The sequence below is a fragment of the Marinobacter sp. genome (assembly GCF_041690615.1).
Lineage (GTDB): Bacteria > Pseudomonadota > Gammaproteobacteria > Pseudomonadales > Oleiphilaceae > Marinobacter.
Window position 1 is genome coordinate 115,083 of the sequence record NZ_JAWLGY010000002.1, and the last position, 115,343, is coordinate 230,425.

Below are 115,343 nucleotides of genomic sequence, written 5' to 3' on the forward strand. Positions count from 1 at the left end.
TCAGTCTGTGTCGAAAAGCGACCAGGCAGATCACCCGGGATGCACAACAGGGCGCTGAGCCTGCCGGAAATGTGATGCGGTTCCACGGTTCACAATTGGTGACAAAAACTGACACATATTGACGGAGCAAGAGCCTATGATAGCCAATGACTGTTAATAAATGTTAAACGGGGCCTGAAGTCATGGCGCAGGAACGAAAGGTAGTGAATCTCAGAGAAGCGCAGGGACCGCGCGTGGAGTTGCAGTTACCCGCCGCCCTCATTCGCCTGAGGGACGCCTCTGCCAGATCCCTGGCCAGCATCCTGTCGGATTTCTTTGACAGCGCGGATGACGTGCTGTTTGGTATGGCCGACCGGGCGGGCTCCAATCAGGACCAGATTGCCTATTTCGACGCGATGCGGGAGCTGCGCCTGCGCCGCAAGACCATGGCCAGCACCATGCTGGCCTGGGTTACCCGGGCATTCAACGAAATTGGCCAGTTTGACCCCATGCCCCGCAGCCGGGGCATGGAGGAAGTGGACCAGGACAGCCTGTCACTGGTGGATGACAGTGAACTGGAAAAGCGGGTGGCGATCGACAGCCTGATCACCAAACTGTCCAGTCGTTACGCCGAGCCGGTAAGGCTGCTGGGAACCCGTATTGCCCACCTTTCCGGCCACCGGGAGCTGGCGGAACGTCAGATGCCCCTGAGCCCGGAAGTCATCTGTACCGGCCTGGGCCTTGCCAGTGAAGACCTGGATATCGATATCCGTGCGCGGCTTGTTGTGATCAAGCTGTTTGACCGTCTGCTGGTGGACCGGCTGGTACCGCTTTACCAGGAGGCCAACCGGCTGCTGATCGCCGAAGGCGTATTGCCTGACCTCAAGCATGCGCCCCGTGGGGGGCAGCCGGGCCGGAGCACTGCGAGCCGGCCGGTTCCCCCGGCCACCACGGCCACCGGGACCCGGACAGCGAGTGGTGAAACTTCCGAAGCACAGTCCGGCGTGACCTTTTCCGAGCTAACCGAGCTGCTGCACCGCAGTGACGGTGTTGGTGGTGGCACGGCGGCCGGGCCAGGACATACCGGTATGTCCCCGGAACTTGCCACCGGCGATCTCATGCAAAGGCTCGGGGGGCTGCAGAACTCCACCATGACCAGCGAGAACGGTCAGGTGCTGCCCCTGTCTGTTCTGCTCAGCCGGGTGCTGAACCAGGGGCCGGACCAGCGCCTGCCGGTGAACCAGGTGGATGGTGATGTCATCAATCTGGTCGCAATGCTGTTCGAATTCATTCTGGACGACCGACAGCTGCCACCGGTCATGAAAATGCTGATCGGCCGTCTGCAGATACCGGTACTCAAGGTGGCACTGCTGGATCGCAGCTTCTTCAACCGTGGTGGCCACCCGGCCCGCAAGCTGCTGAATGAGCTGGCCATGGCCGGCATCGGCTGGACCCCCCGCAGTGACAGTCAGCGAGACCCGCTACGGGAGAAGGTTGAGTGGGTGGTCGAGCGGCTGCTGAATGAATTTACCGACAATGTCGAGCTGTTTGATGAGTTGCTGAAGGATTTTCAGCATTTCATGGACCTGGATCGCCGCCGCCGGGAGCTGGTCGAACAGCGCCTGCGGGATGCGGAAGAAGGCCGTGCCCGGCATGAGCTGGCCCGGGACCGTGTGCGCACTCTGCTGGATGGCCTTCTGGAGGGCAGGGAACTTCGGGAGAAGACCCTGGCGCTGGTCAATGAACCCTGGCGCAAATACCTTGAATGGGTCTTCCTGCGGGAAGGGGAAGACTCGCACGCCTGGCAGGCGGCCACGGAACTCACTGGCCGGCTGGCCTGGAGCCTTGACCCGGAGCCGGTCGATGAGACTACCCGGGACGAACTGCTCAAGGCCATTCCCGGTATAACCGATGCACTTCGCAGTGGCCTGCACGAGATTTCCTGGGACCCGTTTGCTATTGACGCAGCAATCCGTGATCTGGAGCTGGCCCACGTGGATGTGCTTCAGGGGCTGGTCGCCCGCCGTACCCAGAAGGCTGTGGAGAATGAACTGCCTGCCGGCCCGGCCGACGAGCTGGCGGCCCCGGGTATCGAAGAGCTGGAGGCGGCCCCGGCAGAGGCGCCGGCTGAGCCTGTGAAGGACAAGCCGGAGATGGGGGCTCCCCTGAGTGTGCCGACTGTGGAGGCCGGACCGGATATGGCGTCCACTGAAGCGCGACAGCGGGCCAGTGAACCGGAAAGGCCTGCCGGGACTGAAGTGACTGAACCGGCACCGGCGCAGGAGCCGGAAATTGGCAGCGACTGGATGGAGCAGGCTGCCGGCCTGCGGGTGGGATGCTGGGTGGAAATGCCCCGGGATAGCGGACGCCTGCGATGCAAGCTGGCGGCTATTATCCGGGCGACTGGCAAGTACATCTTTGTGAACCGCAATGGCGCCAAGGTGGCGGAATACCAGCAGAGTGAACTGGCCCGTGCGCTGTCAGAAGGGCGGGTGGTGATGCTGGATGACGGTCTCATTTTTGACCGGGCCCTGGAATCCATCATCGACAATCTGCGCCACAACCGCCGGGACTGAGAGGCTGCAACCCATTGACGGCCTGGCAGTGCCCTGGCCGTCAGCTGGTCCTGTCAGCGTCATTGTGGTTCAATTCGGCACAACCCCATGTCGCCCGCAGGAATGTTGTGCCTGAATCTGAACGCTTTCACCATCAATCACCCCTGAGACGAACCGGTCGCTTGCCCGCCGCGCGCTGGTGCCCGTCCCCCAATTTCGGCCCTCGACCGGATGAGAACGACATCTCGCTGCTGGTAATCCATAACATCAGCTTGCCCCCGGAACAGTTTGGTGGGCCATGGATCGAGGATTTCTTCTGTAACCGCCTGGATATCTCGGCACACCCGTACTTCCGGGAAATCGGCAGCATGACCGTTTCGTCACACCTGTTAGTCCGCCGGGACGGGGAGTTGCTGCAGTTTGTCCGCTTCCAGGACCGGGCGTGGCACGCCGGACGTTCCGTTTTCTGCGGCCGGGAGGAGTGCAATGATTACGCGATTGGTATCGAGCTGGAAGGAGCGGACGAGATTCCCTATACAGAGGCCCAGTACCGGAAGCTGGCGGCGGTAACCCGTCAAATCCAGTCCGCCTGGCCTGCCATTACCGAAGACAGGATCACCGGGCACAGCGACATAGCCCCGGGCCGTAAGACCGACCCGGGCCCCGCCTTTGACTGGGCGTACTTCCGGCAGCTATTGACGGGGTGAGGCTCTCAGCGGCCCCGGCGAAACGAATCTTGAACGTTCGCGGGGCCTGCGGCTCAGATCGTCGAGCGGTTCTGCTCCCATAGCACTTCCTGGCCGCCGTTACGGCGGGCTAACACCCGGGCTACCACGAACAGCAGGTCTGACAGCCGGTTGAGGTAATGGCGGGAGTCCGGATTGATGGAGTCTTCCTGACCCAGCGCCACGACCACTCGCTCTGCCCGGCGGCAAACGGCCCGGGCCAGGTGGCACTGGGCGGCCGCCGGAGTGCCACCAGGCAGGATGAAGTTCTTCAGGGGCGGCAGATCGGCGTTGAACTGATCCAGGGTTTCCTCCAGCCACTGAATGTGCTGCTCGTTGATCACGTTGCTTCCCGGAATGGCAAACTCGCCCCCCAGGTCAAACAGATGGTGCTGGATTCGTCCCATGGCAGAGGCGATTTCCGTCTCGTCCGGGAGTTGCTCTATCAGCACGCCGATATGGCAGTTAAGCTCATCGGCAGTGCCCATAGCTTCCACCCGGCGGGCGTTCTTGGCGATGCGGTTGCCGTCGGCCAGGCCCGTGGAGCCGTCGTCGCCGGTACGTGTGTAGATTTTCGAAAGTCGGTTACCCATGAGGGATCTCTCCGGCTCGGTCAATGGGAAGGGTGAGGTACCAGCTGTTTTACTCGTTCCGTCAGCATCTGGTTCACCGGCGCGCTCAGGCCCAGTTCCCGGGACCGGTTGGCAACGTAGCCGTTAATGAAGTCGATCTCGGTGGCGCGGCCGTTCTGCACATCACCCCGCATGGACGAGGTATTGCTCGCGGTGTTCCGGGCAACCCGTTCAATATCGTCCCGGAGTTCCCGGGGTGAATGGGGCGGCAGGCCTTCCGCGGCAATCAGGTTTGCCAGTTCTTCGCACAGGGCCTGGATAGAGTCGAGAAACAGCGGGGATTCCAGGATCTCGCCGTTGGGGCAGTCCAGCAGGGCGGTGAAGGGGTTGATGCCGGCGTTGATGGCAAGTTTGCCCCACAAACGCTCGAGAATGCGGTCTTCCCCCCGTACATCAAGCCCCGACGGTGACAGCTGGCGAATGATGTTGGGGACGAGACCTGTGGCTGGTTCCGTCAGCGCCCCGATCCAGGTATGCCCGCGAGCGGCGTGCACAACCTGGTCAGGCTCCGGGCGATTGGCGGCTTCGGTGGTGCTGGCAGCCAGTACCGGTCGTGCTGGCCATCGCGCCGCGACAGCCTGTTGGCTGCCAAGGCCATTCTGGAAAAGCACGATCGGGCAAGATTCAGGAATACGCCCGATAATCTGGTTGAGAGCCTCGAGGGTATCCCCCGCCTTGGTGGTCACCAGCAAAAGCTCAGCGTCAGCCAGGGTGGTCAGCCAGGGGCGGGTAACGGTGTGCTGCCGGCCTGAACTGTCCTGAAAGTGATAGTGGAGCCGGAACGAGGACAGTGCGGAGGGATTCCTGGGCACAAAGCCGGCGGCAGCCGGTGGCAGGCACGCGGCCCACAGTCGCCCCAGTGCACCGGCCCCGAGGATGGCAATACCCCCACCTTCAGAGCCGGACACTGACGGCCTGGCAGACCGCTGGGAACTCACTTACATGGCCTCGATTTCGGCGCGCTGCTCGCTCAGGCGCTTCTGGCTGCCCTGGGCATCCCGGAGCTTTTCCTTCTCTTTTTCCACCACCTCGGTGGGGGCCTTGGCGGTGAATTTCTCGTTGCCCAGCTTGCCTTCCAGTCGGCCGATTTCCTTGTCCAGTCGTTCCAGCTCCTTGTCCAGTCGCTTGAGCTCGGCGGCCTTGTCGATCAGGCCGGCCATGGGGACCAGCACTTCCATCTCGCCCACCAGCTGGGTGGCCGACATGGGAGCCTTGTCGCCCTCAAACCATTCCAGCTTTTCCAGTTTGGCCAGGGACATCAGGAACTGGCGGTTCTGGTCCATTCGACGCTGGTCTTCGCCCTCATTGCCCCGGAGCAAAACCGGAATCTGCTTCGCCGGTGAGATATTCATCTCGCCGCGAATGTTACGAACCGCCACGATAACGCCCTTGAGCCACTCGATGTCCCTGGCCACGTCTGCATCCTGCTTGCTGGTATCCGGCTCCGGGAAGGGCTGCAGCATGATGCTGTCACCACTCTTGCCGGCCAGGGGCGCGATGCGCTGCCAGATTTCCTCGGTAATAAACGGCATCATGGGATGCGCCAGGCGCAGCACTGCCTCCAGTACCCGGACCAGCGTACGGCGGGTCCCCCGTTTGGCCTCGATGCTGGCACTGTCGTCATTCAGCACCGGCTTGGACAGCTCCAGGTACCAGTCGCAATACTCGTTCCAGATAAACTCGTAGAGGGCGTAGGCCGCCAGGTCAAAGCGGTACTGGTCCAGGTGGCGTACCACCTCGCTTTCGCAATGCTGCAGCTCGCTGATAATCCAGCGGTCTGCCAGGGACAGTTCCACCGGCTCGTCGTTGACGCCGCAATCTTCGCCCTCGGTATTCATCAGCACGTAGCGGGCAGCATTCCACAGCTTGTTGCAGAAGTTACGGTAGCCTTCCAGGCGCTTCATGTCCCAGTTGATATCACGGCCGGTGGTGGCCATGGCCGCCAGGGTGAAGCGCAGGGCGTCGGTGCCGTGGGCGGCGATGCCTTCGGGGAACTCCTTCTTCGTGCGTTTGGCGATTTTCTCGGCCAGTTTCGGCTGCATCAGGTTGCCTGTGCGCTTCTCCAGCAGGGTGTCCAGCTCGATGCCGTCGATCATGTCCAGGGGGTCAATCACGTTGCCCTTGGACTTGGACATCTTGTCGCCATGCTCGTCCCGGATCAGGCCGGTGACGTAGACGGTTTTGAAGGGAACCTGGGGCGTGCCGTCCTCATTTTTCATGAAGTGCATGGTCATCATGATCATGCGGGCTACCCAGAAGAAGATAATGTCGAAGCCGGTGACCAGGACGTCGGTGGGGTGGAAGTTCTTCAGCCGCTCGGTAATCTCCGGCCAGCCCAGGGTGCCGAAAGTCCAAAGGGCGGAACTGAACCAGGTGTCCAGCACGTCCTCGTCCTGGCGCAGCTCCAGGTCCGCCGCCAGGCTGTATTTCTGGCGCACCTCGGCCTCGTCCCGGCCCACGTAGATATTGCCGTCGGCGTCGTACCAGGCCGGAATCCGGTGCCCCCACCAGAGTTGGCGGGAAATACACCATTCCTGGATGTCCCGCATCCAGGCGAAATACATGTTTTCGTACTGCTTGGGTACAAACTGGATACGACCGTCTTCCACGGCTTCGATAGCCGGTTTGGCCAGGGTCTTGGCGTCCACGAACCACTGATCGGTCAGCATGGGTTCGATGATCAGACCGGAGCGGTCACCCCGGGGGACGCTCAACACATGGTCTTCCACCTGGTGAAGCAGTCCGGCGGCGTCCATATCCGCTTCGATCCGCTTGCGGGCCTCTTCGCGGGTCAGGCCGGCGTAGGCCTCCGGCATGGTGCCGTCCAGGTCGGTATTCTCGGTGCCATCGGCATTGAACACTTCCGCCACCGCCCGGATGTTTGCATCCTCGGTCATGACGTTGATCATGGGCAGGTCGTTGCGCTTGCCCACGGCATAGTCGTTGAAGTCATGGGCCGGGGTAATCTTTACGCAGCCGGAGCCTTTCTCCGGGTCGGCGTGGTGATCGGCCACGATTGGAATGCGACGGTTCACCAGTGGCAGCACGACATGCTTGCCCACCAGGTGCTGGTAGCGCTCGTCGTCCGGGTGCACTGCGACGGCGGTGTCCCCCAGCATGGTTTCCGGCCGTGTGGTGGCTACCACCAGGTAGTCCTTGCCGTCCCTGGTTTTCTCGCCATCGGCCAGCGGGTAGCGCAGGTGCCAGAAGTAACCCTTCTCTTCCTTATTTTCCACCTCCAGGTCGGAGATGGCGGTGTGCAGCTTCGGATCCCAGTTGACCAGTCGCTTGCCACGGTACACCAGTCCATCATCGAACAGGCGAATGAACACTTCCTGTACGGCCTTGTAGAAGCCGTCGTCCATGGTGAAGCGTTCGTTGCTCCAGTCCACGGAGTTGCCCAGCCGGCGCATCTGGCCGGTGATGGTGCCGCCGGACTGTTCCTTCCACTCCCAGATGCGCTTGATAAACTCTTCCCGGCCCAGGTCGTGGCGGGTCTTGCCTTCTTCGTTAGCCAGTTTGCGTTCCACCACCATCTGGGTGGCAATGCCCGCATGGTCGGTACCCACGGTCCATAGGGCATTGCGGCCCTGCATGCGTTTGAAGCGGGTGAGGGTGTCCATGATGGTGTGCTGGAAGGCGTGGCCCATATGCAGGCTGCCGGTCACGTTGGGTGGCGGGATGGCAATGCTGTAGGACTGCCCTTCACCGCTGGGACGAAAATACCCTTTGGCTTCCCAGTTTTCGTACCACTGGCGCTCGATGTTTTCTGGCTGGTAGGTTTTTTCCATGGGTTCTGCTGGTGACCGTTTGGTTGATTCGCAAGGGAAAATGAGAATGCCCGATTATACATTGTCGTGGGGTATGCAGCGAATGTGAGAGTGCCCCTTGGGGTTATCCAGCGCGTGTTTGTTTGGGTGGCGAGCTGCACTGAAGTTCAGGCGTGCGGTGGGAGGTCATTTTTCAGGACCGTCGAGCGCCAGGGAAGGCGCTCGTCGAGCCCTACATGGATGTACTCGCGGGCGTGTCCTGAAAAATGGCCTCACCCCCTCTGCCTCAGCTAAGGTGCAAACCTCGGCATAACCCCGATTAAAGGGTTGGGTAAGGGTACCGATTGACTGATGTTCTGCCGCGGCTACGTATCGATGGCCTGCCCTGGTTGGTTTTGGCCAGCCTATCGCCGATTCTTCCGCTGATCATGCACCTTCGGCTCAATCCCCAAGGTTCTCAGTTGCCGGAAGTGGGACCGGGCAATAGTCAGAACCTCGGGGTCGTTATGGGCCACCAGGGCCAGGCGCTTGAATCGGTCGGCGTCAGCGGGCAGCTTTGATGAAAGGATCACTACCGTATCCCAGTCATCCGCCGCCGGCTCGCAGAGCAGGATGCCTACCGGATCCGGACACCGGGTGGTTGCGTCCGGAACGATGCTGTGGGGAATGAACGCATCCGGGGTAAACGTCCACAACAGATCATCCAGTTCTTCAGCCTGGTTGTGCTGGTCGCAGACGATGCACACCCGATCACCCTGTTGCCAGGCCTTGTCGACCAGGCGGATCGCATGGAGGTTGCGGTCCGCCGGGGTGGCGCCGGCCAGGATATGGAACCAGTAGGATGTGCCCGAGGTCCCGCCGGAGCGGGGAGCCTCGCTGTTATTTTCCGGCATGGGACATCAGGTAGTCCACCAGCAGGGGAACCGGCCGGCCGGTAGAGCCCTTCGCCTTGCCGGAAACCCAGGCGGTGCCGGCAATGTCCAGGTGGGCCCAGCGGTATTCCTTCGCAAACCGGGACAGGAAGCAGGCGGCGGTGATGGTGCCTGCCGGTCGGCCGCCGATGTTCTGCATGTCGGCGAAGTTGCTGTCCAGCTGGCTCTGGTACTCGTCCCACAGGGGCAGGCGCCAGGCCCGGTCACCGGCCCGCTCGCCGGCAGCCAGCAACTCGTCAGCCAGCTCGTCGTTGTTGGACAGCAGGCCGGTGGCGTGGTGACCCAGGGCGATGATGCAGGCACCGGTGAGGGTGGCCATGTCCACCACCACCTCCGGGTTGTACTTTTTGACGTAGGTGAGGGCGTCGCACAGTACCAGGCGGCCTTCGGCATCTGTGTTGAGGATTTCAATGGTCTGGCCGGACATGGAGGTAACGATGTCGCCCGGGCGGGTGGCAGTGCCACTGGGCATGTTCTCGGCGGCGGCCACGACAGCCACTACGTTGATTTTCGACTTTGTCTCGGCGATGGCCTGCATGGTGCCGAACACGGCTGCCGCGCCGCCCATGTCGTATTTCATCTCATCCATGCCTTCGCCGGGCTTGAGGCTGATGCCGCCGGTGTCGAAGGTGATGCCCTTACCCACCAGTACGTAAGGCTTGTCCTTGGCCTTGCCTCCCTTGTACTCCATCACGATCAGGCGCGCGGGCTGGGCGCTGCCGGCGGACACCGACAGCAGGCTGTTCATGCCCAGCTTCTTCATCTGCTTCTCGTCCAGAACTTCGGTCTTGATAACGTCGTGGTCCTTGGCGAGTTGCTGCGCTCGTTCAGCCAGCCATGTAGGGTGACAGACGTTGGGCGGGGTGTTGCCCAGGTCGCGGGTGAAATTCATGCCGCGACCGGTTGCGAGGCCCAGGTTGAAGGCTTCCTTGAGGGCCTTGCCGGCACCGGAGGCAAGAACGGTGACCTTGGCCAGTTTGCGTTTGGGGGGCTGTTCGCTCTTGAACTCGGTGAAAGTATAAAGCTGCTCTTCCAGGGTGCGGCCAATCAGGCTGAGTTTGCTGGCCTCGGAAGTGGCCGCGTCATCACCGTTGAGGCTGGTGTCGGCCAGGGCGATGACGGCGTTCTTCGCAGCGCTGTCTTTCAGTACGTTCACGGCCGCAATCAGTGCCTTGCGGTAATCCGCCGGCTTTCGGTCCCTGTCGTTACCGGTGCCGACGACCAGTACACGGCTCCAGGGGGCATCGCTTACAGGAATCATGAGAGTGGAGCCGGCCTTGCCAGTCAGGTCGCCGTTCTTGTGCAGGGCCTTCAGCTGTCCGCCCATGGCTTCGTCTGCCTGGCTGGTGCTGGCCGGCCAGTCGCCTTTTTCCGGCACCGCGACCACCAGGCAATCGGTTCCGGAACTGCTGAGGGCTTTGCTGCTGAGCGTGAAATTCATGGCAACTCCTGAGTGTTATTGGTGGGTGCCGGTGGCACCGGATTGGAACAATGTCTATAGCATCGGGGTCTGCTGCCGATTTATCAAGCGTGTAGCGGCATTTTACCGGGTCTGGCAAGACACCTGAATCTGTCCGGTACCCTGTCATTTGCAGGCGAGGTTCCATAGAATAGCGCGCATCAGCCAGAACCCGCGCGGTGCGCGTGCAGCCCTTTACGAGGCCGTTCTTGAGTATCATCTTCCGCTATCTGACCCGCCAGACCCTGATTACCATGCTCGCCGTTTCCGGTGTGTTGCTGCTGGTGTTCATGAGCGGTCGTTTTATCAAGTACCTGGCGGATGCCGCCGCCGGCGAGCTCTCCGGGGATGTGCTTTTTGCCATCATGGCCTATCGTTTTCCCGGTTTTCTGGAGCTGATCCTGCCGCTGGGATTCTTTATCGGGATTCTGCTGGCCTATGGCCGCATGTACCTGGAAAGTGAGATGACGGTCCTGTTTGCCTGCGGTGTCAGTGACCGGCAGGTGCTGGGGCACACGCTGGTTGCCGGTTTTGTGGTGATGCTGCTGGTGGGTGCCATGAGCTTGTGGATCACACCCTGGGGCATGAAGAACGTGGAGCGCATCTTCGATGAACAGAGCCAGGCCACGGAGTTCGAGATGCTCGCTCCGGGGCGCTTCCAGAGCCTGGAGTCCGGAGGGCGTGTTACCTACACCGAGTCGCTGAGTGATGACAAGCTGAGGCTGCAAAGGGTGTTTATCGCGGAATACTCCGAGGAGGACCAGTCCCTGAGCCTGGTGGTGGCGGAGCAGGGCTCCCAGTTTATCGATGACGACACAGGCAGCCGCTTTCTGGTTCTGGAACAGGGCACACGCTTTCAGGGCCTGCCTGGCGAACTGGACTACGACATTACCGAGTTTGAGGCCTACGGTCTGAAAGTGGCGGAATCACCGGTGGTGGGCAGCGAAGACGAGGAGGGAATGTCCACAATGGCACTTATGCGCGCGGACGACCCTGAGTTGCGTGCGTTGCTGCACTGGCGATTCTCGCTGCCGCTGATCGTTCCGGTGGTTACCCTTCTGGCTGTCCGTCTCAGCCGGGTGAATCCCCGCCAGGGACGTTTCTTCCATCTGCTGCCAGCCATGATGATCTATATCCTGTACCTCGGGCTGCTGATCGTGGCACGGGACGCCCTGGCCTCGGGCACTGTCCCGGAGTGGATCGGGATGACCTGGGTGCACCTTCTGTTCCTTGGTCTGGGGCTGTGGCTCCAGTTCGGCCCGGCCTGGTTCCGGAAACGCCGGCTTCAGCGTGAAGGAGGTGTCCGTGCGCAGGCTTGACCGGTACATCATGGCCAACGTGGGCGGCGCCATATTCCTGGTGATGATGGTGGTGCTATCCCTGGATGTGGTGTTTGGCTATATCGCTGAACTGGACGATGTGCGGGCGGACTATCAGGCGCTGGAGGCGGCCCTGTACATGCTGCTGACCTTGCCCAGGCGTATATACGACTACCTGCCACTGGGCGCCTTTATGGGATGCCTGGTGGGCCTGGGTGCCATGGCCAGTTCGTCAGAGCTGACTGTAATCCGGGCGGCGGGGGTCTCCATCCGCCGAATCGTCTGGTCTGCCATGAAACCGGCGCTGGTGGTAGTGCTGATAGGCCTGGTCATTGGTGAGTACGTGGCGCCCCCCGCCGAGCGTCTGGCTCAGAGCCAGAAGGCGGTGGCCCGGGGCGGCGATGGCAGCATCGCAAACGCCGAGGGGGTGTGGCACCGGGAAGGTGATACCTTTATTCACCTGAACGCTGTGACGCCGGATGGTGACCTTCAGGGCGTGGCCCTGTTTCGCCTTGATGAGGACCGCTGGCTGGCGTCCGCCAGTTTCGCACGCAGTGCAACGTTCCAGGGTGACCACTGGCTGTTACAGGACGTGCGCAGAACGCTGCTGTCCCGGGATGGCAATGAGCGGGAAGTCAGCGCTGAAGAGCGTTGGGAAAGCGGACTGACCCCGGACGTACTGAGTGTTCTGGTGGTCAAGCCGGAAAACCTGCCGCTGACCGGTTTGTATACCTACGCCCGTTACCTGGACCAGCAGGGGCTGACCTCTGCTCAGTACTGGCTGGCGTTCTGGAAGAAGGTGCTGATGCCGGTGGGTACGGCCGTAATGGTGATCGTGGCGATCTCCTTCATCTTCGGCCCGCTGCGCTCCGTGACCATGGGCTTCCGGGTGTTTACCGGACTTATCGTCGGGTTGCTGTTCAAGTATATGCAGGACCTGCTGGGTCCCATGAGCGTGGTCTTCGGCTTCAACCCGGTGCTGGCTATCCTGGTGCCGATTATCATCAACGGCATGATCGGGGCCTGGCTGATGCGCCGGGCGGGGTAGGCAGCCAGGATCAGGCCTGCTTGCGGAGCTCTTTGGGCACCTGGACCACCACGCTGCCCGAAACCCGGTCAGTCACCGAGAGGCCATTGATCGGGTAGAAAAGGGCAACGACCAGCGGCACTGTCACAAACAGGCTAACTGGCCCCAGGTAATAGCCGCTCAGCAGGGTAACAAAGATGGCCGCTGCGGCCGTGCCATACCTGAGCAGCGCCTGGGTCCAGCTCACCGAGGTGCCGTCCAGGTTCTCGATGCGGATGCGCCAGACCTGCATGCCCAGGGTCTGGCCGATGCGGGTCCAGAAGTAGGCAAAGAACACGTAGAGCACCAGGAACAGGGCGAACGTCAGCCCCGGATCGCCGGACAGTTCGCCGGCTTCGGCCATTTGCTCGTATTTGTCCCAGCCAGTCAGCCAGCCCGCAATCATGGTATAGATCCAGGTAGCGACCAGCAGTACCGCAATGCTGATCAGCCCGTCGTAAATAATGGCCAGTGCGCGTTTCAGCGCGGTGGCCGGCGGCAAAAGTTCCTCGGCGTCATGAAAGCGTCGGGGCATGGGGTCTCCTGGCGGGTTACACGTTTTTCCTGATTTTCGGCGTGTGCTAGAGTAGCGGATTTGCACACGCATGTAAGTATCCGACTTCAATCGTGGACCTGCCGGCCTGTCCGGCGGGTTTCTGGAAAGGTATCAAAGGTCTATGAAAACCGCAGAGTTGCGTCAGGCGTTTCTCAAGTATTTCGAGCAGCAGGGGCACACCATCGTACCGAGCAGTTCGCTGGTTCCCCACGATGATCCCACACTGCTGTTCACCAATGCGGGCATGAACCAGTTCAAGGATGTATTCCTTGGCCGGGAGCAGCGGGACTATGTTCGCGCCACCAGTTCCCAGAAGTGTGTGCGTGCCGGCGGCAAGCACAATGACCTTGAGAATGTCGGTTACACGGCCCGGCACCACACGTTCTTTGAAATGCTGGGCAATTTCAGCTTCGGTGACTATTTCAAGCGTGAGGCCATCAATTTCGCGTGGACCTTTCTGACCGGTGACCAGTGGCTCGGCCTGCCCACGGACAAGCTCTGGGTGACCGTCTACGCGGAAGACGACGAAGCCTACGATATCTGGAACAGCGAGATTGGTGTGCCTGCGGACCGGATTGTCCGTATTGGTGACAACAAGGGTGCCCGGTACGCATCGGACAACTTCTGGCAGATGGGGGATACCGGTCCCTGCGGTCCCTGTACCGAAATCTTCTACGACCATGGCCCTGATGTGGCCGGAGGTCCTCCCGGCAGCCCGGAAGAAGACGGCGATCGCTATATCGAGATCTGGAACGTGGTTTTCATGCAGTACAACCGCCAGGCGAATGGCGACATGCTGCCGCTGCCCAAGCCTTCCGTGGATACCGGGATGGGGCTGGAGCGCATTACTGCGGTGCTGCAGGGTGTTCACAGCAACTATGAGATCGACCTGTTCCAGGACCTTTTGAAATCCGCGTCTGAAGTACTGGGCGGCGCTGCCACCACTGAAGCTTCCCTGCGGGTGGTGGCTGACCACATCCGCTCCTGTGCCTTCCTGATTGCCGATGGCGTAATGCCGTCCAACGAGGGTCGCGGCTTTGTGCTGCGCCGCATCATCCGACGGGCCGCCCGTCACGGCAACAAGCTGGGCGCGACCCAGCCTTTCTTCTACAAGCTGGTGGGCGCGCTGGTGTCCCTGATGGGCGAGGCCTATCCGCAACTGCGCAGCAGCCAGAAGCAGATCGAGAAAGTACTGTTGCAGGAAGAGGAACAGTTCGCCAAGACCCTGGACAAGGGCCTGCGCCTGCTGGAGCAGGACATCGCTGACCTTGAGGGCAGCGAGATTCCCGGAGAAACCATCTTCACCCTTTATGACACCTATGGCTTCCCGGTTGACCTGACCAACGATATCGCGCGCGAACGTGGCCTGACCCTCGACTATGAGGGCTACGAGAAGGCCATGGAGCAGCAGCGGGAGCGCGCCCGGGCAGCCAGCAAGTTCGGTATCGACTACAACGCCGCCGGTATTCGCATTGAAGGCAGCACCGAGTTCACCGGTTATGAGCGTATCGATGGTCACGAGACCATCCGAGCCGTACTGGTCGGTGGTGAGGAGAAAGCGGCCGAGGCCGGCGATGAGGCCGTGATCGTGCTGGAGCGTACGCCGTTCTATGCCGAATCCGGCGGCCAGGTGGGCGATACCGGCTTGCTGACCTGGAGCGGCGGTCGCTTCCAGGTCAACGACACTCGCAAGGATGGGGACAACCACCTGCATATCGGCACCGTGGTGGAAGGCGAGTTCTTTGCCGGGCTCGATGTTGATGCGCGTATAGATCATCAACGCCGGGAAAACACAAAGAAGAACCACTCTGCCACCCACCTGATGCACGCCGCCCTGCGCAATGTACTGGGCGAGCATGTCAGCCAGAAAGGCTCGCTGGTGGATCCGGACAAGCTGCGGTTCGACTTCTCCCATTTCGAGCCGGTCAGTCCGGAGCAACTCCGCGAAATCGAGCGTCAGGTGAACGAACAGATCCTGTCCAACACCCCGGTTCAGACTGACCTGATGGACATGGACAGCGCTAAGGAAAAAGGCGCCATCGCACTGTTCGGCGAAAAGTATGGCGACACCGTGCGGGTGCTCAGCATGGGCTCCGATGACTACTCGGTGGAGCTTTGCGGTGGTACCCACGTGGCCCGTACCGGTGATATCGGCCTGTTCCGGATCACTTCCGAGAGCGGTATCTCCGCCGGCGTGCGGCGGATAGAGGCTGTCACCGGTTTTGGGGCCCTGCGCTGGGTGACCGAGACAGAGAACACCCTGGATCGCGTCGCGAAACTGGTACGCGGAACCCGTGATTCCGTGGTCGATAAAGTGCAGGGTGTGATTGATCGCAGTCGCCAGCTTGAAAAGGAAGTTGAGCAACTCAAGGGCAAGCTGGCCAGTTCCGCTGGCGCTGACCTGGCCGGGTCTGCCGTCGATGTGGCGGGACTCAAGGTGGTGGCGGCGCAACTGGACGGGGCCGATCGCAAGTCTCTCATGGAAACCGCAGACCAGCTCAAGAACAAGCTGGGGGAAGGCGTGGTTGTGCTGGCCAGTGTCGAAGACGGAAAGATTACCCTGGTCGCGGGCGTTACCAAGTCGGCCACTGGCCGGGTCAGGGCCGGAGACCTGATGAAACACCTTGCTGCGCAGGTCGATGGCAAGGGCGGTGGTCGTCCGGATATGGCCCAGGGCGGTGGTAGCGACGTGGCGGCCCTGCCAGCGGCGCTTGAAGGCGTGGCTGGCTGGGTCGCTGAGCAGGTCGGTTGAACCTGATACAGTAATCGCATTTGCGCTACTGTTATCAGCTCATGAACTAGAGGTATAATTCCGCGATTTTTCAGCCGGGCACCCCTTGTGGTGCCCGGTGTCTGTTATGGGAAGGCCTGTCGCCGGAGCACGATGGCAGGTCACTGATGATCCCCCCGGGGTGAGAAAGACGCCCCGCCAGGAAACTCGAGAAGATCATGGCACTGCTGGTTCAGAAATTCGGAGGTACATCCGTCGGCTCCACCGACCGGATAGAAGCAGTTGCGGACAAGGTCTGCCGGTTCCGCGAACAAGGGCATGATGTTGTGGTTGTGGTTTCCGCCATGAGCGGTGAAACCAACCGCCTGATCGCCCTGGCAAAAGATATTATGGAAGAGCCGACTCCCCGGGAGATGGATGTGCTCGTTTCTACCGGTGAACAGGTGACCATCGCGTTACTGTCCATGGCACTGCAAAAGCGGGGCTGCGATGCGCGCTCCTATACCGGTGCCCAGGTGCGTATCCGTACGGACAGCTCCCACACCAAGGCCCGGATTCAGGAAATCGACGAGCACAATATGCGCGGTGACCTGGAAAAAGGTCGTGTGGTGGTTGTGGCCGGTTTCCAGGGTGTGGATGAAAAGGGCAATATCACCACCCTTGGGCGCGGGGGATCCGATACCACCGCCGTGGCCCTGGCGGCTGCGCTGAAGGCGGACGAGTGTCAGATCTATACAGACGTAGACGGGGTATACACCACAGACCCGCGGGTGGTGGACTCTGCCCGCCGTCTTGACCGCATTACTTTTGAAGAAATGCTTGAAATGGCGAGCCTTGGCTCCAAGGTTCTCCAGATACGGGCCGTCGAATTCGCCGGCAAGTACAATGTTCCGTTGCGGGTGCTATCCTCCTTTGAGGAAGGCGAGGGCACCCTGATTACCTTTGAGGATGAAAGCGCCATGGAACAACCGGTTGTTTCCGGAATTGCATTTAACCGAGACGAAGCCAAGCTGACCATCGCCGGTGTGCCTGATACACCCGGCATTGCCCTTCGTATACTCAAGCCGGTAAGTGATGCCAACATCGAAGTGGACATGATTGTCCAGAACGTGGGCGCGGATAACCATACTGACTTTACGTTCACCGTGCATCGCAATGATTTCCGGCGTACCCGGGAGATTCTGGAGCAACTGGCCAGTGAGTTGGGCGCCCGTGAGGTGAACGGGGACGACAGGATCGCCAAGGTGAGCATTGTAGGTGTGGGCATGCGATCCCACGCCGGAGTGGCAACGCGCATGTTCGAGGCGTTGTCCAATGAGGGTATCAATATCCGGATGATCTCCACCTCTGAAATCAAGGTGTCGGTGGTGATCGATGAAAAGTATCTTGAGCTGGCAGTCAGGGCGCTTCACAGTGCCTTCGATCTGCACAAGGCCGAGACAGAGGCCTGAAACGGCGGATAAACAGGTCGGTCCGCCAGGGTCTCGCCACAAAACGGGAACCAAACCGGTCCCATAGTCGTCTGATGATTGCCTGTAAGGGATTATTCGACTTCTGGTTTGGTAGATCCCGCTATAAAGTTATTACTAATTGTTCAAGTCGGAACAGGTAGCTCTGGAATAGGGAGTAAAGGACATGTTGATCTTGACCCGCCGTGTTGGCGAAACCCTGATGGTCGGTGACGAAGTCACTGTAACCGTGCTGGGTGTGAAAGGTAACCAGGTACGTATCGGTGTTAACGCCCCGAAGGAAGTGGCGGTTCACCGTGAGGAAATCTATCAGCGCATTCAAAGTGAAAAGGGTGAGCCGGAAGAAGGCCCTGAGCCCGGTAATCACTGAGCATGCCGCGGGCCTCTGTTAGCAGGGGCGCAGGCTGATCAGGAAACCGCTACAACCTCCGGGTGTGGCGGTTTTTTGTTGGTAGGAAAAGCACGCACCAATGCGGTCAGAAAAATTCCGTGTCAACCCTATGAAAACAGAAAAATTATGGTAGTATACGCGCCGTTGTCACGGAGAGGTGGGTGAGTGGCTGAAACCAGTTCCCTGCTAAGGAACCGTACGAGCAATCGTACCGAGGGTTCGAATCCCTCCCTCTCCGCCATTTTCTTCTATATAGAAAGAAGAGATACTGGCAACAGGTCAGCGTAGCACCTGACGGTAAGTGAAGTTTGATGCGCGGCTGTAGCTCAGCTGGATAGAGTACCTGGCTACGAACCAGGCGGTCGGAGGTTCGAATCCTCCCAGCCGCGCCACTTATTAGCTCAGTCTCATCGTAAACCCGGAGAACGCGACAAACTCCGGAGTATGATGGGATTCGAACCGAAAGGGGTTCGACCGGAGTGCGCGCAGCGCACGGAGGAGCGTCGACGCAACGCGGCGACGACCCCGAAGGGGCGAGGGCCACAGGTCCGAGTAATCCTCCCAGTGGAAGGCAACGCCAAACGTTGTCCGGAGCTGTCCAACAAGGTTTTGCGCGGCTGTAGCTCAGCTGGATAGAGTACCTGGCTACGAACCAGGCGGTCGGAGGTTCGAATCCTCCCAGCCGCGCCATTTATTACAGAAACGCCGCAGTCTGGAGCACCCCTCCGGCTGCGGCGTTTTTCGTAGTGTACTGGGAGGATTTGAACCGATAGAGGTTCGACCGGAGTGCGCAAAGCGCACGGAGGAACGTCGGAGCAAAGCGACGACGGCCCCGAAGGGGAAGGGCCGCAGGCCCGCCTAATCCTCCCAGCCGCGCCATTTATACAGAAACGCCGCAGTCTGGAGCACCCCTCCGGCTGCGGCGTTTTTCGTTAAGCATCTATTTCCCTCCTGCTTCGAAACTGAATCTCTTACCCTGCATTGAGATAGCCAATATATAGCCTGACATATGTTTGACGAGCAAAATGTGTAACTCAGGTATTAGCAGAATGACCTTTTCTCGCCTTTAATAAACCCGGTTGTACAAAATGATATTCCGCTATGCGGAATTATTTGTCGACCACTACAAAAATAATGAACGTCGGAGGTTATTTTGACTAAGAACAAACTCGGGATCGCCATTACGGCCGCAACATTGAGTGCACTGCTACTGACGGGTTGTGGTGACAGTAGCAGCAGTAATGACAGCGATGATGAAGTCGAGGCAACGCGAATCCACGATACCCGCACCTTTGAGCCCGCCGCTGAAATCGCTTTCACAGCGTCTGAATCCGCATCGGCGTATTACGGGACCTATGAAGGTATCCAGGGGCCAGCGGTCTATGCGGCAGAAATCCCGGATGGCTGGGACGGTGGTGGCCTGATCATGTACACCCATGGCTATCGTGGTGAGGGCTCCGAACTCGCTGTTTCTGTTCCGGATGCTGCCTGGAGGGCTACGGTGCTGGCCGCCGGCTATGCCTGGGCTGCTTCATCGTACTCGGCAAACTACTATGACGTCCGTGCAGCGATCGAGGACACCAACAAGCTGGCACTGGAAGTAGTTGATTATATCGAGGCTGACTTCGGCCAGGCTTATGAGGCTCCGCAGCAGGTCCTTATTTCCGGCTATTCGCTGGGCGGCCATACGGCAGCAGCCGCAGTCGACCGGGAAAACATGGAACGTACAGCCTACAAGGTGCATTATCAGGGGGCGTTGCCTTTCTGTCAGGCTGAGCAGAATCAGTTCCAGTGGCTTGGGGATTACACTCGAGTGGTTGAAGAGTTGTCGGGAATCGATGTTCCTGATGAAGAGTATCAGGACAACCTGCCAAGCATGCTGCAGGCCTTGTTTGTTATCGAGGATGGGAGCGTAACCTGGGAACCTGCCAACGAAAATGGGGAGCGGGTTAAACAAATCGCCATGAACCTCACTGGCGGTGATAGACCTATCTTCTATGACTTCGGTTTCGCCAATCCGGGGCTTCAGGGGGCGGTACTCGGAACCGGCGGCCGCGGCGGCGACATTAACGGCATACTCGCCCGAAACTATTATGACAACGTTGACCGCGAGTACCGTTGGACAAATGGCGACACGAAAACAGTTGATGAGGAGAACTTCAACGAAGCCATCGAGCGCGTTGCTGCTGACGACGGCGTGAATCCGTTGAGAGATGACGGTGTTCGCTGGTTGCCCCTGGTAAAAGGCGACTTCGATGTGCCAGTGCTGACACTGCACACGCTCGGGGACTTCTATGTGCCTTTCCGGCACCAGCAGCTGTATCGTGAAGGTGCGATCGAGAATGGTTCCGAAGACCTTCTCGTTCAGAGGGCTATCCGCGCACCCAGCCATTGTGACTTCACAGGTAGCGAAATCAGCAAGGCCCTGAGCGACTGGTTGAAGTGGGTGAACAGTGGTGACAAGCCAGAAGGCGACGAAGTACTTGACCCGGCCGTCGTTGCCGACCCCCAATACGGCTGTGATCACACTATCAATGACGATACCCGGGATCGCTCAGCGCTGCCAAGTTGTGGCACCTGACAGCGATACGCGTCTGGGCTGCCAGAAAAGAGGGCACCGCTTTGGTGCCCTCAATACATAATCACAACACTAGCTCGTTCAATAACTGGAATATCGTGCCCGTCAGCTTTAGGTCTAGTGATTCCGGCATTGCTTGTTGCCGGGGAGAAGGCGGGGGGCAATTCCCGAGCGTAGAGCGAGTATAGCGGGCTGGTAACCAGCTCCGCTTTCCAGGAAATTTTTTCAGTTACTGGTTACCGCCGCCCTGCCCGGAACCTTTTGGCCGGTAATCCTGACCATCGCCATTACCTTGCCTGTTCTGGCGGTTACCCTGCCCAGCCTCCATACCTTGCTGGTTTCGCTGTTCAGCTCCCATCCCCTGTCTGTTGCCTTGTCCGGCGCCCATTCCCTGCCGGTTGCCCTGGCCCTGGTTCATACCTGCTCCTTGACCCTGACCCTGACCCTGACCCATGCCAGCTCCCTGACCTTGTCTCATTCCCTGACCCGGACCATTGCCGAGTTCAACGCCGCGTTCCCGGGCACGCTCCAGCATGCGCTCGCGATGAAGTTCGCGGTACTGGGCGCGTTCTTCATTGGTATTGAATCCGCGCATAGTCTGACGATGGTCCCGCAATTCCTGCTGGGTCATCATTTGCTGACCGAAAACCGGCTCTTCTTCCTGCGCGGCCAGCGGAAAACTGACCATGCTGACAAGCAGAGCAATGCCGGCAGTGCGAACGAACGATTTCTTCATGTTCATGGGTTGGCTCCTTTGCCTGGTACATCCCCCTGAGTCTAGATCAGCCGTACCCGTAAAGAGTGTTGGCATTCATACCTATGCATCCGCGCCGGTGCAATACAGGGTGCTAGGGGGCAACCGTTGTCAATAGGTCAGGATTCCCTGAAACTGGGTGGCTGGAACGAAGGGAACTTTTTTGATGATCTGGTATGGCGTAAAGGGGGGGCAGGTTCCAAGGCCCTGGCGAGATGGCCAGCTCCTGGTCCTGGTTGTCTGCACCGCAGTAGCCGGTGTACTGATGCGCTGGCTGTTGCCGGGCGGATTTGCCGCCGGCTATGTCGGCGACTGGATGGCTCTAGCTGGTCTGCTGCTGGTCTACCCCGTGGTGGAGGAGGTGCTGTTCCGTGGTGTGATTCAGGGAGAGCTGTTACGGCGGCCGTTTTTTGCCTGTTCACTCGCAGGAATCAGCGCAGCTAATGTAACCACGAGCGGGTTGTTTGTCCTTCTGCACCTTTTTCACCAGCCACTGGGCTGGGCGCTGGCGGTGGCGATACCTTCGCTGGTCCTGGGCTATTTCCGGGAGCGGTATCAGGGAGTGTGGATGCCGATCTTTTTACATGTGCTCTTCAACGGGACCTATCTGGTAGCCGGTATCTGACGGTCCGCACGCATCCACGCCCGTTGATCGCTTTGGTCGCTGGAGGGTTCTGGCCATTCTGGCCCCCGGGGGGGGTGACCGGAGGCAGCCTTTCGTCCGGCAGCCTCCGGGTCGATCGCCCACTTGCTACCACATCAGGTCATCCGGAATCTCGTATCCCGCATAGGGGTCATCTTCGTCCTTGTCGGTCTGGCTGTTGCGGTCGTGCAACACCACGACAGCCTCCTGGTCCCGCTCCATGATCTTGCGGGCCACTGCTTCCGGCACCACCTCATAGTTTTCATTGACGAAAACCACTGCCAGGCGGCCGCGGGCCAGCTGGTCGGTCATGGTATTGTCCACCAGGATCTTCTTGATCTTCTTGCCGTGGACGAACTGGTAGTCCACTTCGCAGCGGCTGCGGTCCAGGCGATTGGTTTCCACCAGCTGGCGGATCTGGGCTGCAATGGCCTTGCGGCGGGCCTCTTCATTGCGTTGCTGGTTCAGTTGCCGGTCCTTTTCGGCCTTTTCCTGACGGGCCTGCTGGGCCCGCAGCTTGCCTTCATCTGTCTGGGCGGCACCCTTGGGTTGTTGCTTGCGCTGCTTTTTCTTCTCTTTTTGCAGTGCCTTTAGCTTTTTCTCGTCGGCCAGGCCGGCCTTGAGCAGTTGGTCCTGTAGTGAAGCCATGGTGGGTCCTGCTGATGTTTCTGAATCCGGTGTGTATTTGCGGTATTATACGGGGCTCATGGCCTCCGCCGTAACCTCCCGTCTTTCCGGATTTCTCCATCATGTCTTTTCAGATTCCAGGCCTGTCTCAGGCCATGCTCGACAACCTCGGCAACCTGGGCTTTAGCCAGCCGACACCGGTACAGCAGCAGGCGCTGCCAGTGGTACTTGCCGGCCAGGATGTGATCGCCATGGCCCGGACGGGGTCCGGGAAAACCGCTGCCTTTGGTATCGGCCTGGTAGAGCGGCTGGACGTCCGCCGGTTTTCGGTCCAGGGGCTGGTGCTGTGCCCGACGCGGGAGCTTGCTGATCAGGTGGCACGGGCGATCCGTGAGCTGGCCCGTAGTCGACATAACGTTAAAGTACTCACCCTTTGTGGCGGTACGCCTATCGGTCCACAGATCGGGTCGCTGAGTCATGGAGCCCATATTGTTGTAGGTACCCCGGGCAGGGTGAAGGACCACCTCGACAAGGGAACCCTGACGCTGGACCGGTTACGGACATTAGTGCTGGATGAAGCGGACCGGATGCTGGATATGGGGTTTGAGGAGGCTGTTAACGCCATAGTGGACCGTTGTCCGGAGCGCAGGCAGACGCTCCTGTTCTCCGCCACCTGGCCTGACCATGTGCGGAGGCTCAGCGAACGCTATCAGCGGGATCCGGTCTCGGTCACTGTCGAAGAGCGTGCAGAGGCCGCAGCCCCTGCGATACGGGAGACCTTCTATGAGGTTGCAGAAGGCCAGGAACAGGAAGCACTGGCAGGGCTGCTGTCAACGCAGCGGCCTCCCTCCTGTCTGGTGTTCTGTGCTACCAGGCAACAGTGTGATGATGTGGTTTTGTACCTTACCCGGCAGGGTTTTACGGCCGCAGCGCTGCATGGCGATATGGACCAGAAAGACAGGGACCAGGTGCTGATCCTGTTTGCCAGTCAGAGTTGCCCGATTCTGGTGGCAACGGATGTGGCAGCCAGGGGCCTGGACATTGACGACTTGCCGCTGGTGGTCAATATGGAGCCCGCTCGCTCTCCGGAAACCCATACCCATCGCATCGGGCGCACGGGGCGGGCTGGTAACGAGGGCCTTGCCGTAACCTTTTTCAGTCCCTCCAGGGCCCACAAGATTGCCCGGCTGGAGCAGGCCCGCGGGTACGAGATCGAACCGCTGGATGGCGGTGCCCTGCTGTCTGTTAAACCCACGCCATGGCGGCCTGCCCGGGTGACCCTGTGTATTGCCGGGGGGCGGAAGGAGAAGGTGCGCCCGGGAGACATCCTCGGTGCATTGACCGGCGAGGCGGGCCTGCCCGGTGATGTGGTTGGCAAGATCGCCATCCAGGATTATCAGAGCTTTGTGGCCGTGGATTCGGCAGTAGCCGGCAAGGCCCTCAGGCGGCTTGAAGAGGGGCGGATCAAAGGGCGGAGGTTCCGGGTGAGGGCAGTCAGTCCCGGCCTTTGACGGGGTGTTAAAACGTGCAACACTGATACGTGGTTTTGCCCATTGTGTTTTCGGGGATGCTGAAAAAATGCGGGTTTGCGAGGGGTTGTTTAGTTGCTCCCCTATGGATAAAACGGTAAATTACGCAGGATTTTGCCTGTGGGAATGGTTTTCATTGTGGCCAGGCAATGGTCTGAAAGCTACTGCCAGAGGAAAGATCACTTACTTCAACACAGGTAGCACATGTTATGAGTGAGCTGATGTCACAGGCGATCGAGTTGATGATCGCAGGCATGGGTTTCGTGTTCGTATTCCTGATTATTCTGGTATTCGCGACCGGACTCATGTCGAAAATCATTGGCCGATTCGCGCCGCCCGAGCCGGCTACACCGGCCAGGACGCCACGTGCCAAAGCGTCTGCACCCGCTGCGGTTGATCCCGACACGGCGGAAGCAATAAAGAAAGCGATTGCACAATACCGGTCCCGCCACAAGAAGTGACCGGAGCAGAACACTAGAACCTTTTAACAGAAGGCTGACACGATGACTGACACCAAGAAACCACTGGGGATTACGGATGTTATCCTTCGGGATGCACACCAGTCCCTGCTGGCCACCCGCATGCGTCTTGACGACATGCTGCCGATTGCCGAGAAGCTCGACAAGGTTGGCTTCTGGTCATTGGAATCCTGGGGTGGGGCCACATTCGATTCCTGCATTCGCTACCTGGGCGAAGATCCGTGGGAACGGATCCGCGAACTGAAAAAAGCCATGCCCAACACCCAGCAGCAAATGCTGCTGCGCGGTCAGAACCTGCTGGGTTACCGCCACTACGCGGACGATGTGGTAGACCGGTTCTGTGAGCGTGCTGCCGAGAACGGCGTCGACGTGTTCCGGATTTTCGATGCCATGAACGATCCCCGCAACATGGATCGTGCCATCAAGGCTGTTCGCAAGACCGGCAAGCATGCCCAGGGTACCATTGCCTACACCACCAGCCCGGTCCATACCATCGACATGTGGGTAGAGCTGGCCAAGGAAGTGGCCGACATGGGCGCAGATTCCATTGCCATCAAGGACATGGCCGGTATCCTCAAGCCGTACGTAGCCTATGAACTGGTCAGCCGCCTGAAGAAAGAACTGGATGTGCCCATCCACATGCAGTGCCACGCGACCACCGGTATGTCCACCGCTACCGCCATCAAGGCCGCCGAGGCGGGTATCGACAACGTGGATACCGCCATTTCCTCCATGTCCATGACCTATGGCCACTCGCCCACTGAGGCCGTCGTTGCCATTCTCGAAGGTACTGACCGCGACACCGGGCTGGACCTGGAGCTGCTTGAGGAAATCGCCAGCTACTTCCGCCAGGTGCGCAAGAAGTACGCGAAATTCGAGGGCAGCCTGCGTGGCACCGACTCCCGTATCCTGATTGCCCAGGTGCCCGGGGGTATGCTCACCAACATGGAAAACCAGCTGCGTGAGCAGAACGCCACCGACAAGTTCGATGAGGTTCTGGCGGAAATCCCCAAGGTTCGTGAAGACCTGGGCTTTATCCCGCTGGTAACCCCCACCTCCCAGATCGTTGGTACCCAGGCGGTACTGAACGTGCTCACCGGTGAGCGCTACAAGTCAATCTCCAAGGAAACCGCCGCCATCCTGAAGGGTGAGTACGGTGCAGCACCTTCCGAGTTCAACAAGGAACTGCAGGAGCGGGTTCTGGACGGCAACGAGCCTGTGACCTGTCGTCCGGCTGACCTGATCGAGCCGGAGATGGACAAGCTGACCGACGAACTGAAGAAGCTTGCCGAAGAGAAGAATATCCGGCTGGCAGACCAGGAAGTGGACGACGTACTGACCTACGCCCTGTTCCCGCAGATCGGCCTGAAGTTCCTTGAGAACCGTGATAATCCGGATGCCTTCGAGCCGGTACCCAGTGCCGACGACGTGGCCCCGGCTGCGGCGAAGAAAGCTGGCGGCCCTGAAACCTACACCGTGAATGTGAATGGCAAGGACTACGTGGTTGCCGTGAACGAAGGTGGCGAGATCAGCCAGATCGAAGCAAAAGGCGGCGCGGGCGGTTCATCCGCACCGGCGGCTTCTGCTCCGGCCCCGGCGGCTGGCGAGGGCGAGCCCCTGCTGGCACCGCTGGGCGGCAATATCTTCAAGGTTCACGTGTCCCCGGGGGATCAGGTGGAAGAAGGTGATGTGGTGATTATCCTCGAGGCCATGAAAATGGAAACCGAGGTTCGCGCCAACAAATCCGGCACCGTCGGTGAAGTCTTCGTCAAGGTCGGTGATGCCGTTTCCCCTGATGATGAAATGCTGACAATCGCATAAGGGCCAGCATTCCATGGAAAAACTACTAACGTTGTGGACAGGCAGTGGCCTGTTCAACATAACTGCGGGTCAGGTGATCATGATCGCCATTGGCCTGTTGCTGCTGTTCCTTGCCATTCGCAAGGGCTTTGAGCCATTGCTGCTGGTGCCGATCGGCTTCGGCGGCATTCTGGCGAATATCCCGGAGGCTGGCCTTGCCATGTCTGCGGCGGAAAACGCGGTGCATTTTGCCAAACCGGAAGTTCTGGCCGCCATAGCTGGTATTCTGGATGTGTCCTACGAGGCTGGTCAGGTGGTAACACCTGAGGTCAGGGAGGCGTTCAAGGAAGCGTTCAAGGAGGCGGATTATTCCACCCTGAGCCTGGCCAACGCGACTGCCCAGGACTTCGGTTATGCCAACGGTATGCTTTACAACTTCTATACGGTTGTTATCGGCAGCACCATTGGTCCACTCCTGATTTTCATGGGAGTTGGTGCGATGACGGACTTCGGTCCGTTGCTGGCAAATCCGAAGACCATCCTGCTGGGCGCGGCCGCGCAGTTCGGTATTTTCGGTACCGTCATTGGTGCAGCGCTGCTCGACTGGTTCGGTATTCTGGATTTCACCATCCTGGAAGCGGCCACCATTGGTATCATCGGTGGTGCTGATGGCCCGACGTCCATTTACGTGTCCAGCGTACTGGCGCCGCACATCATTGGTGCTATCGCGGTTTCAGCCTATGCCTATATGGCCCTGGTGCCGATGATTCAGCCGCCGATCATGAAGGCGTTGACCTCCGAGAAAGAGCGGGCCATCAAGATGACCCAGCTGCGGCCGGTCAGCAAGCGTGAAAAGATCGTGTTCCCGCTGGTGGTTCTGATTGCGGTGGTTCTGTTCCTGCCGGACGCTGCACCACTGCTGGGTATGTTCTGCTTCGGTAACCTGATGAAGGAATGTGGTGTTGTAGAGCGTCTGAGCGATACCGCCCAGAATGCCCTGATCAACATTGTGACCATCTTCCTGGGTCTGTCTGTTGGCTCCAAGCTGATGGCAGACAAGTTCCTGGATGCCCAGACTCTGGGTATCCTGGCGCTGGGTATCGTGGCCTTCGGTGTGGGTACTGCCTGTGGTGTTCTGATGGCGAAGCTGATGAATGCCATGGTGAAGGAGAAGATCAACCCGCTGATCGGTTCTGCCGGTGTATCTGCGGTGCCGATGGCGGCGCGGGTATCCAACAAGGTTGGTCTTGAGGCTAACCCGCAGAACTTCCTGCTGATGCACGCCATGGGCCCGAACGTGGCCGGCGTTATCGGCTCTGCGGTAGCTGCCGGTGTCATGATCAAGCTGCTTGGCTGATTGTTGTAGCTGGTAGCCTGAAAACCCCGAAAGACTCGAAGTCTTTCGGGGTTTTCTTGTTTTGGCCTGATGGTTTTGTGATTGGTTTGGTTTTAGGTATGGGGGCGGCAGAGAAAGCATCCCCCACCCTGGTGCCCCTCCACCAGAACCCGCAGGCTGGAGTCCGCAGTCCAGTCCCAGTCCCCAAATCCCAGTCCCCAAATCCCCAGGCCGTAATTCGCAGTAGCCCAGGAAGCCACAGGAACTACTGAAAGTCCCGCGAAGGCACCGGCAAGGTCTGAATCAGGTGACTCAGGTCCGTAAGCTTCCCAGCCATGATGTGAACAATGTCGCCTTCCCGTTCCACAATGCCTTTCACATGCAGTAACCGTGAGGTCAGCAACGGCTTGCGTTGCTGCCGGGCGGTGTTGAGCCAGACCACCACATTGATGTTGCCGAACTCGTCCTCCAGAGTAACGAACGTTACACCAGAGGCAGAGCCGGGGCGTTGGCGGCCGGTGACCAGGCCGGCGACCTGGACCGGGCGGTTGGGTTCGGCGGTTTTCAGTTGCTGGGCGTTCAGACAGTTGCGCAGGTGGCCCTGTTCTCTTAACAGCGCCAGCGGGTGACGCTGCAGGGTAAGCCCCTGGCTGGCGTAGTCCGCCAGTACATTCTGGCCCTCTGAGGGGGCAGGGAGGCTGACCTTGTCACTCTCCGGTATATACCCCTGGTCATCCCTGTGTTCCGAAACCCAGAGAGGCGCCGCCTCTTCATGGCCCAGCAGTTCCCAGTAGCTTTGATGCCGGTGGCCGCTGATGGCCTCAAGGGCATTGGCCCCGGCCAGCAACTCCAGGTCCCGTTGCAGCAGGCCGGTGCGCTGACGGAGCTGCTGCACGCTGGTATAGCCACCGGGTGGTCGTTGCTGGCAGAGGGCTTCAGCGCCCTGGCGGCTCAATCCGCGGATTTGTCGCAAGCCGACTCTGAGGTGGCCAGGATCTTCCAGGGTGTAGTCCCAGTGACTGTGGTTCACATCCACCGGTAACACGGAAACATCATGCCGGCGAGCATCCTGAATCAGCTGGGAGGGCGAGTAGAACCCCATGGGCTGGCTGTTCAGCAGGCCGCAATAGAAGGCCGCCGGGTGATGACGCTTGAGCCAGGCCGAGACGTAGACCAGCAACGCAAAGCTGGCAGCGTGGGACTCCGGAAAACCATAACCGCCAAAGCCGCAGATCTGGTGATACAGGCGTTCGGCAAAGTCCTCGCTGTGCCCCCGCTCCCGCATGCCCCTGATCAGCTTTTCCCGGAACACCGTCAGGTCACCATGGGACTTCCACGCGGCCATGGCCCGGCGTAGCTGGTCGGCTTCGCCGGCGGTAAAACCGGCGGCTACCATGGCCAGCTTGATCACCTGTTCCTGGAAAATGGGCACGCCCAGGGTTCGTTCCAGCACCCCCCGGACCTCCTCATTGGGGTAGGTGACTGCTTCCAGCCCGTGTTTGCGTTTCAGGTAGGGGTGGACCATATCGCCCTGGATGGGGCCGGGGCGGACAATGGCCACTTCGATGACCAGGTCATAGAACTTCTCCGGCCGTAGCCGTGGCAGCATGTTGATCTGGGCCCGGGATTCCACCTGGAAAACCCCGATGCTGTCACCGGTGGTGAGCATGTCATAGGTGGCCTTGTCTTCCCGGGGCACGTCCTGGAGGGTAAAAGGTTCGCCCTTCGTTTCACTGATCAGGCCCAGGGATTTGCGGATGGCGGTCAGCATGCCCAGGGCCAGCACGTCCACTTTCATCAGCCCCAGGCTTTCCAGGTCGTCCTTGTCCCACTGGATGACAGTGCGGTCCGCCATGGCCGCGTTCTCAGTGGGCACCAGTTGCGACAGGGGGCCGGAGCTGATCACAAATCCGCCCACGTGCTGGGACAGGTGCCGCGGGAAGCCCAGCAAGGTGTTCACCAGGGTAAAGAACTGGTTGGCGACCCGCTTGTGGCGGGTCAGGCCCTTGTCGAGAATCTGGCCCCGCCAGTCGGTTTCCCGGTCCCGCCAGTCGATGCCGTTGAGCAGCTGTTCCACCTGGGCCGGGTCAAAGCCCAGGGCCTTGCCCACGTCCCGGATCGCGCTACGGGGGCGGTAACGGATAACTGTGGCCGCCAGGGCTGCCCGTTCCCGGCCGTAGCGCTGGTAGATGTACTGGATGACCTCTTCCCGGCGTTCGTGTTCGAAATCCACATCAATGTCTGGAGGTTCATCCCGGTCCTTGGAGATGAACCGCTCGAACAGCAATTCGATCTGACGGGGGTCCACCTCGGTAATGCCCAGACAGTAGCATACCGCCGAGTTGGCGGCAGACCCCCGGCCCTGACAGAGAATGCCCTGGTGGCGGGCAAAACTGACAATGTCATGGATGGTGAGGAAGTAGTGCTCGTATTCCATCTCATGGATCAGGTCCAGTTCCTTGCGTATCAGGGCCTGGATGGGCGGCGGGGTGCCTTCCGGGAAGCGGTGTTGTTCACCCTGCCGGGTCAGGACTTCCAGCCAGCCGGCAGGGGTTTGCCCGGGTGGCACCAGGTCGCCGGGGTATTCATAGCGCAGTTCACCCGGGCGGAAGGTGCACCGTTCGGCAATGGCCACTGTCTCGTTAATCCACTCCACCGGAAACAGTCGTTTAATGACGGGCAAGGGCCTCAGGTAACGCTCGCCATTCTGGAACAGCCGGTGTCCGGCCTGTTCCAGGCTGGTGTTGTGGCGAATGGCAGTGAGAACGTCCTGCAGGGGCTGGCGCTGACGGTTATGCATATGCACATGGCCGGTGGCCACCACGGGACGTTCCAGCTGTCTGGCCAGGGTGCGTATGCGGTGAAGGTGCTGCTCTTCACCGGACTCCAGGGTGCGACTGGCGGCAAGCCAGAACCGGTGGGGAAACCGGTCGCGGAGCCATTGTCCGGATTGCCGTGCACCGGTAAAGCCGACTTCGTGGGGGGAAGGGGGCAGCCAGAGGCACAGGCAGTCCTCCAGGGGCTGTGTGTCCAGGTCTTCCGGGAACAGCTGGTATTGCCCCTTGGGCGCCCGGCGACGTCCGAGAGTGATCAGCTGGCAAAGTTGGCCGTAGCCCTGGCGGGTGCAGGCCAGCAGGATCAATCGCAGGCCGGGGGCATTCGGGGTTGTGGGCTCCAGCTTGAAGTAACTGCCGGTAATCAGGGCGACGTCACTGTCCCTGAGTGCCTGCCAGGCGCGGGGTATGCCGGCTACGGAACAGGCATCGGTGATGGCCAGGGCCCGATAGCCATTTGCCAGCGCCTGCCCCGCCAGTTCATGGGGGTGTGAGGCGCCGGTCAGGAAGGTGAAGTTGCTGAAACAGTGAAGCTCGGCGTAACTCATGGTCTTACATGTCATCCAAACCAGCCATGGACAAACCAGCCCTGGTGGTTGTCCCGGTAGATCCAGGCCAGTTGTCCTTCGGGCAGGCGGGCAATGTAGTAATCCCTCAGTACCCGCTCCCCGTCCCACCAGCCGCCGCTGATTCGCTCCGGTCCCCCGAGCCATTCTTCCGGGGCTACCGACAGGGGAGCTGGATGGGGCAGCAGCCAGAGGGGGCGCAGGGGCAGGTTATCCGGGGTTTGGTTCCGTACCTGGCGGGCCAGGCTGCGTGCACTCCAGGCCCGTTCCGGTCGGTGATCAGCGGCTGGCGCCAGGTGTTTCAGCGCCTGCTCACCCAGGCGAGCCTGTAACCGGCTCACCAGGGCGTGCCAGGCTTCCCCTGTATCCGGCGTTTCCCCCAGCAGGTCGGTGGATGTGGCCACGTGCCGGTCCAGGAAGCGGGTTACCTGCAGTTCCAGGGCTTCGACCGGTGCCTGAAGGGGGTGCAGCTCCAGCCGTATTCGCAGCAGGTTGAGAAAGGCCTCTGCCCGGTGCTCCGGCCCGGTGGTGCGTACCCGCAGATGGCTGGGGTCCTGGTGGTAATGGTGCATTATGAGCAACAGGCTGTCGGTGTCCTGCTGGCGCCACTGCAGGTCGCTTTCCAGGTCCGCCAGGGTGCGTTGCAGGGCAAACAGCAGACCCTGGGATTTCTCTACCGGCAAGCCAAAGTCCGCCCTTTGCCGGAAGTCATGGGGTGGCTGCCAGCTGGTTTGTGGATCAGGCCTCTGGCCAAGAATCCGCTGGATATGGACCAGGGTCTCCGGGGCCAGGCGGCGTGCGAGTTCGGTCGCCGGCAGTTGTTGCAACTCACCGAGTGTAGTCAGCCCAAGCCGGGTGAGCCGTTGCAGGGTACGCTCATCCAGCTCAACGGCATGCAGGGGCAGGGCGGCCAGGTGGGCGGACATATCTTCCGGGCTTTCGGTAAAGCAATCCAAACCGGTCCGGGCCAGCAGTCGTGCGGCCAGCGGGGTTGGGCCGGTGGTCAGGGTAGCATTCAGTTGCCGCTCCCCGAGCGCTTTGTGCAATGTTTCCCTCAGCGGCTGCAGGCCACCATACAGGCGCCTGACACTGCCGGCGTCCGCCAGCAGGCCATCCGGGGGGTACAGGGAGATCCGGTCCATATAGCGGTACAGCCAGTGGGCCTGCTGCTCGAGGATGCGGGCCTGGCGATCGTCATCGGCATGAACCATGACCAGTTCCGGGGCCAGGTTGAGAGCGGTTTTGAGAGCTGTGCCGGGGCGAATTCCCAGGTCCACGGCAAGGGGGCAGGCTTGCAGCACACGGCGCGAGCCATGGCAAAGAACCGCCATGGGAGCGCCAGCCTCCCGGGCACGGGCAATATGGTCCAGCAGCAGGTGCCGGAAGTGCAGGTACAGCCAGGGCATGGTCTATCCGGTCTGATGGTCGGGCCAGGGGCCGTGAATGATGGTGCCGGCCCCGGTGGTTTCCCGGCCGGCGCGGGCTCCCAGGGCAAGTGTGCAGCCCTGGCCGGGCCACCCTCCACGGCGTTTGAGGACATTCACCTGAAGACCCAGGCGGTTATCCGCAACCAGTTCCAGTCGGAGCGCTGCCGGTGAGCTTTGCCCGGCCTCCCGCCGGCTGCGGACCAGGATGCAGGTGCTTTGGCCGGCCTCGGCCGCCAGTTGCAGACGGCGGATATCCCGGGCAGCCAGGGTTTCCGGCCAGGCCAGCACCAGCCCGGTGGCCGGTGAGCGCAGGCAGTTTTCCAGGGTCCATAACAGGTCCGGCTGGTTGTCTGTCGTCACCAGGACAATCTGGTTCAGGTCGATTTCTGCACGGGCCAGGGCCGGTGCATAGGGAACAAACGGCGGGTTGACCCAGAATACACGCTGTTGCCTTGCGGTCACTCGCTGCAACAGGGGCAGTACCAGTTGCAGCTCCCCGATACCGGGCCTGTCCAGAAGGAACTCGCTGAGGGCCCCCCGGGGCCAGCCAAGCCCCCCAAGTTCCTGGTCCAGGGCGGCAAAGCCGGTGTGCTCCGGGGTTGGCTCCGTTGCAAACTGGCGGTGTCCGCGCCAGAGGCGGGCGTTATCCAGCAGGGAATTCAGCAGGTCACTCATCTTGGTATCCGCAATACTGTTTGGATATACAGTATTCCGGATGGGTGGGAATTTCAAGTCCGGTGCCTGATACCGGGAGTGTTCCGAGGCTATCAGTGCATTACGCCGGGGGTCTGCCGGGCAGCGGGGAAGCTTCCCCCGGTGGGCAAAGGTAGGCGAGCAGCTCTTCCGGCGGCATGGGTCGGGCAAACAGGAAACCCTGCCCGAAGTGGCAGCCGGCATCCGCGAGGATCCTCAACTGATCTTCGGTCTCGATACCCTCGGCCACCACCTCCAGGTCCAGGCTGTTGGCCGTCTGCAATATGGCCCGGACCATCTCCATGCTCTTGCGGTCATGAGGCATCCTGTCCATAAAGGATTTGTCCACCTTTAGCTTGTTCACAGGCAATGAGCGTAGCCGGCTCAACGAGGAATAGCCGGTGCCAAAGTCGTCAATGGCAATCTCGAAGCCACGCCCATGCAGCGCTTCCAGAAACTGCTCGGTTTTGACGATATCCGTCATCATTGAACCTTCGGTCACTTCCAGCATAAGCGCACCCGCGGGCAGGTCATGCTGCGTCAGCATCTGTTCCAGCTGATCGATCAGATCCGCCTGCCAGAGCTGATTCACTGACAGGTTCAGGGACAGGCGCAGGTCCGGCAACAGGGTGCGCCAGGAGGCGAGGGTGCCGCATGCCTGCTCGAGCATCATTTGTCCTGAGCGGGAAATCAGTCCGGTTTCCTCCAGGGTCTGCAGGAAATGCCCCGGGGTAGTTACCGTACCGTCCGGATGAACAAGACGCATCAGAGCCTCGACATAGACCACCTCGCCGGTACGGATATCAATAATCGGCTGATACCAGGCCTGAAAGGCCCTGGCATCCATGGCCCGGTGCAGGTTGTTTTTGAGGGTAAGCTTGTGGCGGTTACGTACCGACAACTCTGTGTAATAGAAACGGAAATGCCCACTGCCTGCGGACTTGGCTTCGTACATGGCAATGTCGGCATAATTGATCAGGTCACTGCCCCGGGTGGTGTCTGCCGGATACAGGCTGATGCCTACGCTGGCACCAAGGTGGTGCTGCAGTGCCCCATGGTGAAAGGGTTGATGCATGGCACAGGTCAGCCGTTCCGCCAGCTGGGCGGCGGCTTCGGCGACCGCCAGGTGAGGATCACCAGACTGGCTGATGATGTCGTCGGACTCATCGAAACGCATCAGTATGAGAAACTCATCACCTCCCAGTCGCGCCACGAAGTCTTCTGTTCGCGCTACCTGGGTAAGTCGATTTGCCACATCGTGAAGCAACTGGTCGCCTACCTCATGGCCCAGGGTGTCGTTGATGCGCTTGAAACCATCAAGATCAACAAAGAGGACTGCGGCAACCCGGCGGTGACGGTTGAACTCCGCATCCAGGTGAGCCAGCTCCTCCATGACCCATTGGCGGTTGGGCAGCCCCGTCAGGGTGTCCCGGTAGGCACTGTTCCAGGCCAGGGCACGCTGTTTCTGAAGGTGATCACGCATCCGCAGTGTCTCTACGCCGAAGGAAATGTTGGCAGCGAGACGTTCAAGCAGGCCCACCTCGTCATCCGTGAAAGTGTGTGGGCGTGTGCTGTAGATGGCGAGAATGCCCAGGTCGTTCTCGCCGAACGCCAGTGGAATGGCTACTGCGGAGCGGATGCCGTGCTGTCTGGCCAGGCTCCGCCAGGGTCGGAAGCTGGCATCTGTTTCCACATCCTCGCAGACCAGGGGCATGCCACTTCTTATGGCGCGCCCCGCCGGCCCCTTGCTGAACCGGTCTTGCTGCCAGCGTACCAGCAACTCCTGGATGTAACCTTCTGCGTCGCCGGACCATGCCAGCACATCAACCGAGCGGTCACTGTCATTTTTTGCCCGCCCGATCCAGGCCAGGGCGTAGTCACTCAGGCGTATCAGGGTATCCAGTACTGACTGGAGCAGTCGGGTTTCGTCCTCGCCCCGTAAAACGGCCTCGTTGCATGCGGCGAGAACACGATAGGCCCGGTCTGTACGCACTCCGTTTCGTTCTTTATCGTCCAGGTGCACCTTGGATATGAATAAACGAGCCAATCCGCTACCTCCTCTGTCAGTCGGGTGTCGTCGGGTTTGGGGTGTCCGCCAGCTTGTCAAAGGTGTTACGGTTTCCGTTGTGGATGACGCAAGGACTGTCTGGGTTATCGGTAGAGACGCATCCTGCGATTGGGGGCCCCGGGCTGACGGTTTCCGCAGAACATAATCCGTCAATGCCGGGGAGGCGTATCGGGAATATGTCGCCGGAGGCACCTGTCAGTAATAAATCCCCTTAACTACCGTACACGTGTCGTCAGAACTATCCCTTAACATAGGTTTACCCGAGGGCAATATTCGGAGGCTGGTATGACCAGATTGGCCAAGCAGGTTTGCGAAGCCTGTCGGGCGGACGCCCCGCAGGTTTCCGTAGCAGATCAAAGTGAGCTGCTGGCGGAATTGCCGGATTGGAAGGTGGTGCATCAGGACGGAATACCACAATTGTTGCGTGTATACCCTTTTCGCAACTTTGTGCAGGGTCAGGCCTTCACCAATCAGGTGGCTGAACTGGCGGAAGCAGAGGGACACCATCCGGCCATCCTGCTGGAGTATGGCAGGGTGACGGTACGCTGGTGGACCCACAAGATCGGCGGCCTCCATCGCAACGACTTTATCATGGCTGCCCGAACGGACGCCCTCTACGAAGGCTAGGCCTCTTCCCTGCGGGCCCCGGGGTCAGGGAACCAGCAGTATCGGGCTGACGCTTGCCCGCACTACGGACTCGGATGTGTGTCCCAGGGGAAGCTGCTCCACCGGTGTGGTACCCCGTTTGCCGATTACGGTGAGAGCGGGGCGGCTGTCGCTGATCAGTTCGAGCAGTTCCCGGGCCGGCTGGCCATTGAGTATACGGGCGTGAACGGACGACTTGCTGTTGGCGATGTCGTGAACCAGCCGGTCAACTCGGTCCGCTTCCTCGGGGGCATCGTCAGGCCGTACCCAGATAACCCGGCCTTCCTGCCCGTCACTGGTCAGCGGCCGGAACAGGTCCAGCGCGCGTCCGGCGTTCTCTGAACCATCCGTGGCCAGGAAAACCGGTGACTGGCCGGAAGAAGGCTGGCCTTCCACCGGTAGTACCAGCAGCGGCCGACGGGCCATCCTGGCCAGGTTCATGGTGATATTGCCCATGAACAGTTCGCGGCCTGCAGAGTGATGAGTGCTGCAGCAGATAATACCGTCGGCGTTCAGGTGACGTGCCAGCTCCACCATGCAGGAGGCCACGAAACCGTGGCGTACTGCGATATCGGTTTCCACACCCCAGTCGCCCGCGTATTTGCCGGCCAGGTCCCTGAGCTTGCTCTCTACCGCTCCATCACTGTCCTCAATGTGTTTGCGGGTATGAGGTTCGATAACGTATGTCAGCGTCAGCCTGCTGACACCCAGGCGCTTCAGCAGGGGCGGGAGCTGGCGAATGGCCTGTTCCCAGCCGTCGGAGTAATCCACACTCAGAATCATATGGCTCAGCATATAAACACTCCTAAACACTCCCCGAACAAATGGCCGGATGACTTTGTCTTTAAAGCTAGCACAAAGTGCTGTCAGTGCTATTGATTCCGGTCAGGGTGCTGAAACCCTCACTGGCCAGCTGCGGGTCTATATGGAACTGTACGCCGCCCCGGGCCCGCAACAGCCGGGAAGGCATGATGCCGAGCATGCTGTGGAAGGTGTTGGAAAAATGCGCCAGGTCCGAAAAGCCCGAGCCGACCGCCGCCTGGGTAAAACTCTGACCGCTGGCAATGGCTAGGGTGGTGGCGTGGAGCCGGTGCCATTGTCGGTACCTGCCAGCGGAAATACCCAGGTACTGCCTGAACAGCTGGATAACCCGGGGTACTGACAGGTTCACGGCTGAGGCCAGGTTCTCTGTGGTGATGTTCTGTGTTCGTCTGCTGCGAAGCAGGCCCACCGCCCGGGCAACCCGGGGATCGACCCCGGCGGGTTCCAGTCGGGATTCCCGGTTAAGCCCAAGTCTTGCGAGCATGGCCACTACAGCCCGGGGTGGTGGCCGGGACGTCAGCACCTGTTCGCCCAGGGTTATCAGCGTGTCTTCATTGTCGAGTCCCGAGAGAATGCCATGACGCTGACGGGTGGCATGGCCACTGAGCACCGCCAGGTCGTGCATGAAGGGGTCCAGGAACAGCACCAGCAGCGAAGGGCTGTCACAGCCCAGGTACACGGGAAGTCCGGGGGTGATCACACAGCAGCGGGCGGTTACCGGCTCCTGTGCGTGGCTCTGGCGATGTACTTGCAGGGTACCGCCAATACCCACCACCAGGGCTGCACTGCCATAGCAGCGGTAACGTGCTTCGGTGCCCGGGCCCGCATAGAGAACCCGGTTATCCCAGATGTAAAGGTGGGCGGACGAACCACCGGCCGGTGCTTGCAAAGTCTTCCCTCCCTGGGAGCAACCCGGTTCCCGAAGCCAGCTTCGGGGCTTTGTTAATCCTAACCGGTATTTGCTGGATGTGAGGTCACATCCCCGTGACCAACTGCTCAGATGGCGCGGAATTATCATTCCGCACAAACGGGCTCTGATGGGCGGCAGGTATCCTTCAGTTTCCAGTCGGGCGCCATCGGAGCGCCCGTTGCAGTATGGACGATGCGACAAGCAAACAAGGCGGTCCACGGAGTAAAGGACCCCTCTCAGGGAGAGTTCAATGGAAAGTTCAACGGAGAGTTCCAATGAATAAGAAGATCATTCGTCCGCTCGGCCGGGCGCGTATTGCGAAAGGCCAATATCTGGCATCCGGGGTCGCCCTTGCCATGGCGGCGGCCCATGTGCCGGCGGCTGTCCTTTTCGAGGAAAACTTTTCCGGTGGCCTGGGCGCCTTCTCCGAGCAGGGCCGGGTTTACACCATGACCGCCGGAGAGGTTTCCATGCGGGGCGGCGGCGCCACGGAAACACTGGTCAGGTCCGGACCGATCGCCATCGACGGGGCCAGTGATCTGACCCTGTCGTTCTACCGCGACATTTCGGGCTTCGACAGTGATGAGGCCCTGACCGCTTTCGTATCAGCGGATGGCAGTACTTTCCAGTCGGTACAGTCTGTGAACAGCGGGTCCGGCGTGGTAACCGTTGATATCGGTGACGTGGCTGCCGGACAGGATCAGATCTACCTCCAGTTCGCCATCAACGCCTCCAGCTTCTTCGAACGGGCCGGGCTGGGCAGTATTCTGCTGGAGGGTAATGTGAATGGTGACCCGGGTGAGCCAGGTGATCCCGGAGACCCCGAAGACCCGGAAGATCCCGGAAACCCGGGGGGCGATGACGAGCCCATGCCGGAAGCCGGCGACTTCGTGACCTTTGAGTCGGGCCACGTGCGCCCCATGGCACTGTCATCCGATGGCCAGCGTCTTTACGTAGTGAATACGCCGGACAATACCGTTCAGGTATTCGACGTTTCCGGCGAAACCCCCTCGCCTGTGGAAACCATCCCTGTCGGCCTCGAGCCGGTTGCCGTCAACCTCCGTAATGATGGTGAGCTTTGGGTGGTGAACCACCTTTCAGACACGGTAAGTATTGTGGATGTATCCACCTCGCCCGCCCGTATTCGTGACACCCTGCTGGTGGGCGATGAGCCCAGGGACATCGTCTTTGCCGGTGGTGACGACAAGTGGGCGTTCATTACAGCGGCCCACAGGGGGCAGAATGTACCCTTTGATCCGGAACTCACCACTCCGGGGGTGGGCCGTGCCGACGTCTGGGTATTTGACACCGATAATCCCGGCTTCCAGCTTGGCGGTGAGCCAGTCACCATCCTGAACATGTTTGGTGACACTCTCCGCGGCCTGGCCCGGAGCCCCGATGGAAGCAAGGTCTACACGGCGGTGTTCAACTCCGGTAACCAGACCACTGTGGTGGATGAGGAAATCCCTGATGGGGGGCTCGAAAAACCCGGTCCCCAGCGTGCCGCTGATGGTACAGAGCAGCCCCGCACCGGCCTGATTGTCAGGTACGACGGCCAGAACTGGATGGGCCCCGGCGATCCCGTGCGTGGTGAGGAACCCAGATCCTGGAACGAGTACGTCAAGCTGGAATTACCTGACTATGACGTGTTCGAGATTGATGCTTCCGGTTCTGTACCCCGTGTCGCCTCTCGCACCTCCGGCGTGGGTACGACCCTGTTCAACCTGGCGGTCAACCCCAGCAATGGCAAGGTCTATGTCTCCAACCAGGAGGCTAACAACCTGACCCGTTTCGAGGGGCCGGGCCTGAACGCCTCCACCGTGAACGGCAATTTTGTGCAGAGCCGGATTACCGTGGTTGACGGCAACAATGCCCAGCCCCGCCACCTTAACAAGCACATTGATTACACCACCGAACTGGGTACATCCTCGGAGAAGGAAAGGGCGGTCGCCACCCCGCTGCAAATGGCGGTGTCCTCTGACGGCAACGAACTGTTCACTGCCGCGATGGGGTCCGGCAAACTGGTGCGCTATGACACCCGAGCGCTGGAGAGCGACAGTTTCCAGCCCAATACCGAAGACCAGCTGGTGGTCAGCGGTGGTGGCGCAACCGGCGTGGTTCTGGACGAGGCCCGTGGCCGGGCCTTCGTCACCACCCGCTTTGATAACGGTGTGTCTGTAGTGGATGTGGATGGGGTCATGAGCGAGCTTGCCCACGTCACCATGGCCAACCCGGAGCCGGAGAAAGTGGTTAGGGGACGTCGCTTCCTTTACGACGCTACCTATACCTCCAGCCGGGGGGACTCTTCCTGCGCCGGCTGTCATGTCTTCGGGGATATGGATCATTTGTCCTGGGATCTGGGCAACCCGGATATCGCCGCTGCGGATAACCCCAACGCCTACAATGAGAACGTTCCGGCGATCGGGCGTAACCTGACTTTCCACGCCATGAAAGGGCCAATGACGACCCAGAGTCTCCGGGGTCTGAAGGGTAATGGGCCACTGCACTGGCGTGGGGACCGAACCGGCCAGGACCGTCGTCCCGGAGAGAGCCTCGAACTGGCAGCTTTCAAGGAGTTTAACGACGCCTTTGTCGCCCTGTTGCGTCGCGACAGCGAGCTGAGCGATGCGGAAATGACCCAGTTCGCGGAGTTTGCCCTCGAGCTGACCTATCCGCCCAATCCCGTCGCGGCGCTGGACAACAGTCTCAGCCCGCGGCTGCAGGAGGCCCTGGAGGTTTACAATACGGTCAACTCTGATTTCGTGACCAACTGTAATGGCTGTCACGTGCTGGATCCGGACCGTGGCATGTTCGGCACTGACGGCACCATGTCCGTGGAAGGCGGCGACGTGGACGAGGATATGAAGATCCCCCACCTGCGCAACATGTACCAGAAAGTGGGCATGTTCACCAAGAACGGCGCCGATCGTCCTGAAACCGGTCCGCAGATCCGCGGGTTTGGTTTTGACAACCAGGGTGCCTCCGGCTCCGTGGACAACTTCCTGAGCGCGCCGGTATTCCTGCTGCTGGGTGAGCGGCGACGCCTGATGGTGCAGGACCTGGCGCTGGCCTTTCCCTCAGAGATGAACCCCATTGTAGGCCAGCAGGTGACCCTGAATCCGGACAATCGCAACCGGTCTGATGTACAGGCCCGCCTGGACCTGCTGGTCGAGCGTGCGCTGGTAACTGATCCGCGGCCGGAGTGTGATCTGGTGGCGACCGCTGTACTGGACGGCCAGAGCAGGCGCTGGGTACTCAATGCCAACGAGAAGTTCGTGCCGGGTGACCGTGCCACACCGTCCCTGAGCCGTAGTCAGCTGCTGGACCGGGTCAACGCGCAGGAGACCTCTGTCACCTTTACCTGTACGCCGCCCGGCAGCGGTGTCCGCAACGTGGCCAGCCGCTGATCGCGACAGGCCTGAAGCGTCAAAACCCCGGCCCCGGTGCCGGGGTTTTTTGGCCTCTCACAGGACGTCAGCCATCTGAAAGTCCGGCCATACCCTCGGCCTGTAACTCACTCCAGGCCCGGGAGAACTCCCGGATCATGGTTTCTGTGCCGGGGGCCGCCGTTGAAAAGATAAAGCCCAGTGGCCAGCTCAGCAGGTTGGTCTGCACCAGGCCAGGCAACGGGGTCCGGGCAAGAGTGGCGTCCATGGGAGCCTGGAAATTGATCAGATAATCGCCGCGACGGAAGGCAAGCATGCGAATTGCCGATGCATGGTCCGGCGCAATTGTGACATAGGTGTCGGGATCAGCTTTCAGCTCGTCCAGCAGCCGGAAATAGGTGTACCCGCGAATCAGTATCAGCCGTTTGCCCCGGAGTTCCTCAAGGCTTTCTATGGCCCCCGTGTCGTTTCGGGAGTAGGCATTGAGCTGAATGGAGCCCGCACTGAAAGGTGTCTCACGGGTAAAGCCGGCGAGTTCGGGGACGCCTGCGGACCCGGGCCACAGGTCGATTTCTCCCTGCTCCAGATACAGGTACACCCGCCCGATAGGAAGTTCCTGCCACTGAATGGAGTAGCCTGCCCGTTGCGCAACCTGCTCGGTCATTCGGATGAAACTGCCTTCCGGCTGCCCGTTGTCGTTGCGGGTGGCCAGTGGAGGAAATTCGATAAATGCGGCCCGTATAACCTTCTCGTCGTTCGCCACGGCACCGGCAGCGGCCATCAGGACGCCTGCCAGCAGGGCCAGGCTGAGCGAGTGGATGAGTCGTTTCATGGCTGGCGATTTTTCATTGGAATTGTTATATCGCTAGAATGGCGTGAATCCAGCTTTCTGTAAAGCCGCCCCGCCGCCGTCCGGCGCAGGGTGGGATTACCGTTTCCACCGTACCTACGAACCATCCGGAATCCGATACATGACCGCAGAAAATGTCAGACACCGGGGCCGATTCACGGCCTTCGACCCCATCTCCACCCGTTGGGCAGACAATGATCTTTACGGCCACGTCAATAACGTGACCTACTACGCCTGGTTTGACACGTCCGTAAACCGCTATCTGATCGAGCAGGGCGGTCTGGACATTCATCGTGGGCAGGAGATTGCCTATGTGGTGAGTTCTTCCTGTGACTATTTCAGTCCGGTTGCCTATCCGGAAAAGATTGAGGCCGGGCTTCGGGTGGAAAAGCTGGGTAACAGCTCGGTCACCTATAATATCGGCATCTTCCGGGAAGGGGAGCAGCAGGCCTGTGCGGTCGGCCGTTTTGTTCACGTCTTCGTTAACCGTGACACCGACCGGCCAGTGCCCATTCCGGCCGGTGTCCGTCAGGCCCTGGAGCGGCTGGTTCAGTAGCCCCGCGCGGTAGAGGTACTGCGGCGCGGGTCGGCGGCACCCCAGCGGCGACCATCCTGATCGATCAGAATACTCTGGATGGCGCCCATGGCGGAACGAACTTCCACGGTGTGCCCCATGGCTTCTAGCAGGTCGACCGTATCCGGGCTGATGCCCCGTTCAATGCGGATCTCATCGGGCAGCCACTGATGGTGAACCCGGGGCGCCTCCACGGCGGACTGGATATTCATGCCGTGGTCGATCACGTTCATGAGTACCTGCAGCGTGGTGGTAATGATCCTTGAACCACCCGGGCTGCCGGTGACCAGGTAGTTCTGGCCCTCACGCCGGACGATAGTGGGGGACATGGAGCTGAGCATGCGCTTGCCGGGCTCGATGCTGTTTGCCTTGCCACCGATAAGGCCGTAGGCGTTGGGCACGCCGGGCTTGGCACTGAAGTCATCCATCTCGTTGTTCAGCAGGAATCCGGCACCTTTGACGGTGATGCCCGAGCCATAGCTGAAGTTTATGGTGTAGGTGTTGGAAACCGCATTGCCCCAGCGATCCACTATGGAGAAATGGGTGGTTTCGTTGCTCTCATAGGGCGCGGGGTTGTCCGGAGCTATCTCCTTTGAGGGCGTGGCGCGTTCAGGGTCGATACCCTGTCGCAGTTCGGTGGCGTAGTCCTTGCTGGTAATGCCCTCCAGCGGCACCTCCACATAGTCGGTGTCGCCCAGATATTCGGAGCGGTCGGCGTAGGCCCGCTTCATGGCTTCTGCCATCAGGTGGATCGTCTGGGCGGAGTTGTGTCCATAGTCCCCGATGGGGTAGCCCTCCAGGATGTTGAGAATCTGCACGATATGGGCGCCACCGGAGCTTGGTGGCGACATTGAAAAGATCTCGTGGCCCCGGTAATTGCCCCTTATGGGCTCCCGGATAACCGGCTGGTAATTGGCCAGGTCCTCCATGGTAATCAGGCCGTCACCCCGTTCCATTTCCGCCACGATCAGCCGGGCGGTTTCCCCCTCGTAGAAATCGGCGATGCCGTGGTCGGCGATGCGCTGCAGGGTGGCTGCCAGCTCAGGCTGGCGAAAGCGGTCGCCGGGGCCGGGCGGGTTGCCATCTTCGTCGTAGAACGTAGCCCGGGTGGCCGGCCAGCGGGTAAGGCGCTCCCGTGCCTGCTCAAGGCCTTCGGTAAACCGGTGAGGAACCTCGAATCCGTCCCGCGCCAGGGCAATGGCGGGGGCCAGCGCCTCCGCCAGGGTGATGGTGCCGTACTGATCCAGGGCCAGGGCAAGGCCTGCCACGGTGCCAGGCACTCCGGAGGCCAGGTGGGTGAAGCGGCTGCGTTCCGGTACAACCTCGCCAGTCTCGTCCTGATACATGGTTTCATTGGCGGCAGCAGGCGCGGTCTCGCGATAATCAATGGCCTGAACCGGGCTACCGTCTCCCGGCGCAAAAAGCATGAAGCCTCCGCCTCCGATATTGCCGGAGCGGGGTTGGGTCACTGCCAGCGCGAACCCGGCCGTTACTGCTGCATCCACTGCATTGCCGCCATTACGGAGAACCTCAAGGGCTACCTCGGTCGCATGGGGGTGACTGGTCGCCACCATGCCATGGTCCCCGGGTACGGGGTGGTGGCGCTCTCCCTCAAGAATGGCCTGGGCACCGGCCAGGCCTGTTGCCAGGCTGAACAGGAGCAGTGATACGACCCGCAGGTGCCGGATGGCGATGGGCATGGGAGGGATCCTTGTGTCTTTGGCGGATTTGTGGCGAAACGAGGGTCATCACCTTCGTTCCGGCGGCGGTTTAGGCTATGATAGCCGGTCATTTTCTGTTGCGCAGGCCGGCGAAGTGAATCCCGGTCACGCATCTCCCAGTCGTACTACAGGACAGGTTCATGGAACACACATACCGTCTGGTGATTTCCTGCCCGGACCGGGTGGGTATTGTTGCAAAGGTCAGTAACTTCTTGTCCACCTACAATGGCTGGATAACCGAGGCCAGCCACCACTCGGACAACCAGGCCGGGTGGTTCTTCATGCGGCACGAGATCAAGGCCAGCTCCATCCCGTTCGGCCTGGACCAGTTCCGCACCGCATTCGAGCCCATCGCCCGGGAATTCGACATGAGCTGGCATATTGCCGATTCAGCCCGGCCCAAGAAGGTGGTGCTCATGTGCAGCAAGGAGTCCCACTGCGTGGCAGACCTGCTGCACCGCTGGCACAGCGGTGAGCTGAACGTGGATATTGCGGCGGTTATCTCCAACCATGAAGACCTGCGTCGCATGGTGGAGTGGCACGAGATCCCCTACCACTGCATTCCGGTCAGCAAGGAAAACAGGGCCGAAGCCTTCGCCGAGATCGACGGGCTGTTCCAGACCTATGAGGCGGACGTCATTGTGCTGGCCCGTTACATGCAGATCCTGCCGGCCGAGCTGTGCGAAAAGTACGCCGGCAAGGTGATCAACATCCACCATTCGTTCCTGCCGTCCTTTGCCGGGGCGCGCCCCTACCACCAGGCGTACAGTCGTGGCGTCAAGCTGATCGGGGCCACCTGTCACTATGTGACCCAGGACCTGGACGAAGGGCCCATCATCGAGCAGGACGTGATCCGCATCAGTCACAGCGATGCCATCGAGGACATGGTCCGGCTGGGCAAGGATGTGGAGAAGAATGTGCTTGCCCGGGGACTGCGTGCCCATGTGGAAGACCGGGTCATTACCTATGAAAACAAGACGGTGGTTTTTGACTGAGCCGGTTACCCGAATGTGGTAACATCGATAGCTTGTTTATAACCACCAAAACGACTTCCAGCAAATTCAAAGGAACCATTCTCGATGGGTGAGTTAGCCAAAGAGATCCTGCCGGTCAATATCGAAGACGAGCTCAAGCAGTCCTACCTGGACTATGCCATGAGCGTCATCATCGGCCGGGCGCTTCCCGATGTCCGCGATGGCCTCAAGCCGGTACACAGACGTGTTCTCTTCGCCATGTCCGAACTGGGCAACGACTGGAACAAGTCGTACAAGAAATCTGCCCGTGTGGTGGGTGACGTTATCGGTAAGTACCACCCCCATGGCGACTCCGCGGTCTACGACACCATCGTACGGATGGCCCAGCCGTTCTCGCTGCGGTATCCGCTGGTGGACGGGCAGGGCAACTTTGGCTCCATCGATGGCGACAATGCGGCGGCCATGCGTTACACCGAAATCCGCATGGAAAAGATCGCCCATTCCCTGCTGGCGGATCTCGACAAGGAAACGGTGGACTACGTCGACAACTACGACGGCACCGAGCGAATTCCGGAAGTCCTGCCCACCCGTGTACCCAACCTGCTGGTGAATGGCTCCTCGGGTATCGCAGTTGGCATGGCCACCAACATTCCGCCCCATAACCTGACGGAAGTGGTCAATGGCTGCCTGGCGCTGATCGACAACCCGGACACTACCGTTGATGAGCTGATGGATATCATCCCGGGGCCGGATTTTCCCACCCAGGGCATTATCAATGGTCGGGCCGGCATCGTTGAGGCCTACCGCACCGGGCGCGGGCGTATCTACATCCGCGCCCGTCACGAGATCGAACATGACAACAAGACCGGCCGTGATGCTGTCATCATCACTGAGCTGCCTTACCAGCTGAACAAGGCCCGCCTGATCGAGAAGATCGCCGAGCTGGTAAAGGAAAAGCGCCTCGAAGGCATTACCGAGCTGCGGGACGAGTCCAACAAGGAAGGTATCCGGGTGGTGATCGAGCTGCGTCGGGGCGAGAACCCGGACGTTATCATCAACAACCTGTTTGCCCAGACCCAGCTGGAAACCGTTTTCGGCATCAACATGGTGGCGTTGCTTAATGGCGAGCCCAAGACGCTGAACCTGAAGGAAATGCTGGATGCCTTCGTGCGTCACCGCCGGGAAGTGGTGACCCGTCGTACCATCTACGAACTGCGCAAGGCACGGGAGCGGGGCCATATTCTCGAAGGCCTGACAGTAGCCCTGGCGAACATTGACGAGATCATCGAGCTGATCAAGGCGTCCCCCTCCGCGGCGGAAGCCAGGGAAAAGCTTATCGACAAGGGCTGGGCACCGGGTGCTGTGCTCGCCATGCTGGAGCGCGCCGGTGAAGACGCCTGCCGTCCGGACGACCTGCCGGAAATCTACGGTCTGCGGGACGGGCTTTATCATCTGTCGCCGGAGCAGGCCCAGGCCATTCTGGACCTGCGCCTGCATCGCCTGACCGGTCTGGAAACCGAAAAGCTCCAGAACGAGTACAAGGAGATTATCGAGAAGATCGCCGATCTGCTTGATATCCTGGGCAATCCGGAACGCCTGTTGCAAGTTATCCGCGATGAGCTGGCGGCCATTGTCGATGAATACGGTGACGAACGCCGTACCGAGATTGTCAGCTCCCGCCGTGACCTGACCGTGGCGGACCTGATCGACGAAGAAGACCTGGTGGTGACCATTTCCCATAGCGGTTACGCCAAGACCCAGGCGGTGGAAGACTACCAGGCCCAGCGTCGTGGCGGCCGGGGCAAGGCGGCTACCGCGATGAAGGATGAAGACTTCATCGAGAAACTGCTGGTAGCCAACTCCCATGACACCATTCTGTGCTTTTCCAACCGTGGCAAGGTATACTGGCTGCGGGTGTTCGAGATTCCCCGGGGCAGCCGTGGCTCCCGTGGCCGACCCATGGTGAATATCCTGCCGCTGGATGAGGGTGAGCGTATTACCACCTTCCTGCCGGTGCGGGACTATCCGGAAGATCACTATGTATTGATGGCTACTTCCAACGGTGTGGTCAAGAAAACCCCGCTGCCGAACTTCTCCCGGCCCCGGTCCAATGGCCTGATTGCCCTGAACCTGGATGAAGGTGACACCCTTATCGGGGCCGCCATTACCCAGGGCGATGCGGAAGTCATGTTGTTTTCCACCGCTGGCAAGGCTGTTCGTTTCAACGAGGAGGCCGTACGTCCCATGAGCCGGACGGCCCGCGGCGTACGTGGTATCCGCATGCCGGACGGCCACCATGTGGTGTCGCTGATCATTCCCCAGGAAGGCGGCGTTATCCTGACCGCCAGTGAGCATGGCTACGGCAAGCGCACCGCCATTGATGAGTTCCCCACCTACAGCCGTGGCAGCCAGGGTGTTATCGCCATGCAATGTTCAGAGCGTAACGGCAACCTGGTTACCGCGCTGCAGCTGTTTGATGGTGACGAAATGATGCTCATCTCTGACAAGGGCACCCTGGTGCGCACCCGGACCGATGAAGTCTCGATCCTCAGCCGTAACACCCAGGGTGTACGGCTGATCCGGCTCAGCCAGGAAGATGAACGCCTGGTGGGCGTGGAGCGGATCGCCGAGAGCGACGATGAGGATGCCGAGGCAGGAGCCGTTGAGGGTTCTGCAGTAGACAACGGCAGCGATGATAACAGCGGAGAGTCAGCCGATGAGTAGGGCGTTCAATTTCTGCGCCGGCCCGGCCACACTACCGGAGCCCGTGCTCCGGCAGGCCCGTGATGAAATGCTGGACTGGCGGGGCACCGGCATGTCGGTGATGGAAATGAGCCACCGCAGTGACGAGTTCGTGGAGATCGCTGAGACCGCCGAGCAGGATCTGAGGGAACTCGCAGGTATTTCAGATGACTACGCGGTACTCTTTATGCAGGGTGGAGCTTCCAGCCAGTTTGCGACCATCCCCCTGAACCTGCTGGGAGACAATGGACGTGCCGACTACGTAAACACCGGCATCTGGTCAAAGAAAGCCATTGCCGAAGCTAGCCGCTACGGTGACATCAACGTCGCCGCCTCCAGCGAAGACAGCGGTTTTACCACGGTTCCCCTGCAGGAAACCTGGAACACCCGGGCGGATGCGGCCTACCTGCATTACACCCCCAACGAGACCATCGGTGGCCTGGAGTACGACTTCATCCCGGAAAGCGGCTCGGTGCCGCTGGTGGCGGACATGTCGTCTACCATGCTGTCCCGGCCTGTGGATGTGTCGAAATTCGGCCTGATCTATGCCGGCGCCCAGAAAAATATTGGTCCTTCCGGTCTGGTGGTGGTCATTATCCGTAAGGATCTTCTGGGCACAGCGCGGCCGGAAACGCCGACCATGATGAACTATCAGGTGATCGCCGAGAACGGTTCCATGTACAACACGCCGGCAACCTATTCCTGGTACCTGGCGGGGCTGGTATTCAAGTGGCTGAAAGAGCAGGGTGGTGTCGAGGCCATGGCGGCAGTGAACCGTCGCAAGGCCACCAGGCTCTATGACTTCATCGATGGCAATGAGTTCTATGCCAACCCCATTGACCCACGCTTCCGCTCCTGGATGAACGTGCCATTTACCCTGGCTGATGATGGCCTGAACGGCGCCTTCCTGAAGGGGGCTGACGAACGTGGCCTGCTGAACCTGAAAGGGCACCGCAGTGTGGGTGGCATGCGAGCCAGCATATACAACGCCATGCCTGAGGCAGGCGTGGATGCCCTGATCGACTATATGGCCGGATTTGCGAAGGAGCATGGCTGACCATGAGTGACGAGCAGATCCGCCTGGGCGAGTTGCGCGACCAGATCGACAGTCTGGATCAGCAGATCATGGATCTGATCAGCGCCCGTGCCCGTTGTGCCCAGGAAGTGGCCCACGTGAAGATGGCCGCCAACCCGGGTGAAGACGTGTTTTTCTATCGTCCGGAGCGGGAAGCCCAGGTGCTTCGCCGAATCAAGGAGGCTAACCCGGGACCGCTGGCAGACGAGGAAATGGCCCGGCTGTTCCGGGAAATCATGTCGGCCTGCCTGGCGCTGGAGCAGCCGATGCGGATCGCCTTCCTGGGACCGGCCGGAACCTTTACCCAGGCAGCGGCGCTCAAGCATTTCGGGCATTCGGTGATTTCCGTCCCCATGCCGGCCATTGATGCGGTATTCCGCGAAGTGGAATCCGGTGCGGCCCAGTATGGTGTGGTACCGGTGGAGAATTCCACCGAGGGCATGATCAATCACACCCTGGACATGTTTATCTCCTCACCGCTGAAAATCTGTGGCGAGGTGCAGCTGCGCATCCATCATCATCTGATGCGCTCCCCTGAAAGCGGGGACCAGCCGCTGACCCGTATTTATTCCCACCAGCAGTCCTTTGCCCAGTGCCGTCAGTGGCTGGACGCGCACCAGTATGGTGTCGAGCGGGTTACCGTCAGCAGCAATGCGGAAGCGGCCCGCCGGGCGGCCAGTGAGCCGGGTACGGCAGCCATCGCCGGTGACATGGCGGCTGAATTGTATGGCCTTGAAATCATGGCCGGCAAGATCGAGGACCGGCCGGATAATACCACCCGGTTCCTGATTGTTGGTCGTGAATCCGTAGGCCCCAGCGGGCAGGACAAGACGTCCATCCTGGTGTCCATGCGTAACCGCCCCGGAGCCCTTTATCAGTTGCTGGAACCGTTCCACCGTGCCGGTATCAGCCTTACCCGTATCGAAACCCGTCCTTCTCCCAGCGGCACCTGGGCCTATGTCTTCTATATTGATTTCGAGGGCCATATGGACGACGCCAATATCAGCAAACTGCTGGAAGACCTGGAAGAAGACGCCGTCGAGCTCAAGCGCCTGGGATCCTACCCGGCCGGCGTACTCTGACGTTTCAGGGCCCTGGCGGATCCGTCCTGGCGATTAACCCGGAGGTTTTTGGTTTATGTCTATCGACTATCAGTCACTGGCGGTTGAGGGTGTTCGCAGTCTGACGCCGTATCAGCCTGGCAAACCAGTCGAGGAGCTGGCGAGGGAATACGGTCTGGAGCCGGACGACATCGTCAAGCTGGCCAGCAATGAGAATCCCCTGGGTCCGAGCCCGGTGGCCATGGAGGCAGCCCGTGAGGCCCTTGAAGAGATGTGCCGTTACCCTGACGGCAACGCCTTCACCCTGAAGCAGGCACTGTCCCGGTACCTTCAGGTGGCCGCCAGCCAGCTCACCCTGGGTAATGGCTCCAACGATGTGCTGGAAGTCATTGCCCGCTGTTTTGCCGGCCCGGGCGATGAAATTGTCTATGCCCAGCATGCCTTTGCGGTCTATCCCCTGGTAACCCTGGCCATTGGTGCAAAGGGGGTGGAGGTGCCAGCGAAAGACTGGGGCCATGACCTGCCTGCCATGGCGGATGCCATCTCCGAACGAACCCGGCTGGTCTTTGTTGCCAACCCCAATAATCCCACTGGCACCGTGGAAGGTGAAACGGCCATCCGGGCTTTTTTGGACCGGGTGCCTGAGCGGGTGCTGGTGGTGCTGGACGAGGCCTATTGCGAGTATCTGGCCGGCACCGATGATGACGTGGACGGCATCAGCCTGCTGCGCGATTATCCGAACCTGATTGTTACCAGGACTTTCTCCAAGGCCTGGGGCCTGGCAGCGCTGCGAGTGGGCTATGCAGTTTCGTCACCCACGATCGCCGACCTCCTTAACCGTGTGCGACAGCCGTTCAACGTGGACACCGTTGCCCAGGCAGCGGCCACGGCTGTGCTGGATGACCTGGAGTACCTGGAGCGGTCGCGGGAGGTCAATCGTCAGGGACTTGAGCAGCTGACCACCGGTTTTGCGGCGCTGGGGCTGGAGTGGATACCTTCAGCAGGCAACTTTGTCGCCGTGGATGTGGGCGGTGATGCCCAGGACATTTTTCGGGGGTTACTGGAGCAGGGGGTGATCGTCCGCCCCGTGGCCGGTTACGGTATGCCCCGCCATCTCCGGGTTTCGGTGGGCCTTCCGGATGAGAATCAGCGTTTCCTGGAAGCGCTGAAGCGAGCACTGGAAAGCCGTGGAACCTGAGCTGCCGTTGCAACCGGAAGCTGCCGGGCAGTTGTTCCGAAGGGTCGCCGTCATCGGCCTGGGCCTGATCGGCGGTTCCCTGGCCCTGGCTGCCAAACGTTCCGGTCGGGTCGGCGAGGTTCTGGCAGCGGACCGCAGTGATGATGAGCTGGCCCTGGGGGTTGAACTCGGCGTTATCGATGGTTATGGCTCCGTCAGTGACATTGTCACCGGCGCGGACCTGGTGGTTATTGCGGTGCCGGTGCGCGCCACGGTTGCCGTGCTCCAGGATGTGCGACCGCACCTGTCGCCGGAGGCGGTGCTGACCGATGTGGGCAGCACCAAGGGCAGCTTTGTCCAGGCGGTGAACGAGGTGTTCGGCGGCTGGGCACCCCGGGTGATCCCCGGTCACCCCATCGCCGGCTCCGAAAAAAGCGGGGTGCGGGCAGCCCGTGCCGACCTGTTTGCGGACCACAAGGTTATCCTTACGCCACCTGAGGGCGCGGACCAGCAGGCTCTTGACCGGCTGACCGACCTCTGGGCCGCCTGCGGCGCTACCGTACTCACCATGGCCGTTGCCCGGCATGACGAAGTGCTGGCGGCCACCAGCCATCTTCCCCATCTGATCGCGTTCTCGCTGGTGGATACCCTGGCGGGGGAAGACCAGAATATGGAAATCTTCCGCTATGCGGCGGGGGGCTTCCGGGATTTCACCCGGATTGCCGCCAGTGATCCGGTCATGTGGCACGATATCTTCCTGTCAAACCGGGAAGCAGTGCTCCGGGTGATTGATCATTTCACCGAGGACCTGGCCGGTTTGCGGCAGGCCATTCAAGATCAGGATGGCGCCGCATTGCTGCGGGTTTTCACCCGTGCCCGGGCGGCGCGCAATCATTTTTCCAAAATGCTATCAGGACAGGCGTACGTGACAGACATGAGTCAGAAACCCGTGAGGTTCCGGTTGCAGCCGGGCGGCAGTGTAAGTGGCGATATCCGGGTACCCGGTGACAAATCCATCTCCCACCGGTCGATCATGCTCGGGGCACTTGCCGAAGGGGTGACCGAGGTGGATGGCTTCCTGGAGGGTGAAGACAGCCTGGCCACCCTGCAGGCCTTCCGGGATATGGGCGTCACCATCGAAGGCCCGGATGACGGCCATGTGCGCATTCACGGGGTAGGTATGAACGGCCTGCAGGCACCCCGTGGCCCCCTTTACCTGGGCAACTCCGGTACCGCCATGCGATTGTTCTCCGGCCTGCTGGCAGCGCAATCCTTTGATTCCGAGCTCACCGGTGACGAAAGCCTTTCCCGCCGGCCCATGAACCGGGTTGCAGATCCCCTGAGGGCTATGGGTGCCGTCATTGACACCGCCGAAGGCGGCCGGCCACCGCTGAAGATCCGGGGGGGGCGCAAGCTTTCCGGTATTCACTACGATATGCCGGTGGCCAGTGCCCAGGTCAAATCCTGCCTCTTGCTGGCGGGTCTTTACGCCGAAGGCATGACCTCTGTGCAGGAGCCGGCCCCGACTCGGGACCATACCGAGCGGATGCTGGAAGGTTTCGGCTACCACGTGCACCGGGACGCGGCTACCGCCAGCGTGATTGGTGGCGGCAAACTGACGGCTGGCCACATTGACGTGCCTGCGGACATTTCCTCGGCGGCATTTTTCATGGTGGCGGCCAGCATCGCTGAAGGCTCTGACCTCACCCTGCGCCATGTGGGCATGAACCCCACGCGCACCGGTGTCATCAATATCCTGAAGTTGATGGGCGCCAATATCGAGGTGTCCAACGAAAGGGAGATCGGTGGCGAACCGGTAGCTGATCTGCGGGTGAGGAGCGCCCGACTGCGGGGGGTCGATATCCCGGAGGAGCAGGTTCCCCTCGCAATCGATGAGTTCCCGGTGCTGTTTATCGCTGCAACCTGTGCCGAGGGGCGCACCGTCCTGCGGGGCGCCGAAGAACTGCGGGTCAAGGAAAGCGACCGTATCCAGGTGATGGCCGATGGCCTCAGTGCCGTGGGTGTGAAAACCACGGTGACCCCGGATGGCATCATTATCGAGGGCGGTCAGACCATTGCCGGAGGCGAGGTGGACAGCCACGGTGACCACCGGATTGCCATGTCCTTCGCCGTAGCCTCCCTGTGCGCCGGCGGCGAAATTGTGGTGAATGACTGTGCCAACGTGGCAACCTCGTTTCCCGGCTTCGTTGAACTGGCAACCGGGACCGGTATTCGTATTCACTCCGAGGAGGCTGGCTGATGCAGGCTGTAGCGGATAACTCGGTACCGGTAGTGACCGTGGACGGGCCGGGGGGCTCCGGCAAGGGAACGGTTACGCAGATGCTCGCCCGCCGCCTGGGCTGGCACCTGCTTGACAGCGGTGCGCTATATCGCCTGACCGCCCTTGCCGCTCGCCGGCAGGGCGTGGACCTGACCGACGAGGCCGGGCTGGTCAACGTGGCGTCGGGCCTGGACGTCGCCTTCCAGCCGACGCCGGAAGGCGAGCCGGTCAGGCTATTCCTGGCGGGAGATGATGTGACCCGCGAAATACGGACCGAGGAGACCGGTGACGGCGCGTCCCGGGTGGCTGTGATCCAGGCGGTGCGAGATGCCCTGCTGCAGCGCCAGCGGGACTTCCGCCAGGCGCCCGGGCTGGTGGCGGATGGCCGGGATATGGGCACGGTGGTATTTCCTGATGCCCCGGTAAAGGTTTTCCTGACCGCAAGCGCCGAGGAAAGGGCCAGGAGGCGCCACCTTCAGTTGAAGGAGGCGGGTATGGATGTTAATATTCAGAATCTTTTAGACGAGATCCGGGCCCGTGATGAGCGTGACATGAATCGTTCAGCGGCCCCGCTTAAGCCTGCAGATGATGCGCAAGTCATTGATTCTACAGGTTTAAGTATAGAGGAGGTGCTATCGAAGGTTATGGCCCTTGTGGGTCAGGCCTGATCGCACCTTTTTGCTATTTCTGTTGTATTTTTGAGCAGTTCTGCAGCAGGAATAGTGGTTGAAGGATCCGGCAATGGCGCGAAAGCCAGCCCCTTGCCATGACCGGATTACTACTAACAGACCGTGCTGCTGGCCGTGCGGATGAAACTTGCGTTGATCACATAGGACACATAATGAGCGAGAGCTTTGCTGATCTTTTCGAAGAAAGCCTGAAAGAAATTGACATGCAACCGGGTTCCATCGTCCAGGGAACCGTGGTGGATATCGACAACGACTGGGTCACCGTTAACGCCGGACTGAAGTCCGAAGGCGTTATCCCCGCCTCCCAGTTCCTGAACGAAAAAGGCGAGTTGGAAATTGCTGTCGGCGACGTTGTCGATGTAGCTCTCGACGCGGTTGAAGACGGTTTCGGTGAAACCCGTCTGTCCCGCGAAAAGGCCAAGCGTGCCGAAGCCTGGAAGGTGCTGGAAAAGTCCTTCGAGGCCGAAGAAGTTGTCAAGGGCATGATCAACGGCAAGGTCAAGGGTGGTTTCACCGTCGACCTGGCCGGTATCCGTGCCTTCCTGCCAGGCTCCCTGGTAGATGTTCGTCCGGTTCGCGACACCGCGCACCTGGAGAACAAGGAACTGGAATTCAAGGTTATCAAGCTCGACCAGAAGCGCAACAACGTGGTGGTTTCCCGTCGCGCCGTTCTGGAAGCTGAAAACAGTGCCGAGCGCGAAGCTCTGCTGGAAACCCTGACCGAGGGCATGACCCTGCAGGGTATCGTCAAGAACCTGACCGACTACGGCGCGTTCGTTGACCTGGGTGGCGTTGACGGCCTGCTGCACATCACCGACATGGCCTGGAAGCGCATCAAGCATCCGAGCGAAATCGTTAACGTGGGTGACGAGATCACCGTCAAGGTCCTGAAGTTTGACCGTGAGCGCAACCGCGTATCCCTGGGTCTGAAGCAGCTGGGTGAAGATCCCTGGGTTGATATCAAGGGTCGTTATCCGGAAGGCAGCAAGGTTACCGCCCGCGTAACCAACCTGACCGACTACGGCTGCTTTGCCGAGCTGGAAGAGGGTGTTGAAGGTCTGGTGCACGTGTCCGAAATGGACTGGACCAACAAGAACATCCATCCGTCCAAGGTGGTTCAGGTGGGTGACGAAGTTGACGTCATGATCCTGGATATCGACGAAGAGCGTCGTCGTATCTCCCTGGGCATCAAGCAGTGCGTACCCAACCCCTGGGAAGAGTTCTCCGCGAACTACAACAAGGGCGACAAGGTTTCCGGCAAGATCAAGTCCATCACTGACTTCGGTATCTTTATCGGTCTGGATGGCGGCATCGACGGCCTGGTGCACCTGTCCGACATCAGCTGGAACGAGACCGGCGAAGAAGCCGTTCGTGAATACAAGAAGGGCGACGAAGTCGAGACCGTTATCCTGTCTGTTGATCCCGAGCGTGAGCGCATCTCCCTGGGCATCAAGCAGCTTGAAAGCGATCCGTTTGCCGAATTCGTGCAGCTGAACGACAAGGGCTCCATCGTCAAGGGCACCGTGTCTGCCGTTGACGCCAAGGCGGCCACTATCGCTCTGAACGACGAGGTTGAAGCGGTACTGAAGGCTTCCGAGATCAGCCGTGACAAGGTGGAAGACGCCCGTAACGCGCTGAAGGAAGGCGAAGAAGTCGAAGCCAAGATCATCAGCATCGACCGCAAGAACCGCGTGATCAACCTGTCTGTCAAGTCCAAGGACGTTGAGGACGACAAGCAGGCGCTGGAAAGCGTACGTAGCAAGGCCGCTGAGACTTCTGGTGCGACCACCATCGGTGATCTCATCAAGGAGCAGATGCAGCAGCAGAACGCCAACAAAGAGTGATTCATTCCTCTTGAAGGCAAAAAAACGGGCTCTAAGAGCCCGTTTTTTTTGTCTTTTTTTCAGGTTTGGCTAAACTAGCAGTGTTCTCGCTGCCTGCATCCGCTGCTGCCTGGTCAGCTCGATTCCGGCGCACTGGCGGGGGCGAGAATTTGAGAAGCCGAATTTCGGCGTCTGTGTGGTTCGGGTGACAGGCCGGCGCCTGCCGAACCCATAACGATGGCCAGGGCTTCGTAATAAAAACGAAAAGGGATGGGCCTCATGACAAAGTCTGAACTGGTCGAACTGATTGCTTCCAAGCAGACTCAGTTGTCTGTGAAAGACGTGGAACTGGCGGTAAAAACCATTATTGAACACATGTCGCAGTCACTTGCGGACGGTCAGCGGATCGAGATCCGGGGGTTTGGCAGCTTCTCTCTCCATTACCGGGCGGCCCGTACCGGGCGAAATCCTAAGACCGGGGAGGCGGTGCAACTGCCGGCCAAGTATGTGCCACACTTCAAGCCGGGCAAGGAATTGCGTGAGCAGGTCAATGACAGCATGAAGAAGGGCTACTGAGCGCTTCGTGATTGATTCTGCTCAGGTGGCCCGAACTCTGTTTCGGGTAGAATGAGCGGCATTGGCAAGAGAATCCCCGATTCCTGGAGCAGGGTGCTATGGCAGGGTTTCAGAAGATCATCCTCCTTCTGGTTGTCATACTGGTAGCCATTGTGGTGCTGGTATTTTCAATGAACAACCAGATGGCTGTATCGCTCAATTTCCTGTTTTTCGAGACCCGGCCCCGCGGGGTAGCCGTCTGGCTGATCCTCGGTTTCGTGTTCGGTATTCTGTTGGGGATTATCCTTACGCTGATGGCAACGGTCCGGGTATCGGTATCCCGCCGGCAACTGCGCAAACGCCTGGACAGGGCCGAAAAGGCATTAGAGCAGAACAGAACCCCTGAAGACCGGGCTATTTGATGGATATGTTTTTTCAGTGGCTGCTGCTGACAGCTGCCGTTGCCGCTGGCTGGTTTGTTGGTCGCTATTTCCGCTCTGAGCGCCGGGCCGTTCGGAATATCTCCGATGAATCCTCGGTTCGTGAGCGGCTCCAGTTTCTTTTCACCAATTATTCCGACCAGGCGGTAGAGAACTTTGTGCAGTCCCTGGCGGTCAATAAGGATACCGTGGGGCTGCACCTGTCTATCGGCGCCCACTTCCGCCACAAGGGCGAAACCGACCGAGCCATCCTGATCCACCAGAACCTCCTTGCCCGCCCGGAGCTGCCTGGACACTTTTCGCCCCAGGTAACCTTCGAGCTGGCCCGGGATTACCTGGCTGCCGGCCTCCTGGATCGCGCAGAGGCCCTCTTTCACCAGCTTATGGATGACCGGGAATATGGTGAGCGTGCAGCGGCGCAGCTCATCGAGCTGTATCAGCAGGAAAAGGAATGGGGCAAGGCTGCCCAGGTTGCACGTACCTTGATGAAGAACCGGCTTGACCCGAAGCTGGCCCGTCAGCTGGCATATATCACCTGCGAACTGGCGGACGACTGCGTGGATCGGGACGATCGCTGGGGCGCCCAGAAGCTGGCAAAGGAAGCCCTTGCCATTGACGGGAGCTGCGTTCGGGCGACCTTTATCCTTTCAACCTTGCAAGCCAGGCAGGGCAACTACCGGGAAGCTGCCAGCCTTTGCCTGAAAGTCTTCGACCAGAATCCCGAGTTCGGGCCGGAGGCTATCGATCGCTTCATGAAGCTGGAGCGGGCTCATGGCGATGTGGGGCGTAACGGAAAGCGGCTGAGAAAACTCTATGAGCAACACCCCGGCACCAGTTTGCTGCTGGCGCTCGCAGAGGCTGTGGAACACTCCTCAGGGCGTCAGGCCGCCATTGACCTGCTCCGCAACGAACTGGAGACAAGGCCCAGCGTTCGAGGGCTGTTGAGGCTGGTAGAGCTCTCGGGTTATGAGCGCGGGCTGGCGACAGGCGAAGGCCGCCTGGTGAGTCGCATTGGTCAGCTCATTCTGACCAATCGTCCGGTCTACCGCTGCGTCAACTGTGGTTTCTCAGGTCAGCAGCTTCACTGGCTGTGCCCCAGCTGCAAGGAATGGGAAACCGTCCGTCCGATCCAGGGCGTGGAGGCAGAGTAGGGCATTTTCTGCCATAATCCCGGCCCGATCGCCTTCCGGCCACGCCGGATTTTCTTCGTTCGGACACAGGAGCCACTCCCCATGCAGGATTCCCTCGGCCCACGCATTATCGTCGCTCTCGATTTTCCCTCGGATACCTCGGCCCTCGCGCTGGTGGATAGCCTTGACCCGGCACTGTGCCGCCTGAAAGTTGGCAAGGAGTTGTTCACCCGCTGTGGCCCGGACCTGGTGCGCACACTCCAGGATCGGGGTTTCGAGGTGTTTCTGGATCTGAAATTCCACGATATCCCCAACACGACGTCGGCAGCGGTGGCTGCCGCGGCGGAACTGGGTGTATGGATGGTGAATGTGCATGCGTCCGGTGGTGAGAAGATGATGGTCGCCTGTCGCGAGCAGCTGGAATCCTTTGGTGCGGATCGGCCTTTGTTGATCGCCGTGACGGTGCTGACCAGCATGGGCGCTGAGGATCTGGCGGGTATCGGCGTTACTGACTCACCGGCCGACCAGGTGAATCGGCTGGCGACGCTGACCCGTAACTGTGGACTGGATGGGGTGGTGTGCTCGGCCCAGGAGGCGCCCGCGCTCAAGCGTGATCAGGGTGCTGAGTTCAAACTGGTTACGCCCGGTATCCGGCCGGCGTCCGCTGACCGGGGTGATCAACAGCGGGTTATGACGCCTTCTGCGGCCATTGCAGCCGGTAGCGATTACCTTGTGGTTGGGCGGCCGATTACGCAGGCGGCTGATCCTCTGGCGTCCTTGCGGGCCATTGTTGATGACATTTCCTGAATAGGAAGGGGTGTTTGTCTGGGCAGCCTGTTAGTTGGGTGCCGGGAGCGGCAGGCCGATAACGTTTTTCGGGAGACGCCCCGCAAGTACGTCCCTGTAGGGCTCGACGGCAGCCATCCCTGGCTGCCGACGCTCCCGAAAAACGTTCTCAACCCGCCACTCCTCAGCGTCAGTAGTAACGCCTTTGCGGGTGGCTTCCAGATATCCTCTGCACAAACCAAAACATTGAATAATTAAAAAAACACGAAAAAAGCCGCGTCTGCAAAACAGAGGCGGCTTTCCGGAATTAGTGGCTCCCCGACCTGGGCTCGAACCAGGGACAAACGGATTAACAGTCCGTTGCTCTACCAACTGAGCTATCGGGGAACAGTCGATGTCGACGAGGCGCGTATATTAAAGAGCCGGTACCCCCTCGTCAACCCTTTCAAAAGACTTTTTGGTGCCGCGGAAGAATCCCTCAGAAGGCACCAAAAGCCAACGTCAATGGATCAGGACAGCGCCTTCTTCAGGCGCGCAACGGCTTCCTTCAGAACATCCATGCTGGTGGCGAAGCTCAGACGCATATGGCCCGGGGAACCAAACGCCGAGCCCGGCACCAGTGCTACGCCGGCGCCCTTGAGCAGCACTTCCGCCATTTCCACGTCGTTGGAAACATTCGGGGTTGCCTCGATCGCACCCTGGAAGCTCGGGAACACGTAGAAGGTGCCGTCACCCTCCAGGCACTCAACACCCGGCAGCTCGTTCAGGGCCTTCACCAGGTAATCGTGACGCTCCCGGAACGCCTTCACCATCTCACCGACACAAGCCTGGTCACCATCCAGGGCCGCCTGGGCAGCCGCTTGGGAGATGGACGCCGGGTTCGAGGTGCTCTGGGACTGGATCTTCTTCATGGCGCCGATGATCTTCGCCGGGCCCGCTGCGTAACCGATTCGCCAGCCGGTCATGGAGTAGGCCTTGGAGACGCCGTTGAGCACAAAAGTGCGGTCGTACAGCTCCGGGGTGGCGTTGAGGATGTTGCAGAACGGCTTGCCGGTCCACAGGATGGGCTCGTACATGTCATCGGTGGCGATCATGATGTTCGGATACTTCTTCAGCACCTCACCAATGGCCTGCAGCTCTTCCATGGAATAGGCCATGCCGCTGGGGTTGGACGGGCTGTTGATCACAAACAGCCGGGTGCGGTCGGTAATGGCATTTTCCAGCTGCTCAGGGGTAATCTTGAAGCGGGTGTCGGCGCTGGTTTCGATGATCACCGGCTTGCCTTCTGCCACCAGTACCATGTCCGGGTAGGAAACCCAGTAGGGGGCGGGGATAATGGCTTCGTCGCCGGGGTTCAGTGTGGCAAGTGCCAGGTTGAAAAAGCTTTGCTTGCCACCACTGGATACCAGTATCTGGTTTGGCTCGTAGTCCAGACCGTTGTCCCGCTTGAACTTGGCAATGATCGCTTTCTTCAGCGCGGGAGTACCATCCACAGCAGTGTATTTGGTCTGACCGTTACGGATGGCCTCGATGGCCGCTTCCTTGATGTGGTCAGGGGTATCGAAATCCGGTTCCCCGGCACCCAGGCCGATGATGTCCTGGCCGGCGGCCTTGAGTTCCGCTGCCTTGTTGGTGACGGCGAGGGTAGGGGATGGCTTGATGGCCTGTACACGGGTGGAAAGTTGAAGGTCCAAACTTGCGCTCCTTAAAGATGCGTCTGAGAGGGCTGCAGCTGCCATGTGGCGGCACAGAGCCGTCAACACGGGCTGTTTAACCCATGGATGTTACCATGAGAGATTCGCAACGATAAGTTTCCCGCGAGGGTGGAGGTAAATGAGTGTCCAGGTTCAGAGTGGATTCCCCCTACAAGCCGGCCGGTGACCAGCCAAAGGCCATTGAGGGCCTGGTGGATGGCATCGAGTCGGGGCTGGCTCACCAGACGCTGCTGGGAGTGACCGGTTCAGGGAAGACCTTCACCATTGCCAATGTCATCGAGCGGGTGCAGCGCCCCACCATTGTCATGGCCCACAACAAGACCCTGGCGGCCCAGCTGTACGGCGAGTTCCGTGAGTTCTTCCCGGACAATGCCGTTGAGTACTTCGTGTCCTACTACGATTATTACCAGCCTGAGGCCTATGTGCCATCCTCCGATACGTTTATAGAGAAGGATGCATCGGTCAACGAGCACATTGAGCAGATGCGACTCTCCGCCACCAAGGCGCTGCTGGAACGGGATGATGCCATTATCGTTGCCACGGTTTCTTCCATCTACGGTCTGGGTGACCCCCAGTCCTACCTCAAAATGATGCTGCACCTGGACCGGGGCGACCAGGTCGATCAGCGCACCATTCTCCGGCGACTGGCTGAGTTGCAGTACACCCGCAATGATGTGGAGTTCCACCGGGCCAACTACCGGGTTCGGGGCGACGTCATCGACGTGTTCCCGGCGGAGTCCGAAAAAGAGGCGATCCGCATCGAGCTGTTTGATGACGAGGTGGAGAACCTGAGCTACTTTGACCCCCTGACGGGGGAAGTACTGCGGCGTGTGCCGCGGGTGACCATCTATCCCAAGACCCACTATGTCACGCCCCGAGAGACGGTTCTGGGAGCCATCGAGAACATTAAGGTGGAGCTTGACCAGCGTCTGAAGCAGCTGCGGGACAACAACCGCCTGGTGGAAGCCCAGCGGCTGGAGGAACGCACCCGCTATGATATCGAGATGATGCTGGAGCTGGGCTACTGCAACGGCATCGAGAACTACAGCCGCTACCTTTCCGGTCGCAATCCTGGCGAGGCGCCGCCCACACTGTTCGACTACATTCCACCCAATGCCCTGCTGGTAGTGGACGAGTCCCATGTGACCATTCCCCAGATTGGCGCCATGTACAAGGGTGACCGCTCCCGCAAGGAGACCCTGGTGGAATATGGTTTTCGCCTGCCCTCGGCACTGGACAACCGGCCCATGCGTTTCGATGAGTGGGAGCGGATTGCGCCGCAGATGATCTTTGTGTCGGCCACTCCGGCAAAGTACGAGGAAGAGCATGCCGGACAGGTGGTGGAGCAGGTGGTACGCCCCACCGGCCTGCTGGATCCCGAGATCGAGGTACGCCCGGCGTCCAGCCAGGTGGACGACCTGCTCGGGGAAATCCGCGAGCGGGTGGCAGTGAACGAGCGGGTGCTGGTCACCACCCTGACCAAGCGGATGGCGGAAGACCTCACCGACTTCCTGATGGAGCACGATGTGCGGGTGCGTTACCTGCATTCGGATATCGACACGGTAGAGCGGGTGGAGATCATCCGCGACCTGCGGCGGGGCGAGTTTGATGTGCTGGTGGGCATCAACCTGTTACGGGAAGGGCTGGATATGCCGGAGGTGTCCCTGGTGACGATTCTGGATGCGGACAAGGAGGGTTTCCTGCGGTCGGAACGATCGCTGATCCAGACCATCGGCCGGGCGGCCCGGAACGTCCATGGCAAGGCCATTCTCTATGGTGATGTGATTACCGGCTCCATGCAGAAGGCCATTGACGAAACCGGACGTCGTCGGGCGAAACAGGCTGCTTTCAATGAGGAACACGGTATCACCCCGCAGGGTCTCAACAAGAAGATAGCCGATATCATGGAGGGCGCCGCCGGTGGCGGTGGCCGTGGTCGCCGGCGGGCGGAGCGGCCGGGTCAGAAGGCCGCCGAAGAGGCCGAGAGGTACCAGGTGAAGGCCAGGGGCAAGTCGCCGGAGGAGCTTCTCAGGGAGATTACCCGGCTGGAAGACGACATGTACAAGGCGGCCTCAGACCTGGATTTCGAGAATGCGGCCCGCATCCGGGACGAGATCGCCGAACTCAAGGAGGCGGCGGTTCGCCTGGGCTAGAAACCTGCGGTTTGCTTTCACAGAGCCCCGGTTCGCCCGGCTGTATGGCGGATGGCCCCACCGTACTCTTGCATTCCCGGGAGCGGCTTGCCAGTCTTAGGAAGCGTGCGCACTGGCGCACCCGGCTTGTCCATCCATCACGCGGTATTCCGGCATGAGTAACCTGAAGCACACGCTTTTCTGGATGACCCTGTTTCTTGCCATTGTGGTGGCAGTCTGCGCCGCGATCTACCGGCCGTTGCAGACGGCCTTCATGGCAAACTGGGTTTTCAATTTGCTGATTCTCCTCGTTCTTCTGGTGGGCATTGTGCTCACCTATCGTCAGGTCCTGGTGCTGTTCCCCGAGTTGCGCTGGGTCGCCCAGTTCCGCACCGGTCATTCCGGACTTTCGGTATTACAGGAGCCCCGGTTGCTGAAGCCGCTGGCCCGGCAGTTGGGGGAAGACACCAAGCGGGATCAGTTCCGTCTTTCGACGCTGTCCCTGCGGACCGTGCTGGACGGAATCCACAGTCGTATGGACGAACAGCGGGAAATCACCCGGTATTTCATTAGCCTGCTGGTGTTTCTGGGCCTGCTGGGGACCTTCTGGGGCCTGCTTGGCACCATCAATGCCGTAGGTGCCGTTATCAGCGACCTGAATATGGATCAGGGCGACTTCGGAGCCGTGTTTGCCGACCTGCAGGGTGGGCTGCAGGAACCCCTGAAGGGGATGGGGACGGCGTTCAGCTCGTCACTGCTCGGCCTGGGAGGCTCGCTGATTCTCGGCTTCCTGGATATCCAGGCCGGCCATGCCCAGAACCGTTTCTACGATAACCTGGAGGAATGGCTGACCGGAGTGACTGACCTGGTGGGGGGTGTCGACAGCATGGACATCCACCCGGCCCGCACGGCTGGAGACCTGGAACGCCTGGCGGCCGAGAATCAGCGGCTCAGGGATCAGCTGGCGGACCGGGAGTAAGCGCCCATGATCGGCTATCGACGCCGCAACCGCAGTGCGGTCAACATCTGGCCGGGGTTTGTGGACGCCCTGTCAGCCCTGCTGATGCTGGTGATCTTCATGCTGCTGGTTTACGTGGTTAGCCAGCTCTATCTGTCCCAGACCCTGTCCGACCGGGACACGGAACTGGCCCGCCTGAACAGTCGTCTGCAGGAAATCTCCGAATTACTGGGCCTGGAGCGGGGCAAGACCGAGGCGCTGGAGCGGGAGATGCAACGGGTCCAGGATCAGCTGGGGGCCTCCCTGGCCCTGAACGATGAACTGGAAGTCGAGCTGGATGAAGCCAGGGATGAGTCCCGGGGCCGACTCAATGATATCGAGGCCCAGTCCCTGCAGATTACGGACCTGGAAGAGTCCGTGGCCAGTGCCCGGCAACAGCTGGATGAGAAAGAGCTGCTGTCAGCGACCCAGCGGGCCATGCTGCAGCAGCTGTCCGAACGCATTGGCCAGTTGCAGGCGCAACTGCGCCAGATTGCCACCGCCCTGGAAATGCAGGAGGCCGAGACGGCGGAAAAGGAAGCGGAACTGCAGGAGGTCAGCCAGCGGCTGAACACCCTGCTGGCGGAGCGGGTCAACCAGTTGCAGCGTTACCAGTCGGAGTTTTTCGGGCGCCTGCGGGAGATTCTCCAGGACAACGAGAACATCCGGGTGGTGGGAGACCGGTTCCTGTTGCCCTCGGAGTTGTTGTTTGGCTCCGGCTCTGCGGACCTGGGGGCCTCCGGCCAGGCTGAGCTGGACAAGTTGGCAAGTGTGCTAATGGATGTAGCTGAACGCATACCGGAGGACATTGACTGGATCCTTCGCATCGATGGTCATACCGACCGGATTCCCATCAATACCGACGACTTTCCCTCCAACTGGGAACTTTCCACCGCCAGGGCGGTAGCGGTGGTGCGTTATCTGGCGGACAAGGGCGTGCCGGAGGGTCGCATGGCGGCAGCCGGTTTCGGGGAGTTCTTCCCGGTCGCCGAGGGCCTCACCGACGAGGCGCTCAGCAAGAACCGTCGCATCGAGATCAAGCTGACCTCCCGCTGACGCCGGAATCGTCCGTGCGCTTCGGGCCGACGATTACCGCCGCTTGCAGGGGCTGGTTGCGCCCGTAGCGGGACATGCGACCAAAGATACGGCGGTCCACGGGCAGGTACTGGTTGTCAGCGATGGTTTCGCCTTCCTCCACATCCACCTCCGGGTCATGCAGGTAGACGAACTGGTCGTCCACCGCGCAGACCGTTACCCAATGGGGTACCCGGCTGCGGTTCAGTTGCCAGGTGCTGATCAGGATCACCGGCACCTGGCCGGCACGCAGGGCCCGCTCGATTTCGTCAAGGGTCAGGGGGTCATGGTGCAATTCGATACCGGTCTGACCGATGTCGTGCAGGAAACCCTCATGGACCAGTTCCAGTACCCGTTTCTTGTCATCGTTACGCACCGTCTCCCGGAACAGGGGGCCTTCCTGGCTGATCCACGCCGTGGCGTTGTATCCGCGATGCCAGGCGGCCAGGGCCAGGCCGTGGGGGCCACAACCGCCGTGCCCGGCGAGCATGAAGATCGTCGTGGCTTCCCGCCAGATGCGAAGCTCTTCCAGGGTGGTCAGGGGCTGGTCATGGGCTACCGCTGCCATCGCCATCAACAGTGATGCCGGGCCACAGGTAAAGTCCGTGGTCTGGGGGTAGTAGGGCACCTCCGGGAATTCGGCGGACGGCTCATAGAACAGGATTCGCCTCTCGAACCGCAGTGCATCGCCGTGATCCTCGTAGTAATCCCGCAGTGTGCCGAACTGACGATAGCCCAGGCGCTCATACAGGGCGATGGCGCCATGGTTATCGGTGCGTACTTCCAGGCGCATCAGGATGCGCCCGGCCTCTGCCGCCTGTCGTTCTGACTCCCGCACCAGGGCTTCCCCCACGCCTTCACCGCGTCTGTCCGGGGCCACGGCAATGGAATAGATCCGGGCGAGCCGGGTGTTGGCTTTCATCAGCACCAGGCTGTATCCGGCCAGCAGACCCTGTTGTTCGGCCAGGATCAGGCGGTCCCGGGGCATATCCATAAAGCGACGGAAGCTGCGACGGGAGATGCGGTCATCCCGGAAACACCGGTTCTCCAGCGCGACGAGGGCATCGATATCAGCCGGTGAGGCGTTACGGAAAGTGGTCTGGACCATAGTGAGAACCGCGCGGCAGTGGGTGAAAGCGTGGTTATTATGGGGGACGGTACGGGCACCGGATAGCGTTCTGTCATGCGTAAAAGCACGCATCTGCCGGTGATTGCTGAAAATCCGATCTGGTACTACTGTAGCCGACACAGCGTTCACGGGTGAACGCCTTTGCCCGCACTGGCCGGAGGGCCTTGTCTGATGTCACGTTTGCTGCTTGTAGTCGATCATGCCCGGGACTGGGCGCCATACTATCCCAGTGAAGATCTGCTGACTTTCGATCAGTACCTGCAGTTCTCGGCGCCGGCCCACAGCCGGGTACGGGTAATCAACCTGTGTCAGAGTGCCCGTTACCTGAGTCAGGGCTATTACTGTTCCCTGCTTGCCGAGGCCCGGGGTCACCATGTGGTCCCCTCAGTTATGACACTGAACGATCTGGGACGCAAAGGACTGTTTTCATTACAGCTGGAAGAGCTGGACCCGTCGGTGATCCAGTGGCTGGATCAGGCCGCACAGGAAACCACTCCGGACAGTAAGGGCGGTCGCAGTGTACGGGTACGCAGCTTCTTCGGCCAGGCTGAGGTGCCGGAACTCAAGCCGGTAGCGCGGGCGTTGTTCGAGCGTTTTCCTTGCCCGATCCTGGAAGTGGCTTTCCGTCACCGCAAGGGCAGGGGCTGGCAGATTGACGCCATGAAGCCGGCGGCCCCGGCGGATCTCACGGAAGCCCAGCAGGATGTCTTTGCTGCGGCCCTGGACCGGTTCAGCAGCGTTGTCTGGCGCAAACCCCGCACCCGCCGTCGCTATCGCTTCGACCTGGCCATGCTGGTCAACCCGGAAGAAGACATGCCCCCCAGTGACGAAGTGGCCCTGAGCCGGTTCGAAAAAGCCGGTCGCAAGCTGGGTATCAATGTGGAGCGGATCACCCGCCGGGATTACATGCGCCTGCCGGAATACGACGGGCTGTTTATCCGGGAGACCACGGCCATTGACCATCACACCTACCGATTTGCCCGCAAGGCGGAGGCAGAAGGCCTGGTGGTCATTGACGACCCTGTGTCCATTCTGCGCTGTACCAACAAGGTCTTCCTGGCGGACCTGCTGAAAACCAACAAAGTGCCCACGCCCCGCACCCTGATCCTGTCGAAGGACCAGAAGGACGCGGCAACGCAGGTTGTTGAACAGCTGGGGTTGCCGGTGGTGGTGAAGATCCCTGATGGCGCCTTTTCAAAAGGGGTTCTGAAAGCCCGGGACGAGAAGGAGCTGAAGGACGCCCTGAAAACCCTGTTCCGCCAGTCTGCACTGGTTCTGGCACAGGAATACCTGTACACGGACTATGACTGGCGCATCGGGGTGCTGGGCGGGCGTGCGATCTACGCCTGCAAGTACTACATGGTGAAAGGGCACTGGCAGATCTATCAGCACGGGGAGGCCAAGCAGGTTGACAGCGGTGACTTCGATACCCTGCCCACCTATGAAGTGCCCCGTAATGTGGTGCAGGCTGCCCTGAACGCCACGCGGCTGATCGGTAATGGCCTCTATGGGGTTGATATCAAGCAGTCCGGCAACCGGGTGGCGGTGATCGAGGTTAACGACAACCCCAGCATCGACTCGGATGTGGAGGATCGCTTCCTGGGGGGCGAGCTCTATACGCTGATCATGCAGGAGTTTCTCTCACGCATGGAAGCCAAGCGGCGATAACGCCCCCGGCTGGGGGCTAGCCGGGCTGCCAGAGCCGCAGGCTTCCCAGCCACGCCGGAGTGTCGATCCGTGCCTCCACTGTCTCCCCGGTCAGAGGCTGGAGCGGGGGCTCGTCCAGAAACAGTTCCACATGTACCTGATTGCCCAGATAATGCAGCCGTATATGATGCCGGGTGCTGTCCAGTTCGGGAATCTGGTCGCGAAGCCAGTCACGGATCGTTTTGCGGGAAGGCAATTCGGGAGTCGTGATGGTGCCCTGCTGGTCATTTTCGGCGTCGATATGGAAGTTGATATCGCGAATGTCCGGCAAGGCCGCCCGCATACGGCGAATAACCTGCATACCCACCTGGTGACCCTCTGATACGCTGATTTCCGGTTTCACCACCAGGTGAACGTCCACCAGGACATCACTGCCCATACGCCGGCTGCGCAGGTCGTGCACATTCCGCACACCCTCGGTAGCCATGGCCGCTGAACGCAGACGCTCGGTATCCCCGTCGGAAAGACCGGTATCCACAAGCTCCCGTACGCTGCTCCAGGTAAACTGCCAGCCCACGTGCGCAATAATGACGGCAATGATGATAGCCGCTACGGCGTCCAGCCAGGGGAAGCCAGCCATGGCACCGGCGGCACCGACCAGCACCACCACGGACGAGAAGGCATCCGTGCGGCTATGCCAGGCGTTGGCGACAATGAGGTCCGAGCGTATTTCCTCACCCACTTTGCGGGTGTAACGGAAGATCCATTCCTTGCCAAGAATCGACAGGATTGCGATCGCCAGAACGGGCCAGCCAGGAATCCCCAGTTCACCAGCTATCAGTACCCGCCAAAGGTTGTCCCAGGCGAGGGCACCGCCAATCGCGATCAGGAAGCTGCCCAGAATCATCGTGCCCAGGGTTTCGAAGCGCTGGTGCCCATAAGGGTGATCCGCGTCTGGCCCCCTCCTGGAGAGCTTCATGACCACCAGGACCACCAGGTCGGATGCCACATCGGTGAACGAGTGGATACCGTCCACAAACAATGCCTGGGAGTTGAATAGCAGCCCTACGATACATTTCAGAAGACCAAGTACGGCATCCAGTATCATGCCGATGATGGTCACCCGGGATGCGGCGCGGAACTCACCGTCCAGGCGATGCTGGTGACTGGCTGACATGTCAACTCCTGTAAAATGGCCCTGTTTATGAGACTTGGATCACAGAAATGTGTTCGTTTTATGCACAAGTACGATGTACGGCTAACGGCTAAAACAAGGGTAGTCTAAAGCCGAAATCGCTGCTTTGACCAATATAAAATGCTGAAAATAAAAAGAAAAATAACTGATCAAAAATTGATCAATTTGCAGGGGGCGGCTCGAGGCAAGGGATCAGCCCGGTTGAAAGGGGATTTTCAACAGAGTTATCCACAGAATTCGTGGAAAAGGTCACAAGACCTTAACCAGACAGTCATTTAGAGGTCATCGCCATGCAACAGAAGCCACTGTGGAAAACTTCCGCTATACTCGCAGCCCGTTCAGAAGGCGCGAAATAATACCAGAAGATTTTTCAGGGTCACGCTGTTTCGACGTTTTCTTGACCAGTACTGTATTCGCGATATCAACCAGGGTTTTGTATGTATACGTTGCTTCGCAGGATTTTGTTCACCTTGCCTCCGGAAACCGCTCACCGGGTTGCACTGACCGGCCTGGACCTGGCCGCGGCCAGCGGCCTGCTGAAGGCCCTGGTGCCGCCACCGGCCAATCTTCCGGTCAAGGTAATGGGGCTGGATTTTCCCAATCCGGTGGGACTGGCTGCTGGCCTGGACAAGAACGCGGATCACCTTCAGGGTCTGGGTGCCCTGGGCTTTGGCTTTATTGAAGTGGGTACCGTCACACCACAGCCCCAGCCCGGTAACCCTGCGCCCCGGATGTTCCGCTTGCCGGAACACCACGCGATCATCAATCGCATGGGCTTCAATAATGAAGGTCTGGATCACCTGGTGGGCCGGGTTGCCAAACGTCGCTATGCCGGGGTGCTTGGGATCAATGTGGGCAAGAACAAGGTGACCCCCGCGGATGAGGCAGAGTCGGATTACCGCAAGGGTATCGCGGCCGTCTACGACTACGCCGATTATATTACCGTCAATGTATCTTCTCCCAACACGCCGGGACTAAGGGATCTCCAGTTCGGTGATTCCCTCCGGCAGTTGTTGCAGGCAATAAAGGAAGAGCAGCGAATCCAGCATCAGGCAACCGGCCGCTATGTTCCGCTGGCGGTAAAAATCGCTCCGGATATGGACGACGGGGAAATCCGGTTTGTGGCGAATGCCTTGCTCGAGGCGGGAATTGACGGTGTGGTGGCCACCAATACCACTATCAGTCGAGACGCGGTCAAAGGACATCAGCATGCTGACGAGGCTGGCGGCCTGAGCGGTGACCCGGTTCGCGAGTCGTCTTTGCGAGTTATCAGAGGGCTTTACGAGGTGCTCGGTGATGAAATCCCGATCATTGGTGTCGGCGGTATCCGGGATGGTGCCAGTGCTGCGGAGAAGATCCGCGCGGGTGCGAGCCTAGTCCAGGTGTATACGGGCTTTATTTACCGGGGGCCGGTGCTGGTGAAGGAGGCGGTGGAGGCCATCCGGGCACTGAAGGCTGGGCAGTAGCCGCAGCAAGGGAAACTTCTGTCGGTGCGAAAAATAAAGGGCCCGCTGAGCGGGCCCGTGCGGGGAATAAACCCCGTGGCGACATGGTTATGTCTGGTTCGGGTCGGGTGGACCCGATTTCAGGTTCCGGCGGTTGATGGAGGGGAGCCGGTGCGCCCCTGTAGTAAACCAGATTGTCAGAGTGTGTTCTTCGTCAGTTAGACGACGCCTTGAGATCGTTTTGTGTTGTGTGTCCGCCTGAAAGCGGCCAGTCTCTGGTCGTACTTATTACCTGAAGTACAGAAAAAACATCTATCAGAGACACTCTTTCAGCCCGGAGCACGCGGGAATTGTCCAGGGTGACCGTCAGGCCGTGCCGTTGGCAGCAAGCCTGTGAATGCCGGAAACGCCGGTCATGCCCTCCCAGTGATCGGTGCGTCCTTCCCGCCACCCGTTCAGCCATTCCTGTCGGACTTCTGGCTGGTCCAGTGGGCAACTGTCCTTGGATTTACCGGACACGCCGGCCTGGTATCCCCGCTTGAATGCGCGAGCGTACATGTCTCTTTTCTGTCTTTTCATGCTGTTCCTCACCTACATGGATTTACAGAACAAGCGTGTACACGTCTGCCAGTGTCTAGTGGAAGAACCCATTCAATAACAGACCCTCAAGGTCCCGGGTTACTTCCCGACAAGGCAGTCAGGATCCTGAATCAGGGAGGCCACAGGGCACTCCCTTTATTTGACGCGTCTATGACACCCTATGATGAATCCGGTGGCGGAGTACAGTACTTATTTCATCTATGTGACCGCGCCTTTATGTTTATGTGAAATAACCGCAGTCGGTTACCATGCGCTACCCTGACTCGTTAATCCCGTAACTCAATACTGGCCTTCCGCCTGCCACAGGCGGAAGGCTGACCCGGAGGTGCCCGTGGCCGAGCAATACGAATTCTTTGTAACCTGTCCCAAGGGCATGGACAGCCTGCTGCAGACGGAGCTGGTGTCGTTCGGGCTGGAGCCGCTGAAGACGGCACCGGCTGGTGTATGGGTGCGGGGCGGGCTGGCGGAAGGGTACCGGGCCTGTCTCTGGTCCCGGTTGGCCAACCGGGTGCTCTTGCACCTGGCGACGGTGGATGCCCGCACCAATGAATCCCTCTATCAGGGTGTCCATGAGATACCCTGGGAAGCCCATCTGGCCGTAACCGGCAAGTTCCGTGTGGTGTTTACGGGCACCAACGAGCTTATTCGCAACACCCAGTACGGGGCGCAGAAAGTCAAGGACGCGGTGGTGGACCGGCTGCGGGGGAAGGGCACGGTGCGGCCCAGCGTAGACGCAAAGGACCCGGACATCACCGTGTCAGCCCGCCTGCACCGGGGGGAGCTGAACATTGCTGTAGATCTGAGCGGCGACAGTCTGCACATGCGTGGCTATCGCACGGAGAAGGGGGTTGCGCCGGTGAGGGAGAACCTCGCCGCAGCCCTGTTGATGCGAGCGGGCTGGCCGGACATTGCCGCAGAGGGGGGCGACTTTGTTGATCCCATGTGCGGTTCCGGGACACTGGTGATCGAAGCGGCCATGATGGCCCTGGACCAGGCCCCTGGGAGGTTGCGCCAGGGCTTCGGCTTTGAGCGCTGGCTGGGCCATCAGCCGGAAACCTGGATGGAGTTGCGGCAGGAGGCTGAACGCCGGGCCTGGGAAGGCAAGCAGGGCCGGGTACCGCGCCTTGTTGGCTACGACCAGGACAGCCGGGTGATCGCCACCGCCTGGCGCAATATTGCCCGGGCCGGGCTGGACGGGATCATCCATGTGGAGTCACGGGCGGTAAAGGATTTCCATCGGGACGGACAATGGGCCGCCGAGGGCCTGGTCCTGGTCAACCCGCCCTATGGTGAGCGCCTCAGTGAACGGCGGGAGCTGGGAGTCGTGTACCAGTCCCTGGGGGAAGCCGTCCGGGAGCACCTGCCTGGCTGGCGCCTGGGCGTGTTCACCGGTGCCCCCGAGCTGGGGCATTCCCTAGGCCTGCGAAGCCATAAACAGTACCGGTTCTTCAACGGCAAGATACCGGCCCAGCTGCTGTTGTTCGACATTAACGAGGACAATATTGTCCGCCCGAGGGAGGTGACGGCACCGGGAGAGGTCCGCGCGAAAATCAGCCACCCCGAGCGGGCGCAGATGCTGGCGAACCGGCTGAAGAAGAACCTGAAAGCCCTTGGCCAGTGGGCCCGCAAGCAGAATATCCAGTGCTACCGCCTCTACGATGCGGACATGCCGGAATTTGCCATGGCCATCGATATCTACGGCGACCGAGTTCACGTACAGGAATACGCTGCCCCGAAATCCGTGGATGAAAAAAGCGCCAGGGAACGCCTGGCGGAAGCGTTGGCGGTGATACCCGAGGCATTGGGCGTGGCACCGGACCAGGTGGTGTGCAAACAACGCCAGCGTCAGACCGGAACCCGCCAGTATGAGAAGCAGGATGTCACCGGCGAGTTCATGGAGGTGGACGAGCTGGGCAGTCGCCTGAAGGTGAACCTGAGGGACTACCTGGATACCGGCCTGTTCTTGGATCATCGCCCGGTACGACGCTGGATTCGCGACCATGCCCGTAACAAACGCTTTTTGAATCTGTTCTGCTACACCGGTGCGGCCACCGTGCAGGCGGTGGCCGGGGGCGCCAGCCGGTCCCTGAGCCTGGATATGTCCAATACCTATGTGGACTGGGCCCGGGAGAACCTGGCGCTCAATGGTGCTGATCCGAAGAAACACATGGTGGAGCAGGCGGACTGCCTGAAATGGCTGGCGGACAGGCCGTCACCGGATCAGCGTTTCGATCTGATTTTCATGGACCCACCCACCTTCTCGAACTCTGCCAGGATGCAGGGAGTGCTGGATATCCAGAGGGACCACGGCAAGCTTATCCGCCAGGCCATGTCCCGGCTGACCGCCGACGGGGTGCTCATCTTCTCCAATAATTTCCGTCGTTTCCGGCTCGATGAGGATCTGGGCGAGCTGTTTGAGGTGGAGGATGTGACCCCGGCCACCCTGGACCGGGACTTCCAGCGCAACCCCCGGATCCATCAGTGCTGGCATATCCGTCACAAGGTCTGAGGGTCACCATTCGTCGTTGTGCTGGTCCGCCTCGGGGGCTTCGATAAGGCCTTCCTGGCGGGCAAGCAGGAGCAGGGCGTAGACGCCGTTTTCCGGCAGCTGGGGCTCAAGGCCCTTTTCGAACATGAGGTCCCGGCGGTGGTCTTCGAGGGCGTCCCGGTCCAGGCCCGGTATCAGGTCGTCCAGGGGAGCCAGTTCGAAGGGGACGGGCATGGCGACGGCGTCGAAGATGAGGTCGATCAGGGTTTCGTCCGGGTCGATGCCGTCGGTGTAGACCTGCTGGTCGGGCAGGTCTTCGTGTAGCGCCCGGGCCAGTTCGATCAGGGGGACGCCCTGTTCCCGCAGGTACCGGAGTTCGTCTTCGGCCAGTTCGGCGTCCTGGGGCAGCCAGCTTTCGTCCGGTTCGATGACGACGGTTTTCATGCGGCCGTCGGCCAGGCTCCAGGCGATCGCGGTGGGGAAGAACACATCGTCGTTCTGGAAGTATTCGATGTCCAGAAAGTGGGGGATGCCCTGCGGCATATTGGCTCCTAAGTATTCGATGATCAGCGGCTGAGAAAATCCATGCCAGCACGAAGTGAGGGCCGGTGTTGGGTAGCCTCTTCCAGGACCTTCAAAAACAGGGACGTTTTTGAAGAGCGTACAGGGAAGTATTCACCGCGTGTCCTGGAAGAGGCTACCCAATAGCGGGCCGACAGGGAAGCACGGTTCTCGAGTTCTGCGTTTTTCAGGACTGATAGTGCCTGCCTAGGGCCAGGTGGGGGGACGATTTTTCGAGACACGCCGTGGATCCATCCCTGGAGGCTCTTCAAAAACGTCCCTGTTTTTGAAGGTCTCGAAAAATAATCCCCCCACCTGACCCTTCTGACTTTGGAGCAGTTCGCTGATCAGGGCTGAAGGTCCCGGAAAACCATACCGGCCCCAGTCCTTCAACTTTCGGTGATAAATCTGGGATTCAAGTTGTTCCAGTCCTAAATCTGTTGGCACCTGTAAGCTTAACCCCTCAGTAGAGTACACCCCGGTCCCCATGAGATACTCATCCCAACTGAATTCCCGTGCGAGTCTTTGAGAACCTATGGAACACACCAGCTTTAACCAGAACCTGCTCGAATTCCTTTCAACTTCACCCACCCCCTGGCACGCAACCCGCAACATGGCCCAGACCCTGGACAAGGCCGGGTTTCAGGCCCTGGATGAACGGGAAGAGTGGAGCCTGCAGCAGGGGCAGGGCTACTACGTAATCCGAAACGGCTCATCCATTGTGGCGTTCTGGACCGGCAAGCGGTCGCCGCTGGAGTCGGGTGTTCGCATGGTCGGGGCGCATACCGATAGCCCCTGCCTTAAAGTGAAGCCCAATCCTGAACTGCATCGAAAAGGTTTCTACCAGTTGGGGGTGGAAGTCTATGGTGGCGTACTGCTCAACCCCTGGTTTGACCGGGATCTGTCGCTGGCCGGGCGGGTAACCCTGCTGGACGGGCAGGGCAGGGTTCAGGACCGGTTGGTGGATTTCCGGCGGCCGGTGGCGTTTATCCCCAGCCTGGCGATCCACCTTGACCGGGAGGCCAACAGCAACCGTTCCATCAATGCCCAGACGGACCTGCCGCCGGTGCTGATGCAGGCGCCGGATGATGACAGGACGGCCTTTGCTGATCTGCTGGAGGCGCAGGTGCTCAAGGAGTACCCGGAGCAGTCCATTGGCAAGGTGCTGGGCTATGAGCTGAGTTTCTATGATGCCCAGCCCGCCAGTCTGTCTGGTTTGCGGGACGAGTTTATTACCTCTGCGCGGCTGGATAACCTGCTCAGTTGCTACATTGGCCTGCAGTCTCTGCTGGATGCCACCGGTGATGAGCCGGCACTGCTGGTGTGCAATGACCATGAGGAAGTGGGCAGCATGTCGGCGGAAGGCGCCCAGGGGCCTTTCCTGTCCTCGGTGCTGGACCGCTGGTGCGGGGCGGAGTGTCGCAGTCGGGTGATTGCCCGGTCCATGATGATCTCTGCTGATAACGCCCACGGCGTGCACCCCAACTATATTGACCGCCATGACGAGAACCATGGTCCGCTGCTGAACCAGGGGCCGGTGATCAAGGTGAACCACAACCAGCGCTATGCCACCAACAGCCGTTCAGCGGCCCTGTACCGGCACATCAGTGACGAGCTGGGCCTGCCACACCAGACCTTTGTGGTGCGTAGCGATATGGGCTGTGGCAGTACCATCGGGCCAATTACGGCGGGCAACCTCGGGGTGACCACCCTGGATATCGGTGTGCCTCAGCTGGGCATGCACTCAATCCGTGAGCTTTGTGGCACCCGGGACGGCTATACGCTGTACCAGGTGCTCAGGGCGTTCATGGGGTGGCCGGAGGTTAACTGACCACCCTTGCAGTCAGTGCTTCTGGTGGATCCGGGACGCCAGTTCCCTGGCTTCCCGGGCCATGCTTTCCAGTTCCGGGACCCGGCGGAGGTTTTCTTCGGCGCTGGAGCGCATGCTCTCGGCTGTCTCTGCCACATCAGTGACATTACGGTTGATGTCATCTGATACGCTGGTCTGTTCTTCTGCCGCTGTGGCTACCTGGATGGTGGCGTCGCTGATCTGTTTCATGCGGTCGTTGATGCCTGCCAGGGTCTGACGAACGGCGTCCACGGCCTCGCTGGTCTCGCCGGCAACGATTTCACTGGCGCGCATGAATTCGGTGGCATCGTTGGAGCCCCTGGTGATGGTCTCCACGATGGTATCGATTCGGGTGGTGGCTTCCTGGGTCTTGGCTGCCAGGTTTCGCACTTCGTCCGCCACCACCGCAAAGCCCCGGCCTGCCTCGCCGGCCCGTGCCGCCTCAATGGCTGCGTTCAGGGCCAGCAGGTTGGTCTGGTCGGCAATTTCCCGGATAACCCCCATTACCTCGCTGACCTTGCGGCCGTCGCCAGCCAGTCGTTCCACGGTCTGGGCTGACTGACGGATCTGGTCGCTCAGGCGGCTCATGCTCTGGGTGGCCTGTTGGGTGCGGTTGTCAGCGTCGTCCACTTCGGTGGTGGCTTCCCGGGTTTCTACGGATACCGAGGTTGCGTGGCTGGCCACATCCTGGGCAGTGGCGGACATTTCGTTCATTGCCGTGGCGATCTGCTCGATGCGCTGGTGGGAGTGATCGGAATGGTCTGCAACGGCCTGGGCATTGCTTCGCAGGCTCTCGCTGTTTCCGGAAAGCTGCTCGGCGAAGCGCCCCATCAGGGTACCGGTTTCCGAGAGGAAAGCGTGCAGGTTACGGGCAGCATCGGCCAGGCGGCCCAGTTCATCCTCACGTCGCAAGGTGACCGGGTCTGACAGGTCACCTTTACCCAGGCTGTAGAGCTGATCGGTCAGGGTGCGGACAGGTCGCACAACCGACCGGGAAAGTACCAGAATGCACAATAGCGTACCGGCAACGATCGCCAGCAGCATCAGGGTTCCGATAAGCGTGGTGTTGCGACTGACGGATTCGTTCAGGGTGGTGGCCCGCGCCAGCGCCTGCTCACGAATCAGCGCCGATGCCTCTTCGATCAGTTGTGCCGGCTCGCGGTCAATGCCCTGTACGGCCTTGTCGCCGGCCCGGTGATCGTAATCCGCCCGGGTGAAGGCTTCGTACCCGTTACGGTAGTCCCGGCCCATACGCTGGTGGGCGTCCTGGAATCGGCTCATAAGGGCCCTGGTCTCATCATCCTGAAGTCGGGGTAGAAGCGTATCCAGCGCCTGCTGAATACCCGTTTCCTGCTGCTGGAACTGGCGCCAGTACTTGTTTCGCTGGTCGTCATTGCTGCCCCGTATCAGTACGTTTTTCCACTCCTGTACCTGGGTCTTGAACTGGTTCAGGATGTTTTCGGCTTCCAGGGCGCTGACCATCTGGTTGCTGGCGAGGGCGTGGTACTCCCGGTTTGAACTCAGCGAGTGGCTGAAATAAAGCAGGGCACAGACAGCGACCAGCAGGTTGGCTACAAGGACAACAGAGAGGACTCGGGCGAGAATGCTTCTGGAAAACAGTGACATCGGCGGTCTGATGCTCCATGGGAATGCGGACAGGTTATGGAGTTAACGGCCGTGGGGGCGATTTCTTGAATGGTATCGGATGGGTGTTATCCGAAGATGGGTGAGTGCAGGGGCGGCGGGAGTGAAGCGCAATGTCCACCAAATAAAAAGCCGCCAACCTTGTAAAAGGTGGCGGCTTTTCGGAATATGGCTCCCCGACCTGGGCTCGAACCAGGGACAAACGGATTAACAGTCCGTTGCTCTACCAACTGAGCTATCGGGGATTGGCGTCGAGATGGCGCGCATATTAAGGTCTTTGGGGGGTGGGGTCAAGCCCCTGAAAACACAGGATTCAAATTTTCACCATGTCTGATACAGCGGTTTCTGCAAGCCCTGAAGACGCGCCTTCAGAGGTGACATCCACGGCCCCTTACCGGGCCCCGGTGTGGCTTCGTAACGGCCATGCCCAGTCAATCTGGCCGAGCCTGTTCCGCCGTGTGGACCTGCGGGAGCCCGAAGCGGAAGCCGTGGCTACACCGGACGATGATGAGCTCTGGCTCGACTGGTATCGACAGGGTGCGGACCGGGTGGCGGTTATCTGTCACGGTCTGGAAGGACACAGCCGGCGGCCCTACGTACTGGGACTGGCCCGTGCGCTGCTGGCAGCGGGCTGGGATGTGCTGGCGTGGAACTACCGCTCCTGTGGCGGTGTCATGAATCGTCAGCCCCGGTTCTACCACAGTGGCGCCACTGAAGACCTGGATGTGGTGGTTCGCCATGGCCTTGACCAGGGTTACCGCGCCATGGCGCTGGCCGGCTTCAGCATGGGCGGTAATCTGACCCTTCAATACCTCGGCGAGCAGGGAGAAGCGGTGGACAGCCGGATTGCCGGGGCGGTGACCTTCTCGGTGCCTTGCGACCTGGCCGGCGGTGCTGATGTGCTGGCGCTGCCAAGCCGCCGGCTGTATATGTCACGTTTTATCCGCGACCTGAAGCCCAAGATGGCGGAAAAGGCCCGGCGTTTCCCGGACCGGATAACCATGGAGGGCTACGACCAGATCCGCACCTTCCATCAGTTTGATGAGCGCTACACCGCACCGCTTCATGGCTTCGCCAGTGCCCGGGACTACTGGTACCGGGCATCGTCACTGTTTCGCCTCAGGGATATTCGGGTGCCGGCGCTTATCGTGAACGCCGCCGACGACCCCTTCCTCTCCCCGGCCTGCTTTCCGGAGGGTCAGAAAGTGCTGGGTGCATGGACGCAACTGGAGACCACCCGCCATGGCGGGCATGTGGGCTTTGCGCAGTTTGGCCGTGGGGGTTGGTACTGGTCCGAGCAACGGGCGGTGGATTATCTTGGCGCGCTCGTCCATCAGGCCTGACCCCTTAAAGCTTATCGGCTTGCGGAGGCTGTTTCCTGCAGCAGCGGCTGAAGGTGTGGCCAGACGTTTTCCAGCAGGCGCGGCTGGGCTTCGCTGGTGGGGTGAATGCCATCGTCCTGCATCAGGCCATCGCCGTTGTAGATTCCGTCCAGAAAGAAGGGAACCAGGGCCGTGTCATACTGGTCGGACAGGTCCGGGAACATTTCGGTGAACAGGCGGGTATAGCTGGCGCCATAGTTGGGAGGAATCTGCATGCCGACCAGCAGCACCCTGGCACCGGCCTCCTGGGAGGCTTCGATCATGGCCGACAGGTTGTCCCGGATTACCGGCGGCTGGAAGCCCCGCAGGCCGTCGTTGCCGCCCAGTTCGATAATGACGATATCCGGCTGGTGCCGATCCAGCAGCGCCGGCAGGCGACGGGCGCCGCCATCGGTGGTTTCGCCGCTGATGCTGGCATTAACCACCTGCCACTGCTCACGGTCCTGTTCGTCCAGCCGTTCCCGAAGCAGGTTGACCCAGGCGGTGTCTGTTTCCACCCCGTAGGCGGCGCTCAGGCTGTCGCCCATCACCAGTATGGTGTTGGCGTTGGCGGCCCCGGGCAGGATCAGGCATGCCAGTAACCAGAAAACCAGAACCGTTGATCTCTGGCGGGAAAATGCCGTAGTTATAGAAGCAACCACAGAGTTAACGACCATTGAGCGTCCTCGTGTCTTTCCATCAGGCAGGATAGAGTGGCGAATACTGAATCAGTTCCCGGAGCATACGTGACAGACCTTTCCAGCGGACCCCGACAGACTTCCGAAGCCATTCTCACGGTAACCGACCTGACGCAGCGGGTGGATCTGGGCAGAGATACGCTCACCATCCTGCAAGGGGTCAGTCTCGAAATCAAGCGGGGGGAATCCGTCGCCATTGTCGGCCGCTCCGGCTCCGGCAAGACCACGTTGCTGGGGCTGCTGGCCGGGCTGGATACGCCCACTGAAGGGGAAGTTGTGCTGGAGGGCAAGGCCATCAGCCGCCTGAGTGAAGACGAGCGGGCTGCCTTGCGGGCCCGGCGGGTCGGCTTCGTGTTTCAGTCGTTCCAGTTACTGCCGGCGCTCACTGCCCTGGAAAACGTCATGCTGCCCCTGGAGCTGGCGGATTTCCCGGACCCGCAGGCCCGGGCCCGGGAGCTGCTCGGGCGTGTAGGGCTCGGTGATCGCCTCACTCATACCCCGCGCCAGCTTTCCGGAGGTGAGCAACAGCGGGTGGCCATTGCCCGGGCGTTCGCCTGTGAGCCGGTGATCCTGTTTGCGGATGAGCCCACCGGCAACCTGGATAACCAGACCGGTCAGGAGATCCAGGAGCTGCTGATGGCCCTGAACCGGGAACAGGGCACTACCCTCGTCATGGTCACCCATGACGAGACCCTCGCTGCCCGTTGTCAGCGTCGCCTGACCATCGAGGCCGGGCACCTGGAAGCCTCCCGTGAGGAGACCGCCTGATGTCCGCCAGCCGGAAACTGGGTTCCGTCAAGCGGGACTGGCGCCAGCGGGACGTCAAGGTGGTGCTCAGTGCCCTGATCATTGCGGTGGCCACGGTTGCGATCATTGCCCTGTTCGCCAGCCAGCTACAGCGTACGCTGATTACCTCGGCCAGTTCTTTCCTGGCGGCGGACCGGCAGCTTGAGGCCGAGCATGGCAAACCCATACCGGCCCAATGGCGGGAAGAGGCTCGAAACCGGGGGCTGCAGACTGCCCGTATGGTGGAATTCTCAACCATGCTTGGCGGTGGCGAGCGCTTCCAGCTGGTGTCCATAAAGGCGGTCAGCGATGAGTATCCGTTGCGCGGCCAGATCGAGTTTCAGCAGGATGCCGGCGGTGACCGGCAGTTGCTTGGTCAGGGTCCGCGTCCCGGGGAAGCCTGGCTGAACCCCCGGTTGATGCGGTTGCTGGAAATTGACGTGGGCGACACCGTCGAGGTGGGTAACCTTGAGCTCACCGTGTCCGGTCTGCTGGTCCGGGAGCCGGATGGTGGCTTTAACCTCGGCGGGCTGGCTCCCCGGGTGATGATGCACGCGGACGATGTGGAGGCTACCGGCGTCATCCAGGAAGGCAGTCGCGTGGAATACGTTAACCTGTTCGCCGGTGAAGAAGCTGCGCTTGACGGTTTCTACCAGTGGCTTCAGCCGCGACTGGAACCTTCCCATGAATGGGAAAGCATCCGCGATGGCGAAGCCCTCTCCGAATCACTCCAGCGGGCTGAGCGCTTCCTGCTGCTGGGGGGCAGCATCGCGGTGCTGCTGGCATCGGTGGCGGTAGCGGTGGCAAGTCGCCAGTTTGCCGTTGGCCAGCGGGACACGGTCGCCCTGCTCAAGACCCTGGGCCTGTCCAGCCGGCGCATCGGCCATATGTACCTGATGCGTCTCTCTGTCTGGGGCCTGGCGGGTATGGCTGGAGGGTTGCTGGTGGCACTCCCGGTCTATGGCTTTCTCAACAATCTGATGGCCCGGGTGCTGGAGCAGGAGGTTCCGTTCACGGTGGATCTGCCGTCGCTGTTACCCGCGCTGGCCACGGCGGTCGTCTCACTGTTTGCGTTTGCGTATCCGCCCATTCGCCGCCTGCGGCATGTTCCGGCCATGCGGGTATTGCGCAGTCAGCCCGGTGAGGCGGACAGTCGCGCCTGGAGTGATATCGCCATTGCCGTGGTGGCCATATTCGGCCTGGTGTGGCTGTATGCCCGTGAAGTCATGCTGGTGGTGGCGCTGATCGGCGGGTTGGTAGCGTTACTGGGCATTCTCGCCCTGCTGGGCTGGCTGCTGTTGCTGGCCCTGCGCCGGGTCACCGGTGGTGGTAACGCCTGGCGGCTGGCGCTGGTGGGCCTGTACCGGCACCGCCGGGCGAGCCTGTCACAGATTGCCGTGTTCGCCATGACATTGATGCTGGCCAGCACACTGATACTGGTGCGTTCCTCACTGCTCGCGGACTGGCAGGCACAGCTTCCGGAGCAGACTCCGAACCACTTCCTGATCAACATTGCCCCGGAGACCGTGGACGAAGTGGAAGCCTTCTGGAATCGGCAGGGCCAGGGGCTGGATACGCTCTATCCCATGGTGCGGGGGCGCCTGACCGAAATAAACGGCCAGCCGGTAAGGCAGGTGGTCAGCAAGGATGACAGTGTGAACGCCCTTAATCGCGAGCTGAATCTCACCTGGATGGATAGCCTGCCGGAGGACAATCGCATTGTTGAGGGGGACTGGTTCGGTAGCGAGCAGACTGAAGGCGTCTCCGTGGAAGCGGAACTGGCGGCCGAACTGGGCGTTGGGGTCGGCGATGTGCTTGGTTTTACCATCGGCTCGGAAACCATCGCCGAACCAATCACCAGTATCCGTACTGTGCAATGGGAGAGTATGAAACCCAACTTCTACATGGCATTTCCTCCTGGCGGTGCGCTGGACGGGTTGCCAGCCACCTGGATTACCAGTTTCTATCTGCCGGAGGACCGCAAGGACGCCCTTAACGAATTTACCCGTGAGTTCCCTACGGTATCCCTGCTGGAAGTTGACCACATTATCGAGCGAATCCAGGACATTGTGCGCCAGGTGACCCAGGCTATCGAGGCAATACTGGCCCTTATCCTGGCCGCCTCACTGGTGGTGATGGCGGCGGTGGTGAGCGCTACCCTTCAGGACCGGCAACGGGAGGGGGCCTTGCTCCGAACCCTGGGCGGGCGTCAGTCATTGCTGGTGAACAGCACCATGCTGGAGTTCGGCCTGGCGGGTTTACTGGCAGGGATACTGGGTGTGCTGGCGGCAGAAACGGCAGTCTGGGCCCTGCAATACCGGATGTTCGGCGGCGAGTTCCGCTGGCACTGGCAGGTGGCGTTGCCGATTCCCGTGATCAGCGGTGTGGTGCTGGCGTTGCTGGGTCGCTGGCAGCTCCGGCCGGTGCTCCAGGTCAGCCCAATGCTGCTGTTACGGCGACTGGAATGATGACGGCATGGTGATCAGGTCGTCCGCCGGGGGAGGTCAGGCGGCGGACGCCACGACTCATCGATACTGGTCGAGGATCTGGTCCAGTTCGCCGCTGGCTTTCATTTTTGCCAGTTCCTGGTTGAAGTCCTCGGCGAACCTTTGCCAGTCCGGGCGCAGCATCAGGCGATAGCCGTAGTCGCTGAGGGCCTGCTCGCTGTGACGGAACTGTCCATGCCAGTTGTTCTGACGGATGATCCACTGGCCGACGCCCAGGTCAGCCACAGCGGCGTCCAGGCCACGGCCGTGAAGCAGGTAGGTAAAGATGTCCCGGTCGCCGGACACTTCGTACCGTTCAATGGTGCCGTTTTCAAACAGCGGCTCCAGTTCGGGGTAGTGATAGCCCAGTGGTGTTACCAGGGTCACGTCCCGCAATTGCTCCACTCCTTCAAAGCGGAAGTCTGAGTCCGCCGGCGTAAAGAAAACCTCCCGGATTGAAACCATGGCGTCGGTGAACAGGAATTCACTCGGTTCTGTCGTCCATTCCCTTGCCCTGGGTGACGCATCGATATGGCCGTCCAGCAACATGGCATCCACCCGTTTGCGCGGTATCTCATACGGCTTGAGGTCGTACCCGAGGCGGTTCGCCACTCGGCTGACCACCTCGAAAGCTATGCCGCCATAACTGCCATCTTCATGGTGGATGATATAGGGGGGATAACCACTGGTGGATACATTGAAGTTGAGGGTCCGTTCCTGGCCGTCCGGCACGCTGCCGGAAGCGGTGGATTCGCTGGCACTGACCAGCGTCGTCGCCAGGGGGATCATGGCCGGGACGAGCCAGCGCAAGACGGGATGAAGCATTTTAAAGATACCCTGTTAGTGCTGTTTTACACGGTCTGGAGTTGCATCCAAAGCCGCAGGGTTCGGATTGAATGCTTCCGTGCAAACCAGGGGCGCTGGTAAACAAGCACCTGTTTCCGCAGTGGTTACCAGCCCCCTTCTTAGCTTACGAAGATTGTTGCGTGTTTCGCTGTGCGATTCAACCCTCAAAAAGCAGGAGTCTGTCTCATCCCCAGGCCTTATCGAGTATTAACCGGACTTCTTTCAGGGTTGCCTCGCGAGGATTGTAGATGATAGATCCATCGTCCAGGGCCTGACGTGCAATGGCGTCCAGTTGCTCTTCTTTTACCTTGCCGGTTTCCCGCAGGGTTCTGGGGAGCTCGCAGCGATGGTGCAACTCATCCCGCAGGTGGCGGATGGCGGATATGGTGGCCTCTGCACGCCGGGAGGCGGGGGTGGCTGCCCATACTTCGGGGCCTTCCAGGTAGAGCAGCAGGTCTGCCAGGGGGTCACGAATCTCTTCCAGGTTGTATTCCAGTACGAACGGCAGGTAGAGGCTCATGCAGAGTCCATGGGGCAGGTGACAGATGGCGCCGGTGGCATGGCCCAGGGAGTGGACCAGGCCCACCATGGAATTGGAGAACGCAATACCGGCCATCGTGGAGGCTTCCGCCAGATCGAGCCGGCCCTGGGCGTCGTCCGGCTGGTCCATCACTGGCAGCAGTGAGCGCCCGATTTTTTTGATAGCCGCTGTCGCATAGGCATCGCTGAGCGGATTCCTGGCCAGGCAGGTATAGGCCTCGGTGGCGTGGGTCAGAGCATCCATGGCGGTTGCCGCAGTGATATGGGGCGGCAGGGTGAGGGTCATCCTCGGGTCGATGATGGCCGCATTGGGCAGCAGGAAAGACGAGGTGAAAGGCAGTTTCACTGACCGTCCGGTGTCGGCAATGACAGCGACAGAGGTGACTTCCGACCCGGTACCGGCGGTTGTCGGAATCACAAAGAAGGGACGCAGGGGCCGTGTCAGGACGCCCGCGCCGCTGTATGCAGCGATGTCGTCGCCACCCTCCGACACCAGAATGTTCACCGCCTTTGCGGTATCAATGGAGGAGCCACCGCCGATGGCAATAATGGCGTCGCACTCCTGGTCGCGATAGAGGTTGGCAATTTCCCGGACCGTTGTCGTGGAGGAGTCCGGGGGTACTTCATCGTAGATGGCGGCAATGCGGACGTCGCTCTCCTCACAGGCGGCCATGACCGGATCCAGCAGGCCGGCGGCACGCACGCCGGCATCGGTGATGATCATGGGGCGGACAGAGGCGATTCCGGTCAGTTCGTAGGGCAGGTGCTCCAGTGCGGCCTCACCAGCGATGACCTTTACCGGACAGAAAAATTCGTAATAGCGGCTCATTGTGACAGGGCCTCCTTGCGCAGATCGCGGATCATCGAGAATGCCACCCGGCGATAGACACCGATGGCTCCGGGTAATTTTTCCAGCAGACCGAGCTCGGCCGGATATTCCTTCACAGCCCTGCGAGCAATCAGGCGCGGCAGAATGATGGCTTCCAGACGGTTAAGAATCCGGGTCATGCGCACGGCCAGGGCAATATCACCGTCTACCACCATGCGGTCGTTGGCAAAGGCCTCCACGGTTTTCTCCTGGAAGGAAAGCACCAGGAACGCATGGGCCAGGTGCTTGAAGCGGATGGACAGATCCACGGGGCCCTGATAGCGACTGCCCAGGAAACGAAGCGAACCATGCCCCGTGTGTTCAACCGCCAGCGAGGGGCCTGAAGGCAATACCGTCATCTGGAACACCAGACCCTCGGGGAGATCCCGGGCCTCGTCGATAACGGTCTTGTCGAAACGGGAAATGGCTTCCAGGGCATGTCCCATGAAGCGGAACATCAGGGCGACGTACTGCCGGCGCGCACGGCGCGCGGCGGAGCGGGAGAAGCTTTCCAACATGGGCAACACCTTCGTGGGCAGGCCGGGAACCCTGAGTTTCAGGTGGATTGCCTGGCCAAGTCAATGCCGGATGGAGGGAAGGGATGGGGATGACCGGAGGGCAGGGGGCTGCCCTCCGGTATCACTGGGCTATTTCAGGTTCGACAGCTTGCGTTTCGCTTCTTCGGCCAGTTCGCCCTCAGTCTTGGCAACTTCGTTGTAGTAGGCTGCCGCCTTGTTACGGTCACCCTGCTCGGCAGCAATATCGCCCAGCCTCAGATAGGCAATGGACGTGGGGACCACTTCTGCAGAGGCCTCCAGGTCAGCCCGGGCGCCCTGCAGGTTACCCTTGTCGAGGCGGCTCAGGCCCCGGTACAGGCGGTAACTGAACATTTCCGGATAGAGTTCGACGGCTTTGTCAAAATCTGCCTCGGCCTTTTCGGGGTTGTCCATGGCGTCATGCAGGCGGGCCCGGGTGGCGTGGAAGGCTGCCTCCCGCGGCGCCATTTCCAGGGCCTTGTTAACCTTGTCCAGCGCCGCCTCGTACTTTTCGTCACCAGCCAGCTCGAGGGCTTCGTCATGCAGGTCGTAGGCCGGCTGCAGGCGCTTCGCTTCTGCGATCATGCCCTGGTACTTCTCCCGGTTGCGGACACCATCGGTGCCCAGCTCCCGCGCCAGGCGGCGGTTCTCATCAACCCGCTTCTGTGACGGTGGGTGGGTGGCAAACAGGCCCTCCAGAAAGCCCGATGAACGTCCCTCTGACAGTTCAAGGAACAGTTCCTGTAGTTCCACTGCAGCCTGGGGATCGTAGCCGGCCTCTACCATGTACTCGATACCGAAACGGTCGGATTCAAGTTCGTGGGACTGGCTGTACTGGGCCAGAGCCATCTGGCTGCCCACGGCTGCGCCGCCCATGATCAGGCCGCCCCATTCGTTATCACCCAGGGCCAGGCCAAGGCCGGCCATACCGGCGCTCAGCAACATACCCTGCTGCATCCGCTGCACGCTGTGGCGGGCGGCCGCGTGGACAATCTCGTGACCAAGTACCGAGGCCAGTTGGGCCTCGTCTTCCAGCTTCACCAACAGCCCGCGGTTGATGGCAATCTTGCCTCCCGGGAGCGCCCAGGCGTTGGGCACGCTGCTGTTCAGCACAGTGAATTCGTAGGGAAGGTCGGGGCGGTCGCTGACTTCGGCCATCCTGTCGCCCACTTCCTGCACGTATACGGTGAGTTCCGGGTCAAGGTAGAACTGGCCGCCCTGGGCCTGGATGGTGGGTGTATAGTTCTCCTGGCCGAGCTGACGTTCTTCGTTCTCGCCGATCAGTGAAAGCTGGGACTTGCCGGTAACCGGGTTGGTGGCGCAGCCGCTGGTAAGAAGAATCAGTGCGGTAACAGCAGAAATAATGGCCGCCCTGGCCCTGGTCAAAGACAATTTGTTCACGTAGGTCTCCTTGCCTGTTGTCAGAGATGTGTGCCCAGAGTCTCCCTCGTGAACACTCTGGTATGATAGCGGAATCTGTCGCTTCACACAGTCCTCGCGTAATCCCGGGGTCGCCGCTGAACCCATCTGTGAAATGGGGTATGATCCGCCCGTTTTTCGCCTGACGACAGGATCGCTATGACCGATAAAGTGCTTATGGACCGGGTGGACCGGTTCATCAACATTCTCAACCAGGCCCGTGATCTGGGGTTGACCGTCGCAGATGCCGACAGGGGGCAGCTGACCCTGTGCCTGCCCTACAGTGAAAAAATCATCGGCAACCCGGAAACAGGTGTCATCCACGGCGGGGCTATCACCACCCTGATGGACACCACCTCCGGCTCGGTGATGATCTGCGCACTGGACGAGTTCGAACTGTGTCCCACGCTGGACCTGCGTGTGGACTACATGCGTCCGGCGGAACCCGGCCAACCGGTCTATGCCCGGGCTGAAATCCGCAAGATGACCCGCAACATCGTGTTCACCCGCTGTGAAGCCTTCCAGGATGACGGTGAGATTGTCGCTACCTGTGTCGGTACCTTTATGCGCATCGGCAAGGAAGCGACACCCAAATCCTGGCGCGACATGATCATGGGGGTGGCCGAATGACCAGTGCCGATATTCTTCGCGAAACCCAGAAGACCGGTGACTTTACCCGACTTCTGGAGAGCATTCCCTACGCCGGTTACATCGGTCTGCAGTGCGACCGTTTCGGGGATGACCTGATCTTCCGCCTGCCCCGCAAGGACTCCAACCTGGGCAATCCCATGCTGCCGGCGATCCATGGCGGCGTGATCGGCGGCTTTATGGAGGTTTCCGCAGCCACTTACCTGATGATGTCCCAGGACACCTTCCGCATGCCCAAGATCGTGGATTTCTCCCTTGATTACCTGCGGGCGGGGCTGGACCGCGAAACCTACGCGGAGTGCCACCTGACCCGCCAGGGTAACCGGGTAGCCAATGTGATGATCAGCGCCTGGCAGAAATCCCGCAATGAGCCAATCGCAACCGCGAGGGCGCATTTCCTGCTGGAAAAATGAAGACCGCCCCGGGGCCTTGAAATGACAACCGGGGCCCCCAAATTGACTCCACGTAATGAATAGCCTTGTGTCACCCCGGCAGGCGCCGGGCGTGCACCAAACGTTAGTCAGACATTCAGCAGGAGATACCGCGCCATGACGGTTGAAACCGGTAAAGAAACCCTGGGTTTTCAGACCGAAGTGAAGCAGCTGCTTCACCTGATGATTCACTCCCTCTATTCCAACAAGGAAATCTTCCTGCGGGAGCTGATCTCCAACGCCTCCGATGCGGAAGACAAGCTGCGCTTCGCCGCCCTGAAAGATGACAGCCTGTACGAGGATGACCCTGAGCTTAGAATTCGCCTGGACTATGACGCCGATGCGGGCACCGTCACCCTGACCGACAACGGCATCGGCATGACCCGGGACGACGTTATCCAGAACCTGGGTACCATCGCCAGATCCGGCACCGCCGAGTTCCTGAAACAGCTTTCCGGTGATGAGAAAAAAGACAGCAAGCTGATCGGGCAGTTCGGCGTGGGCTTCTATTCGGCGTTTATCGTGGCCGACAAGGTCGAGGTCTACACCCGCCGGGCCGGTGCGCCCAAATCCGAAGGTGTGCACTGGGAGTCCCGTGGTGACGGCGAATTCACCATCGAGAACCAGGAGCTGGACAACCGCGGCACCCGTATCGTCCTGCACCTGAAAAAGGACGAGAAGGAGTTTGCCGACGGCTGGCGCCTGCGCAGCCTGGTCAAGAAGTACTCCGACCACATCTCCTTCCCGGTGGTCATGAAGTCCGAATCGGAGGAAGAGGACAAGAAGGGCGAGGACGAAACCGTCAACGACGCCACCGCCCTGTGGACCCTGCCCCGTACCGAGATCAAGGACGAGGAGTACAAGGAGTTCTACAAGCACATCGCCCATGACTTCGAGGACCCGCTCACCTGGTCCCACAACAAGGTGGAAGGCAAGCTGGACTACACCAGCCTGCTGTATATCCCCAAGCGTGCGCCGTTTGACCTGTACAACCGGGATGCCCCCCGGGGCCTCAAGCTGTATGTGCAGCGCGTGTTCATCATGGACGACGCCGAGCAGTTCCTGCCCCTGTACCTGCGCTTCGCCAAGGGTGTCATTGATTCCAATGACCTGTCCCTCAACGTCTCGCGGGAAATCCTGCAGAACGACAGCACCGTGGAGTCCATCCGCAGCGCCATGACCAAGCGCGTACTGGACATGCTGACCAAGCTCGCCAAAAAGCAGCCGGAGGACTACCAGGGCTTCTGGAACGAGTTTGGTACCGTCCTCAAGGAAGGTCCGGCGGAAGACTTCAGCAACCGGGAGAAGATCGCCGGCCTGCTGCGGTTTGCCTCCACCCACACCGGGGAGAGCGCCCAGAACGTTTCACTGGACGATTACATTGGCCGCATGAAAGACGGCCAGAACAAGATCTACTACATCACTGGTGACACGTTCCAGGCGGCCAGCAGCAGCCCCCATCTGGAAGTCTTCCGCAAGAAAGGCATCGAGGTGCTGATCCTCTCTGATCGTATCGATGAGTGGATGATGGGCTACCTCAGCGAGTACGACGGCAAACAGTTCCAGGACGTTGCCCGTGGCGACCTGGACCTGGGCGAAGTCGAGACCGAGGAAGACAAGAAGCACCAGGAAGAGGCTGCCAAGGAGCACAAGGATCTGCTCGAGCGGATTAAGGCCGCCCTGAACGACCAGGTGCAGGAAGTTCGCGTGACCAACCGTCTGACGGATTCACCGGCGTGCCTCGTCGTTGGCCAGTTCGATATGGGCGCCCAGATGAAGAAGATCATGGAAGCCGCTGGCCAGAAAGTGCCGGACAGCAAACCCATCTTCGAAATCAACGTGGACCATCCGCTGGTTCAGCGGCTGGAAAGCGAGCAGGGTGAAGAGCGCTTCAGGGAGCTGTCCGCTGTCCTGTTCGACCAGGCGACTCTCGCCAGCGGCGAACAGCTGAAGGATCCGGGTGCTTACGTCAGCCGCCTTAACCGGTTGTTGCTGGAGCTGTCGAACTGATCGGCCATGCAGCAAATCATAGTGGACATCCAGATCAGCCCTGATGAGTGGATCAAGCTCTACCAGGGCGTTGCCACCGATGTCCGCACCACGGCCCGGGACGGACGCTCCGTCCGCTTCCCGGCCCGTATCCTCTCCCGCTTCTTCCTACGAGATGGCATCCGCGGCAGTTTCCGTATCCTGTTTGACGATGCCGGCAAGTTCCTCTCCATCGAGCGGCTATAGCCTGCTGACGTAATCCCGTTCGGCATCGAACAGAACAACGTGCCGGTCTATTGATAGTAAAAAACTTTCAAAAAAGTTCTTTTAATTAATTGTTGCCAGGTCCACACCCCGGGCTACAGTGATCCTGTCGTTGATAACGCAGGAGTTGTCCCATGTCAGTGTTGCTCGATTTCACACAGATAGCATGGCGAGAGACACTCGGAATCCTCGCCGAATATTACGGCGACTATGCCAGCGCTCAAAGCCTCGCTGGTCATAGTGATTCCCTATCCCGACCTTAGGAAAGTTTCAAGCAGGGGTGTTCCGCTTGACCTATGTTAAGTGATGTCCCTCCAACAACGTGATCCTTGCCCAAGTGGTAACAACAGGAGTGAAAGATGAGTCAGAATAACAGTACAGGTGGAAAGTGCCCTGTCATGCACGGTGCCAACACGGCCAGCAGCCAGAACGTCACCGGCTGGTGGCCTGAATCCATCAACCTCGACATCCTCCACCAACACGACAGCAAAACCAACCCGATGGACGAGGGATTCGACTATCGGGAAGAGGTCCGCAAGCTGGACTTCGATGCCATCAAGCAGGACCTGCACGCCCTGATGACCGATAGCCAGGAGTGGTGGCCGGCCGACTGGGGTCACTACGGTGGCTTCATGATCCGTATGGCCTGGCACTCAGCCGGTACCTACCGGATGGCCGATGGTCGTGGCGGCGGCGGAACCGGTAACCAGCGTTTCGCTCCTATCGCTTCCTGGCCGGATAACGCCAGTCTCGACAAGGCGCGCCGTCTGCTGTGGCCCGTCAAGAAAAAGTACGGCAACAAGATCAGCTGGGCCGACCTGATGATCCTGGCGGGTAACGTTGCCTATGAGTCCATGGGCCTCAAGACCTTCGGTTTCTCGTTCGGGCGGGAAGATATCTGGCACCCTGAGAAAGACATCTACTGGGGCGCCGAGAAGGAATGGCTGGCGCCCTCCGATGAGCGCTACGAGGACGTCGGCAAGCCGGACACCATGGAAAACCCGCTGGCCGCGGTGCAGATGGGCCTTATCTATGTGAACCCGGAAGGCGTCAATGGTGAGCCTGATCCCATGAAGACGGCCGCCCAGGTGCGTGAAACCTTTGCCCGGATGGCCATGGATGATGAAGAGACCGCTGCCCTGACCGTCGGTGGCCACACCGTTGGCAAATGCCACGGCAACGGTGACGCCGGTGCCCTGGGTGCCGAGCCGGAAGGGTCTGATGTCGTCGGCCAGGGCCTCGGCTGGGACAATCCCAACATGCAGGGCAGGGCGTCCAACGCTGTAACGTCCGGCATCGAGGGTGCCTGGACTACCGAGCCCACAAAGTTTGACATGGGCTACTTTGACATGCTGCTGGACCATGAGTGGGAGCTCAAGAAGAGCCCCGCAGGTGCCTGGCAGTGGGAGCCGGTGGACATCAAGGAAGAAGACAAGCCTGTGGACGCCAGTGATCCGTCCATTCGTCACAACCCCATCATGACCGACGCCGACATGGGCATGAAGGTGGATCCGACCTACCGCAAGATCCTCGAGGACTTCCGCAAGGATCCGGAGCGGTTCCAGGATGCCTTTGCCCGTGCCTGGTTCAAGCTGACTCACAGGGATATGGGTCCGAAGTCCCGATACATCGGGCCGGAGGTACCGGATGAGGATCTGATCTGGCAGGACCCGATTCCTGCTGGCCCCACTGACTACATCGAAGAGGTGGTCAAGGAGCGAATTGCCGATGCCGGCCTGTCCATCAGCGACATGGTCAGCACCGCCTGGGACAGCGCCCGGACCTTCCGGGGCTCCGACCTCCGTGGCGGTGCCAACGGCGCCCGCATCCGCCTGGCGCCACAGAAAGACTGGGTCGGCAACGAGCCCGAGCGCCTGGCGAAGGTGCTGAAAGTGTATGAGCAGATCTCTGCCGATACCGGCGCCAGCATTGCGGATGTGATCGTACTGGGCGGCAGCGTAGGCATCGAGAAAGCCGCCAGTGCCGCCGGCTACGAAGTGCGCGTACCTTTCCTGAAAGGTCGTGGTGATGCCACTGACGAGATGACCGACGCCGAGTCTTTCGATGTGCTGGAACCGGTGGCCGATGGCTTCCGCAACTGGCAGAAAGAGAACTACGTGGTCAAGCCGGAGGAGCTGCTGCTGGATCGTGCCCAGCTGATGGGCCTGACCGCAGCCCAAATGACCGTGCTGATCGGTGGTATGCGGGTGCTGGGTACCAATCACGGTGGCAGCAAGCATGGCGTGTTCACTGACCGTGAAGGCCAGCTGACGAACGATTTCTTCGTCAACCTGACCGACATGGCCTACAGCTGGAAGTCTGTCGGCGAAAACCTTTACGAGGTTCGCGACCGCAAGACGGATCAGAAGAAGTGGACCGCGACCCGGGTGGACCTGGTATTCGGCTCCCACTCGATCCTGCGTTCCTACGCTGAAGTGTACGCCCAGGACGATAACCACGATAAATTCGTGCGGGACTTCGTCTCCGCCTGGGCCAAGGTCATGAACAGCGACCGGTTCGACGTGCAGGGTTAACTCGCCCGTTACGTCGCAGACCCCGGCCGGGCATCCTGATTGCGGGATGCCCGGCTACCATCTTCCCGCCAGATTCCTTACAATCCGCCCCGCCTGATTTTTGATCAGCCACAACCTGATCCCCGTTTCTCAGTTTCTGGAGTTTTCATGCGAATTATCCTCGCCCCGATGGAAGGGCTGGTGGACGCACCTATCCGCGAAACCCTGACCCGGGTTGGCGGTATTGACCGGTGTGTGACCGAGTTTATTCGCGTGACCCACGGCATGCTGCCCCCCCGGATCTTCTACAAGTATGCCCCAGAGCTGCATCGCCGGGCCCTCACCGAAGCGGGCACGCCGGTTGCTGTGCAGCTACTGGGATCTGACCCGGAAATGATGGGACGTCATGGAGCCAGGGCCGTCGAGCTGGGTGCAGGGCAGGTGGACATCAACTTTGGTTGCCCCGCCAAAACCGTTAACAGGCACAAGGGCGGTTGTGTGCTGATGCGTGAGCCGGAGCTGATGTACGAGATTGCCGCCGCCGTGCGCAGGGCGGTGCCGGCTGACATACCTGTGACCGCCAAGATGCGCCTGGGCTACGATGACCGGTCCATGGGTGTGGCCTGCGGCCAGGCCCTGGAAGCCGCCGGCGCGGCAGAAATCGTCATCCATGCCCGCAGCAAGGTGGACGGCTACAGGCCGCCGGCCTACTGGGAAGAAATTGCCCGGGTAAGGGAGGCGGTCAGCGCACACGTCATTGCCAACGGCGAGATCTGGACCGTTGAGGACTACTGGCGCTGCCGCAGGGTGTCGGGCTGTGATGACGTGATGATCGGCCGGGGCCTGATTGCGCGCCCGGACCTGGCCCGACGCATCAAGGCCAGCCAGGTGGGCAGGGATGAGCCGGAGATGACCTGGGCCGAGGTGACGCCATTAATTGCCGAGTATGCCGCGGCACTTCAGACCCGACTGGAAGATCGCTATGTAACCGGCCGCATCAAGCAGTGGCTGAATTACCTGCGCCAGGGCTTTGCGGAGGCAGAAGAACTCTGGCCCAGGGCCCGAAAACTCCGGGAGGTCGCCACGATGATCGCCTGCCTTGAAGAAGCTCGCTGCGAGCGGGCGGCCTGAGCTTTTGGCACCGCAGTACGCCGGTTCCAACGGATCCCAGTTCTGGCGGTTGGCGAGAAACTGGGGGCGGGGCTTGTTTCCGCAGAACGGGTCGACCAGGGTATTTTCCACACTGTTGTAGACGAAAAACAGGTTGCTTCGTGGCCAGCAGGACATGTTGACATTGGAGCCGTGAAGGGTGTTGCACTCTAACAGGATCAGTGACCCGGCCGGGCCCTTGGGGGCCTCGATGCCATGTTTGTCCATCAGTTGGGTCAGGCTGGCAGCGTCAGGAACGCCTATATACTGACTCTTGAGCGACTCCCTGTAGTTGTCCTCAGGTGTCCGTCCCACACAGGGGATGAATACCTGATGAGAACCCGGAATCAGCATCAGCGGACCGTTGAACTCATGATTGTCGGTCATCACGATGGACGCGCTGATACTGCGCATACGCGGCATGCCGTCTTCGCTGTGCCAGGTCTCGAAATCTGAATGCCAGTTGAAGCCCTTCCCCTTGAACCCTGGCTTGTAGTTGATCCGTGACTGGTGAATGTAGACTTCGCTGTCCAGCAACTGCCGCACCATGTCCAGCAGCCTGGGATCCCGGGTCAGCCGGTCAAAGCGGTCCGAGACCTCATGAATGCCGAAAACAGACCGGATCTCTTCCTTGCCCGGTTCAAGAATGGTGCCCTCGGAGAGTTTGAGGTCCTCGTCACTCTCGTAGTCCCTGAGCTCGTCGATAAATTTCTGCATATCGTCCTGGGTGAAGAACGACTCAAAAAAGAGAAAGCCCTTTTCCTCGAACTCGCTCACGTTCTTGCCGGTCAGTGGCCCCTTGGTACGTCTTGCCTTCGGGGTATGAACCACCGGGTCAAGGCGGTCGAACATGCCCAGTTTGCGCTCAAGACGGGTGGGAAACTGATCCTGTGGCTGCCTCATGATATGGCTCCTCCTTGAATGGGGTGTGCCGGACAAGATAGTCTCGAATAAGGGATCCCGGGTTCAGGGTTGCAGAATGGTAATGGTTATCCGACTCCCTGATGCTGCTATTTCAGCGATTTCATGCAGGACTGGACGGCGTTGCTGTTGCCGGAGTCGGAAGGGTGTATATTGAGCTCTGTTTCTGGAGCTAACCGTTTGAAGAAAGGGAAACAATATGCGGTTTGTGGTAGCGCTGGTACTGGGCATCAGCCTGATCGTGTCCGCCTCTCTGTTGAAGGACGGCCTGACGGAAATGCGCACCGGTGACCGCTATGTCACCGTCAAGGGCGTCGCGGAGCAGGAGGTGACCGCGGACCTGGCGTTGTGGCCGATTCGCTTTGCCGCCACAGGCGATACGCTGGACGCGGCCCGGGAGCAGGCCCGCAAGAGCCGTGAAAGTGTCATCGCTTTCCTGAAGTTGCAGGCCATTGCCGACGATGCCGTGGAACTCCAGCGACTGGACGTGGTGGACACCGGGGCAAACCCGTACCAACCGGAGGGCGGCGCCCGCAAGTTCATTATCAACCAGGTACTGATGGTACGCACGGATGAAGTGGACAAGGTGCGGCAGGCGGCGCAGAACGTCAGCGACCTGGTGGACTCCGGCGTTATCCTTTCATCCGACTATGGTCCCACCGGGCCCACCTACCTGTTCACTCGTCTGAACGACATCAAGCCGGATATGATTGCCCGGGCGACAGCCGCCGCCAGGGAATCAGCGCGTCAGTTTGCCCGTGATGCCGACGCCGGGCTTGGTGGTCTGCGCCGGGCCAACCAGGGTGTGTTCCAGATCCTGGCCCGGGACCAGGCACCGGGCGTGACGGCCGAACAGCAACCGGTAAAGACCGTGAGGGTGGTCTCCACCTTCGATTACTATCTGAAGTAACCATTCTGCATTATCCGGAGCAAGGCACCTTGTTGCATGGGCCGGCCGTAATACGTTTCACACCAGCGGATCCCGGTGCCAGCGGCTGGCGGTCAGTCGGGCTGGCCCGCTGCGTCCTTGCGAATCCTGAAGATGGCGTAGTTTCCGTTAGCCTGCGCCACCAGCACGTCATCCACGTAAAGCCGGGACTCCAGGTTGGCGATGGTCTTGCCGCGGTTGATCATTTCGGTGCGGCAGACCACCTTGCCGGCGAACACCGGTTTGAAGTAGCTCATCTTGATCTCGATAGTGGCACACACCTGGCCCTCATCGAGGGTGGGGTAAAGGGCCGAGCCCATACCGGTGTCAGCCAGCGCGTAGAGTACTGCACCATGCGCCACGTTGTTGGTGTTCATGTGCTTCTCGCCGATCTGGATGCTGTTGACGCTCCAGCCGGGCTCGCTTTTATCCATGACCATATCGATCAGGTCGGGGAAGGGGTGCTTCATCATGGATTATCAGCCTGTTATTGGAGGTATTGTTATTGTGGTCAGGTGCGGATGTAACCGGCACCGGTAAAGAGGGTAGTTTGCAAAGGATTTGTGTGAAATGGAAGCCTGGTGATCCAGGTGGGATCAGGGGAGGCCCCGGGAGGGGCCTCCGTGGCGTTACCCGGCAGCTTCTTCTTCGTAGCGGGGATAGGAGTGTTTCAGGGTCGCGTGGTTCAGGAGCATTTCCGCCTTCAGTGTTTCTCCAGAGGCGTCGTAGATGCGTGACCGTACCCAGTAGGATTCGGTGCGCTTGCTTTCGGACAGGGCAACGATTTCCCGGCGGATCAGATAGTCCTCACCCACAAACAGCGGGCCGTCCACCATGCGGATTTCCTGGTCGGCAAACAGGCCGACGGCGGGCTGCTTCACCGGGAAGCCAGCCTCCTTGCTGCTGTACTCCGCCAGGACACTGACCATCTCCAGGGGGATAACCGCCCGCCCCCATGGGGCTGATTTGCCATCGCTGTACCAGGGGGTGTTCTCGGTAATGCGTTCGAGCTTCTGGTTCAGGGAAAAGGGGTACAGTTTCCCCATGTTCTGGTCCGGGTCCATGCGGACCTGCTCATCTTTCCTGCCGGCCATGCCCACATGGAGATCCGAGAGGATCACCAGCTTTTCTGGTGCCCGCAGTTTCGCCATGCGCTGATCCAGCAGGGTATCGCCGTCGTCAGGGCCAAGGCTGGCGCTGGCTTCCAGCACCGGCGTGCCGTCAGACTTCTCGGCCCAGGCCCGGACTCGGGTGGTACCTGGTGCCGGCCGCTCAATAAAGGCCCGTACCTGTTCGCCTTCCACCACCATGTTCTGGAAATGGGCGGAGAAGCAACCGCGTTCGAACCAGTCCTGCCCCCATACCTCTGCCAGTAACGGTACAAATTGACTGAAATGGGTGGGGCCTTCAATCGGGCCGGCCCGGAAACCCAGCTTTTCCGCCATGCTGTCGTCGTGGATGGATGTGTGTCCGCTGTACTCCTGGTCTGCCAGCATCTGCCGGGGCTCTCGCAGGGGACCGCACAGGTAGAGGGGAGTATCAAATGCCATGGGTTGTCCTTGTTGTCGGTGATCCGTAAAGGGCACCTTTGGTGGGGTGCCGCAAGTTATTGGAAAGCTAACTTTAGTCCATTCCCCGGTCCGGAAGAAAGCACCGGAAGACTTCCCGGTAATGACGCCATGAAAGGGACAAGGCGTGTTTTGTCTCATCCGGTGCAGGATTGATCCGGGTCATACGGAATCGGCCCTGCAATCGGTAGCCTTGGTCTAGACTTGCAAACAGGCATCAGACCATTCATTCGGCCAGTCAGAAGGAGTCCGCCCATGTACAGCAAGATTCTGGTACCCGTGGATCTCGCCCATCTGGACAAGTTGTCCAAGGCTCTCAACACCGCCATCGACATTGCCAGGCACTACCAGGCCAGGCTGCACTACGTAACCGTCACCAATACCACCCCGTCATCGGTCGCCCATAACACACAGGAACTGGAGACGGAGCTGAAGCAATTTGCGGAAGAGCAGGGCAAGGACCATGGTATCGAGACCTCCTGTTCACTGATCACCACGCCTGACACGGCGGTTGAACTGGAAAAACGACTGCTTTCTGCCATCAGGGAAACCGGAGCCGACCTCATCGTCATGGCCTCACATGTTCCCGGCATTGGTGACAAGCTGCACTTCATTCATTCCAATGCTGCCAACCTGGTCAAGGATACGGACATTTCCGTTTTCGTGGTTCGCTGATGGCCTGGCCTGGCCTGGCCTGGACGGATCACCTGGTGGGGCCGTCACCGGAAGGTCAGAAGCGCCTCAGCAGGACGGTCCGTCCGTCACGGAGAAGAACGGCTGCTTCGCCGGCCAGGTTCCGGTGACGATCCGGTCCCGGCCTTCACGCTTGGCTGTGTACAGCGCCTGATCCGCCAGCTGTACCAGGCGCTCCGGCTCTGCCGGGCAGCCCGGCTGCCAGTGAATCAGGCCGGCACTGAACCGGACTGGATGGGGGGAAGGCAACCCCGGTATGGCCAGGTTGGCGATCGCGGCACGTATCCGTTCGAGCAACTGGCCGGCGGCTACAGGGTCTGATTCGACCATCAGGATGACAAATTCCTCCCCGCCGAATCGTGCCAGTATGTCGGTGCTGCGCAAGCTGTTCCGGCAGCACTCCGCAAATGCCATCAGCACCTGGTCCCCGGTGCCGTGGCCGTACTGATCGTTGATCTGTTTGAAATGGTCCAGGTCGACGAGGGCCAGGCACATTGGGTGGCCGTATCGCTCGCAACGCTCTAGTTCGGCACGGATAGCGGTATCAAAGGCCCGGCGGTTGAGGGTGCCGGTCAAGGGGTCTCTGGTGGCCAGATGATTCAGCTGATGTTCCAGGGCCTTGTGGTGGCTGATGTCGCGGAGCTCCAGAATGCTCTGGGTCTGGCCGTCCCCTAGCGGTGACAGGGTGATCTCGCAGTCAAAGGTACCCTTGCCGTTGTGGACCGCTGTCAGGTCCTGCTGACGAATCTGGCCCTGACTTAGATAGCTCCTGAGCCTGGCCTGGCTGCCGGCGCTGAACAACCCACTCACGGGCAGGCCGAGTAACTGATCACGGTTGAGACCGGTCAGCTGTTCCAGGCCGGTGTTGGCATCGGTGATGATTTTGTCCCTCAAAATGGCCACCCCTGACGTGGAAGCGGACATGAGGCGCTCGAAGCGCTCGGCACTCTGCCGGGCTTCGAGGGCATGGCGTTCGCTCTGGGCCAGGATTCGTTGCATCGTCATGAGCGTGACGCCGATGAACCCCATAACCAGGGCCGGAATGGCGAAGTTATATGGAAGCAGGTAGCTGAAGGAGTCGTAGGGCATCTGGTAGGGTTTGCCGTGCCACCAGTCCAGGTAGCCCAGGGCACCCCGTATCAGGGTGACCAACGAGTACACCAGGAGGCTCAGCCCCACCAGCAGTCGAGCTGCACGGGTCACCGCATCGTCTCTGGTCTTGATCAGCAGCCAGATGGCCTGCGCCGGCAGAAGCCCGGCAATGGTTGAGTAAACACCCATCAGGAAATCGGAGTTTCCGGAATATACCCAGTAATGGATGTTGAAGGCCACCATGGTGCCCACGCTGGCGGCAATGATCCACCAGGGCAACGGGCGGCCCATGAACCGGAAAATACCCAGCAGGAAGATGGCTTCACCCGCGAGCTGGCCTGCATTGCCCAGTACGTTCAGCACGGGGCTGCCGGTCGCCATGAAACCGATAAAGAATACGATACCGCCGATCAGTGTCCAGCTACCGGCCATCCAGAAGCCGGGGCCGGCGTAGGGCCGCGACAGGCGCCAAAGTGCCGTGGCCGCAATGGCTACGGCGACCAGAAGGCAAAGCCCCAGCAGCATGGGGGAGAAATACAGCTGGCTCATCGGCCTGACAACTCCTGAAGATGACCGCCGATGGTAGTTCAGCGACAGATTGATACCACAGCTGACTGACGACCCTACAGCGTCCCGTCACGAAGTATAAATGGGCAGGCCGGAGGAAAAAACACTCCTGCCACCTCACTCCGGCTGTGAAGCTGCCTGCTCCTCGTCCTTTCCGTTCTTTTTTTGCTCTGGCAATACCAGCACGGCACAGCTGGCATTAACGGCCACGTACTCCACCGTGGCCTTGCGAAGGGGCCAGTGCCCGCTGCTGCCTCGGGATACGAGAATGACCAGGTCAACGCAAAGCTGGCCGGCCAGGGCCACGAGTTTTTCACCGGCATTGCCAGCTACTACGTGAAGGCTGGCGCTCCGGTTCAATGGCAGGTACTTGCGGGCAAGCAGATCCAGTTTCTCCCGCACCCTGGCCTCTTTTTCCTCGGGGGCCTCTTCAGTGACATGGGGGAAGAAGCCACCGCTGTCCGGATGATACACGCTGGCCAGGTGCAGCTCGCCTGTATCGTCCAGCAACTCGAGGGCCGCTTCCAGCGCTCGCTTGCCTTCACCGTCGTCCTCCGGGTCAATCGCGATCAACAGCTTCCGGTACATAGTCGGTCTCCTTTGATTGGGGCGGTATGGCTTCCACTTCCGGATAGGCCTGGCCTTTTACCAGGTCGTCAATGGTGTAGCCCCGGTAGTCGGCATGAAGCGCCCGGTACAGGGCAACGGCCATGAAAATCAGTAGGATGCAGAATGGCAGCCCCAGCGAGGTGATGACGTTCTGCAGGGCGTCCAGTCCACCGGCCAGTAACAGGGTGGCCGCAATAACCCCTTGGGCTGCCGCCCAGAATATGCGTTGGGGTATGAGAGAGGGTTGATCCTCCCGGCGGGTAAGCAGGTCAATCACCAGTGAAGCAGAATCCGATGATGTGGTGAAGAATATCACGATGATCACCACGCTGAGGGCGGACGCCAGTTGCGCCAGGGGGAACGCCTCCAGAAACGCAAAGATGGCTACAGAGGGGTCCTGTTGCACCTGCTGTGCGAGGGCCACCTCACCACCGGCCTCCACCTGGATGGCCGACAGCCCAAAGACCCCGAACCACACCAGGGTAAAGGCGGTAGGCGCGAACAGTACACCGGCGACAAATTCCCGGATGGTGCGCCCGCGGGAGATCCGGGCGATAAAGATGCCCACATAAGGCGCCCAGGAAATGGTCCAGGCCCAGTAGAACAGGGTCCACTGGCGTTGCCAGTCACTCTCACGGAAGGTCTCTGTCCAGAACGCCAGCCAGGGCAGGGCATGCAGGTAATCCCCCACACTTTGCACCATCCCCTCGGCAATAAAGACGGTGGGACCGACGATTGCCACAAACCCGATCAATACGATGGCCAGCACGATATTGAGTTGCGAGAGGCGGCGCACGCCCTTGTCCAGGCCGAGGGCGACGGAGGTGGCGGCAATACCGGCAATCACCATGATCAGCAGCACCTGGACGAGGCCGCTGACCGGCACGCCGAACAGATAGTTCAGTCCGCTGTTCAGTTGCAGCGTACCGAGTCCCAGGGACGTGGCGACCCCAAACAGGGTTCCCAGCACGGCGATCACGTCCACCGCCCAGCCCCAGGGGCCGAAGGCTTTCTCCCCGAGAATGGGATAGAACAGGCTGCTGATCCGCATGGGCAGGTTGTGCCGGTAGGCGAAGTAGCCGATGGCCAGGCCAGGCATGGCGAAGATGGTCCAGGTGTGCAGGCCGAAATGGTAGAGCGCAAGGGTCATGGCGTCGCTGGCGGCCTGTTCGGAGCGGGCTTCCACACCGTCGAACGGAGGGCTGGCGAAGTGGGAAACCGGCTCGGCCACCCCCCAAAACATCAGGATGGTACCGATGCCGGCGGCAAACAGCATAGTGAACCAGGTAAGGTTGGAGTAATCCGGCCGGCTGTCATCCGCACCCAGGCGTATATGACCGTAGCGACTCAGGGCCAGCGCCAGCAGGAAAATCAGCAGTGAACTGACGGACAGGATATAGAACCACCCCAGATTGCGGGCAACCCAACCGGTCAGATCACCAAACCGCGTGGCCACTTCCTCGTCGAAAGGGATGGCCAGCACTACAAACAGAATGGCAATACCCGCCGAGGTAAAGAACACCCCGGGAATGGTCTGCAGGCCAAGCCGGCGTTGCAGCCGCTCTAACACGTGCGCCTCCGTTACAGTCTGGAATGGAGGGGCAGCACTGCGCTGCCCGAACCAACAACGCTACCACATCGGTCCGTTCGGTGCCGTTGTCAGATCAATTTAGACCGGATCCGCCCGCCAGAGTCAGGGTGTTACCGTCAGCGGAAGGCTCAGTTCCATCAGCAGATTGTCGGCACCCGGCTCGCTGAACAGGCTGCAGGTGCGGCTGATCACCAGTTGAGAGGCGCCTTCTTCCCGCAGAGCCCGCGTTACAGCGCTGGCTGAAGTCATGGGCAGCAGCCGTACGCGGGCCGCGATACCCTGCTGCGCCAGATAGCTCAGCAGATCGTCGGTGATCCGCTGATGATCGCCATCTGTGGTTCGAACCAGCACCGAGAGGGGCTGTTGATACTGCAGCGCCAGGTCCGCCCCCACCCGCACGGCCCGGTGATTGGCAACCTGATCGTGATTGAGCAGCACCACCACGCGGCCCTGTGGACGCGGACGGGGGCGGGTCCACAGGAGTACGTCTCCCGGGGCCTGGCGCACCAGTGACCGGGCTGTAGAACCAATGCGTGAGCCCGGTGCAGCGGACCAGCCCACACGCCCAAGAACAAGAAGGTCTTCCGGGCTTGCCAGGCCCAGGACTTCCTGCACTACCTGGCCCCGGCATAGCTTCAGGGTTTGCGAAATGCCACGGCGGGTCATGGCCTGGGCCAGGGAGCGCCTGGCCTGTTCGGCAAGGGCATGCATCCGTGCCTCGACGTGGGCTGAATCCAGCGGACGGGCCTGGCCTGAGCTGGCGCCCACCTCCCGGGCAAAGCCATAACCGGCGCTGCGCAACAGGTTCACCTCTTCAACAAAGATGCCGAGTACTTCGGCACCGCGGGAATGCGCCAGATCCGCCGCTGCTTCGAGGGCATCGAGGCTGAGACGGGATCCGTCCAGCAGTACCAGGACCCGGCCGGCGGATCTGCTCCTGTCGGGGGTATTCGGTTCACTGGTCATCGTCAACCGCTCCATTGCCATTCCCGTTGCTGCCGTTTTCCCCGGTGTCGTCCTTCTTGCGGCCGACTTCGGCGAATTCGGCAAGGCGATCAGCAACCTGCCGGTTGAAGCTGCCTTCCGGGAAGTTGCCGTCTTCGTCGGGTTCCCCGGGCTCCATCCCGGTCATCAGGGCGATGGCCTGGTTAATGTGAGTGACCGGGTAGATGGCGAAGCGGCCCTCGCTGACGGCTTGCCGGACCCCGGCGTTCAGCATCAGGTGTTCCACGTTACTGGCTGGCAGCAATACCCCCTGGCCGTCCACATTGCCGGATTGCTTGCAGACGTTGAAGAAGCCCTCAATTTTCTCATTGACACCGCCTACGGCCTGGACCTCGCCATGCTGGTTCATGGACCCGGTCACCGCGAGAGACTGGCGCAAGGGTACGCCACTGATGGCGGATAGCAGCACGCAGGTCTCCGCCACCGAGGCGGAATCGCCCTCAACGCCGCCATAGGACTGTTCGAAGGCCAGGCTTGCCGAGAGCGACAACTCGCTCATGGGCGCGTAACGGTTAGCCAGGAAGCGGGACAGGATCATCACCGCCTTGCTGTGAATCGGGCCGCCCAGTTTGACCTCCCGCTCGATGTCCACCACCTGGCCCTTGCCCGGTCGAGCGGTGGCGGTGATACGGGTGGGCTGGCCAAACATCATGGCGCCCAGGCGCAGTACCGAGAGGCCGTTAACCTGGCCGGTGACCTCGCCTCGGGTATCGATCATCACCACACCACGGTGGATCTGTTCCAGGCTGCGTTCGCGGACCCGGCTGGCCCGGTAATCCCGCTCATCAATGGCCTGCTGGATATGGCTGGCGTTGATGAGATTGCTGTCGGCACGGGCAGCCCAGTGGTCAGCCTCGCTGAGCAGGTCCTTGAGCACCCGGTCATGGGCGGTGAGCTTTTTCTGGTCGCTTGCCAGGCGGCTGGCGTGCTCGATCAGCCGCGCCACGGCGTCCCGGTCCAGGTGCCGTGCCTTTGCCGACCGGGCCATGGTGGCAATCATGCGGGCGTAGAGCTCATAGCTGCCGTCCTCCCGGTCCACGTCATCCTCGAAGTCCGCCTCAACCTTGAACAGGTCCAGGAAGTCCGGGTCGTAGTGGGAGAGCAGGTAATAGAGCATTCGGTCACCCAGCAGCACCACCTTGACACTCACCGGAATCGGCTCAGGCTGCAGGCTGACGGTACTGACCAGGCCATAAAGCCTTTCCAGCGACTCGATGCGGATTTCACCGGAGAACAGCACCCGCTTGAGGCTTTCCCAGGCCATGGGGTGGGTCAGGATACGGCGGGCATCGACGATCAGGTAGCCGCCGTTGGCCCTGTGCAGGGCGCCGCCCTTGATCAGCGTAAAGTCGGTATACAGATTGCCCTGATGGGACCGGTGCTCGATCTGTCCCGCCAGGTGCTGGTGGTTGGGCAGGTCTTCGTAGATCACTGGCGCGCCTTCCGTACAGGCGTTGTCCACCATCAGGTTGACCCGGTAACGGTTGAGCAGGCCCGCTGGCGGGCCATTGCCATCATCCTGGAAGGCCTCGGCGTGCTCGACGATATCGTTACGCACGGTATCCAGGTGCTCGACTACCGCTGGCACATGGGTCCATTTTTCACGCAGTTCGCCAAAAGGTCCGCCCAGGGTCAGCTGAACCATTTCCTCATTGAGCGCATGGATGCGTTCGCGAACCTCCTTGCGCAACCGGGGAATCTGCTGGATAGCCAGCTGCAGTTTTTTCTGCAGTTCCTCCACCTTGGATTCGATGAGCTCCTTCTCGTTGTCGGAAAACTTCTTGTACTCCTCCGGCTCGATCACTTCCCCATCCCGCATGGGGGCAAAGGTAAACCCGGCGGGTGTGGTAATCATGGCGATGTTACTTCGGTTGGCCTCCTCCTGGATTTCAAACAGGCCCTGGTGCTGGCGCCGGGCCACTTCCTCCTGCAGCTCCTGCAGCCGGGCCTGGTATTCCTCACTTTCGAAGGTGGCCGGCACCGCGGTTTTCAGTTCGTTGGCCAGCTCCTGCATGTCCTTGCGGAATTCCCGGCCTTCACCGGCGGGCAGTTTCAGGGCGCGGGGCTTGTCAGCGGACTCGAAATTGTAGACATGGCACCAGTCCGGGGGCACCGGCTGACTGGCGGAGTGTTTTGCCAGAAATCGCTCGACCAGCTCATTCTTGCCGGCACCGGACGGGCCAAGCACGAACAGGTTGAAGCCCCGGGCGGCCATGCCTGCGCCGAACTCCAGCGCGCGCAGTACCCGCTCCTGGCCAAGGGGCTGGTCCAGGTCCTCCAGGGTTTCCGTGGTATCAAAGGGTAGCTTTTCAGGGGGGCAGTAGTGGTAAACCTGATCCTCTGTCAGCGCGGTGGGTAACGTCATCCGGTCCTCCTTAGTGGTCCGTACTGCAGCGACAGTACCTGTGGATCACCTCAAGGATAGACCAGTTGGCGCTCCCCGCGACTGACAGGGGTCAAAGCGGGCCTTTACTCGGTATACGGCAGCTTGGCGTAGGCGTGGCCTCCGTCTACCGCGATGGTGTCGCCAACCACGTAGTCACCGGCACGGGACGCCAGGAAGATAGCCGCACCGGCCATATCCTCGTCGTTGCCAACCCGACCCAGTGGGGTCTTGGTGGCCACTTCGTCGCTGTTGTCCCGGGCATCCCGGTTCATTTCAGACGGGAAGGGGCCCGGGGCAATGCCGCTGACCACGATGCGATCCTGTACCAGGCGCGCAGCGATGCGGCGGGTCAGGAAAATCAGGCCAGACTTGGAGGCGTGGTAGGAGTATGTTTCCCACGGGTTGAGACGGATGCCGTCAATGGAGGCGATGTTGATCACCTTGGCGGGCTGCTGGTCAGATGCACCGGCCTTCAGCATGCCGTGCAGGGACTGGGTCAGGAAGAAGGGCGATTTCAGGTTCAGGTCCATCACCTTGTCCCAACCGTGCTCGGGGAACTCGTCAAAGTCGGCCCCCCAGGCAGCGCCGGCGTTGTTGACCAGGATATCCAGGTGATCTTCCCGCTCCTGCAGCTTGCGGGTCAGCTCCCGGCAGCCTTCCACGGTGGACAGGTCCTGGGGCAGGGAGAAGCAGCGGCCATTGCCTTCTGAGAGCTCCTGGGCGGCGGCGTCACACTGGTCCGCCTTGCGGGACGAGATATAGACCTTGGCCCCCTGGGCGATAAAACCGGCGGCAATCATCTTGCCGATACCGCGGGAACCGCCGGTGACCAAGGCCGTTCGGCCTTCAAGGGAAAACAGGTTTTCAAACATCGAAGTTGCTCCGGATTGTCATTATGGGTAAGTGACCGCGCATTGGCATCAGGCCTGCCCAGCAGGGCATGGCCACCGGCACGGCCTGGCAACATTGCGCACCCATTCTGACGCTTTCCGGGCTGGATGAGAAGTTGTTGCGCTATGAGGATGGGTGTGACACCGGAAGGTGCCCGGTCTTGACCCAGATGACGGTCTCCTGCTCCACGAAGGGATGATGCTGGCTCATGTGCGGGCTGCGTAGCCAGGTACCCGCCGGGTAATGTCCGTATTCATCCCGGAACTCACCGGACAGCACGAAGATTTCCTCGCCACCAAAGTGCCGGTGGGGCTGGAAGCGTTCTCCGGCCGGCCATTTCACCAGGGCCACGTGCTCATGCTCGAAATCGTGCAGGGGCATGACCTGAAGGCCACCCTGTCCGGGCAGCCAGGGTGCGGTGCGGGTGTTCACCCGGACGGTCTCCAGATCCCGGGGATCGAACTGGTGCAGCTTGACCAGCAGGGTGCAACCGTCCTGTGAAAATGGCGCGTGGCCACTGCCGGGCGGGTTGCGCAGGTAGGTGCCGGCGGGGTAGTCCCCGGTTTCGTCGGAGAATACGCCCTCCAGTACGAGTATCTCTTCCCCCAGGGGGTGTTCATGGCGGCTGAAGCTGGCACCAGGCTCGTAGCGAACCACCGAGGTGGCGTGTCCGCGTTCTGCCTCTTCCCGTGCCAGGGGCTTGCGCAGCACGCCGCCGGCCGGACTGGGCACCCAGTCCTGCTCGTTGGTGTTGATCACCACACGTTCATCAAAATTCATGTTGAGCATGTCGGCCTCCGGAAGGTAGTTGGCCAATGTTACGTCCGCTCGCGGACGGCGGATGACGTTCGATGGGTGCCCTGATCAGTCCTTGATCCGGCAGGTGGGTAAAAACCACTAGGCAGCCGGTGCGCCGAAGCAACAGTTGATGGACATCAATTACCGTTCCGCGCAGGTCCATAAACTGTGTCCAGACCTAATCAATCGCTCACAAACCTTGTTGATAAGCGTTCCCACCAGGAGGAACCATGGATTTCGCCCGACGCACATTGCTGGGCCAGATGGCACGCCTGACCGCTGGCGCAGCACTGGTTCCTTTAAGCAGCCTGGCCAGTGCCGGCATCAATGACCAGCCGCCCCGACGGGAAGGTGACAGCACGAAGCGCTATGCCATGCTGATCGACCTTCGCCAGTGCATAGGCTGCCAGGCCTGCACGGTATCCTGCCACATTGAGAACGAAGCGCCCCTGGGCAGCTTCCGTACCATTGTCTCCCAATATGAGGTGGAGAACGAGGATACCGGCGATATTGCCACCATGATGCTGCCCCGGCTATGTAACCACTGCGAAGCGCCCCCCTGCGTACCGGTATGCCCGGTACAGGCCACCTACCAGCGAGAGGACGGCATTGTCGTAGTGGACAACGAGGCCTGTGTGGGTTGCGCCTACTGTGTTCAGGCCTGCCCCTACGATGCGCGGTTCATCAATGAGCACACCCAGACAGCCGACAAGTGCACCTTCTGCGCCCACCGGCTGGACGTCGGGCTGCTGCCCGCGTGCGTGGAATCCTGCGTCGGTGGCGCGCGGATCATCGGTGATATCCGGGATCCGGACAGCCAGATCAGCCGGATGATGGCCGAGCACCATGACGACCTGATGGTACTGAAGCCGGAGCAGGGCACATCGCCCCATGTGTTCTACCTGGGTATGGACGAGCGCTTTGTCACCCGTCCTTTGGCGGACCCCGCAATCTGGGATGTCCGGGACAACGAGGGTAAGGAGATAGGGTATGAGTTTGCTGGCCACTGAAATACTCACACCGCGCTATGAGTTGGCCTGGTACCCCTGGGCGGTGCAGTACTTCTTCATGATCGCCATTTCCTACTCGGCGCTGATGCTGTCGCTGCCGGGGCTGGTGTTCCGTCGGGAGCGGTTCATGCCACTGGCCCGCCTGGCGCTGCTGGTGGCTGTCACCTGCACGCTGGTGGGGCCGGTGGCCCTGTTGGCGGACCTGCACCAGCCGGCCAGGTTCTGGCATTTCTACGCCAGCCCGGCGCCCTGGTCCTGGATGTCTATTGGTGCCGTGCTGCTGCCGCCTTATGTGGTGCTGACCATCCTCTACGGTTATTTTGCCTGGCGTCCAGCGCTGATGGCCCGGGGCGCCGAGGGGCAGGGCTGGGATGCAAAGCTCGCCCGGTTGTTGAGTCTGGGTAACTGGCAGACACCGCGCCTGGCGGTAGTTGTCTTCGGTGCCCTGGCGGCGCTCTTTGCCTGCGGCATCATGGTCTATACCGGCGCCGAAATTGCCATCCTGGCCTCCAGGCCGTTGTGGAATACCAACTGGTTGCCGGTGATGTTCGTGCTCACCGGCCTGATCGCGGCGTCTGGCCTGGTGATGCTGTTGAACCGACTGATGGCGGGGGCCAACGCCGACGTCTATCGTCAGGGCCTCAAAGTGGTCCTGGTCGCTATCATCGGCGCAGCCGTCGTGGCCGCTACCTGGTTTATCCAGGGTATTACCGGTTACAGCCCCTCTGTGCAGGCGGCGCTGGACTCTGTGCGCCATAACCCCGATTGGACCGCCATTGCCGCCTGGGCGCTCAGTGCTGGTGTAGCGCTGTTCCTGATCACCGTTGTCATGCTGCGGGCGCCGAAGTGGCAACGCTGGGCCTGGCTGCTCGGCTTGCTGGCCATCCATATGGGCTGGGCGTTCCGCTGGCTGGTGCTGATGGAAGTGCAGACCGTCGCCAAGAACACCTCCGGCTACTACCACCTGGCGGTGGAAGCCGGATCCTATGGCCTGCTGGGCATTATCGGCACCTTCGGGCTGTGGCTGGCGGTGCTGCTGATTATCGACATCCTGGTGCCCTGGCGTGATGTGAACAACGCCAGAGCTGCCACCTACTGATTGAAGCCGGAGTTTTACCATGGACAAGAATCGCCGTAATTTCCTGAAGGGTGCCGCTGCAGCGGGTGGTGTCGCCACCTTCGCCGCCGGTTATTCCGGCCCCCTGGAAAAAATTGGCAAGGGCCTGGTCAACGGAACTGCCGGCACCGACACCCATCACCGGACTCACGGTAACTCCCTGGCACCGGAGTACACCGTTGACCCGGTGACCGGTGACGTCAGCCTGAATCCGGACCAGCGCATCGCCTTCACCGTCTGCTATGGCTGTACCACCAAGTGTGGGGTTCGGGTTCGTATCGACAACAACACTGAGCAAGTGCTGCGGGTGTCAGGCAACCCCTATCACCCCCTGTCTGCCGACGACCACCTGGACGAGCAGACCCCAGTAATGGATGCCCTGAAGCAACTGAGCAACTTCAGGGACCAGGGCCAGCTCAACCGCTCCACGGCCTGTGCCCGGGGTAACGCGGCCATGGCCCAGCTCACCAGCGAGAAGCGGGTAACGAACGTGCTCAAGCGGGTAGGTCCCCGGGGCGGCAACCAGTGGCAGAGCATCTCCTTCGAGCAGATGCTGGACGAGGTGGTTGAAGGTGGCGACCTGTTTGGAGAGGGCGTCGTAGAAGGGTTGAAAGACCTCCACGACCATGAAACCCCGCTTGACCCCGAAAACCCCGAATTCGGCCCCAAGGCCAACCAGCTGCTGGTTATGGAGGCCACTGACTACGGCCGTTCCTCGGTGCTGAAACGGTTCGCCATGAATGCCTTCGGTACCCGCAACTACGGGCACCACGGTTCCTATTGTGGCCTGGCCTTCCGCATGGGCTCCGGGGCCATTTACGACAACCTGGCCAAGAATACCCACACCAAGCCGGACTACAACAACGCCCGGTTTGCGCTGTTTATCGGCACCGCTCCGAGCCAGGCCGGCAATCCGTTCAAGCGCCAGGGTCGCCTGCTGGCCGAGGCCCGCGCTACCGGCAAGCTCGAATACGTGGTCGTTGATCCGGCGCTGAACGCCACGGCCTCCCATTCTGCCGGTGACCGAAGCCGCTGGGTTCCCATTACACCGGGCACGGATACGGCCATGGCCATGGGCCTGATTCGCTGGATGCTGGAGAACGAAGGCTTTGCGGCGGATTACCTGTCTATCCCAGGGCAGAAGGGTGCCCAGGCCGCCGGCGAAACTGTTCACACCAACGCCACGCACCTGGTGATTGAAAACGAGGATCACCCCAACGTGGGTCGTTTCCTGCGGCTGTCCGATCTGGGCCGTGCCGAGGCGGGTGCCGACGATGACGTACCCGTGGTGATGTCTGTTGACGGTAACCTGGAAAGCTCCGAGGCCCTCGACCGCGCCGATCTCTTCGTGGAAACCGAGGTCGAAACCGCAGGGGGCAGGACACAGGTGAAAAGCGCCCTGCTCAAGCTGCGGGAACAGGCCCAACGCCACACCATTGAGGAATACGCCGAGAACTGTGGCATCCCTGCCGACACGATCCGCAAGCTGGCCGCGAAATTTGCCTCCCATGGCCGGGAATCCGTGGCGGATACCCATGGCGGCATGATGTCCGGCACCGGTTTCTATGCTTCCTTTGGCATCAACATGCTCAACCTGCTGGCGGGCAGTGTTAACCAGAAGGGTGGCATGGCCCTGGGGGGTGGCTCTTTCAACGGGACCGGCGCGGGCCCACAGTATGACCTGGCCAACTTCCCGGGCAAGCGTGGGCCCAAGGGCGTGTTCCTGTCCCGGTCCCGGTTCCCCTATGAGAAGACTGCCGAGTACAAGCGGCGTGTGGCCAACGGTGAGTCTCCCTACCCGGCGCCGGCACCCTGGCGCACCCTGGCACCTCCGCTGTTGACAGAGCACCTGATGTCCGGCCTTGAGGGCTATCCCTACCAGGCCAAGGCGCTGATCAGCTGTATGGCCAACCCGCTGTATGGCCAGGCCGGCCTGACTGCACTGATCGAAGAAAAGCTGAAGGACCCGAAACGGATTGGCCTGTTCGTCGCCGTTGACGGCTTTATCAACGAAACCAACCGCTTCGCCGACTACATTGTGCCGGATTCGGTCATGTATGAAGTCTGGGGCTTTACCGGCGCCTGGAGCGGCACTTTGACCAAAATGACCACCGCCTGCTGGCCGGTGGTTGAACCCCGTCAGGTGAAAACCGCCGACGGTGACCCGGTGAGCCTGGAAACCTTCTTTATCGGTGTGGCCAGGCGATTGGGACTACCCGGATTCGGTGAAGGGGCAATTTCCGACAAGGAAGGTAACACCTACCCGCTGAACCGGGCCGAGGACTATTACCTCCGCGCTGCCGCCAATATCGCCCTCAGTGGAGAGCCGCTGCCTTCCGCGAGTGAGGAAGATATCCTGGCCGGTGGCGTAGAGCCCCTCATGGAGCGGCTGCACGCGCACCTGAAACCCGAAGAGGTGGGGCCGGTGGCACATCTGTACTCCCGGGGCGGTCGCTTCGAAAAGCACAGTGCTGCCTACGCGGGCGACAAGCTCACCCATGGGTGGAAGAAACCCCTGTGCGTGTATAACGAGCAGGTGGGGACCACCCGTGATAGCTACACTGGTGAGCGGCTGACCGGCACACCGTGCTTCCAGGAGGCGAGGTTCTGGAATGGTGCCCCGATGCGGGAGCACTTTCCGGAGAACGAGTGGCCGTTGCTGGCCTTCTCATTCAAGTCCAACCTGATGAACCCCTATGCCATCGGCCTTGAACGCTTGCGGATGATCAAGCCCTACAACCCGGTACTGCTCCACAGCGAAGATGCCGAGCGGTTCGGGGTGGGGCACGGCGATACCATCACCATCGAGAGCCCCGGGGGCTCAGTGACCGGCGTCGCTCTGGTCTGCGAAGGGGTTCAGCGGGGTGCCATCGGCATCGAGCATGGCTACGGCCACCGTGAGCTGGGTGCGTCCGACCATGTTATCGACGGTGAGCTCCACGCCGGGCAGAAATTCCTGGGGGCGGGTGTCAACCTGAACGATCTGGGCTTTGCCGATCCGACCCGCGATGGAGCGGCTACCTGGCTCGAGAATGTGTCCGGCGCATCCATCCGGCAGGGCCTGCCGGTGCGGATCAACAGAGTGGGGTAATTCCATGGGGCGTCTTGCCCCGAATGGTAAAAACGGGGCAGCCGGGCATTCAGTCACTCGGAAAAGAGTGTTTCCAGTACCCGCCGCATACGGCGAGTGTGACTGCCCGGCCAGTATATCCGGCCACAGCCGGGGCACCTCAGAAACGGCCCCTTGCGGGCGCGTGCCTTGTCCGGCACCAGTGTGGCGATTTCCTGTTCAGTGGCTTGCCGCAACGGCGTATTACATACCATGCACCGGGTGAACAGCTCCTTCGTCATACCGATATCGCATGCCTCGGCCACCTCCAGAAGTTGCTCGTGTGGTGACGATGACGTCAGCAATACCGAGTTGCGTGGTCTGAGATAGGTGACCAGGTGGCGGTCACGGGTGAGCAGGATCCGGCCCTCCCGCTCAGCCAGGGCCACCAGGTCATGGTCATCAACATCCGGGATATGAACAGTATCGAATCCGAGCACCCGCAGCCAGCGAGCCAGGCGGCCCAGCATGGCATCTGCCGCAAACCGTTTTTCTGCCTTTGGATAGTCCACGGCGTCTGCTTCTTCCGGTGACGTCGATCACCCCGCGACCGTGCGCCAGCGTGCCGCCGGATCGACCCCGGCGATATCGCGTAGTCCGTCCACGTCCATAAGGGTGATACCCTGATTCTGGGTGCTGATCATATCCTGTTCACGCAGCTGGCGCAGCACACGGCTGACGTGCACAATGCTCAGGCCCAGCGTGTCCGCAATCACGTTGTGGGGAATGCGGAACGTGAGCGGTGATTGAAGGCCCCTGTTCGCCTGATCCGCCTGGTCTGCCGGGATCTTTCGCAGGGCCCGGACACCAATGGGGTTGGCATAGCCGCCCCGGTGGAGTATCTCCAGCAGGAAGTGGGCGATCCGGCGAAGCGCACCATGGCGGGCAAGGCCGACAATACGCTCCGTCATGATGGCCTGTCCCCGTGAAACCATGTTGAGCAACAGTCGGGCGAGGGCCGGGGAGCCGGTGAACAGGTGCATGACTGACAGCTTGTTGTACATGAACAGCGCTGTATCGGTCATGGCGGCGAGGCCAGACAGGTGCAGCGGCTGCGAGAGCTGATCCAGCCCGATGATCTCTCCGGGAAAGTGCACATCGATGATCTGGCGTGTGCCATCTTCCAGAAAACGCTGGGTATAGCACAGCCCTCTCTCCACCACGAACAGACCATGCGCAGGCTCGCCTTCCCGAAGAATGATCTCATCTTTCGGGCAGACCAGTCGTTCTGAAGACAGTTCCACCAGTTGCTGGCGATCCAGTGGCGGCAGTGTGTCCGCATCCTCAAAACATGCATAAAGGCCTGTTTGATATCCCATCGCGCTCCTCCTGATTTTGCTGACTCCTTTACCTCTCTCCAGTCCTGCGAAGCCAGATTCAGCTCCCGGGGACTGGGCACACAGGCGGTAAGTGTCGTGTCCCGACTGATGCCCTATGGTCATCAGTTTCGGTTAATGCGTATCCAAGCTATTGATTAATAGCATTTTGTGCTTTTCAAAGGGTGAGCACAGACAGGCGGTTTTTCAATAAGGAGGGGGCGCATGACCTGGCTATCGGCCAGTAATCAAGGTTGAATCAAACAGCTGTTTAATCTTTGCCGGAGCGCGTAAGTTGCTCTTGTGAACCAGTTCCCTGTTGATCCATTATCAGTTGCAACGGGGGTTTCCGGAGAAGAAATTAAATTTTTGTAGCCTGCTGCTATCGGAGGGATTTCTCAGACAAACATGCCGTCCATGGCGTCATGCCTCTCATGCACAGGCGGTGTCTTTTTCTTTCCGCCCGTGGGCATTGTCAGTCAGTTTCCCGGTGTCCACGCGCACAAACACGGAATCTGCCACGACGGTCATCACGTCTCCCGCCCAGACTTCACAGATGACCCTGCTCTTGCGGCCTACATCGCCTTCAACCCGGGCCTTCAGGGTAAGTTCCACGCCCATGGGTGTGGGCTTCAGGTAGGTCAGGTTGAGTTTGCCGGTGACACAGTCGATTCGGGGCAGGGTGCCGGGCTCGCGGCCTTCGGCCCGGTAGTGCCAGGCCATGGCGGTCCAGTTGGAGTGACAGTCCACCAGCATGGCCAGCAGGCCACCGTAGACCAGTTCCGGCCAGCCAGTGTACTCGGGGGCCGGGGTGTGCCGCGCCACGACATGGGTACCATCGTCTGACCAATAGCTTTTCAGTTGCAGGCCGGTGGGGTGAACGGTGCCACAGCCGAAGCAGATCCCGTCGGGGCTGGCCAGGTCCTGCAGTGCGGTGGGTGTATCAGTCATTACTGCTATCCTTTTGTCGGTTTCTTAGATCGGGATAGCATAACCTGAGATCGAAAATGAATCGAGCGGGCGCTCGATTTTGGTGGATAATTTCTCACCCAAGGCCACCGAAGAGCGACGCGGGCGACGCCCCCCTCCGGCCTGGCTGCCGGGTGTTATGCGGAACGCCCCGTTGCAGCCTGTGCCTGTGCAGCCTGTGCAGCCCGTGCCGCATGGAGCTTGTTGTAGCTCTCCAGCAACCGCAGGTGCCGGTCAAGGCCTTCCAGCTGCATGTTGGTCGGCGTCAGGCCCTGGAAGCGCACGCTGCCGTCCACGGAACCCACCACCGCGTCCATGGTCTCGTCGCCGAACATGCGGCGCAGGTTGACGATAAAGTCGTCCAGTTCCAGCTCGTCGTCCAGCACGATTTCCAGTACGGCATTCATGGCCCGGTAGTAGAGGTTGCGCTCGACGGTGTTGTCGTTGAACTGGAGGAAGGCATCTACCGTGTCCAGGGCCTCTTCATGCTGTTGCAGGGCCAGGTAGATCATCAGTTTGAGCTCGAGGATGGTGAGCTGGCCCCAGATGGTATTCTCGTCGAACTCCACGCCGATCAGGTTGATGATCTTCATGTAGTTGTCCAGCTGGCTCTCTTCCAGGCGCTCCACCAGGTCGGCCAGCTGTTCGTCATCCAGGCGGTGGATGTTAAGGATCTCCTCCCGGTAGTCCAGGGCCATGTTGGTGTTGTCCCACACCAGGTCTTCCACCGGATAGACCTCGGAATAGCCGGGTACCAGGATCCGGCAGACAGGGGCGCCCAGGTCCTCGTGGATGGCCATGTAGACCTCCTTGCCCAGATCTTCCAGGATGCCGAACAGCCGGTCTGCTTCCTGCTGGTTAGTGCCGGAGAAGTCCCAATGACTGAACTCGTATTCGGAGCGGGCACTGAAGAAGCGCCAGGACACCACCCCGGTGGAGTCGATGAAGTGTTCCACGTAGTTGTTGGGCTCGGTAACCGCCAGGCTGTTGAAGGTGGGCGGGGGCATGTCGTTCAGGCCTTCAAAGCTGCGGCCCTGCATCAGCTCGGTCAGGCTGCGTTCCAGCGCCACCTGGAAGCTGGGGTGAGCGCCGAAGGAAGCAAACACGCCGCCGGTTTTCGGGTTCATGAGGGTCACACACATCACCGGGTACTGGCCACCCAGTGAGGCATCCTTGACCAGAATCGGAAAACCCTGTTTCTCCA

Annotated in this window: 89 protein-coding genes, 5 tRNA genes and 1 pseudogene (1 of these 95 only partly in view); 52 read left to right on the plus strand and 43 right to left on the minus strand. The window is 60.4% G+C overall.

Translation table 11 applies throughout. From position 1 onward, the window contains the following. Positions 1 to 203: 203 nt before the first annotated feature. Entirely contained in the window at positions 204 to 2,555 is a 2,352-nt protein-coding gene (locus tag ACESMZ_RS02190) for a DUF1631 domain-containing protein (RefSeq protein WP_372972132.1), read from the plus strand. A 107-nt stretch (positions 2,556 to 2,662) separates the two neighbouring features. Next, positions 2,663 to 3,241: a 1,6-anhydro-N-acetylmuramyl-L-alanine amidase AmpD gene (gene ampD / locus ACESMZ_RS02195; RefSeq protein WP_372956459.1), complete on the plus strand. Its 579-nt coding sequence runs from the start codon at positions 2,663 to 2,665 to the stop codon at positions 3,239 to 3,241. A gap of 53 nt (positions 3,242 to 3,294) precedes the next feature. On the opposite strand, the gene ACESMZ_RS02200 is transcribed toward ampD, so the two are convergent. The 5 genes from ACESMZ_RS02200 to ACESMZ_RS02220 all read right to left on the minus strand — a co-directional run bounded on the left by ACESMZ_RS02200 (position 3,295) and on the right by ACESMZ_RS02220 (position 10,034). Continuing rightward, on the minus strand, positions 3,295 to 3,852 hold the full coding sequence (locus ACESMZ_RS02200; protein WP_372956460.1) for a cob(I)yrinic acid a,c-diamide adenosyltransferase: 558 nt from the start codon (positions 3,850 to 3,852) through the stop codon (positions 3,295 to 3,297). Between the two features lie 20 nt (positions 3,853 to 3,872). Continuing rightward, positions 3,873 to 4,829, minus strand: coding sequence for a ketopantoate reductase family protein (locus ACESMZ_RS02205; RefSeq protein ID WP_372972133.1), 957 nt, complete (start codon positions 4,827 to 4,829; stop codon positions 3,873 to 3,875). Further along, entirely contained in the window at positions 4,830 to 7,682 is a 2,853-nt protein-coding gene (locus ACESMZ_RS02210; protein WP_372956462.1) for a valine--tRNA ligase, read from the minus strand. 383 nt (positions 7,683 to 8,065) lie between these two features. Then, entirely contained in the window at positions 8,066 to 8,554 is a 489-nt protein-coding gene (locus ACESMZ_RS02215) for a DNA polymerase III subunit chi (RefSeq protein ID WP_372956463.1), read from the minus strand. Then, positions 8,541 to 10,034 carry a leucyl aminopeptidase gene (locus tag ACESMZ_RS02220; RefSeq protein ID WP_372956464.1) on the minus strand — a complete coding sequence of 498 codons (1,494 nt, stop codon included), beginning with the start codon at positions 10,032 to 10,034 and terminating at the stop codon, positions 8,541 to 8,543. The genes ACESMZ_RS02215 and ACESMZ_RS02220 overlap by 14 nt, the downstream gene beginning before the upstream one ends. A gap of 227 nt (positions 10,035 to 10,261) precedes the next feature. Here ACESMZ_RS02220 and lptF point away from each other — a divergent pair, with 227 nt between their 5' ends. Both lptF and lptG read left to right on the plus strand, forming a co-directional pair. Next, complete coding sequence (lptF, locus tag ACESMZ_RS02225; RefSeq protein ID WP_372972134.1) at positions 10,262 to 11,371, plus strand: LPS export ABC transporter permease LptF; 1,110 nt, start codon at positions 10,262 to 10,264, stop codon at positions 11,369 to 11,371. Further along, positions 11,358 to 12,419: an LPS export ABC transporter permease LptG gene (gene lptG / locus ACESMZ_RS02230; RefSeq protein ID WP_372956466.1), complete on the plus strand. Its 1,062-nt coding sequence runs from the start codon at positions 11,358 to 11,360 to the stop codon at positions 12,417 to 12,419. Before lptF ends, lptG begins: the two co-directional genes overlap by 14 nt. 10 nt (positions 12,420 to 12,429) lie before the next feature. On the opposite strand, the gene ACESMZ_RS02235 is transcribed toward lptG, so the two are convergent. Next, complete coding sequence (locus ACESMZ_RS02235; RefSeq protein WP_372972135.1) at positions 12,430 to 12,972, minus strand: RDD family protein; 543 nt, start codon at positions 12,970 to 12,972, stop codon at positions 12,430 to 12,432. Positions 12,973 to 13,114: 142 nt separating this feature from the next. Between ACESMZ_RS02235 and alaS the strand changes: the two genes are divergently transcribed. The 7 genes from alaS (at position 13,115) to ACESMZ_RS02270 (ending at position 20,165) form a co-directional block, all read left to right on the plus strand. Then, positions 13,115 to 15,745, plus strand: coding sequence for an alanine--tRNA ligase (gene alaS, locus ACESMZ_RS02240; RefSeq protein ID WP_372972136.1), 2,631 nt, complete (start codon positions 13,115 to 13,117; stop codon positions 15,743 to 15,745). Between the two features lie 197 nt (positions 15,746 to 15,942). Then, positions 15,943 to 17,175 (plus strand): aspartate kinase, encoded by a 1,233-nt coding sequence (locus ACESMZ_RS02245; protein ID WP_372972137.1) that lies wholly within the window; start codon positions 15,943 to 15,945, stop codon positions 17,173 to 17,175. 184 nt (positions 17,176 to 17,359) lie between these two features. Next, complete coding sequence (gene csrA / locus ACESMZ_RS02250) at positions 17,360 to 17,563, plus strand: carbon storage regulator CsrA (protein ID WP_372956881.1); 204 nt, start codon at positions 17,360 to 17,362, stop codon at positions 17,561 to 17,563. Positions 17,564 to 17,735: 172 nt separating this feature from the next. Further along, positions 17,736 to 17,825 (plus strand) — tRNA-Ser (locus tag ACESMZ_RS02255). A 74-nt stretch (positions 17,826 to 17,899) separates the two neighbouring features. Continuing rightward, a tRNA-Arg gene (locus ACESMZ_RS02260) sits at positions 17,900 to 17,976 on the plus strand. A gap of 221 nt (positions 17,977 to 18,197) precedes the next feature. Then, positions 18,198 to 18,274, plus strand: a tRNA-Arg gene (locus tag ACESMZ_RS02265). Positions 18,275 to 18,737: 463 nt separating this feature from the next. After that, on the plus strand, positions 18,738 to 20,165 hold the full coding sequence (locus ACESMZ_RS02270; protein ID WP_372972138.1) for an alpha/beta hydrolase: 1,428 nt from the start codon (positions 18,738 to 18,740) through the stop codon (positions 20,163 to 20,165). Between the two features lie 226 nt (positions 20,166 to 20,391). On the opposite strand, the gene ACESMZ_RS02275 is transcribed toward ACESMZ_RS02270, so the two are convergent. Then, a complete protein-coding gene (locus ACESMZ_RS02275; protein WP_372972139.1) occupies positions 20,392 to 20,904 on the minus strand; it encodes a hypothetical protein in 513 nt (170 codons plus the stop codon). A gap of 277 nt (positions 20,905 to 21,181) precedes the next feature. Between ACESMZ_RS02275 and mrtJ the strand changes: the two genes are divergently transcribed. Next, positions 21,182 to 21,541: a JDVT-CTERM system glutamic-type intramembrane protease MrtJ gene (mrtJ, locus tag ACESMZ_RS02280; protein WP_372972140.1), complete on the plus strand. Its 360-nt coding sequence runs from the start codon at positions 21,182 to 21,184 to the stop codon at positions 21,539 to 21,541. Between the two features lie 126 nt (positions 21,542 to 21,667). On the opposite strand, the gene ACESMZ_RS02285 is transcribed toward mrtJ, so the two are convergent. After that, positions 21,668 to 22,207, minus strand: a complete 540-nt coding sequence (locus ACESMZ_RS02285; RefSeq protein ID WP_372972141.1) for a DUF2058 domain-containing protein — start codon at positions 22,205 to 22,207, stop codon at positions 21,668 to 21,670. Positions 22,208 to 22,305: 98 nt separating this feature from the next. Between ACESMZ_RS02285 and dbpA the strand changes: the two genes are divergently transcribed. The 4 genes from dbpA to ACESMZ_RS02305 all read left to right on the plus strand — a co-directional run bounded on the left by dbpA (position 22,306) and on the right by ACESMZ_RS02305 (position 27,351). Continuing rightward, the gene (dbpA, locus tag ACESMZ_RS02290) at positions 22,306 to 23,697 is read left to right on the plus strand and encodes an ATP-dependent RNA helicase DbpA (protein ID WP_372972179.1); all 1,392 of its coding nucleotides are present in this window, start codon (positions 22,306 to 22,308) and stop codon (positions 23,695 to 23,697) included. A 227-nt stretch (positions 23,698 to 23,924) separates the two neighbouring features. Next, positions 23,925 to 24,176 carry an OadG family protein gene (locus ACESMZ_RS02295; protein WP_372972142.1) on the plus strand — a complete coding sequence of 84 codons (252 nt, stop codon included), beginning with the start codon at positions 23,925 to 23,927 and terminating at the stop codon, positions 24,174 to 24,176. Positions 24,177 to 24,218: 42 nt separating this feature from the next. Continuing rightward, positions 24,219 to 26,015, plus strand: a complete 1,797-nt coding sequence (oadA, locus tag ACESMZ_RS02300; protein WP_372972143.1) for a sodium-extruding oxaloacetate decarboxylase subunit alpha — start codon at positions 24,219 to 24,221, stop codon at positions 26,013 to 26,015. Between the two features lie 13 nt (positions 26,016 to 26,028). After that, positions 26,029 to 27,351, plus strand: a complete 1,323-nt coding sequence (locus tag ACESMZ_RS02305; protein WP_372956888.1) for a sodium ion-translocating decarboxylase subunit beta — start codon at positions 26,029 to 26,031, stop codon at positions 27,349 to 27,351. A 244-nt stretch (positions 27,352 to 27,595) separates the two neighbouring features. On the opposite strand, the gene ACESMZ_RS02310 is transcribed toward ACESMZ_RS02305, so the two are convergent. From ACESMZ_RS02310 to ACESMZ_RS02325, 4 genes are all read right to left on the minus strand, one after another. Further along, a complete protein-coding gene (locus ACESMZ_RS02310; protein ID WP_372972144.1) occupies positions 27,596 to 30,712 on the minus strand; it encodes an error-prone DNA polymerase in 3,117 nt (1,038 codons plus the stop codon). Positions 30,713 to 30,723: 11 nt separating this feature from the next. Next, positions 30,724 to 32,136: a Y-family DNA polymerase gene (locus tag ACESMZ_RS02315; RefSeq protein WP_372956890.1), complete on the minus strand. Its 1,413-nt coding sequence runs from the start codon at positions 32,134 to 32,136 to the stop codon at positions 30,724 to 30,726. Between the two features lie 3 nt (positions 32,137 to 32,139). Continuing rightward, positions 32,140 to 32,832: a translesion DNA synthesis-associated protein ImuA gene (gene imuA, locus ACESMZ_RS02320; RefSeq protein ID WP_372956891.1), complete on the minus strand. Its 693-nt coding sequence runs from the start codon at positions 32,830 to 32,832 to the stop codon at positions 32,140 to 32,142. A 100-nt stretch (positions 32,833 to 32,932) separates the two neighbouring features. Further along, positions 32,933 to 34,897: a putative bifunctional diguanylate cyclase/phosphodiesterase gene (locus tag ACESMZ_RS02325; RefSeq protein WP_372972145.1), complete on the minus strand. Its 1,965-nt coding sequence runs from the start codon at positions 34,895 to 34,897 to the stop codon at positions 32,933 to 32,935. Between the two features lie 306 nt (positions 34,898 to 35,203). Here ACESMZ_RS02325 and ACESMZ_RS02330 point away from each other — a divergent pair, with 306 nt between their 5' ends. Next, complete coding sequence (locus ACESMZ_RS02330; protein ID WP_372956893.1) at positions 35,204 to 35,545, plus strand: 4a-hydroxytetrahydrobiopterin dehydratase; 342 nt, start codon at positions 35,204 to 35,206, stop codon at positions 35,543 to 35,545. A gap of 24 nt (positions 35,546 to 35,569) precedes the next feature. Here the strand turns inward: ACESMZ_RS02330 and ACESMZ_RS02335 are convergent, their stop codons facing one another. Both ACESMZ_RS02335 and ACESMZ_RS02340 read right to left on the minus strand, forming a co-directional pair. Continuing rightward, the gene (locus ACESMZ_RS02335) at positions 35,570 to 36,358 is read right to left on the minus strand and encodes a universal stress protein (protein ID WP_372956894.1); all 789 of its coding nucleotides are present in this window, start codon (positions 36,356 to 36,358) and stop codon (positions 35,570 to 35,572) included. Between the two features lie 55 nt (positions 36,359 to 36,413). Further along, complete coding sequence (locus ACESMZ_RS02340) at positions 36,414 to 37,274, minus strand: AraC family transcriptional regulator (protein ID WP_372972146.1); 861 nt, start codon at positions 37,272 to 37,274, stop codon at positions 36,414 to 36,416. Positions 37,275 to 37,570: 296 nt separating this feature from the next. Between ACESMZ_RS02340 and ACESMZ_RS02345 the strand changes: the two genes are divergently transcribed. After that, the gene (locus ACESMZ_RS02345; RefSeq protein WP_372956896.1) at positions 37,571 to 40,702 is read left to right on the plus strand and encodes a YncE family protein; all 3,132 of its coding nucleotides are present in this window, start codon (positions 37,571 to 37,573) and stop codon (positions 40,700 to 40,702) included. Positions 40,703 to 40,769: 67 nt separating this feature from the next. Here ACESMZ_RS02345 and ACESMZ_RS02350 read toward each other — a convergent pair whose 3' ends face one another. Then, positions 40,770 to 41,513, minus strand: a complete 744-nt coding sequence (locus tag ACESMZ_RS02350) for a substrate-binding periplasmic protein (RefSeq protein ID WP_372956897.1) — start codon at positions 41,511 to 41,513, stop codon at positions 40,770 to 40,772. Positions 41,514 to 41,652: 139 nt separating this feature from the next. Here ACESMZ_RS02350 and ACESMZ_RS02355 point away from each other — a divergent pair, with 139 nt between their 5' ends. Continuing rightward, on the plus strand, positions 41,653 to 42,087 hold the full coding sequence (locus tag ACESMZ_RS02355; protein WP_372956898.1) for an acyl-CoA thioesterase: 435 nt from the start codon (positions 41,653 to 41,655) through the stop codon (positions 42,085 to 42,087). Here ACESMZ_RS02355 and ggt read toward each other — a convergent pair. Then, positions 42,081 to 43,805, minus strand: a complete 1,725-nt coding sequence (gene ggt / locus ACESMZ_RS02360) for a gamma-glutamyltransferase (protein WP_372956899.1) — start codon at positions 43,803 to 43,805, stop codon at positions 42,081 to 42,083. The two genes, ACESMZ_RS02355 and ggt, sit on opposite strands and share 7 nt — an antisense overlap. A 161-nt stretch (positions 43,806 to 43,966) precedes the next feature. Here ggt and purU point away from each other — a divergent pair, with 161 nt between their 5' ends. The 12 genes from purU to pyrF all read left to right on the plus strand — a co-directional run bounded on the left by purU (position 43,967) and on the right by pyrF (position 58,580). Further along, positions 43,967 to 44,821 (plus strand): formyltetrahydrofolate deformylase, encoded by an 855-nt coding sequence (purU, locus tag ACESMZ_RS02365; RefSeq protein ID WP_372956900.1) that lies wholly within the window; start codon positions 43,967 to 43,969, stop codon positions 44,819 to 44,821. Positions 44,822 to 44,905: 84 nt separating this feature from the next. Continuing rightward, positions 44,906 to 47,524: a DNA gyrase subunit A gene (gyrA, locus tag ACESMZ_RS02370; protein WP_372956901.1), complete on the plus strand. Its 2,619-nt coding sequence runs from the start codon at positions 44,906 to 44,908 to the stop codon at positions 47,522 to 47,524. After that, positions 47,517 to 48,599, plus strand: coding sequence for a 3-phosphoserine/phosphohydroxythreonine transaminase (gene serC / locus ACESMZ_RS02375; protein ID WP_372956902.1), 1,083 nt, complete (start codon positions 47,517 to 47,519; stop codon positions 48,597 to 48,599). The genes gyrA and serC overlap by 8 nt, the downstream gene beginning before the upstream one ends. Before the next feature lie 2 nt (positions 48,600 to 48,601). Then, a complete protein-coding gene (pheA, locus tag ACESMZ_RS02380; RefSeq protein WP_372956903.1) occupies positions 48,602 to 49,699 on the plus strand; it encodes a prephenate dehydratase in 1,098 nt (365 codons plus the stop codon). Positions 49,700 to 49,754: 55 nt separating this feature from the next. Next, entirely contained in the window at positions 49,755 to 50,876 is a 1,122-nt protein-coding gene (gene hisC, locus ACESMZ_RS02385) for a histidinol-phosphate transaminase (protein WP_372956904.1), read from the plus strand. Continuing rightward, on the plus strand, positions 50,866 to 53,115 hold the full coding sequence (locus ACESMZ_RS02390) for a bifunctional prephenate dehydrogenase/3-phosphoshikimate 1-carboxyvinyltransferase (protein ID WP_372956905.1): 2,250 nt from the start codon (positions 50,866 to 50,868) through the stop codon (positions 53,113 to 53,115). Before hisC ends, ACESMZ_RS02390 begins: the two co-directional genes overlap by 11 nt. Beyond that, positions 53,115 to 53,804 (plus strand): (d)CMP kinase, encoded by a 690-nt coding sequence (gene cmk / locus ACESMZ_RS02395; protein ID WP_372972147.1) that lies wholly within the window; start codon positions 53,115 to 53,117, stop codon positions 53,802 to 53,804. The genes ACESMZ_RS02390 and cmk overlap by 1 nt, the downstream gene beginning before the upstream one ends. Before the next feature lie 173 nt (positions 53,805 to 53,977). After that, positions 53,978 to 55,669 (plus strand): 30S ribosomal protein S1, encoded by a 1,692-nt coding sequence (gene rpsA, locus ACESMZ_RS02400; RefSeq protein WP_372956907.1) that lies wholly within the window; start codon positions 53,978 to 53,980, stop codon positions 55,667 to 55,669. A gap of 258 nt (positions 55,670 to 55,927) precedes the next feature. Further along, a complete protein-coding gene (locus ACESMZ_RS02405) occupies positions 55,928 to 56,224 on the plus strand; it encodes an integration host factor subunit beta (RefSeq protein WP_091848369.1) in 297 nt (98 codons plus the stop codon). A gap of 98 nt (positions 56,225 to 56,322) precedes the next feature. Further along, a complete protein-coding gene (locus tag ACESMZ_RS02410; RefSeq protein WP_372956908.1) occupies positions 56,323 to 56,625 on the plus strand; it encodes a LapA family protein in 303 nt (100 codons plus the stop codon). Then, entirely contained in the window at positions 56,625 to 57,794 is a 1,170-nt protein-coding gene (gene lapB, locus ACESMZ_RS02415; protein ID WP_372956909.1) for a lipopolysaccharide assembly protein LapB, read from the plus strand. The genes ACESMZ_RS02410 and lapB overlap by 1 nt, the downstream gene beginning before the upstream one ends. A gap of 81 nt (positions 57,795 to 57,875) precedes the next feature. Beyond that, on the plus strand, positions 57,876 to 58,580 hold the full coding sequence (gene pyrF / locus ACESMZ_RS02420; protein ID WP_372956910.1) for an orotidine-5'-phosphate decarboxylase: 705 nt from the start codon (positions 57,876 to 57,878) through the stop codon (positions 58,578 to 58,580). A 290-nt stretch (positions 58,581 to 58,870) separates the two neighbouring features. On the opposite strand, the gene ACESMZ_RS02425 is transcribed toward pyrF, so the two are convergent. Continuing rightward, positions 58,871 to 58,946: transfer RNA gene (locus ACESMZ_RS02425), tRNA-Asn, on the minus strand. 122 nt (positions 58,947 to 59,068) lie between these two features. Next, positions 59,069 to 60,253, minus strand: a complete 1,185-nt coding sequence (locus ACESMZ_RS02430; RefSeq protein WP_372956911.1) for a pyridoxal phosphate-dependent aminotransferase — start codon at positions 60,251 to 60,253, stop codon at positions 59,069 to 59,071. Positions 60,254 to 60,396: 143 nt separating this feature from the next. Between ACESMZ_RS02430 and uvrB the strand changes: the two genes are divergently transcribed. From uvrB to ACESMZ_RS02445, 3 genes are all read left to right on the plus strand, one after another. Further along, complete coding sequence (gene uvrB, locus ACESMZ_RS02435) at positions 60,397 to 62,427, plus strand: excinuclease ABC subunit UvrB (RefSeq protein ID WP_372956912.1); 2,031 nt, start codon at positions 60,397 to 60,399, stop codon at positions 62,425 to 62,427. A 154-nt stretch (positions 62,428 to 62,581) separates the two neighbouring features. Next, the gene (locus tag ACESMZ_RS02440; protein WP_372956913.1) at positions 62,582 to 63,385 is read left to right on the plus strand and encodes a flagellar motor protein MotA; all 804 of its coding nucleotides are present in this window, start codon (positions 62,582 to 62,584) and stop codon (positions 63,383 to 63,385) included. A 6-nt stretch (positions 63,386 to 63,391) separates the two neighbouring features. Continuing rightward, on the plus strand, positions 63,392 to 64,459 hold the full coding sequence (locus tag ACESMZ_RS02445) for a peptidoglycan -binding protein (protein WP_372956914.1): 1,068 nt from the start codon (positions 63,392 to 63,394) through the stop codon (positions 64,457 to 64,459). Here ACESMZ_RS02445 and ACESMZ_RS02450 read toward each other — a convergent pair. Next, complete coding sequence (locus tag ACESMZ_RS02450; protein WP_372956915.1) at positions 64,440 to 65,585, minus strand: GNAT family N-acetyltransferase/peptidase C39 family protein; 1,146 nt, start codon at positions 65,583 to 65,585, stop codon at positions 64,440 to 64,442. The genes ACESMZ_RS02445 and ACESMZ_RS02450 overlap by 20 nt on opposite strands. A gap of 192 nt (positions 65,586 to 65,777) precedes the next feature. Between ACESMZ_RS02450 and ACESMZ_RS02455 the strand changes: the two genes are divergently transcribed. Continuing rightward, positions 65,778 to 67,274, plus strand: a complete 1,497-nt coding sequence (locus ACESMZ_RS02455) for a RimK family protein (RefSeq protein WP_372956916.1) — start codon at positions 65,778 to 65,780, stop codon at positions 67,272 to 67,274. Between the two features lie 16 nt (positions 67,275 to 67,290). Here ACESMZ_RS02455 and ACESMZ_RS02460 read toward each other — a convergent pair whose 3' ends face one another. Next, positions 67,291 to 68,430: a cation diffusion facilitator family transporter gene (locus tag ACESMZ_RS02460; protein ID WP_372956917.1), complete on the minus strand. Its 1,140-nt coding sequence runs from the start codon at positions 68,428 to 68,430 to the stop codon at positions 67,291 to 67,293. A 455-nt stretch (positions 68,431 to 68,885) separates the two neighbouring features. Between ACESMZ_RS02460 and ACESMZ_RS02465 the strand changes: the two genes are divergently transcribed. After that, entirely contained in the window at positions 68,886 to 69,914 is a 1,029-nt protein-coding gene (locus tag ACESMZ_RS02465; protein ID WP_372956918.1) for a quinone-dependent dihydroorotate dehydrogenase, read from the plus strand. Between the two features lie 345 nt (positions 69,915 to 70,259). On the opposite strand, the gene rmf is transcribed toward ACESMZ_RS02465, so the two are convergent. Next, positions 70,260 to 70,472, minus strand: a complete 213-nt coding sequence (rmf, locus tag ACESMZ_RS02470) for a ribosome modulation factor (RefSeq protein ID WP_372956919.1) — start codon at positions 70,470 to 70,472, stop codon at positions 70,260 to 70,262. Positions 70,473 to 70,824: 352 nt separating this feature from the next. Between rmf and rlmKL the strand changes: the two genes are divergently transcribed. Then, positions 70,825 to 73,002 (plus strand): bifunctional 23S rRNA (guanine(2069)-N(7))-methyltransferase RlmK/23S rRNA (guanine(2445)-N(2))-methyltransferase RlmL, encoded by a 2,178-nt coding sequence (gene rlmKL, locus ACESMZ_RS02475; RefSeq protein ID WP_372956920.1) that lies wholly within the window; start codon positions 70,825 to 70,827, stop codon positions 73,000 to 73,002. Positions 73,003 to 73,005: 3 nt separating this feature from the next. On the opposite strand, the gene ACESMZ_RS02480 is transcribed toward rlmKL, so the two are convergent. Continuing rightward, a complete protein-coding gene (locus tag ACESMZ_RS02480) occupies positions 73,006 to 73,524 on the minus strand; it encodes a hypothetical protein (RefSeq protein ID WP_372972148.1) in 519 nt (172 codons plus the stop codon). A gap of 553 nt (positions 73,525 to 74,077) precedes the next feature. Between ACESMZ_RS02480 and ACESMZ_RS02485 the strand changes: the two genes are divergently transcribed. Beyond that, entirely contained in the window at positions 74,078 to 75,373 is a 1,296-nt protein-coding gene (locus tag ACESMZ_RS02485; RefSeq protein WP_372956922.1) for a M18 family aminopeptidase, read from the plus strand. A gap of 12 nt (positions 75,374 to 75,385) precedes the next feature. Here ACESMZ_RS02485 and ACESMZ_RS02490 read toward each other — a convergent pair whose 3' ends face one another. Together ACESMZ_RS02490 and ACESMZ_RS02495 are read right to left on the minus strand one after the other, a co-directional pair. Beyond that, positions 75,386 to 77,017 carry a methyl-accepting chemotaxis protein gene (locus tag ACESMZ_RS02490; protein WP_372956923.1) on the minus strand — a complete coding sequence of 544 codons (1,632 nt, stop codon included), beginning with the start codon at positions 77,015 to 77,017 and terminating at the stop codon, positions 75,386 to 75,388. A 187-nt stretch (positions 77,018 to 77,204) separates the two neighbouring features. Beyond that, a tRNA-Asn gene (locus ACESMZ_RS02495) sits at positions 77,205 to 77,280 on the minus strand. Positions 77,281 to 77,361: 81 nt separating this feature from the next. On the opposite strand from ACESMZ_RS02495, the gene ACESMZ_RS02500 reads away from it, so the two are divergent. Continuing rightward, on the plus strand, positions 77,362 to 78,378 hold the full coding sequence (locus ACESMZ_RS02500) for a YheT family hydrolase (protein WP_372956924.1): 1,017 nt from the start codon (positions 77,362 to 77,364) through the stop codon (positions 78,376 to 78,378). Between the two features lie 11 nt (positions 78,379 to 78,389). On the opposite strand, the gene ACESMZ_RS02505 is transcribed toward ACESMZ_RS02500, so the two are convergent. Further along, positions 78,390 to 79,073 carry an arylesterase gene (locus ACESMZ_RS02505; protein ID WP_372956925.1) on the minus strand — a complete coding sequence of 228 codons (684 nt, stop codon included), beginning with the start codon at positions 79,071 to 79,073 and terminating at the stop codon, positions 78,390 to 78,392. A gap of 69 nt (positions 79,074 to 79,142) precedes the next feature. On the opposite strand from ACESMZ_RS02505, the gene ACESMZ_RS02510 reads away from it, so the two are divergent. Together ACESMZ_RS02510 and ACESMZ_RS02515 are read left to right on the plus strand one after the other, a co-directional pair. Beyond that, positions 79,143 to 79,862 carry an ABC transporter ATP-binding protein gene (locus ACESMZ_RS02510; RefSeq protein ID WP_372956926.1) on the plus strand — a complete coding sequence of 240 codons (720 nt, stop codon included), beginning with the start codon at positions 79,143 to 79,145 and terminating at the stop codon, positions 79,860 to 79,862. Next, a complete protein-coding gene (locus tag ACESMZ_RS02515; RefSeq protein ID WP_372956927.1) occupies positions 79,862 to 82,348 on the plus strand; it encodes an ABC transporter permease in 2,487 nt (828 codons plus the stop codon). Before ACESMZ_RS02510 ends, ACESMZ_RS02515 begins: the two co-directional genes overlap by 1 nt. A 57-nt stretch (positions 82,349 to 82,405) precedes the next feature. Here the strand turns inward: ACESMZ_RS02515 and ACESMZ_RS02520 are convergent, their stop codons facing one another. From ACESMZ_RS02520 to ACESMZ_RS02535, 4 genes are all read right to left on the minus strand, one after another. Further along, positions 82,406 to 83,191, minus strand: coding sequence for a substrate-binding periplasmic protein (locus ACESMZ_RS02520; protein ID WP_372956928.1), 786 nt, complete (start codon positions 83,189 to 83,191; stop codon positions 82,406 to 82,408). Between the two features lie 205 nt (positions 83,192 to 83,396). After that, entirely contained in the window at positions 83,397 to 84,581 is a 1,185-nt protein-coding gene (locus ACESMZ_RS02525; protein WP_372956929.1) for an iron-containing alcohol dehydrogenase, read from the minus strand. Next, positions 84,578 to 85,138 (minus strand): hypothetical protein, encoded by a 561-nt coding sequence (locus ACESMZ_RS02530; RefSeq protein ID WP_372956930.1) that lies wholly within the window; start codon positions 85,136 to 85,138, stop codon positions 84,578 to 84,580. Before ACESMZ_RS02530 ends, ACESMZ_RS02525 begins: the two co-directional genes overlap by 4 nt. Positions 85,139 to 85,267: 129 nt before the next feature. Further along, entirely contained in the window at positions 85,268 to 86,557 is a 1,290-nt protein-coding gene (locus tag ACESMZ_RS02535; RefSeq protein WP_372956931.1) for a M48 family metalloprotease, read from the minus strand. Positions 86,558 to 86,734: 177 nt separating this feature from the next. On the opposite strand from ACESMZ_RS02535, the gene ACESMZ_RS02540 reads away from it, so the two are divergent. From ACESMZ_RS02540 to ACESMZ_RS02565, 6 genes are all read left to right on the plus strand, one after another. Next, positions 86,735 to 87,205: a PaaI family thioesterase gene (locus ACESMZ_RS02540; RefSeq protein WP_372956932.1), complete on the plus strand. Its 471-nt coding sequence runs from the start codon at positions 86,735 to 86,737 to the stop codon at positions 87,203 to 87,205. Further along, positions 87,202 to 87,636 (plus strand): PaaI family thioesterase, encoded by a 435-nt coding sequence (locus ACESMZ_RS02545; protein WP_372956933.1) that lies wholly within the window; start codon positions 87,202 to 87,204, stop codon positions 87,634 to 87,636. The genes ACESMZ_RS02540 and ACESMZ_RS02545 overlap by 4 nt, the downstream gene beginning before the upstream one ends. Positions 87,637 to 87,771: 135 nt before the next feature. After that, positions 87,772 to 89,664 (plus strand): molecular chaperone HtpG, encoded by a 1,893-nt coding sequence (gene htpG / locus ACESMZ_RS02550; RefSeq protein WP_372956934.1) that lies wholly within the window; start codon positions 87,772 to 87,774, stop codon positions 89,662 to 89,664. 6 nt (positions 89,665 to 89,670) lie between these two features. Continuing rightward, a complete protein-coding gene (locus tag ACESMZ_RS02555; RefSeq protein ID WP_372956935.1) occupies positions 89,671 to 89,889 on the plus strand; it encodes a DUF2835 domain-containing protein in 219 nt (72 codons plus the stop codon). Between the two features lie 377 nt (positions 89,890 to 90,266). After that, positions 90,267 to 92,441, plus strand: a complete 2,175-nt coding sequence (gene katG / locus ACESMZ_RS02560) for a catalase/peroxidase HPI (protein WP_372956936.1) — start codon at positions 90,267 to 90,269, stop codon at positions 92,439 to 92,441. A 147-nt stretch (positions 92,442 to 92,588) separates the two neighbouring features. Continuing rightward, a complete protein-coding gene (locus ACESMZ_RS02565) occupies positions 92,589 to 93,551 on the plus strand; it encodes a tRNA dihydrouridine synthase (protein ID WP_372972149.1) in 963 nt (320 codons plus the stop codon). A gap of 54 nt (positions 93,552 to 93,605) precedes the next feature. Here the strand turns inward: ACESMZ_RS02565 and thpD are convergent. Further along, positions 93,606 to 94,472 (minus strand): annotated as a pseudogene (thpD, locus tag ACESMZ_RS02570) (ectoine hydroxylase); the annotation flags it as partial. A gap of 217 nt (positions 94,473 to 94,689) precedes the next feature. On the opposite strand from thpD, the gene ACESMZ_RS02575 reads away from it, so the two are divergent. Next, on the plus strand, positions 94,690 to 95,400 hold the full coding sequence (locus ACESMZ_RS02575; RefSeq protein WP_372956938.1) for an SIMPL domain-containing protein: 711 nt from the start codon (positions 94,690 to 94,692) through the stop codon (positions 95,398 to 95,400). Between the two features lie 92 nt (positions 95,401 to 95,492). Here ACESMZ_RS02575 and ACESMZ_RS02580 read toward each other — a convergent pair whose 3' ends face one another. Next, positions 95,493 to 95,891 carry a PaaI family thioesterase gene (locus ACESMZ_RS02580; protein ID WP_372956939.1) on the minus strand — a complete coding sequence of 133 codons (399 nt, stop codon included), beginning with the start codon at positions 95,889 to 95,891 and terminating at the stop codon, positions 95,493 to 95,495. A gap of 156 nt (positions 95,892 to 96,047) precedes the next feature. Then, positions 96,048 to 96,968, minus strand: coding sequence for a hypothetical protein (locus ACESMZ_RS02585; protein WP_372956940.1), 921 nt, complete (start codon positions 96,966 to 96,968; stop codon positions 96,048 to 96,050). A gap of 273 nt (positions 96,969 to 97,241) precedes the next feature. Between ACESMZ_RS02585 and ACESMZ_RS02590 the strand changes: the two genes are divergently transcribed. Beyond that, positions 97,242 to 97,661: a universal stress protein gene (locus ACESMZ_RS02590; RefSeq protein WP_372956941.1), complete on the plus strand. Its 420-nt coding sequence runs from the start codon at positions 97,242 to 97,244 to the stop codon at positions 97,659 to 97,661. 66 nt (positions 97,662 to 97,727) lie between these two features. Here the strand turns inward: ACESMZ_RS02590 and ACESMZ_RS02595 are convergent, their stop codons facing one another. From ACESMZ_RS02595 to ACESMZ_RS02625, 7 genes are all read right to left on the minus strand, one after another. Beyond that, complete coding sequence (locus ACESMZ_RS02595; RefSeq protein WP_372956942.1) at positions 97,728 to 99,320, minus strand: GGDEF domain-containing protein; 1,593 nt, start codon at positions 99,318 to 99,320, stop codon at positions 97,728 to 97,730. A gap of 135 nt (positions 99,321 to 99,455) precedes the next feature. Continuing rightward, positions 99,456 to 99,926 carry a universal stress protein gene (locus ACESMZ_RS02600; RefSeq protein WP_372956943.1) on the minus strand — a complete coding sequence of 157 codons (471 nt, stop codon included), beginning with the start codon at positions 99,924 to 99,926 and terminating at the stop codon, positions 99,456 to 99,458. Further along, positions 99,898 to 101,517, minus strand: a complete 1,620-nt coding sequence (locus tag ACESMZ_RS02605; protein ID WP_372972150.1) for a BCCT family transporter — start codon at positions 101,515 to 101,517, stop codon at positions 99,898 to 99,900. The genes ACESMZ_RS02600 and ACESMZ_RS02605 overlap by 29 nt, the downstream gene beginning before the upstream one ends. Positions 101,518 to 101,640: 123 nt before the next feature. After that, positions 101,641 to 102,504, minus strand: a complete 864-nt coding sequence (locus ACESMZ_RS02610) for a universal stress protein (RefSeq protein ID WP_372956945.1) — start codon at positions 102,502 to 102,504, stop codon at positions 101,641 to 101,643. Continuing rightward, on the minus strand, positions 102,494 to 104,908 hold the full coding sequence (locus tag ACESMZ_RS02615) for a Lon protease family protein (protein WP_372956946.1): 2,415 nt from the start codon (positions 104,906 to 104,908) through the stop codon (positions 102,494 to 102,496). The genes ACESMZ_RS02610 and ACESMZ_RS02615 overlap by 11 nt, the downstream gene beginning before the upstream one ends. A gap of 104 nt (positions 104,909 to 105,012) precedes the next feature. After that, the gene (locus ACESMZ_RS02620) at positions 105,013 to 105,801 is read right to left on the minus strand and encodes an SDR family oxidoreductase (protein ID WP_372956947.1); all 789 of its coding nucleotides are present in this window, start codon (positions 105,799 to 105,801) and stop codon (positions 105,013 to 105,015) included. Positions 105,802 to 105,943: 142 nt separating this feature from the next. After that, positions 105,944 to 106,609: a cupin domain-containing protein gene (locus ACESMZ_RS02625; RefSeq protein WP_372956948.1), complete on the minus strand. Its 666-nt coding sequence runs from the start codon at positions 106,607 to 106,609 to the stop codon at positions 105,944 to 105,946. 239 nt (positions 106,610 to 106,848) lie between these two features. Between ACESMZ_RS02625 and ttrB the strand changes: the two genes are divergently transcribed. The 3 genes from ttrB to ACESMZ_RS02640 are packed head-to-tail and all read left to right on the plus strand — an operon-like array spanning position 106,849 to position 111,836. Then, positions 106,849 to 107,628 (plus strand): tetrathionate reductase subunit TtrB, encoded by a 780-nt coding sequence (gene ttrB, locus ACESMZ_RS02630; RefSeq protein ID WP_372956949.1) that lies wholly within the window; start codon positions 106,849 to 106,851, stop codon positions 107,626 to 107,628. Continuing rightward, the gene (nrfD, locus tag ACESMZ_RS02635) at positions 107,609 to 108,727 is read left to right on the plus strand and encodes an NrfD/PsrC family molybdoenzyme membrane anchor subunit (protein ID WP_372956950.1); all 1,119 of its coding nucleotides are present in this window, start codon (positions 107,609 to 107,611) and stop codon (positions 108,725 to 108,727) included. Before ttrB ends, nrfD begins: the two co-directional genes overlap by 20 nt. Before the next feature lie 19 nt (positions 108,728 to 108,746). Further along, the gene (locus ACESMZ_RS02640; protein ID WP_372956951.1) at positions 108,747 to 111,836 is read left to right on the plus strand and encodes a molybdopterin dinucleotide binding domain-containing protein; all 3,090 of its coding nucleotides are present in this window, start codon (positions 108,747 to 108,749) and stop codon (positions 111,834 to 111,836) included. A gap of 53 nt (positions 111,837 to 111,889) precedes the next feature. Here ACESMZ_RS02640 and ACESMZ_RS02645 read toward each other — a convergent pair whose 3' ends face one another. The 4 genes from ACESMZ_RS02645 to ACESMZ_RS02660 form a co-directional block, all read right to left on the minus strand. Continuing rightward, the gene (locus tag ACESMZ_RS02645; protein WP_372956952.1) at positions 111,890 to 112,366 is read right to left on the minus strand and encodes a Mut7-C RNAse domain-containing protein; all 477 of its coding nucleotides are present in this window, start codon (positions 112,364 to 112,366) and stop codon (positions 111,890 to 111,892) included. Between the two features lie 27 nt (positions 112,367 to 112,393). Then, positions 112,394 to 113,173, minus strand: coding sequence for a Crp/Fnr family transcriptional regulator (locus ACESMZ_RS02650; RefSeq protein ID WP_372956953.1), 780 nt, complete (start codon positions 113,171 to 113,173; stop codon positions 112,394 to 112,396). Between the two features lie 429 nt (positions 113,174 to 113,602). Then, entirely contained in the window at positions 113,603 to 114,121 is a 519-nt protein-coding gene (locus ACESMZ_RS02655) for a PaaI family thioesterase (RefSeq protein ID WP_372956954.1), read from the minus strand. Between the two features lie 155 nt (positions 114,122 to 114,276). Beyond that, positions 114,277 to 115,343, minus strand: partial view of an OsmC domain/YcaO domain-containing protein gene (locus ACESMZ_RS02660; RefSeq protein ID WP_372956955.1) — the end only. 1,144 nt of this gene lie beyond the right edge of the window; only the last 1,067 of its 2,211 coding nucleotides appear in the window; its start codon lies beyond the right edge, outside the window; it ends in the stop codon at positions 114,277 to 114,279.

Bases quoted from the DNA above. Each gene is read 5' to 3' on its own strand.
- ACESMZ_RS02200 (WP_372956460.1), bottom strand. From the start codon at position 3,852: ATGGGTAACCGACTTTCGAAAATCTACACACGTACCGGCGACGACGGC.
- ACESMZ_RS02210 (WP_372956462.1), bottom strand. From the start codon at position 7,682: ATGGAAAAAACCTACCAGCCAGAAAACATCGAGCGCCAGTGGTACGAA.
- ACESMZ_RS02215 (WP_372956463.1), bottom strand. From the start codon at position 8,554: ATGCCGGAAAATAACAGCGAGGCTCCCCGCTCCGGCGGGACCTCGGGC.
- ACESMZ_RS02220 (WP_372956464.1), bottom strand. From the start codon at position 10,034: ATGAATTTCACGCTCAGCAGCAAAGCCCTCAGCAGTTCCGGAACCGAT.
- ACESMZ_RS02235 (WP_372972135.1), bottom strand. From the start codon at position 12,972: ATGCCCCGACGCTTTCATGACGCCGAGGAACTTTTGCCGCCGGCCACC.
- alaS (WP_372972136.1), top strand. From the start codon at position 13,115: ATGAAAACCGCAGAGTTGCGTCAGGCGTTTCTCAAGTATTTCGAGCAG.
- ACESMZ_RS02245 (WP_372972137.1), top strand. From the start codon at position 15,943: ATGGCACTGCTGGTTCAGAAATTCGGAGGTACATCCGTCGGCTCCACC.
- csrA (WP_372956881.1), top strand. From the start codon at position 17,360: ATGTTGATCTTGACCCGCCGTGTTGGCGAAACCCTGATGGTCGGTGAC.
- ACESMZ_RS02275 (WP_372972139.1), bottom strand. From the start codon at position 20,904: ATGAACATGAAGAAATCGTTCGTTCGCACTGCCGGCATTGCTCTGCTT.
- mrtJ (WP_372972140.1), top strand. From the start codon at position 21,182: ATGCGCTGGCTGTTGCCGGGCGGATTTGCCGCCGGCTATGTCGGCGAC.
- ACESMZ_RS02285 (WP_372972141.1), bottom strand. From the start codon at position 22,207: ATGGCTTCACTACAGGACCAACTGCTCAAGGCCGGCCTGGCCGACGAG.
- ACESMZ_RS02295 (WP_372972142.1), top strand. From the start codon at position 23,925: ATGAGTGAGCTGATGTCACAGGCGATCGAGTTGATGATCGCAGGCATG.
- oadA (WP_372972143.1), top strand. From the start codon at position 24,219: ATGACTGACACCAAGAAACCACTGGGGATTACGGATGTTATCCTTCGG.
- ACESMZ_RS02305 (WP_372956888.1), top strand. From the start codon at position 26,029: ATGGAAAAACTACTAACGTTGTGGACAGGCAGTGGCCTGTTCAACATA.
- ACESMZ_RS02310 (WP_372972144.1), bottom strand. From the start codon at position 30,712: ATGAGTTACGCCGAGCTTCACTGTTTCAGCAACTTCACCTTCCTGACC.
- ACESMZ_RS02315 (WP_372956890.1), bottom strand. From the start codon at position 32,136: ATGCCCTGGCTGTACCTGCACTTCCGGCACCTGCTGCTGGACCATATT.
- imuA (WP_372956891.1), bottom strand. From the start codon at position 32,832: ATGAGTGACCTGCTGAATTCCCTGCTGGATAACGCCCGCCTCTGGCGC.
- ACESMZ_RS02330 (WP_372956893.1), top strand. From the start codon at position 35,204: ATGACCAGATTGGCCAAGCAGGTTTGCGAAGCCTGTCGGGCGGACGCC.
- ACESMZ_RS02335 (WP_372956894.1), bottom strand. From the start codon at position 36,358: ATGCTGAGCCATATGATTCTGAGTGTGGATTACTCCGACGGCTGGGAA.
- ACESMZ_RS02345 (WP_372956896.1), top strand. From the start codon at position 37,571: ATGAATAAGAAGATCATTCGTCCGCTCGGCCGGGCGCGTATTGCGAAA.
- ACESMZ_RS02350 (WP_372956897.1), bottom strand. From the start codon at position 41,513: ATGAAACGACTCATCCACTCGCTCAGCCTGGCCCTGCTGGCAGGCGTC.
- ACESMZ_RS02355 (WP_372956898.1), top strand. From the start codon at position 41,653: ATGACCGCAGAAAATGTCAGACACCGGGGCCGATTCACGGCCTTCGAC.
- ggt (WP_372956899.1), bottom strand. From the start codon at position 43,805: ATGCCCATCGCCATCCGGCACCTGCGGGTCGTATCACTGCTCCTGTTC.
- purU (WP_372956900.1), top strand. From the start codon at position 43,967: ATGGAACACACATACCGTCTGGTGATTTCCTGCCCGGACCGGGTGGGT.
- gyrA (WP_372956901.1), top strand. From the start codon at position 44,906: ATGGGTGAGTTAGCCAAAGAGATCCTGCCGGTCAATATCGAAGACGAG.
- serC (WP_372956902.1), top strand. From the start codon at position 47,517: ATGAGTAGGGCGTTCAATTTCTGCGCCGGCCCGGCCACACTACCGGAG.
- pheA (WP_372956903.1), top strand. From the start codon at position 48,602: ATGAGTGACGAGCAGATCCGCCTGGGCGAGTTGCGCGACCAGATCGAC.
- hisC (WP_372956904.1), top strand. From the start codon at position 49,755: ATGTCTATCGACTATCAGTCACTGGCGGTTGAGGGTGTTCGCAGTCTG.
- cmk (WP_372972147.1), top strand. From the start codon at position 53,115: ATGCAGGCTGTAGCGGATAACTCGGTACCGGTAGTGACCGTGGACGGG.
- rpsA (WP_372956907.1), top strand. From the start codon at position 53,978: ATGAGCGAGAGCTTTGCTGATCTTTTCGAAGAAAGCCTGAAAGAAATT.
- ACESMZ_RS02405 (WP_091848369.1), top strand. From the start codon at position 55,928: ATGACAAAGTCTGAACTGGTCGAACTGATTGCTTCCAAGCAGACTCAG.
- ACESMZ_RS02410 (WP_372956908.1), top strand. From the start codon at position 56,323: ATGGCAGGGTTTCAGAAGATCATCCTCCTTCTGGTTGTCATACTGGTA.
- lapB (WP_372956909.1), top strand. From the start codon at position 56,625: ATGGATATGTTTTTTCAGTGGCTGCTGCTGACAGCTGCCGTTGCCGCT.
- pyrF (WP_372956910.1), top strand. From the start codon at position 57,876: ATGCAGGATTCCCTCGGCCCACGCATTATCGTCGCTCTCGATTTTCCC.
- ACESMZ_RS02440 (WP_372956913.1), top strand. From the start codon at position 62,582: ATGAGTAACCTGAAGCACACGCTTTTCTGGATGACCCTGTTTCTTGCC.
- ACESMZ_RS02445 (WP_372956914.1), top strand. From the start codon at position 63,392: ATGATCGGCTATCGACGCCGCAACCGCAGTGCGGTCAACATCTGGCCG.
- ACESMZ_RS02450 (WP_372956915.1), bottom strand. From the start codon at position 65,585: ATGGTCCAGACCACTTTCCGTAACGCCTCACCGGCTGATATCGATGCC.
- ACESMZ_RS02455 (WP_372956916.1), top strand. From the start codon at position 65,778: ATGTCACGTTTGCTGCTTGTAGTCGATCATGCCCGGGACTGGGCGCCA.
- ACESMZ_RS02460 (WP_372956917.1), bottom strand. From the start codon at position 68,430: ATGTCAGCCAGTCACCAGCATCGCCTGGACGGTGAGTTCCGCGCCGCA.
- ACESMZ_RS02465 (WP_372956918.1), top strand. From the start codon at position 68,886: ATGTATACGTTGCTTCGCAGGATTTTGTTCACCTTGCCTCCGGAAACC.
- rmf (WP_372956919.1), bottom strand. From the start codon at position 70,472: ATGAAAAGACAGAAAAGAGACATGTACGCTCGCGCATTCAAGCGGGGA.
- ACESMZ_RS02480 (WP_372972148.1), bottom strand. From the start codon at position 73,524: ATGCCGCAGGGCATCCCCCACTTTCTGGACATCGAATACTTCCAGAAC.
- ACESMZ_RS02485 (WP_372956922.1), top strand. From the start codon at position 74,078: ATGGAACACACCAGCTTTAACCAGAACCTGCTCGAATTCCTTTCAACT.
- ACESMZ_RS02490 (WP_372956923.1), bottom strand. From the start codon at position 77,017: ATGTCACTGTTTTCCAGAAGCATTCTCGCCCGAGTCCTCTCTGTTGTC.
- ACESMZ_RS02500 (WP_372956924.1), top strand. From the start codon at position 77,362: ATGTCTGATACAGCGGTTTCTGCAAGCCCTGAAGACGCGCCTTCAGAG.
- ACESMZ_RS02505 (WP_372956925.1), bottom strand. From the start codon at position 79,073: ATGGTCGTTAACTCTGTGGTTGCTTCTATAACTACGGCATTTTCCCGC.
- ACESMZ_RS02515 (WP_372956927.1), top strand. From the start codon at position 79,862: ATGTCCGCCAGCCGGAAACTGGGTTCCGTCAAGCGGGACTGGCGCCAG.
- ACESMZ_RS02520 (WP_372956928.1), bottom strand. From the start codon at position 83,191: ATGCTTCATCCCGTCTTGCGCTGGCTCGTCCCGGCCATGATCCCCCTG.
- ACESMZ_RS02525 (WP_372956929.1), bottom strand. From the start codon at position 84,581: ATGAGCCGCTATTACGAATTTTTCTGTCCGGTAAAGGTCATCGCTGGT.
- ACESMZ_RS02530 (WP_372956930.1), bottom strand. From the start codon at position 85,138: ATGTTGGAAAGCTTCTCCCGCTCCGCCGCGCGCCGTGCGCGCCGGCAG.
- ACESMZ_RS02540 (WP_372956932.1), top strand. From the start codon at position 86,735: ATGACCGATAAAGTGCTTATGGACCGGGTGGACCGGTTCATCAACATT.
- ACESMZ_RS02545 (WP_372956933.1), top strand. From the start codon at position 87,202: ATGACCAGTGCCGATATTCTTCGCGAAACCCAGAAGACCGGTGACTTT.
- htpG (WP_372956934.1), top strand. From the start codon at position 87,772: ATGACGGTTGAAACCGGTAAAGAAACCCTGGGTTTTCAGACCGAAGTG.
- ACESMZ_RS02555 (WP_372956935.1), top strand. From the start codon at position 89,671: ATGCAGCAAATCATAGTGGACATCCAGATCAGCCCTGATGAGTGGATC.
- katG (WP_372956936.1), top strand. From the start codon at position 90,267: ATGAGTCAGAATAACAGTACAGGTGGAAAGTGCCCTGTCATGCACGGT.
- ACESMZ_RS02565 (WP_372972149.1), top strand. From the start codon at position 92,589: ATGCGAATTATCCTCGCCCCGATGGAAGGGCTGGTGGACGCACCTATC.
- ACESMZ_RS02575 (WP_372956938.1), top strand. From the start codon at position 94,690: ATGCGGTTTGTGGTAGCGCTGGTACTGGGCATCAGCCTGATCGTGTCC.
- ACESMZ_RS02580 (WP_372956939.1), bottom strand. From the start codon at position 95,891: ATGATGAAGCACCCCTTCCCCGACCTGATCGATATGGTCATGGATAAA.
- ACESMZ_RS02585 (WP_372956940.1), bottom strand. From the start codon at position 96,968: ATGGCATTTGATACTCCCCTCTACCTGTGCGGTCCCCTGCGAGAGCCC.
- ACESMZ_RS02590 (WP_372956941.1), top strand. From the start codon at position 97,242: ATGTACAGCAAGATTCTGGTACCCGTGGATCTCGCCCATCTGGACAAG.
- ACESMZ_RS02595 (WP_372956942.1), bottom strand. From the start codon at position 99,320: ATGAGCCAGCTGTATTTCTCCCCCATGCTGCTGGGGCTTTGCCTTCTG.
- ACESMZ_RS02600 (WP_372956943.1), bottom strand. From the start codon at position 99,926: ATGTACCGGAAGCTGTTGATCGCGATTGACCCGGAGGACGACGGTGAA.
- ACESMZ_RS02610 (WP_372956945.1), bottom strand. From the start codon at position 102,504: ATGACCAGTGAACCGAATACCCCCGACAGGAGCAGATCCGCCGGCCGG.
- ACESMZ_RS02615 (WP_372956946.1), bottom strand. From the start codon at position 104,908: ATGACGTTACCCACCGCGCTGACAGAGGATCAGGTTTACCACTACTGC.
- ACESMZ_RS02620 (WP_372956947.1), bottom strand. From the start codon at position 105,801: ATGTTTGAAAACCTGTTTTCCCTTGAAGGCCGAACGGCCTTGGTCACC.
- ACESMZ_RS02625 (WP_372956948.1), bottom strand. From the start codon at position 106,609: ATGCTCAACATGAATTTTGATGAACGTGTGGTGATCAACACCAACGAG.
- ttrB (WP_372956949.1), top strand. From the start codon at position 106,849: ATGGATTTCGCCCGACGCACATTGCTGGGCCAGATGGCACGCCTGACC.
- nrfD (WP_372956950.1), top strand. From the start codon at position 107,609: ATGAGTTTGCTGGCCACTGAAATACTCACACCGCGCTATGAGTTGGCC.
- ACESMZ_RS02640 (WP_372956951.1), top strand. From the start codon at position 108,747: ATGGACAAGAATCGCCGTAATTTCCTGAAGGGTGCCGCTGCAGCGGGT.
- ACESMZ_RS02650 (WP_372956953.1), bottom strand. From the start codon at position 113,173: ATGGGATATCAAACAGGCCTTTATGCATGTTTTGAGGATGCGGACACA.
- ACESMZ_RS02655 (WP_372956954.1), bottom strand. From the start codon at position 114,121: ATGACTGATACACCCACCGCACTGCAGGACCTGGCCAGCCCCGACGGG.